Source organism: Lysobacter sp. ESA13C (genome assembly GCF_019970005.1).
In the GTDB taxonomy this organism is placed as follows: domain Bacteria; phylum Pseudomonadota; class Gammaproteobacteria; order Xanthomonadales; family Xanthomonadaceae; genus Lysobacter; species Lysobacter antibioticus_B.
Genome location: NZ_JAHXYK010000005.1, coordinates 400,427 through 511,623, shown reverse-complemented (window position 1 = coordinate 511,623; position 111,197 = coordinate 400,427). Strand labels below are relative to the sequence as shown.

Sequence of the window (111,197 nt, the reverse complement as noted above, 5' to 3'; positions counted from 1 at the left end):
TTGGCCCAGAGGAACAGCTGGCGCCAGAGTCTGTAGCGTCGATGCGCTTGTGCGGCATCGACGTTCTTGATCCAGATGTTCTCGAAGTCGAGCACGACCGGCCCGCGGTGCACCGCGGCGGCCCGTACCGCGGCCTGGAACTCGGCCTTAGGCGGCAGCTTGTCGTCGGCGGTACAGGCGATCCACTCCTGTCGCTGATACAGGATGTTCGCCTTGACCAGCCCGGCCTCGCCGACCAGATCGACATCCTGGTAGTGAGTATTGTCGTAGGCATGGAACGGTGCGGCCGCCGGCTGCTGCGCGTTCGCGGTGAGCTGCGGCGCTGCGAACATCGTCGTAGCGGCCAGGAACGCCAATGGGCTGGCCAGCGAGTGTCGCCGTATCTTCATTGCGGATCGTCCTTTGCGGGTTCCCGCGCAACCGTCGTTGCGATGCGCGCGAAAGCGATGGGGGATCCGAATTCTAATCACGCGCCAGAACGCAGGCCGCGTGCCGCTTCACAGTGCGCAACGAGCGTAGCCTGCCTCGCGGCCAAACAAGGAGCCCCGCGATCGCTCGCGGGGCCTTCGCCTTGCAGATTCGACTATCGCGATGGATCCGGCCGATCAGTTATCGGGATCGTTGGCAAGCTGACGGATCACCAAGCCTTGGTTGTACAGCGCCAGGAAATCGCCTTGATCGGTGATGTACCAGGCCATGCCCGGGTACGGTGCGCCGATGACGCCGCCGCGGCTGGTCCACAGCACCGCATCGTCGGAGATGCGCAGGACATTGAACACCGCGAAGGGCTCGAAGACGGTCTTGTAGCCGCCGCTGCCGTGGGTCTGGCTGTTCCACAGCGGGCGCGAGTCGGCGACGCGGTAGAACACCAGGTTGCCGTCGCCCTGCATGGTCAACCGGTACTGCAGGTTGTTGGAATAGATCGATTGCCCGGCCCACAGGGTCGTGCCCTCGGGGATCTGTTTCAGCGCCGATTGAGCCAGGGCCGATTGCGACACCGTCAACAGCAGGCACAAAGCCAACATATGCAGGAAACCTGCGGTCACCTTTTTCATCGATACGCTCCACTCCATGGGGAGGCTCGACTTCAGCGAACCACGCGCGCACGATCAAGCATTCGAGCCACGAATCGGCTGCATGCAGATGCCAATCGTGACCGATTCGGGATCGCGTCCGTGATCGTCACTCGCCACGAACGACGCGGGCAGATCCCCCATCGCGTGCATTTCCAGGCACGGCCTTCGACCAGGGGTTACGGCTCGCCCCGCAGGGCATGCACGCATACCAACGGGCCACTGTCGAACCTGTCGCGGACCGTTCGGATCTCGACGAAACCCTGCGCGGCCAGCCGCTCGGCGCATGCCGTAGCGATCGAATCGAGCTGCGATTCGTTCGGCGGCTGAAACACCAGGCACAGCGCGCCACCGGGCTTGAGCACGCGCGCCAACACCCGCAACTCGGCCGTCGGCCGCAGCCAGAAGACATTGACGTTGACGGCGAATGCCTTGTCGAAGCTGTGCGCCGACGATTCGAAGCAAGCCAGCTCGGTGGCGAGAAACACGGCCTTACCGGATGCGATATGAGCGGCGTTGCGCTTGGTCGCGGTCGCGATGGCCGTGGGCGAACGGTCGATCGCGGTGATCCGCCCGCGTTCGAGGCGTGGACAGACCAACGCCACGGCGGCGCCGTTGCCGCAACCGATTTCGAGCAATTCGTCGGCGCCGGCCGGATCGAGCCGCTCGACCGCCCAGCCGATTCGATCCGGGGTTCTGGCTGGCATCCGTGGCCTCCGTGCGTACCGAACAAGCTTGCAATCAGGAACTGCAATCAGCGTCGATGGAACGAACGGCAGCGATGGCCTGGCCTACGATCTCCAAGCCGGAACGGGTCGCCGCGTGCGATGCGCCAGCGAATCCGAACACCAGGCCGCCACGCTCGCTCGCACCGTACTTCGACAAGGGGTGAACCACCACGCCGGCGCGCGCGCATTCGGCGGCGACGGCGCGATCGTCGATCGCCAGACCCGGCTTGAACAAGGCGGCGACATGCATGCCGGCGGTGGCGGGGCCGAACTCCAGTGCCTCGGCCAACGCACGGGCCTGCTCGAGGAAATCCAAACGGCGCTCGTCGTAGATCGTGCGGGTCTTGCGCAGGTGGCGGGCCAGATGGCCTTCGTGAATGAAGGCCGCCAACACGCCCTGCATCAGCAAGGCGGTATGGCCATCGGCGACATGTTTGGCATCGACGAAGGCCGCGACCAAGGGCTCGGGCACGATGGCGTAGGCGATACGCAGCGCCGGAAACAGGATCTTGTTGAAACTGCCGACGTAGATGACGCGTCCGTCATCGTCCATGCCTTGCAGGGAGGCGATCGGCCGGCCTTCGTAGCGGTAGTCGCCGTCGTAATCGTCTTCGATGACATAGGCGTCGTGTTGCCGAGTCCAGTCGAGCAAGGCCTGGCGCCGCTCCATCGACATTTCGTAGCCCATCGGATACTGGTGCGCGGGCGTGACGTAGGCCAGGCGCGCATCCGGCGCCAACCTGCGGCCCGCGGCGACATCGAGCCCCTGTTCGTCGACCGGCACCGGCACGACTTGCAGGCCGGCCGCACGCAGGCAGTGCTGCACCGGCTGGTAGCCCGGCGTTTCCGCCCAGGCGAGGTCGCCGGTATCGGCCAATACTTTTCCGGCCAGTTCCACCGCCTGCTGCGTGCTGGTGACCACGATCACCTGCTCGGGCGAACAGCGCGTGGCGCGCATCGCCGAGGCGTGCGCGGCGATGGCCTCACGCAACGCGGGCAAGCCGTTGCTGGCACCGTAAGCCCAGTACGCGGTGCCGGCCCGGGTGGCCTCGCGCTGCAGCAGACGATTCCACACCGCGCGCGGAAACAGGTCGATCGGCGGCAGCGAAGGCGTGAACGGGACCGCCGACGCCGGCTGGTAATGGCCGGGATAACTCCGCAGCGCAATCGCTCGCCGCGACAATCGACGTTCGCCCTCGGCAGCCGCGGCCTGCGTGCTGCGCTTGGCTGCGAGTGGACGCGTATCGCGTTCGGGCAGACTTGCGGCGACGAAACTGCCGGCGCCGCGGCGGCGCACGATATAGCCGTCGGCGACCAACTGACCCAGTGCCCAATCGACGGTGTTGCGGGCGACGCCGAGGTCCTGGGCCAGGACCCGGCTCGACGGCAGGCGCGCATTCGGTGCCAGCGCGCCGCTGACGATGGCGCTGCGGATGCGCTCGCAAATACGTGCGTACGCAGGCTGGCCCTGTCCCGTCTCGAGACCGGTGACGTCGACGGAGAATACCGAACCGGCATGCTTGGCCATGCCGCGCATACTAGCCCTTGATGCGCGCGTGCTCCATCGTCCAGTGGGTTTCCCGATGACGGCCGCCGTCCTGCGAGAACGCCTGCTCCCGGTGCTCGGCGCGTCCAGCGGAAACCGACCGCGCGCTTGCCGTCCAACCCGATACCTCGACATCGGCACGGCACCGACGCGGTGGCATCGCCGCCGATGCCAGAATGGCCCTTGCTGCGCTGCAGGCGCCATCGCATGGTGCGGTCACCGCTCGCAGGTCGAGCCCGCCGACACCGAGCCCAACGATGATCGCCGCCCCTCTCCTTCGCATCGGCCTGTTGGCCGCCAGCCTCGCCGTCCTGCTCGCATTCGATGCCCAGGCCGCTCAAGCCGCGCCTACGCCCGCGAAGAACGCCGCCAGCGCCACAACGCCGGATGGACAGCACGACTTCGACTGGGAGATCGGCGCCTGGACAACCCGGGTATCGCGGCTGCAGAGCCCGCTCAGCGGCAGCCAGACCTGGGTCGAGCTGGAAGGCACCACCGTGGTGCGCAAGCTGTTCGACGGCCGCGCCAACCTCGCCGAGCTCGACATCGCAGGCCCCTCCGGTCGCATCCAAGGCATTTCGTTGCGCCTGTACGAACCGCAGACGCGGCAGTGGAACATCAACTACGCCAGCCTGCGCTCGGGCACGCTGACCGCGCCGATCGCCGGCGCCTTCAAGAACGGGCGCGGTGAATTCTTCGGACGCGATAGCTTGGATGGCCGGCCGATCCTGGTTCGCTTCGTCATCGAATGCGCGACGCGCGACGTCTGTCGTTTCGAGCAGGCTTTCTCCGCCGACGACGGCAAGAGCTGGGAACTGAACTGGATCGCGACCGATAGCCGCATCGCCGACTCTGCGCCCCATTGAAGAGCGAGGCCCCGCTGAAGAACAAGGCCCACCGAAGAGCCGTTGCCGGCGTTCGCTCCTTGCCGTAGCGTTGCCGCTCTGAAGCGGCGGACGATCCGCCGCCTTCGTTGCCCGACGGCACAAGGCGCATGGCCCGCAACCCGCATCGCCACATGCAATGGTTCCAGCAAGCGCCGTGCCCGGCGCTGCGGCCGTTCGTGCGGCGTTTCATGGTGGTGGAGTTCGCCGCCGACCACGCCGATACCCACCTGCCCGATACCGGCAGCGTGGCCGCGTTTACGTTTCGCGGCCGCTGTCGCATCGACGGCGGGCGCTGGGTGCCGCAAGCGGCGTTCACCGGTTTGCGCGACACCTTGCGCGCGCACGACCACCACGCCGGGCATTCGGTGCTGCTGGCCGCGTTCACCCCGGTCGGCGCGGCCGCGTTCCTGCGGCCCTCGCAGGAGGCGTTCAGGGGCGCCACGACCGACCTGAGCGAGTTGCTCGATCGCGCCGACGAGCTCGAACGCCTGCACGAACGACTCGCCAGCGCATCCGATCATCGCCAGCGCGTCGCGCAGTTGCAGCATTTCCTGTTGGCGCGCTTACGCGAAAGCGCACCCGACCCGCTGATGGCGGCGGCGGTGAGCTGGCTCGAACGCCGGCCCGCCGGCCATCGCATCGACGCGCTGACCCGTCACATCGGCCTGAGCCAAAGCGCGCTGGAACGGCGCTTCCGCCGCGTGGTCGGGGTGACCCCGAAGAAATTCGCCTCGATGCTGCGGCTGCAACACGCGGTGCGCCTGCAGGCGACAGGCCTGGATCTGACCGAGGTCGCACTGGCCGCCGGTTATTACGATCAAGCCCATTTCAACCACGACTTCCGCCGTGCGACCGGCAGCGCACCGGCCGCCTTCTTCGCTGCACGCGAACCGGCCTGAGCGCCGATTTTTTACAAGCCGGCGCACCGGCTTCGCGGCAGCATGCGCGCATGGTCGCCGTCCGCCCTTACCGCCTCGCCCGATTGCGCGCCGCGCTGCTTTCCGCCGCGCTATGGCCCGCGCTCGCGCTGTCCGCATCGGCGGCGACCGTCCCTCTACCTGCGAGTCCCTCCATGACTGCCATGAATACCTTCGTCGTCCTGTTCCGTCGCGATGGCGGCCCCTTGTCCGAAGCCGAACAACTCAGCCTGGGCCGCGACATCGGTGCCTGGGCGCGTCTGCACAACGAGGCCGGGCAAAAGCTTGCCCCGCGCATCCTCGCGCCCGAAAGCCGGCACATCGGCCCGCACCGCGACGCCGTCCAGGCCGAGCCCATGCCGATCACCGCCCTGCTGTTCCTGGAAGCGCGCGACCTCGACGAAGCCGCCCGCGTCGCCGAATCCCACCCCGGCATGCGCCACGGCTTCACCGTCGAGGTGCGTGCGTGGTCGGCGCCGAATCCCGCCGCGGCTGCGGCCAACGCGACGCCGTAAGCGCCGCAGCTCCCGGCCCGGAGGCGCGGATTGCCTTAGTGCCGACCGTCTTAATTCTGCAACACGACTGCCACACACTGCCGCAGGTCCGGATCCGCGAGCGCGGCACCGGGCATTGAAGCGACCGATCGACGGTCCGCAACGAGGCGAGACGAGAACGATGGCGAGACCCTTGATCCGCGGCCTGATGCTGGCCCTGCTGCTCGCCCCGTTCACGGTCCTCGCGCAGTCCGCCTACATCGATATCGAGCAACGCCTGAGCGCGGAACAACTCAGCGAAGTCGGCCTGTCGCCCGCGCAACTGCAGTTGCTCAACCGCATGTTGCGCGAAGCCAGCGATAAAGACCCCGCCCCGGCCGTCGCCGCGACGTCCGCGGCGCCCACCGCATCGGCAATGGCGGGAACCGGCCAGCGCAGCGCCGTGCAATACATCGGCCTCGACGACCAACCGATCAAGAGCCGCCTCAAGGGCGACGTGGCGGGCTGGGAGCCGGGCACCGTGTTCGAACTCGACAACGGCCAGCAATGGAAAGTGCTCAAGGGCAGCATGAAGCTGCGCAAGCCGCTGACCTCGCCCGAGATCATGGTCGTCCCCGGCGTCGCCGGCCGCTGGTTCCTGCAGGTCGACGAGGACATGCCGAAGGCGCGGGTGTATCGGATCGATTGATGAGGGCTGCGCGAGTTCGATCGTGCTACGCAGCCCCTGCAGGAGCGGCATGAGCCGCGACCGCGGGACATGCAGAGAGACAAGGCCGACGGCATTCATCGAAACGGGGCGCTTACGCCGGGTAGGAGCGATGCAAGTCGCGACCACGGGACGCGCAGAAACAGCTACGCCGATGTTGTTCATCGAAAGCGGCGTACCGTCGCCGGGACTGCGAAATACCCCACCGCGAGATTCTCCTGCCAATGGCCTAGTCGCCCGCAGGCTCACCCTCCCTCCGCCAACATATCGATCAATGCCCGCGACGCCGCCGACAAACGGCGATGCGGGGCGTAGATCACCGAGAACGGCCTCGAGCGGCCGCGCAACTGCGGCAGCAATTCGACCAGGCGGCCTCGCCGCAGCCGGTCTTCGACGATGAAGTCGTAGCTCTGGCAGATGCCGATGCCCTGCTCGGCCAGCGACACCACGCCCAGCACGTCGTCGGATACCAGCATCTGCGATGCCGGCATCCAGTCGATATCGCTGCGCTCGCTGCCGGCGCCCTGCCCGCTGCGGAACAGCCAGTTCGCGACACGGCCGGTGCTCGGCATCACGAAGGGAATGCAGACGTGCCGGCGCAGGTCTTCCAGGGCGCGCGGCAAACCTGCGCGTTCCAGGTAGGCCGGCGACGCGACCAGGCACAAGGCCGCGTCTTCGAGTTTGCGCGCGACCAGACCGCTGTCGGGCAGTTGGCCGAGACGTATCGCCAGATCGAAGCCCTCGGCGACCAGGTCGACGTTGCGGTTGGCGATGTTGAGTTCGATCTGCACCTGCGGGTACCGAACGGCGAAGCGCTGCAACAGCGCCGGCAACCGGTAATGACCGTAGGTGGTCGGCACGCTGAGGCGCACGCGCCCGCTCAGTTCGCCGTCCTGGCCCTGGATCGCGCGCTCGGCGTCGTCGATCAGGGCGAAGGCGGCGCGCGAATGCTCCAGGTACACACGACCGGCCTCGGTCAGGCCCTGGCGGCGGGTGGTCCGGCGCAGCAATTGGCTGCCCAGGCGGGTTTCGAGCCGGCCGATGGCGCGACTGATCACCGACGGCGTGGTCGACAGCGCTACCGCGGCCGCGGTCAGGGAACCGTGCTCGACCACGGCAACGAAGGCTTCCACATCCCCGAGGTGGTCGAATCGCCGGCTCATTCTTGCCTCTAAAGAACAAATCATTTCCCGGCTGAGGATTTTATCGCCGCCAGGAGACGCAATACAGTGCCCATCACCTACCTCCCCTCAGGAACACGCATGTCCCCGAACCCTGCCGCCGGCCTCAAGCCGGTCTTGTTCGTCCTCACCAGCCACGGCCGTAAAGGCGACAGCGGCCAGTCGACCGGCTACTACCTCGGCGAGGTCACTCATCCGTTGGCCGAACTCGAGGCCGCCGGCATCGCGGTCGAGTTCGCCTCGATCCAGGGCGGCGAACCGCCGGTGGACGGCGCCGACGTCGACGACGCCATCAATGCACGCTATTGGAACGACCCGCGCTTTCGCGAAGCCGTGCGCCAGACCTTGCCGCTGCACGACGCCGATGCGTCCCGCTATTCGGCGATCTTCTTCGCCGGCGGCCATGGCGCGATGTGGGACTTCCCGAACAGCCCGGCGGTGCAGCGGGTCACACGCGAGATTTACGAGGCAGGCGGCGTGGTCGGCGCGGTCTGTCATGGCCCGGCCGCGCTGGTCGAGGTGACCTTGAGCGACGGCGCCTATCTGGTCGCCGGCAAACGCGTAAGCGCGTTCACCGACGATGAGGAGCGCGCCGTGAAGCTGGAAGGCGTGGTGCCGTTCCTGCTCGCCAGCCGGCTGAGCGCACGCGGCGCGCAGCATCAGCCGGCGCCCGACTGGACCTCGCAGGTCGTCGTCGACGGCCGCCTCGTCACCGGCCAGAACCCGCAATCGGCCAGCGCCGTCGGTGCGGCGATGCGCGAGCTGCTGCTCGCCCCGGCCTCCGCCTGACTCTCCTCATACGGACTACTACGATGAAACCGATGCAAAAACTCGTGGCCGCGATCGCTCTCGCGCTCAGCTTCGGCAGCGCCCACGCCGGCAATGTCCTGGTGGTGCTGTCCGATGCCGATCGCCTCGACCTCAGGGACGGCAAGACCTTCGCCACCGGCTTCTATCTCAACGAACTGATGCAGCCGGTGAAGCTGTTGCTCGATGCCGGCCACCAGGTCACCTTCGCCACGCCGCAAGGCCGGGCGCCGACCGTGGACCGCTCGTCGATCGACCCGATGTACTTCGGCGGCGACACCGAGGCCTTGAAGACGCACCAAGCCCTGCTCGATCGCCTGGCGATCACCGCGAAAGATTCATCGCCGGTGCTCAGCCTCGCCCGCATCGAACAGATCGGCTACGGCCGATTCGACGCGGTCTACATCCCCGGCGGCCACGCGCCGATGCAGGATCTGTTGCACAGCCCGGCGCTCGGCCGTCTGCTCGGCGCTTTCCACCAGCGCGGCAAGACCACCGCCCTGGTCTGCCACGGTCCGATCGCCCTGCTCTCGACCCTGCCGCAGGCTCGACAGTTCACGGCGCAGTTGGCGGACTCCGGCAAGGCCGCCGCGCCGACGCAGTGGATCTATGCCGGCTACCAAGTCGCCGTGATCAGCAACCAGGAAGAAGAGCTGGCCAAGGCCGCGCTCGGCGGCGGGGCGATGAAGTTCTATCCGCAGACCGCGCTGCAACAGGCCGGCATGGTTTATCGCAGTAATACCGCACCGTGGAGCGCGAACGTCGTGGTCGATCGCGAGTTGATCACCGGGCAGAACCCGGCCTCGGCGGTCGGTGTGGCGAAGGAACTGCTGTCGCGCTTGAAGTAAGCCGCAGCGCAAGGCCGGCGTCGGGCCCGGCGCCGGCCCTGAGAATCACCCCTTGCAATCGCCGTGGCGACTGCACCCGCACTGCCGGCTATTTTTTCCCCCGACATGTCACGTTCCCGGTGGCTGGTTCGTCAGACCTATGACGATGCAACACACACCCAGCCACGAGGAACGACGACATGCATACGCAAGCACGAATGAACAACCCGGCCCTGATCCACGCGGACACGATGAAAGCGCTGTGGGCGCTGAAAGCCTCGACCGAGAACAAGGGCGTAACGGCTCGGACGCTGATCCTGATCGAGCTGCGCGCCAGCCAGATCAACGGCTGCAGCGTCTGCGTCGACATGCACGCGCGCGAGGGCAAGAAGGCCGGCGAGAGCGACGAGCGTTTGTTCGCGGTGTCGGCCTGGCGCGAGGCGCCCTATTTCAACGAGGCCGAGCGCGCCGCGCTGGCGCTGACCGAGGCGTTGACGCGGATCAGCGACCGTCCCGATGCGGTCTCCGACGAGATCTGGAACGAAGCCGCCAGGCACTACGACGAAGCTTCGCTGGCCGCGCTGGTCGTGTCGATCGCCAACATCAACGTGTGGAACCGGCTCAACGTCGCGGTGAAGCAGCCGGTCGGCGCCTGGAAGGCCTGATCGGACGCTTACCGCGGATAAACGAACGGCGGCCCGAGGCCGCCGTTCGCCGAAGCCGATGAGGATTGAAGCTCAGCCCATCACGGCACGGCGCGACTCGGTCTGCACCGGCGTTTCGGTCTGCGCGACCTGGGCCACGACCGGCTGTTCGGCCGGCTGCGACAGGGCGCGCGATTGATCGAGAAACACGCGACGGTTGCCCGGATCGTCGAGCCCGCCCTGGACGACGAAGAAGCCGGCGCCGTTGTTGCTCGCCACCACGTGATCGATCCGGTCCATGCCGTGTGCGCGCGCATCATGGGCGGCATGGGTCGCGGCGTTGCGATAGCCCTGCTCGCCCTGGAAATCCAGGGTGCGACTGTCGATGCCCTGCAGGCCGCGCAAGGCCTGGCCGTACAAGGCGTGGTTCGGGTGATCCGGATTCGCAGGCGACGTCGCAGGGTGCGCGTCGCGGCCGGAGTGCAGCGGCGTCACCGCGGCGGTGCCTTGCGGATACAAGGTCGGCGACGCCATCTCCTGCGCCTTGATCACCGCATCGATGTAATGCACGTCGATGCCGTGCTTGATGCCGTTGCCCGGAATCATCCGCCGCCAGAACGATTGCGGGTCGGGATCGGGCAGTTCGATCTTGTGGCCGACCGCGTCCGGCATCGCCCACTTCAGCGGAATGCTGTGCTCCTGCAGGTCGGTCAGGATTTCGTTCTTGACCGCATAGCGCCGGACCTGGCCGCTGTCGGTCACCTCTTCCTTGGCGCGGTCGGCATCGATGCCGATGCGTTCGAGGGTCTTGTCGTGCACGCCCGCCGAGTTGAAGGTCACCGCCGGAATGCCGCTGCTGATCGAAGCCGCGCCGGCCAGGCCGCCGCCGAGCGAGTGGCCGGTGATGACGACTTCGTTGCCGAAGGCGACGCGCGCTTCGCGGGCGAGCGCGATGGCCTGGTTGTACTGGGCGTCTTCCAGGCCCACGCCCTGGCGCAGATTGGTCAGCCAGTCCTTGCCTTCGTCGGTGCCGGAATAGGCGAGAACGTAATGGCCCTTGTCGTCGCCGTAGATGCGCGCCAGGAAACCGCTGTCTTCGTTCTTCAGCGTGGCCGGGTCGATGCCGGCGTCGCGCAGCTGCTCGGCATTCAATGGCTTGAAGCCATCGATGCCGGGACCTTCGTCGTACAGGTCGGCCATCAGCCGCGCCAAAGTCTTGTCGATCGGCTTGGCGTCCTGGCCTCGGACTTGCTCGGCAAACGACGGTTCACCGCCGCTGGCGGGACGCGCGGACTGCTCGCTCATGATTCGATCTCCCTGAAATCCCTGGAATCCTTGAAACCCCTAACTACCGAGTGCGGCGCGGCGGCGATCACTCCCCTGATCCGCGCGCCACGCGCTGCCAGTTGCGGCAGCGCTCAGCCGCCGCTTTCCACCGCGACGCCGTGCTCGCGCAACCAGGCCACCAGCGCCTCGCGATCCTGGCGGGTCTGCGCGTTCAACAGGCTCGGCGGGGTCATGAACAGATAGCGCTGGAAGGTGACGTTCTGGCGATTGCGCGCATCGGCCTCGGCGCCGGCCTTGAGCAAGTCCAGCGCGCGATTGGGTTGGTTGATCTTGCCGGCCACGTGCAGGGCGGTATTGCCCAGGCGGTCGACGTGATTCGGGTTGGCGCCGGCTTCGAGCAAGCGATGGAACTGCGCCGAGCGCTCGCCCATCAAGGCCGCGCTGAGCGGGGCCGAGCCGTTTTCGCCGTGCGGGGTGTCCGGCGCTGCGCCGTGCGCGAGCAGGACGTCGAGATAAGCCGGATCGTTGGCCATCGCCGCCATGTGCACCACCGTGCCGCCGTCGATGCCCGGTTCGGCCGGATCGGCCCCGGCTTCGAGCAAGGCCTTCAGGCCGTCGAGGCTTTGATTGAGCACCGCCCATTCGAGCAGGGTGACGTTCTTGTCGCCATGCGTACGCAGGTCCACGCCCGCGGCCAAACGCCGGATGTCCGCGCTGTCGCCGGCGGCGACCGCCTCGGCCAGTTCGGCCACGGCCGGATCGGCGAACACCTCATGAATATCGACTACTGCCATCTTGCACTCCTCCTGAGCACTGCCTACCCCATAGGCCCGCTGCATGGCGGGACGTCGAACGACGCGCGCGGAACGTATCCCCTACCGTAGCGTCTTGCGACATACGGTGTCGTACCGTGCCTGGGCCAGCCTAGCAAGAACCGTGAGAGCCCGCAGCCGAGGCGGACCGCGGTCACAAAATCAGGCCAGGTCGCTCGCGCACGACGATCCTGGCACTGCGGTATGCCGCCGGCATGACAAGGCCTTGCTGGCTATCGCGGCCGCTGCGGCCGAAGCGAACCGCGCCTCAGCGCGAATAGGCTTCGGCGCAGGCCTGCAGGCGCGCGACGCCGCCCCATTGTTCGAAGCGACGCTGCGCCGCCTCGTCGATGCGTTGCGGGGTCATGAAGGGGTTCGCGGTGTCGCGGGTGCCCGGAAAGATCAACACGATCGCCCGCGGCACGGTCCAGCCTCGGCCGCTGAACTCACCGCGGCCGCGTACCTCGCGATAGTTGGCCGGCAAGGCGCTGCGACCGAGCAGGCGTCCGTTGAGCGCGATCGAGGCCTCGCCGAGTTCGCGCGAAGGACCGCTGTCGCCGACCACCGCGAACACCGGCTGATCGCTGCCCGGCTTCATCGCCACCGCGAGGTCGCCGACCTTGGCCCGGCTGGAAAACGGCGACGGGCTCTTGGGAATCACCAGCGCCGGGGTCACCAGAGCATCGACATAGGTCTGGATGTCGCAGGCGTCGCCGCCGCCCGGCTTGCGCAACGAGGTCGCCGAGACCAGGAAGCCGTCCACCGCCGGACAGGGCTTACCGTCGCGGAACGGAATGATCGCCGCAGAGATCTTGGTGCGCCGCAACGCCTCCGCCGGCCAGCCGGCCGCGGCGGCCTGTTGCGTGGCGATACGGCGCGCTTTCAGTCCGGCGCTGGACAGACCGGCGCAGGCATCGCTCATCGCATTGCACAGATTGTTGAGCGCACGGGTCTCGCCCCAGAAATCCTCGACACTGTAGGAACGGCGGGTGCCGTCGGTGTTGACGTTGAGGCCTTCGACGAACAGCAGCGCCGAACCTTCGCGGTCCGACCAGACCGCGGTCTGGCCGCCGCGCGCATTGCCGTCGGGCTGCAGGAAGGAACGGCTCATCGCGCATTCGGCCGCTCGCGCCGGCCCGGCGACCAGCAACAGGCCGCAGGCCGCCGCGGTCGCGATCAGCAGTTTCTTGATGAACAGGTGCGAGTGCGTGGCCATGGCCGTCTCCTGTGCCGACCAATAGGAAAACGGCCCCCACGACGCGACGCGGCCAAAGGCGCCGCGTCTGCTGCAACCGTCGCGACAGCCCGCTCAGTCGGCGACCACGCTGCGATGATCGAGATGCAGAGCGAAGCCGCGCGCGCCCACCGATTCGAGCCCGGGCTTGAGCGTCATCGACGGCACCTCGTAGTCGCCCGCATTCTGTTTGCGGTACGGAATCGGCGCCTGCGTCCACAAACTGTCCATGCGCTGGCGCAGCTCGTCTTGCGCAACCGCGAAACGTTCGGCATTGAGGCCGTCGCTGCGATAGACCACGAACGGCGGCAGCACGTCGAAGCCCGGGTAATACAGCACGCCGTGGTTGATCGGAAACAGCAGGTCGTCGATGTTGCCGTTGATGCCGCGCGGGCCGTAGTGGTCGGCCCAGCCGCCGGCGGTGACCGACAACATCGCGCGCTTGCCGGCGAATTGGCCTTCGCCGTAACGGTCGCCCCAGCGCGTGTCGGAATGCTCGCCGACGCCGTAGGCGAAACCATAAGCGTAGACGCGATCGATCCAGCCCTTGAGGATCGCCGGCATGGTGAACCACCACAGCGGAAACTGCAGGACCAGCGCATCGGCCCAGCGCAGTTTCTCCTGTTCGCGCACGACGTCTTCGGTCAGCGCATTGGAGGCGTAGGCGCGCTTGGAACTGCTGACTACAGTGAGACGTTCGCGCGGATCGTGTTCGGGAAAGTCCCCGGCATCGACGGTGGCCTTCCAGCCTTGCGCATACAGGTCGGTCACCTGCACCTCGTGCCCGCTTGCGAGCAGATGCGCCTGCATCGTGTCCTTGAGCGAACCGCTCAACGACGCCGGCTCGGGGTGGGCGTAGACGATCAGCACCCGCTTGGGGCGCCGCGGATTTTCGGACTCGGGCTTCGATGCTGCGTTGATCGTGGTCGTGGACATGGGGGACGCCTCGGGAAGAGATGACCTACCTTATCCAATCCAAATATTCCGCAGTGACGCATTTTCATCGACTCTGCGCATCGTGCCAGGCACCAATCAAGATCGCGACACCGCTGCCGGCCGCGGCGCCGGCGCCACGAAAAAACCCCGCTTTCGCGGGGCTTTGTCGTTCATCGCGTCGGCGGGCGCCGGTCGATGGGCATTTACGCCCAGGGATCGCGCAGCACCATGGTGTGGGCGCGGTCCGGACCGGTCGAGACGATCGCCAACTGGCAGCCGGCCAGTTCTTCCAGCGCGCGCAGGTAGGCGCGGGCCGCGGCCGGCAGCTTGTCCCACTCGGTGATGCCGTGGGTGTTCTCTTCCCAACCCGGGAACTCCAGGTAAACCGGCGTGCACTCGTCCCAGCCGGCGGCGTCGAGCGGCGCGTACTCGGTGCGCTTGCCGCGGTATTCGTAGGCGATGCAGATCTTCAGCGTCTTCATGCCGTCGAGCACGTCGAGCTTGGTGATGCACAGGCCGGTGATGCCGTTGATCGCCACCGCACGCTTCAGCGCGACGATGTCGATCCAGCCGCAGCGGCGCGGACGGCCGGTGGTGGCGCCGTATTCCTGGCCGCGGTCGCGGATGCCCTGGCCGACTTCGTCGTCGAGTTCGGTCGGGAACGGGCCGCCGCCGACGCGGGTCGCGTAGGCCTTGGCGATGCCGAGCACGTAGTCGATCGAGTCCGCGCCGACGCCGGTGCCGGCGAGCGCGCCGCCGACGGTGGTGTTGGACGAGGTGACGTAGGGATAGGTGCCGTGGTCGATGTCGAGCAGCGAGCCCTGCGCGCCTTCGAACAGCACGCGCTTGCCCTGCTTGCGCAGGTCGTGAAGGATGCCGGCGACGTCGGACTTCATCGGCTCGACGTATTCGCCGAAGGCCAGCGCCTCGTCCAGGGTCTGCTGGTAGTCGACCGCGTCGACGCCCAGGTACTTGGTCAGGACGAAGTTGTGATAGTCGAGCGCGGTGCGCAGTTGCTCGGCGAGTTGGGTCGGGTAATGCAGGTCGGCGACGCGGATGCCGCGGCGCGCCACCTTGTCTTCGTACGCCGGGCCGATGCCGCGGCCGGTCGTGCCGATGGCCTTGCCGCCGGCGGCCTTCTCGCGGGCCTGATCCAGGGCGATGTGGTACGGCATGATCAGCGGCGTGGCCGGGCTGATCTTGAGGCGCGAACGCACTTCCACGCCGGTCTCCTCGAGCTCGCCGATTTCCTTGCGCAGCGCGGCCGGGCTCAACACGACGCCGTTGCCGATCAGGCACAACGCATCGTCGCGCAGGATGCCCGACGGAATCAGGTGGAGGACGGTCTTCTTGCCGCCGATGACGAGGGTGTGGCCGGCGTTGTGGCCGCCCTGAAACCGCACGACGGCGCCGATCTGCTCGGTCAGCAGGTCGACGATTTTGCCCTTGCCTTCATCGCCCCATTGGGCACCGAGAACGACGACTGACTGACCCATGACCTTGTAACTCCTGCGCTTGCTGTGAAAGCGGCATTGGCCGCGAGGCGACCGCCCCGACCCAGTCGCAGCCGATGCCGCGCCACAGGGCCATGAACGGAAAAAAGCCGGCGGGGATGTCCCCGGCCGGCTTTTGTGCATTATCCGGGTTTCGATAGGCCAAGGCCACCCCAAATCGGTCCGGATCGGGCGGTTGGGGGAAATTGGGGCGATTCGTTCATGGAAGGGGCCGGGAAATCCCTCGCCCGGCCCCGCCCCACGCCTCCCTCTGGCCTCCTCCTCTGGGCCTCTCCCCTGCAGGTCAAAACGCGGGCCCGGCCTTGCACCGGGCCCGCATGCCGCCGGGCGGTCCGACGCGCCCGGCGACTTCAACCGCTCAAGACTTCGCCTGCCCCGCGCGATCGGTAACCCAGCCTGGATTCGGCCCGCCCACGAAGGCCGCCTGCATCAACCGAAGCGGCGGGGCTGCAGCCTGGCTGCAACTGCCGGTTGGCGCATTGATTCGTCGCCCCGGTTGTAGACGCATATCCACCGCCGCGACAGGACGAAACCGGGTCGGAACCGGGACGGTGCGGGAAGGATTCGCAACGCGATGGGCGAACCGCGCTCAACGGTGATGCGGTTCTCTCGGCAGAGTTGATGCGCGTCGTGTAGGCGATAGATTGGGTGAGTCGCGAAGCGAAGCCTTGCCGACGCGTTGCAATGGCCGGTTCCGGAACGCAACTGCGTCCGCCGCAGGACGCAGAAATCGGACGCTCTCTTCGAGCTGCGTCGCCACTGTCCATTGCGGACCGAGCATTAATCCAAAAGAGTCCACCACGCGATTCACATCGTTTCATACCTCATGTCCATGGATGCCTGCTGGTCAGCGATGATGTGCATCGCCTTGTTGGCGGACATCGCCGTATATAAGCTCGTCGAATCGCGATGCCGGTCATCGGCAAACATCACCGCCCCATTCTCGAGAGCAACTTGATGACTCGCACCTGCCGCTTTGTCTTCGCTATCGCGCCCCTGGCCAGTGCGCTCCTCGCCGGCGCGATGCTATCCGGATGCTCGCAACCCCAGTCTGTCGCGACCGACACGCCGACGCCGACCACGCCCTCGGCACCGCAGCAAGCGAGCAACCCCGACGTGCTGCGCTTCCGCATCGGCACGCTCGAGGCGGCAGCATTGAAAGACGGCGACATCGAAGCCGCCAACGACGGCAAGACCTTCGCCATCGGCCAGCCCGCCGATCAGGTGAACGCGCTGCTTTCCGCCGCGGGTGCGCCGACCGACGTACTGCACCTCAGCATCCAGCCCTTGCTGGTCCGCAGTGGGGCGCGCACCCTGCTGTTCGACACCGGCGCGGCGGATGCTTCGTTCGCGCGCGCCGGGCGCTTGCCCGCTTCGCTGCGCGCGGCCGGCGTCGAGCCCTCGCAGGTCACCGACATCTTCATCACGCACCAGCACCAGGATCATGTGGGCGGCCTGCTGACGCGCGAAGGCTCGTTGGCCTTCCCCAACGCGGCCATCCACCTCTCGGCGCCCGAATGGGAATCCCTGAAAGGCGACCGCGACGCCGCCGCGCTGGTCGCCGCGATCACGCCGAAGGTCGCAACCTTCCAGCCCGGCGCGGCGATCGTTCCCGGCGTGGTCACCGCCGTGGCCGTCGACGGGCACACGCCCGGGCACAGCGCCTACGAGATCGCATCGGGCGACGAACGCCTGCTCTATATCGGCGACACCGCGCATCATTACGTGATCTCGGTGCAACGCCCCGAGTGGACCGTGCAGTACGACATGAACGCACCGCTGGCCCAGACCAGCCGGCGCGCGCTCCTGCAACGTGCCGCCGACGGAAAACTGCGCGTGTACTCGGTGCATTTCCCCTTCCCCGGGCTGGGGCACATCAAGGCCCAGGGCGACAGCTTCGTCTGGGAACCCGAGCAGGACGCTACTCGCTGATTCGCCAAGGACACAGCGCGCGCGTCGCGGTGATCCGCGCTGCGCGCATGGCACCCTCGAAATGGACAGAGCGCATGCCCAATGTCGTTTATTCGAACAGCTCGCAGTTCGATGGTCACAGATTGTGAAAGTAGCTAGCCATTACTTCGGCGGTGCGAAACGTTACAGCTCACGCTCATCGCGACGGCATGGGAAAGATCTTTCGATCGCATTTGCAATCTTGCTGGCCCTCACCGCTTGCGGCAAGCCATCATCCGATGAAGGAACTACCCAGCCGCCGCCGCCACCGCCGCCGGCCGATTTCTCATTTCTGTACGGGCCCAGCAAGCATTGTTCGGCTCGGCTTCGACCAGCTCAGAACGTTTCCCCCGCCGAGCGCTGCTGGATCGAGATTCTGTCCGCCCGGTGCAATGTCGGAGACGATTGTCTGGTGTCCTGCCTCGCCAGCGGCAAGGCTCAGAATGAAGGCGGGGGTTGCTGGCATATCTGTTGGCAGCCTCCATCGAAGCTCGACGACTGGCAAGAGCCATCCGGCGCAGACCGGTGCCGCGCATTGGGAAATGTAAGCGGCATCTGACAGGCCTCCCGAGCCACCTAAGCATCATTGCGACAACCTTTCGCCGACCGTTTCGATTAAGCGTTACCGACTACAGGAACTGGGCCATAGAAACGACGGATTTCATCATCAAATCGGCGTCGACCGACAAGGAGCTTCGGTTTTCCGGTGCGGATGATTATTCGTTCTCGGTGGAACTTCGCGGCACCTCGATCCATGCCGCCCAGGAAGTCCATTGCCTTGTCGGCGCATCCGGGTTGACCGAGTTCTTCTCGCACCTGGCCACCCATGAGCGCCCTTGGCCCGGGAGCGAGCGATATGTTTCATTGGAGGGGAACTTCTCGCTCGCCGCCGCCTGCTCGCCGTTGGGACGAGTAACGCTCACCATCGTCATCCACAGCCGGTTCGGAATACCCGAGGAATGGCAAGTACGAAGCGACCTCGTCGTGGAGCTGGGGCAGCTGCCCGGAATCGCGACGGCCGCGAATCGTTTCTTTCGAACCATGGCAGACACTTGAGGTGCGCCTGGGCCAGAAACTTTGCCTTAGACTCGGCAACAGCGTTTAGCCATCTCTGCTCGTCATGTCGCAAGACCTGGATTCCAAGGCTTCTAAAGGCCGCTACTTCGCCCTGTCCTTTCACGAGGTGGCATCCCGCGTCCGCGAGCTTGAGTTCGCCGTTCACGACCATCCTCGCCACCTGTCGGTGCGCCTGCAAAATTGCGAAGTCGAATGCGGACTGGGGCACCAGCTATGCACGTTCATGCGGATGTCGTACCTCGCCGTTTTCTCCTTGCCGGAGGATGAGGTGCACCCCGCTGTCGCCAAGGCAGCCCTGTCGTTTGCGATGTCGGAATACGCTGTATTGGACAAGGGGCCGCACCTCGCCGTACGGGACCAGCAGTTCGTGGTCTATCGCGCCTATCTCAGTGCGCTTGGCCGCGTGAGCATTACCCAACATGTGGTCTCCGCCGGCAGCCGCTCATACCTTCAGTTTCAGCGAGCCGCCATGCTATCGAAAGCGCAGCGGGCGCCGGCGCAACAGATCCTGCTGACTCAGCAGACCATCGTGTGAGACTTGAGCGGCAGGCAAACCAGAGATATACAAGCACTTGCTTGAGCTGGCGAAGCAGCACGACGTAAAAATCGAATCCGGCACCTAGCCATACAGGTCCGCTGCGTCGGCAGCGAACTCCCGGATCAAGTTACAGATGGAAACGCTAGGGGCATACCGGCCAAGACCGAAGTTCCCCATACTCACGCCTACGGCCTCGACCACGCCGCAGATTAGTCCAATGCCGCAACCATGACCGCCAGAAGCCAGCCAGCTATTTACCTGGAGGACGCCAGCCTCACCCAGGTCCTGCGCGATGCCGGTCTCGTCAGCATCGGCCTGGCAAATGCCGCTGTTTACCTTGAAGACTATATCGAGCTCTATGAGGCGGAACTGATCTTCTCGGACGCTGAGGTCGAAAACAATATTCGCGAACTACCCGCTGAGATATCCGAAGCATCGCTGCACACCGAAGGGATGACGTACTACGTATTCCTTCCCTTGCCCTTCGTGGTCGACGGCGCATGCCGTATGGATGCGCTGACCCGCAACGGCGGGCGAATCACGGTCCGCGGGAGTTCATGCCGAATCGAGCTCGGCCCAAGCACCCGGCAGGCCTATATTTGAGAACCTCAAGCAAGCTGCCGACGTCAGAGCAAGCAGAATAAAGCCAGTCCTTTCCGGCCCAACCGCCTACCCAGCAGACCTCAAACGACACCATGTCCAACCAAAGCATTCCCTCCTTATTCGAGTGGCTCGGCGGCATCGATGCGCTGAACCGGCTGACCGATCGTTTCTACGAGCACGTCAAGGCCGACGCGTTGTTGGGGCCTGTGTTCGAGCACATGGGCGCGGACCATCCGGGTCATGTCGCGAGCTTTCTTGCCGAGGTGCTCGGCGGGCCGGACGACTACAGCAAGCGGCACGGCGGGCATCCGCATATGGTCCAGCAGCATCTCAATCGCCACCTGAGCCAGCAGATGCGGCGCCGCTGGGTGAGCCTGCTGCTGGAAACCGCGGACGAGCTCGGCATGCCGGACGACCCGGAGTTCCGCTCGGCGCTGGTGGGCTATCTGGAGTGGGGTTCGCGCCTGGCGGTGATCAATTCGCAGCCGGGCGTCACGGTCGACCCGCAGGCACCGATGCCGCGCTGGGGCTGGGGCGAGGTCAAGGGGCCGTACACGGGCTGAAAACCATGTTCTTGCCGGTTGCAGCCGCCGCGCTACTCGGATGCAGCCAAGACGTCGCTTCGGATTCGCTCCCGATTGGGCGCCCGGTCATGTAAAGGCCGTGAGCAGAGTGCTTGCTGAATGCGCCCAGCCATTAGTGTATCGGTACATTTATCGAGCCCTATCGACACACCTCTGTGATGAACCAACAGAGAGCATTGTTAACTAAGTACCAAGCTATCTCACAGTTCGCCAAATTCAAATGTGCTTATTCACGATTGTTTCCACAGTATCGCCATTGCGATGACCTGATCCGCGGAACCAGTGATCTAATCACAGAGCAGGGGAATATATGCATAAGGAGAATTGCATGAACAGAACTCTGTTAACGACGATCATTGGTCTCTTCGCGATTTCATGTTTCAACGTACGAGCCGCCAACGATACGGTGGCTGCCGCGAAAGATACCGAAATCACACGGGCATTAACCACACTCGGAGAGGATGAACAAGCTCGTCGCGACATTGCGCTCCGGCTCGCGCCGATCAAGAGCTCACAAGCCCTCGCCACGTACATTCGATCCACGCCGACATCCCTATCGCCTCTGGCGATGCTGTCTGAAGGAGCCAGAGCGAGATTCATCCAGGGCTTGTCGTTCAACAAGAACGGTCTGACAAGCTACAACTACGCAGATCTGAAACAAGAGCTGACGGCCAGTCAGATTTATCGGATCCTGAGCCTATTCGGCGTTGAGCACACGACTTCCTTGATTCACGGAATTCGCCTGGAAAACGACACCGATGAGGCCATCATGCGTTTGGATGACAACGCCGGCATCGTTCGACCGATGAGTGATTACAACGACTATCGATGCGTGACCCCCGCCACCTGCGGACGTGCTACCGACTACATCTGCATCGGCGGCAATTGCGCAAAAGAGTAACGGCACCGGCCTCCATGGCGAAAACGACGAGCTATCGATGAAGAATTCTTTCATTCCACTCCTGGCAGTTTCGCTTCTCTGCTCTCTGTGCGCCGCGGCGTCGGCGGAGTCTGCGAAGCTGAGCGTCATCGAAGAGAAGTTCCAGAAGTTCGACAGCCTCGTTGTTTCCGTGCTGGACAAACCCGATGCGGAGAAAGCTTCCGCGATCGAACGCAGTTACCAGAAACTGTTCGGAAACGAGGCAGCGCGAACCGAGGCAAATCGATCCACCAAGGATCTGTCGTTGGGGTTTCGCGCTGCCTCACAAGCCGTGTTCTATACGCTCAATGAGCGCTATCTCGACGACATGTCGCATTACCTGAAATTGCTGGAGGCCAAGCGGCAAGCCACCTCAGCGCAGTATGCGGCGATGTATGGCGCGCTCGTCCAAACCCGACGCCTGGACGATGCCGTAGCGCTTTACGCACGTCGTGGTAATCCCGAGATGGAGCCGCTTCCGCCGCGAGAACAGGCGTCCGCGCCAAGCAACGGCGCACGGGAATGGAAAATCGGCGAACGGGGCGCTCTATCGCTGCAGCCTCGCCAGGTCAAGGCGGCGGAGATCATCGTGGTCGCTCACCCGTCCTGCGGTTTCACCCGCCGCGCGGTGCAGGACCTAAAAACGGCACCAGGAGGATCGTCCACCTTCTTCGGCGGTGCTCATTGGCTGACGCCGCAGGATCGCCAATTCCAGATCGAAACACTTCGCAGTTGGAACCAGCAGCACCCCGACGTCCCGATGTCGATTGTCTACAAGGAAAAAGAGTGGCGCGAGCTCGACACCTGGAACACGCCCACCTTTTACTTCATCAAAGACGGACGGGTGGTCCGCAAGATCGTCGGCTGGCCCGGCCCCGAGCGGGTCCGGGACGTCATCGATGCGGCACGCGAGATCGGCATTTCCGACGCACGGTAGTCGCCGCAGGCCGGTGAACGACCACGCCCTCACCCGCCCCGCAACACCCACAGCGAAACCACCCCGATCGCCACCACGACTCCGCCTACGATGCGCAGGTGGCGGTCGGGCAATGCCTGCAGTTGCTCGGCTGCGCGTTTCCAGCCGTGAGGGGCGACGAACAGGAACAGGCCTTCGAGCACTGCGACTAGGCACAGTGCCCGGATCAACTCACCGACCATGCGCGATCAGCGGTCGGACTTGAGGTATTGCAGGAACGGATCGTCGCGGTCGAGCACGATCACGCTCTGGCCGTCGGCGAAGGACTTGCGATAGCTCTCCAGGCTGCGCTGGAAGGTGAAGAACGCCGGGTCCTTGCTGGCGGCCTCGCCGTACAGGCGGGTGGCTTCGGCGTCGCCTTCGCCGCGCAGGCGCTGGGCGTCGCGTTCGGCTTCGGCCAGGATCACGGTCTTGTCGCGGTCGGCGGTGGCGCGGATCGCCTGCGACTGTTCGACGCCTTCGGCGCGCAGCTGGCTGGCGACCTGCAGGCGCTGCGAACGCATCTGGTTGTAGACCGAGGCCAGCACGTTGCTGTCCTGCGGCAGGTCGATGCGCTTGATGCGGATGTCCTTGATGCGGATACCCAGGGTCGCGGCGCCCTTGTTGATCGTTTCGAGCTGCTTGCCGATCACCGCTTCGCGATCGCCCTTGACCACGTCGAGCAGGTTCAGCGAGTTGATCTCGTTGCGCAGCGAATCGCGGATGATCGGCGCCAAGCGCTCGACCGCGACGGTTTCGTCGCCGCCGGTGGCCTGGAAGAAGCGGCGCATGTCGTCGATCTGGCCGAGAGCGAAGAAGTCGACGCTGACGTCGAGCTTGTCGGCGGTCAGGTAACGCTCCGGCGGCGATTCGAGGATCTGCAGGCGGCGGTCGAACACCCGCGCGGTCTCGATCAGCGGCCACTTGAAGCGCAGGCCGGGACCGATGTCCTCGCGCACCACGGTGCCGAGGCGGAACACGATCGCGCTGTGGCCTTCGCTGACCACGAACATCGAACCCAGCAACGCGAGTAGCAAGGCGATGCCCGCGGCAATCAGGGCGGGAACTCTCATCGGATCACCTCGTCGCGGGACTTCGGACGCGCGGGGCGGCCGACATAGGGCACGGTGGACTGCGATTCGGTCGCGGTGACCGGGCTCAGCATTTCCGGCTGGGTCACCAGCGGCACGCTGACCGGGCCCGGGGTGGTCGGCACGTTGCGATCCATCGGCACGTACAGCACCTGGCGCGAATCGCCGCCGACGATCTTGCGGTTCTGGCTCAACACGTCTTGCACGGTGTCGAGCCACAGGCGCTTACGGGTGACGTCGGGCGCGCTCTTGTACTGGTCGACCAGCAGCGAGAAGCGGGTCGCGTCGCCCTGGGCGCGGGCGACGGTCGAGGTCTTGTAACCCTCGGCCGTGGTGCGTACGCGCTGGGCCTCGCCTCGCGCTTCCGGAACGATCTGCTTGGCGTAGGCCTGGGCCTGGTTGATCGAGGTGGTCTTGTCGGCGTTGGCGCGCTGCGCTTCGTCGAACGCGTCCTTGACCTCGTCCGGCGGGCGGGCGTTGGGCAGGTTGAGCTCGGTCAGAATCAGTCCGGTCTCGTAGTCCTTCAGCGAGGCCTGCAGGCGCTGGCGCACCTGCGTGGTCAGCACGCTGCGCGCGCCGAGCACGGTATCGAGGTCGGAGCGGCCGATCTGCTCGCGCACGGCGCTTTGGGCGGCCTGCTTGAGCACGTCGTCGGGCTTGCGCGAGCCGAACAGGAACAGGCGCGGCGACTCGATCCGGTACTGGGCGTTGATCTCGACGTTGACCATGTTGCCGTCGCGGGTCAGCACCGGGATGGTCTCGGTGTAGGCCTGGCTCTGGGTCGCGTTGAGCTTGGTCACGCGCTCGATCGGCCACGGCGCCTTGAAGTGCGGACCGGGCTGCAGCACGCGCGAGAACACGCCGAAGCGCAGGACCACGCCGCGTTCCTGCTCGGTGACGAGCACGAAGCAGTTGAACACCAGCCACAGGCCGATCAGCAGCGCGACCCAGCGCAGGATCCCGCCGCCTCCGTTGCCGAACAAGCCGCGCAAGGGCTCGATCACAGCATCGAGACCGCGACCTTGCGGTTTGCGTTGTCGCGGCGGACGCGGGTTGTCGCCGGAATTGTCACTGCCAGGGGTGTTCCAGGCCATGCCTGCTCCTAAAGATGTGGGCGCCGGGCGGGACGTCCTGTGTCCAGCCCGCTGCACCGGCCTCGGCCTGCGCCGCGACCGGTCCACGGCGCCGGTTGCGCCGCGGGAGTCCGCACGCAGTCACCCGCGCACGAACCCGTCGATTCTAGGTGGGGGCCTGAACGGCCTCAAGCAAGGGGCGCAATGCTTCGCCGTTGGCCTGGGCGAACAGGCGCTGGGCGTCGGCCACGGCCAGGTCGACCTCGACCAGCCAGCCGTGCTCGTCGGCGTGTTCCGAACGCACCGCGCCGAGCTCGTGCAGCCGCGCGCGCAGGCGCGCGTCCTGCGGCGCGATCCGCACGCTGCCGGCGACGTGGCGCAGCTGCAGGGCCTCGCCCAGCGCGCTGCGCAGCAGGTCCAGGCCCTGGCCGTCGCGGGCCGACACCCAGACCCGGCTGCTGTCTTCGCCGGGCCGGTCGATGCGCGGCTCGACCCCGTCGAGGCGGTCGATCTTGTTGAACACCAGCACCTGCGGCAGATCGCCGGCGCCGATTTCGTTCAGGACCGCGTCGACCTGGGCGATGCGCTCGTCGCGCAGCGGGTCGGCGGCGTCGATCACGTGCAGCAGCAGGTCGGCCTCGCGCGCCTCCGACAGGGTCGAGCGGAACGCGGCGACCAGCTCATGCGGCAGGTCGCGGACGAAACCGACCGTGTCGGCCAGCACCGCGGCGCCGCCGGAGAGCTCGATCCGGCGTACGGTCGGGTCGAGGGTCGCGAACAACTGGTCGGCGGCGTAGGCCTCGGCACCGGTCATCGCATTGAACAGGGTGGATTTGCCGGCGTTGGTGTAGCCGACCAGGGCCACGCGCGGTAGTTCGCTGCGCAGGCGCGCGCGGCGCATCTGGGTGCGCTGCACTTCGACCTTGTCGAGGCGGCGCTGCAATTGCTCCAGGCGTTTCTGCAGCAGGCGGCGGTCGGTTTCGAGCTGGGTTTCGCCGGGGCCGCGCAGGCCGATGGAGCCGCCGCGCTGGCGTTCCAGGTGGGTCCAGCCGCGCACCAGGCGCGTCGCCATGTGCTTGAGCTGGGCCAGTTCGACCTGCAGCTTGCCTTCCGAGCTCTTCGCGCGCTGCGAGAAGATGTCGAGGATCAGGCCGGTGCGGTCGACCACGCGCCGTTCGAGGAAGCGCTCGAGATTGCGCTCCTGGCCCGGCGACAAGGGGTGATTGACCAGGATCAGGTCGGCGCCGCTGGCCTCGGCCGCGGCCTTGACCTCGTCGAGCTTGCCGCTGCCGATCAGGGTCGCCGCGTTCGGGCGGTCGATGCGCGCGGTCAGGACCGCGGCCACGCTCGCGCCCGCCGACCGGGCCAGGTCGGCGAACTCTTCCAGCAGGTCCTCATCCGGCGGGCCGCCGGCATGAGGCTGGATCAACAGGGCGTGCTCACCTTTGCGCGAACGTTCAAACACAGGTCCGCACCGTCGGCGCGAGCGCCGCCATCGTCATCGGATTACTCAGTTTCGTCGCCGCCGTCGCCATTGTCGCTGCCATCGGCGGACTGCACATAGCCGCCGCCCGGACCGACGCGGACATTGCGCGCGGGAACCACGGTGGAAATGGCGTGCTTGTAGACCATCTGACTCACGGTATTGCGCAACAGCACCACGAATTGGTCGAAGGATTCGATCGTGCCCTGCAGCTTGATGCCGTTGACCAGGTAGACCGAGACCGGTACGCGTTCGCGACGCAGCGCATTCAGGAAAGGATCCTGTAGGGATTGCCCCTTAGACATCTTCTAATTCCCCAGCATGTTCTAGTTATTAGGACGGCACGCCCGGCACCGATGGTGCGGAGCACGGCCGTATCGCCGGCTGTTGTCCCCACAGGGCGACCGGCCGATGTTAACGCAAGTGATAGCAAACATTGCGACCCGGTTCCGGGTTTACGCGCCTCATTCTAAGCGCCGAATGTGTCTATAGCGGGCCGGCGCCCATAAACAGGGCCAGGGCGCCCTCCAGTTCGGCCGCATCGCGCAAAGGATCGAACCAGCGGGCGTCAAGCTCGCCGCGCAGCCAGGTCAACTGGCGCTTGGCGAGCTGGCGGGTGGCGTAAACGCCGCGATCGCGGAATTCCCGGGCGTCGTAGTCGCCGTCGAGGTGCTCCCAGGCCTGGCGGTAGCCGACCGCGCGGATCGCCGGCAAGTCCTGCGGCCGCGGATGCGCCTGCAGCGCCGGCAACGCGCGCAGGCCGCGGACTTCATCGAGGAAACCCTGGGCGAGCATCTGCTCGAAGCGGCGCTCGATACGGGCATGCAGCACCGCGCGCTCGGCCGGCGCCAGCACCAGCTTGAGCACGCGGTACGGCAGGCGCGGCGCGGCGAGCGAGGCGCGGCGCCACTCGCTCATGCTGCGCCCGGACAGGCGGAACACTTCCAGCGCGCGCTGGATACGCTGGGCGTCGGTGGCGTGGATGCGCGCCGCGGCCTCGGGGTCGACCTGTGCCAGTTGCTCGTGCAGGGCCGCCCAGCCGAGCGTCTCGGCTTCGGCGACGAGCTGCGCGCGCGTGGCCGGATCGGCCTCGGGCATGGCCGACAGGCCGTGCAGCAAGGCGTGGAAGTACAGGCCGGTGCCGCCAGCGAGGATCGGCAGGCGCCCGCGGCCGGCGATGTCGTCGAGCGCGCGGCGGGCGTCGAGCGCGAACTCGGCGGCCGAATACGGCTGCCAGGGCTCGCGCACGTCGATCAAGTGATGGCGCACGCTGGCCAGCTCGACGGCGCTCGGCTTGGCCGCGCCGATGTCGAGGCCGCGATAGACCAGGGCCGAATCCACGCTCACGATCTCGCCGCCGAGGCGCTGCGCCCACTCCAGGGCGAGCGCGGTCTTGCCCGACGCGGTCGGGCCCATCAGGGCGATGGCGAGCGGGCGGGGATCGGCGGAAGCGTTCATGCGGGACGGCGGCACGGCGGTGGAGCGAGCCGGCAGCCTCGCACAGGCGCGAGCATCGAGGAAGCGGCGGTTCGGCCCAACCTGCCCCACTCGCGACCTGGTCGGCGCGGCAACGCGCGCTCCACAGACGTTGTGGAGAAGCACTGGGGCAAGCCTGTGGACAAACCCATCGCGCCCAGGCCTGGCAAGGGATCACGCTTGTTTGTCGTTTTTTTGACCAGGCCATGACGTTTGTCCACACAGCCTGTGGACAAGCCTGCGGACAGTCTGTCGCGGAGCAAGCGCAATCCGTTGCGGCGTAACGCTCGCGATAAGTTTGATCATTTATTGATCACTTATTTTTCTTGACTTGCATCTCATAGTCGGCATCCCCAACCGATCCGAATCGCCGCACGACCACGGCGCGCGCAAGCGACGCGAAGCGCTGTCCACAATCGCTGTGGACAAACCTGCGGACAGACACCGTGCAACCGTGTTTCACGCCTTATGTGACAAGGCTGCGACAAGTTTGATCAATTTTTCGCCACGCGTCCGCCGCGAGGAAATCCGCAGGAATTCGTCGTCGAAGGCTTGACATGGAAGGCGATGCGGCACTCGATGAACGCTCGTCGCCGCTACGGACACAAACGGCATGGTGTCGTATCGCCTTGCAACAAACAGGCGGCCGCATCGCCCGCGGCATGCGCGCAGCGATGTCCACAAAGCCTGTGGACAAACCTGCGGACAGCGGCGATGCAATCGGGTTTCACGCCTTATGCCGCAAGGCCGAAGCAACTATGGCGAAAATTTGACCACGCACGAAAAGGGCCGAAATCGCCTGGCCGCGCATCGGTCCCGCTTGGCGCGAACGAGGCTCGAACGCGCATGGCAGGCTCCGCTCCCGCCCGGGATCGCGCAAATCTTCCCGCCGATGCACGAGCGCAGGCCGCTCATTGCGCGAAACGGCTTGCGCAATGTCCACAATCGCTGTGGACAAAGCTGCGGACACACACGATGGAATCGGGTTTCACGCTTTGTGCGGCAAGGGCGCACGGATTATGGCGAAACTTTGACCACCGCTCCCGCACCGAAGAACAAGCCTTCCCCGCTTCGTCAAACGCTTGACTTCGCGAGCGCTCGCACAGGTCTGGATCGAAGGCATCGACACGCCTCGATGCTTGTGTGTCTGAAACTCAGGAGGGACGGCACCGCAGCTTCGAGCGCATCGAAGCGAGCGCATCGCGCTGCCCACGATGCCTGTGGACAAGCCTGCGGACAATCTTCATGCAAGGTGTTTCACGCCTTGCGCGGCAAGGCTTTCGCGATCATGGCGATTGTTGAGGACGAGATGGCGCTAAGCGGGCGACAGATCGCTCGCAACGATCTGCTGCTGAACGCACTGCGCCGCAGACCCTGCGCTGCGGCGACTGCGGTTTTCCGCGCTCAAGTCGCGGGCCGCCGCTTCCGTTCCGGTAATCAAGGCTACGCACCGGGCATCGCAACGACGAAGGGACTTACTCGTCGTCGGGCCACTTCAGGCCCGGCGCCGACGCGGCCGCGCGCCGCGGCATCGGCTGCGCCGCGACCGCTTCCCAGACCTTGATCGCATCGACGGTGGCGGCGACGTCGTGCACGCGTAACAGCTTCGCGCCGCGCTGGGCCGCGATCAGGTGCGCGGCGACCGAACCGTGGACGCGCTCGTGCGCGTCGTCGCGGCCGGTGAGCTCGCCGATGCTGCGCTTGCGCGACAGCCCCGCGAGCACCGGCACGCCGAGTTCGCCGAAACGCTGCAACTGCGCAAGCAGGGCCAGGTTGTGGGCGAGGGTCTTGCCGAAGCCGAAGCCGGGATCGACGACGATCCGTTTCTTGGCGATGCCGGCCATCTCGGCGGCGAACAAGCGCTCGACCAGGAAACGATGCACTTCGGCGACCACATCGTCGTAGACCGGGTCGGCCTGCATCGAACGCGGCTCGCCCTGCATGTGCATCAGCACCACCGGCACGCCGAGTTCGGCGGCGGCATCGAGCGCGCCCTCGCGGCGCAGCGCGTAGACATCGTTGATCAGGCCGGCGCCGGCCGCGACCGCGGCGCGCATGACCTCCGGCTTGGAGGTGTCGATGCTGATCGGCAGCCCGGTCTCGCGGGCTAGACGTTCGATCACCGGGATCGTGCGCCGCAGCTCTTCCTCCAGCGGCACCTCGGCGGCGCCGGGGCGGGTCGATTCGCCGCCGATGTCGAGCAAGTCGGCGCCCTCCCCGGCCAGCTTCAGGCCGTGCGCCACGGCAGCCTCGAGGCTGTTGTGAGCGCCGCCGTCGGAGAAGGAATCGGGCGTCACGTTGACGATGCCCATGATCCGCGGGCGGTCGAGGACGAGGCGGCGGCCGTTGCAGTCGAGGGTGGTGGCGAGTTCGAACATTGGATTGGGGACCGGAATCGGGAATCGGGAATCGGGAATCGGGAATCGGGAATCGGGAATCGGGAATCGGGAATCGGGAATCGGGAATCGGGAATCGGGAATCGGGAATCGGGAAGAGTTTTCGCGCTGCCTCTAACTTACGCAAGCGTCCTGGGGCTTTCATCTCCGGTCGGAAGCAAAGATATCCAGCTGACCTGGATGTCCTTCCAGGCTCTGGCCTTTGCCAATCCCTAATCCCGAATCCCAAATCCCGGCCCAAACAAAACGGCGCCCGATTTCTCGGGCGCCGTTCGCTTTTGCTTTACCGATGTCGAGTTCCGAAACCCGAATCCCGGCCTTCAGGTCTGCGCCGCAGGCCCGCCGATCTGGCTGCCGGGGCGACCCGGACCCGGGTCGTCCTTGGAGATGCGGCCCGACTTGGCCCAATCGGCCGGCGGACCCGGCTCGCGGCCGGCCATGATCTCGTCGATCTGCGCGGCGTCGATGGTTTCATACTGCAGCAGGGCCTCGGCCATCATGTGCAGCTTGTCGAGGTTGTCCTTGAGGATCTGCGAGGTACGGCCGTAGGCCTTGTCGAGGATGCCGCGCACGACTTCGTCGATCCTGCGCGCGGTCTCGTTGGACACGTTCTTGTGCTGGGTGACCGAACGGCCGAGGAAGACTTCGTCTTCTTCTTCGCCGTAGGCGATCGGGCCCATCTCGTCGCTGAGGCCCCACTTGGTGACCATGTTGCGGGCCATCTTGGTGGCGCGCTCGATGTCGTTGGACGCGCCGGTGGTGACCTTGTCGACGCCGAAGATCAGCTCCTCGGCGACACGGCCGCCGTACAGCGAGCACAGCATCGATTCGATGGCCACGCGGTTCATCGAGTACTTGTCGCCTTCCGGCAGGTACATGGTCACGCCGAGGGCGCGGCCGCGCGGAATGATGGTGACCTTGTAGACCGGATCGTGCTCGGGCACGACGCGGCCGACGATGGCGTGGCCGGCCTCGTGGTAGGCGGTCAGCTTCTTCTCGTCTTCGCTCATGGCCATCGAGCGGCGCTCGGCGCCCATCAGGATCTTGTCGCGGGCCTTGTCGAAGTGCTCCATGCGCACGTCCTTGCCGTTCTCGCGCGCGGCGAACAATGCCGCCTCGTTGCAGAGATTGGCCAGGTCGGCGCCGCTGAAGCCCGGGGTGCCGCGGGCGATGGTCATCGGCTCGACGTCGTCGTGCAGCGGCAGCTTGCGCATGTGCACGCGCAGGATCTGCTCGCGGCCCTTCACGTCCGGCAGACCGACCACGACCTGGCGGTCGAAACGGCCCGGACGCAGCAGCGCCGGATCGAGCACGTCGGGGCGGTTGGTCGCGGCGATCACGATCACGCCTTCGCCGCCTTCGAAACCGTCCATCTCGACCAGCAACTGGTTGAGGGTCTGCTCGCGCTCGTCATGACCGCCGCCGAGACCGGCGCCGCGATGACGGCCGACCGCATCGATTTCGTCGATGAAGATGATGCAGGGGGCGTGCTTCTTGGCCTGCTCGAACATGTCGCGCACGCGGCTGGCGCCGACGCCGACGAACATCTCGACGAAGTCGGAACCGGAAATGCTGAAGAACGGCACCTTGGCTTCGCCGGCGATGGCGCGCGCGAGCAGGGTCTTGCCGGTACCCGGCGGGCCGACCATCAGCACGCCTCGCGGGATCTTGCCGCCGAGCTTCTGGAACTTGGAGGGATCGCGCAGGAACTCGACCAGCTCGCCGACTTCTTCCTTGGCCTCGTCGCAACCGGCGACGTCGGCCAGGGTCACCTTGACCTGGTCCTCGCCCTGCAGCTTGGCGCGCGAACGGCCGAAGCTCATCGCACCCTTGCTGCCGCCCTGCTGCATCTGGCGCATGAAATAGACCCAGATGCCGATGAACAGCAACCAGGGCAGGACGTTGATCAGGATCACCACCAGCGACGGGCTGCTCGACTGCGGCGTCTGCACGGTCTCGACCTTGTGATTGAGCAGGTCGTTGATCAGGTAAGGGTCTTGCGCGGCATAGGTGGTGAACTTGGTGTCGTCCTTGCGCGTGCCGGTGATCGTGGTGCGATCGTCGGAGAATTTGATCTCCTTGACCCGGTCGCTCTGGACCTGGGCGATGAACTGATCGTAGGAGATCGCATCGGTGCCCGCCGCACGCGGGCCGAACGCCTGGAACACCACCATCAGTACGACGGCGACGATTACCCAAAGCAGCAGATTCTTGGCCAAATCGTTCATGTATTTCCTAGCCTGCGGCCCTGTGGGGCCTCGTGTCCTCCGACGCCTCTTGCGCCGGCGGTACCGCTCAGATTGTCACACCACCCGCCACCGGACACCTGCCAAAAGCAGCTGGGTCGGCCGGCCGCCGGCCCGACGCCTTGGCGTTCAGGTCGGCGTGGCCCGCTTGCCCTGCGCCAGCGCGTACACCTCCGGGGATCGCTTGCGCGAGGCCGCCGGCTTGCGGATCGAGACCTTGGCGTAGCGACGGCGCAGTTCCCGCACGTAATCATCGAAGCCCACCCCCTGGAACAGCTTGATCAGGAAGGTGCCGTCGACCCTTAGGTGCCGGTCGGCGAAATCCATCGCCAGCTCGGAAAGGTGCATCGCCCGCGGCAGGTCCACCGCGTCCACACCGCTCATATTGGGGGCCATGTCCGACAGCACAAGGTCCACGGTCTGCCCGGCCAGGGCCTGCTCGAGCTGGGTTAAGACCTGGTCCTCGCGGAAATCGCCGAGGATGAACTCGACCCCGGCCAGGCCGGGCATCTCCAGGATGTCCAGGGCGATGATCCGGCCCGGCTTGGCCGCGTTGAGGCGGTCCAGCTCCTGGCGGACCCATTGCGACCACCCGCCCGGGGCGGCGCCGAGGTCCACCACGACCATGCCCGGCTTGAGCAGCCGGTCGCGCTCGACCAGCTCTTCGAGTTTGTAGGCGGCGCGCGAACGCAAGCCTTCGGCCTTGGCCTTCTTTACGAAGGGGTCCGAGAAGTGTTCCTTGAGCCAGCGTTGGCTGCTTTTGCTGCGGGTCGCCATATGCGGGCGGCCGTCCCGGTGGGGGTTGGGGACGCCATGATACCCTGAGCGCCCCTCCCGCTCCGTTCGTGTGACCCAATGCCCACCCTGTTGACCTCCGCCCAGACCCGTTTCCTGCGCGGACAGGCCCACGACCTCAAGGCCATGCTCCAGGTCGGCGGCAAGGGCATCACCGATGCGCTGGTCGCCGAGGTCGATAACGCCCTCGAGCACCACGAACTGATCAAGATCAAGGTCGGCGCCGAAGACCGCGACACTCGCGACGCAGCGATCGCTGAGATTGCCGAGCGTACCGACGCCGCCCTGGTCCAGCGCATCGGCCATACCGCCGTGCTGTACCGCCCGAGCAAGGAAAAGCGCCAGATCGTCCTGCCGCGGACTTGATAAAGCCGGGAATGGGGAATCGGGCATAGGGAATCGGAAAGCCCCCCGCCCCAGCTCCACTCTGGCTTCAAGCCATTCCCGACTCCCGATTCCCGATCGCCCATGCAACTGACCCTGGAACGTCCCGATCACGAGTTCTTCCTGCGCGGCGCCGACGGCCAGGTCGCCCTGGTCAACGATCGCCGCCTGGAACGCAGCTTCATCCTCGCGCCGAACCGGCTGATCGAGGATTGGCCGGTACTGGACGTGAAGACCCTGACCATCGAAGACCTGGCGCCGGTGTTCGCCCTGGAGCCGGAATTGATCGTGCTCGGTTGCGGCGCGACCCAGGCGTTTCCGCCGCCCGCGACCCTGGCCGCCTGCCTCGGCCGCGGCGTCGGCCTGGAAACCATGACCAACCCCGCCGCCGCGCGCACCTTCAACGTGCTGGCCGGCGAAGGCCGGCGCATCGTCATGGGGTTCGTGCTCGGCGCATGAGCTCGGCCGGGCCGCGCTTGCGCTGGCCTGCGCTTGGCCTCGTCCTGATGCCGGCAATCCTGCTCGCCGCCTGCACCCTGCCCACGCCGGCGCAGCGCTACCAGCGCTGGCTCGGCGACGGCCACCGCGCCGCGGTCGAGGAATACCGCCGTTATCTGCTCGCTCACGGCGCTGGCGAGTCCGTACCGATGATGCAGTTGCTGCGCAGCGGCCGCCGCTGGCGCCTCTGCGGTGCGCCCGAGTTCGCGTTGCCGCCGAAACCGGCCTGGCCCGACACGGTGCGCAGCCTGCGCCTGATCGCCGAGCTGCGCCGCGCCGGGCTGCTCGACGGCGCCGAGATCACGTCCGGATACCGCGACAAAGCCCTCAATCGCTGCGAAGGCGGCAGCTCGCGCAGCCGGCACATGAGCGGCGGCGCCTACGATTTCGATCTCGCCACCGACGCCCCGACACGCGAGCTGTGCGCGTTCTGGCGCCGGCTCGGACCGGCGAGCGGCTTCGGCCTCGGGTTTTACGACGCTCGCCATCTGCACATCGACACCACCGGGTTCCGCACCTGGGGGCACGACTACACCTACCGGACATCGCAGTGCGTGCCCGGCACTCGCCTGAAACATCACGCAAACTGACCCGCAGCGCCATAAAGAGCGACGTCGCTCCGCACGCCGCCTTCGCGGCTGTCGAACCACCGCGTCGAAATCGGCATCGATCCGGCCACCGACTCCGATATCGATGCTGTCCCGTCGTCGCGGCCGAGCTTCGCCGCCCCTCGGCTTGTCATCACTCGATCGAGCGCCGCCGATCGCGGTCAATCCGGTTCCAGGCGCAACGAGTAGCTGTACGAGTCGGTCTGCAGATGCAGAAGGGTCTTGCTCGCCGGGACGTAGACGATGCGCACCGCATCTTCCGGCAGCAGCGCATGGAACAAGCGGCTTTCCACCAGGAACACGATCGTCCGCGGCGGCGGCTCGTCGACCGTCACCGTGATGAAGCAATAAGGGCTGCCGCCGCCTTCGGAACTCTCGGTACGCATGTGGCTGATGCGGCCGCAGACGCTGACCTTGACCCCCATGTCCAGGTCGGACTGCAACTTGTCGTCTTCGTTCGTCACGACGAAAGCCACCACGGCCGCCGCCAGGAGAACCGCAACCACCATGGCCGCGGTCGCTCCTGCGCCGATGCCGTTCAAGCTGGCCAAAATGCATACCACCGCTAAAACCAGGCCCAGGATGCAGAGGAACGCGACGATTCCGCAACCGCTCACTCGCCTCGCAGCCAATCTGTCCCGGTCGTGTCCGTTGAGGGGCCCGGTTACGCGCGGCTTCGCCGCTTGCGGCGCGTCATCGCTGCTCGCCGTCGCTTCCGGGCGAAGCTGACCAAGATCGTCCTGACGGTCGAGATCCGCTCGCGTGGACGGCGCGGTCCGTCGCAGTTTTCGCGCGGCGTCGCGCTGAGCCCTGCGCAGTTGCAGACGCGCGTCGGCCGAATCGTCGTGCTCCGGTGCGGCCTGCGAAGCCGTACTCTGCGCACCCAGCTCGTACTCGCATCCCAGCGCGACGACGCTGATGACGGTCTTGCTGACCGGCGCATAGGCGATGCGGACTTGCTCGCCGTATTCGACCTCGAAGAACACGCGGTCCGGCGGGGTAAATTCGAGCGTGCACGGCGGGGTTTCCTCGGTCCGCAGTTGGATGCGGCAGCGAGATTGCTCATCATCATGAGTAACTTTCACCACCGTCGCCACGGCGAGCCGCTTGATACCGCCGTCCATGTCGGCCTGAAGATTCGCGTTGGCGCCGGAACGGCCCAGCACCGTCATCGCCGCCATTGCGAGGCCGACGAGCAATTCCACCGCGGTCCAGAAAGCGCCGTAACGTTCCCACGTCATCAACACCACCACGAGCGTCACCACGACGATCAATATCGCAGCCGGCACGCCGTCGGACTTGAGCGCATCCAGGCGAGCGATCTCGTCCAGGCTCAGCGGCCGGGTGTTGTCTTCGTCGGGCGGTGTCGACATGCTGATCCTTCAGACTGTTTTTCGCGGCTTATTCTGCATCGATCCGGCCCACGCTCGCGCGCGGGTGCTTCTGCGGTCGAATCCCGGGGCACGGCGCATCGGCAAACGGCAGGCGCGGTGGCGATGCGTGGCCGCGCCTAAGGCGGCGCCAGGCCCAACTGCGACAGTTTCCGCGCCATGCCTTCGGGCGTATTGAGCGTGTGCAGGCAGCTCCCGTCGGCCCGTCGATAGGAAATCAGGCCGCCATCGATCAGCCGCGCGACCAGAATCGCGTCGCGCGCCCGGATGCTGCGGTGTTCGGACACGGGAATATCGGAACCGAGCAGGTCCGCGGGCATCAGCGCGGGATCGGCATCCTTGAGCACGAACCGGCCCGGACAGTCGACGATGCCGATCCATGGCCAGGCCGCTTTCAAGGTCGCGAAATCCATGGGCTGACTCGGCGCCCCGCCGCGACGGCGGGTGCGCGGCCGATTACTTCGCAGGCAGATACAACAACGGATCGACCGGCTTGGCGTTGTAGCGCACCTCGAAGTGCAGCATGTCGCGCGCGGCGCCGCTGCGCCCCATCTCGGCGATCTGTTCGCCGGACTTGACCACCTGGCCCTCGTTGACCAGGCGCTTGCGGTTGTGGCCGTAGGCCGACAGCCACTGTTCGTTGTGCTTGACGATGATCAGCTCGCCGTAGCCGACCAGGCCGGTGCCCGAATAGACCACCACGCCGTCGGCAGCCGCGCGGACCGCGGCGCCGCTGGAGCCGGCGATGTCGACGCCCTGCTTGGTCGGCTCGTTGGCGACGTAGCGGCTCAGCAAGGGGCCGTCGGCCGGCCAACGCCAGCGGATACCGCTGTTGATCGGTGCGGCGACCGGCGCCGCCGGCACGGGGCGCGGCGCGCTGGTGCCCGCGCTCGACGGTGCCCCTGGCGATGGGCGAGTCCCGCCGCCGCTGGACGGGTACAGGCGCAGACGCTGGCCCGGGTAAAGGGTGTAAGGCGGCGAGAGGCCGTTCCAGGCGGCGAGGTCGGCGACCTGGATGCCGTTGTTGGTGGCGATGCGGTACAAGCCTTCGCCGCGCTGCACGACGATGGTCGCGCCGGGCTTCGGCCTGGATGGACGCGGCGGCGCCGGACGCGAGGAGGGGCGCGAGGTGCCGCGGCTGGAATGACCGCGCGAGGGTTCGCGGACCACCGTGCTCGAACAGCCGATCAGGGCAAGCGCGGCCAGAACGCAGGCGGCCATCGCCAGGGTCGGGGTCCGGGTCGTCTTGATCATGCGCATCCTCTTGCAGCGTCCATGTACCGGTGTTTCGTCATTGCGGGGTCCGCAGCGGCCTCAGCCCTGCTGCGAGCGCCATATCAGCCAGACTACGGCGACCGCGATGATGGCCGTGGCAATCCAGCCGATCGGCTCGATGTAGCGTCGCAGCGTCGCCTCGGCGCGTTCGCCGCCGATGCGGATCGCCAGCGCCAGCAGGAACACGCGCTTGCCGCGGCCGATCAACATGCTCAGCACGTATTGCAGCATAGGCACGCCGACGATACCCGACGCCCAGGTGAACACCTTCATCGGGATCGGCATGAAACCGCCGAGGACCAGGAAGGTGAACACCGCCCACGGCGATTCGGCCATCTTGGCCTGGACCGTGGCGATGCCGGACTCGATGCCGGCGAGCATGCCCATCGCCGCGAACACCGGCTTGAGCGCCTCGAAGGCGTAATGGCCCAAGGCATAGCCGACCAGGGCGCCGGCCATCGAGCCGATCAGGCTCAGGGTGGCGAACCAGAACGCGCGCCGCGGCGCGCCGACGCACATCGGCGCCAGCATCACCTCGGGCATGATCGGGAAAATGATGGCTTCCACGAAGCTCAAGCCGGTGAGATAGGCCGGCGCGTGGCGATGCCGGGCCCAGGTCAACGCGCGCTCGTAGAGCGGTCCGAAGATCTTCAAAAGCGAACCCCTGTCGGGTGAGGTGTCAGTCGATCATGCCCGACAGCAATGGCACGAAGACCACCGGCGCGAGCGTGTGTTGGCTGATGTTGCCGTCGGCGTCCTTGCGCAGCTTCAACAGCGACTGCGACGAGGACGCGCCGACCGGCGCGATCAGGGTGCCGCCGACGGCGAGCTGGTCGGTCAAGGCATCGACCAGCGCGGGCGCGGCCGCGGTGACGATGATCGCGTCGAAGGGACCGTTTTCGGGCCAACCGATGCGGCCGTCGTCGTGCTTGCTGCGCACGTTGAGACCGAGTTGGCGGAATCGCTTGCGCGCGGTGCGCAGCAACTCGCCGATGCGTTCGACGGTATGCACTTCCAGGCCGAGCGCGGCGAGGATCGCGGCCTGGTAGCCCGAGCCGGTGCCGATCTCCAGCACTTTGCCGGGTATGCCGTCTTCGAGCAGGGCCTCGGTCATCTTGGCCACCACCCAGGGTTGGGAAATGGTCTGGCCGTGGCCGATCGGCAAGGCGGTGTCTTCGTAGGCGCGCATCGCCAACGCTTCGTCGACGAACAGGTGGCGCGGCACGGTGCGGATCGCGTTGAGCACGCGCTCGTCGCGGATGCCGGCCTCGCGCAGGCGCTCGACCAGGCGGTCGCGCACGCGCTGCGAGGTCAGGCCGCTGCCGATCGCTTCGGGCTGCAGGCGCATGCGCTGGATCATGCGGTCGACTCCGGCGCCCGTGGTTCCGGCTGCGCCAGCGCATCGGCCAGGCCGCCGACCCAGCTCGCGACCTGTTCGAGCGCCTGATAGCGGGTCAGGTCGACGTGAATCGGGGTGATCGAGATGTTGCCGGTGCGCACGGCCTGGAAGTCGGTGCCGGGGCCTGCGTCTTGCTCGGCGCCGGCCGCGCCGATCCACCACCACTGGCGGCCGCGTGGGTCTTGTTGCGGGGTGCAGGCTTCGGCGCGGTGGCGGTTGCCCAGGCGGGTGACTTCGAAACCGGCGATCTCGCCCCAGGGCAGATCGGGCACGTTGACGTTGAGGATGGTGTCGGCCGGCAGCGGATCGGTGCGCAGGCGGGCGATGATCTCCACCGCCGCGCGCGCCGCGGTTTCGTAGTGATGGCCGACGTGGTCGGCGGTCGCCAGCGACATGGCCACGGCCGGCAGGCCGAGGAAACGGCCTTCCATCGCCGCGGCGACGGTGCCCGAATAGATCACGTCGTCACCGAGGTTGGCGGTGTTGTTGATGCCGGACACGACGATGTCGGGCTCGGCTTCGAGCATGCCGGTGATCGCCACGTGCACGCAGTCGGTCGGGGTGCCGGACACGCGCCAGGTCGACTCGTCGAGCTTGTGCACGCGGATCGGCATATCCAGCGTCAGCGAATTGCTGGCGCCGGAGCGGTCGCGATCGGGAGCAACCACCAGCACCTCGTGACCGGCCTCGCGCAGCCCCTGAGCGAGAATGCAAATGCCGGGTGCGTCGACGCCGTCGTCGTTGCTGACCAATACGCGCATGAGGATTCCGCAATCAAAGGCAGGATGATACCCGATCTGGCCGGGGGGTTCGGACAGGCGCCTGGCGTTAAGATGGGCTCCGTACCGACTGAATGCAGGTAAGGCATGCAGTATTGGGAGCATATCGATCGCGTGTTTCGGGCCCAGTCGCTCGACGAAGTGAAGTCGGCCACGTCCGCCTATACCAGGGCGCTCGGGTTTCAGCATCATGGCTATGCGATGAAACTGCAGGAGCCGGCGCTGCAGCCCGGCCACGGCGGCGGGCCGTCCAAGGATTTCTTCTACTTCGAGGATTTCGCCAGCGACTGGTCCAAGACCTATCCCGGCCTCGCCTCGGCCCAGGCCGAACGCTCCGACCCGCGCATCATCCAGGCCCGCGAGGGCCTGCCGGCGGCGTCATGGAACTGTCGCGGCCAGACCAGCTACGAGCTCGGCCAACGCGTCTACCTGATGCAGCGCACGCGACGCACGCTCGAGATCGCCGGCGAACACGGCCTGCGCGGCGGCATCACCGTGCCGAGCTGGTCGCAGGGCATGCGCTGGTCGTTCATGACCTTCACCCACACCGCGATCGTCGACCCGCGCGAGATGGTCCCGACGGTCGCCTCGGCGGTGTATTTCGTCAATTGCATGCAGGCCACCCTCGACCGCCTGATGCGCCAGCGCCAACCGCTGCCGACGCTCAGCGAACGCGAGCGCGAAGTGCTGCGCTGGTCGGCGGTCGGCAAGACCTCGTGGGAGATCTCGGTGATCCTGCGGATCAGCGAGCGCACGGTGAACTTCCACCTGCAGCAGGTCTCGCGCAAGCTCGGCGTCAAGGGCCGGCGCGCCGCCTGCGCGCGTGCGGTGGCGCTGGGGCTGATCTTCCTATAACCGCAGTCTGTCCCGCTGCCTGTCATCGCTGCGGCCGCCTGCGAGCCCGCGGCGATTCGGCCCCGGCACTCGCCCGGGCCGCATCTGCCCTGCCCGGCCCTCACCTGTCTGTTCTTACAGGCCGGCCCACGCATCGCCCGCCGTCCATGCTGAACTGAATGCTCGCGGTGTTCGCCGACGCATGCGCGCCGAACGGCGCGAGGGGACTTCTTGGCGCGCACCGCTCTTTCGTTTTTCCCCGGTGCCGGCCCGATACCGACGGGTCGCAGGTCCCAAGGATGGGCCGGGGCTTTTATGCTGTGGCCATGACGCCCCCACCCGACCGTCCCGACGACGACAGCGACGACGCGGCCCTGTTCCGTGCCGCGATCGGCGAGGTCCGCCGCCTGCCCGACGCGCCGCTGCCGCCGACCTCGCCGAAGCCGCGCCCGCGCGCACGCATGGCCGAACGCGACGAGGCCGAGGCCCGCGACGAGTTCCGCCATGCCCTGGAAGAAAACCTGCTCGAAGCCGGCGATGCGCTGAGCTATCGCCGCGACGAATTGCCGCCGCGGGTGTTCGCGCGCCTGAAACGCGGCGAGATCTCGGCGCAGGAAGAACTGGACCTGCACGGCAGCCCTGTGCGCGAGGCCGAGGCGCTGCTGCGCGCCTTCCTCAACGATGCCCGCGAACACGGCGTGGGCTGCGTGCGGGTGATCCACGGCAAAGGCCGCGGCGGCGGCAACGACTTCGTCGACAGCCGCGGCCTGCCGGTGCTCAAGAATCTGGTCGACCGGATGCTGCGCCAACGCGCCGACACCCTGGCCTTCCACTCCGCACCGCCCGCGCAGGGCGGCACCGGAGCGGTGCTGGTACTGCTGGCGCCGCGCAAACGGCGCTGAGCCCCGGGGCCGAGTTCGAACCCGACCTTCGGGACGGACCCGCCGGCGGCGTCACTCTTCCTGATGCCCGCCCATCGTGCGGCGGTCCGGCGGATTGACCCAGACCACTTCGATGCCGCGGCGCTGGGCGAGACGCTCGACCGCGCTGACGTAATGATCGTCGCGCGACATGCCGGCGACGGCATGTTTGGAAACCGACGGCTCGGCATAGCTGCTCTTGGTCTGGGTGCCGGCGCACGCCGCCAGGCCCAGCACCGACAACGACAGGACGGCAATACGCAACGTAGCGTTCATGACCCGACTCCCTGACGCGGTGGAGTCCGGCGGCGGCTTGGCGCGACCGAACGGCAACCGGCACCTGCCGGCTGTCACCTTCGGCTTATACGCCGGCCGGAATCGTGAACCAGTGCCACCACGTCGCACCCGACGAACGGTCGTTTACGAAGGCCGAAAGCGGCGAGAACGCGGGCGAATCCGTTGGTTTGAGGCAAGCGCCGCCTGGGTTGGCGAGAATCGCGCGAACGCGGATTCGACCTCAGCCCGGGCCGGAACGGATCTCGCCGAGCTCGGCCAGAACCACGGTCGCGTAGGCGCCGGCCGGCAAGGCGAACGACACTTCCAGGGCACCGTCGTCGAGCCAGCGCCAGGCCAGGCCATCCGGGCGCAGACGCAGCGCACGGCGCTCCTGATCGAGTCCGGCCGCTTCCAGGCCCGCGCGCAGGGCCAGCGCCTGCTCGCCTTCGAGCGCGGCCAGCTCCAACGCCCGCACCGCCTCGGTGCTGCGCAGTTCGCCGCGCCCCCACAAGGGACCGCTGGGATGGATGTCGAAAGCGGCCAGGCGTTGCGCGAGCGTTTCGCTCCAGACTTCGGGACCGAATACGCTGCGGCTGCCGGCCAGGGCCCAGACCTCGCCGGCGAGCGACGCGCCGTCGCGCAAACCGTCCCAGCTGCCGTCGGCCACGCGCACCGCGAGGGCGCGGTTGAACAGTTCCGAGCGCGCCGCCGACAGCAACAGGCTGCGTTGCTCGCGGCGCACCCGGCGCCCGCCGAACATCGCCAGGGCGTTGGCGACGTTGTCGCCGTCGCGGCCGAAGCGTTGTTCGCCGAAATAGTTCGGCACGCCGCGTGCGGCGATGTGGGCCAGGCGCGCATCGATCGCCTCGCGCTCGCCTTCGATCTCGCGCAGGGTCAGCACGAAGCGGTTGCCGGCCAAGGCGCCGCGCGGCAGTTTCTTCGCATGCCATTGGCTGTCGAGCACGCGCAGTTCGTCGTCCTGCAGGCCGGCCAGGTCCGGCGCGATGCGCTTGGGCAGGTGCACGCTGAAGCGCTGCACGGTGACCGCATGCCGGTCCTTGAGCCCGGCGTAGCCGATTCCGACCTCGCCGATGCCGGCCCAGGCGGCGATGCGCTTGGCCGCGAAGGCGGTGTTCATGCCGCGCTTTTCCACGGTCAGCAGCAAATGCTCGCCGCTGCCGCTGGCGGCGAAACCGGGCAGTTCCTCGACCCGGAAATCCTCCGATGAAGTGCGGATGCGCGCGCTGAGCACGGCCGCACCGTGGGCGCGGGCGAGCGCGGCGTCCTGCGCGGCGCCGACCGGCACCATGCCGTCCTGCGAATCCTCGCTCATGCCGACACCAGCAGGCATACCGCCATCGCCGCGATGCCTTCGCGGCGGCCGGTGAAACCGAGTTGTTCGCTGGTGGTTGCCTTGATGCTGATCGCATCGAGCTCGACGCCGAGATCGGCGGCCAACGCCTCGCGCATCGCCTGCGCGTGCGGGCCGACCTTGGGCCGTTCGCAGACCACGGTGACGTCGGCATTGCCGAGTTTGTAGCCGCGCTCGGCGATCAGCACCTGGCAATGACGCAGGAATTGGCGGCTGTCGGCATCGCGCCAACGCTCGTCGCTGGGCGGGAAATGCTGGCCGATGTCGCCGAGCGCGAGCGCGCCGAGCAGCGCGTCGCACAGCGCGTGGATGACCACGTCGCCGTCGGAATGCGCGACCACGCCGCGGTCGTGCGGCACGCGCACCCCGCCGAGCATGATGTGGTCGCCGTCGCCGAATGCGTGGACGTCGTAGCCTTGGCCGATTCGAATATTCATGAGTGGACCTGCGGTAAAGGAATGAGCGAAGAGGAGTGAGGAGTGAGCCGAAGCAAGAGCCGGAGCGTTGGACGCCAGCATGCCGCGCCGTCGCTCACTCCTCACAGAAGGAGTGAGCGAAGAGGACTCAGGAGTGAGCGGAAGCAGGAGCCGAGCGTTGCGCCGGCATGCGGCGCTTTCGCTCGCTCCTCACTCCTCACTTTTCGCTCCTCACTTCGATCTCCTCAGATTTTGTCTAGCAGGTATTCCGCCAACGCCAGGTCCGCCGGCGTGGTCACCTTGAGGTTGTCCTCGCGGCCTTCGACCAGGTGCGGTTTCGCGCCCATGCGCTCCATCGCCGAGGCCTCGTCGGTGACGATCACGCCGGCCTGCGCCGCCGCATCCAGTGCCGCGGTCAAGGCGCCGCGACGGAAGGCCTGCGGCGTGAATGCGCGCCACAGGCCGTCGCGCGGTTCGGTGGCGACGATGCGGCCGACGGCGGCGCGCTTCAGGGTGTCGCGCAAGGGCGCACCGAGAATCGCGCCGTCGGCGCCGGTTTCGGCCGCCGCGATCAGCAGATCGATATCGCCGCGACGCAGGTTCGGCCGGGCCGCATCGTGCACGAGCACCAAGGACTCGTCCCCGACCTCCTCGGGCAGCGCGCGCAAGGCCGCCAGCACCGAATCGGCGCGCTCGCCGCCGCCGATACAACGCAACACCGGTTTGCCGTGCAGCTCGGTCCAGCCCGGCCAAAGCTTGTCGCCGGGCGACAGCGCGACCATCGCCCCGGCCACGCGCGGGTGCGCAAGCAAGGCGTTCAGAGCGTGCTCGATCAGCGGCTTGCCGGCCGCATGCAGATACTGTTTCGGCGTCGGCCCGCCGAAGCGCTGGCCGCGGCCGGCAGCGGGAATCACGGCCCAGATCATGTCTCGTATCCCTTGCGGTAACAGATGCCCGACGCTGTCTCCGCGCTCACGGCTTCAATGCGCCGGCGGCCCGGACGGCACAGGCTCCGGCGCCGGCGGCGGCAGTTCGCTGGGCGGTTCGTCGACCTGTTCTTCCAGGCTCGATTCTTCCGGCGCGGCCTGCTCGCCCGGCACCGCGCCGTTCTGCACCGCGCTGACCGCCGCGGCCGCATTCGCACCCGGCGCCTGCGGCTTGGCTTCGACCACGCGATAGAACGTCTCGCCGGGCTTGATCATGCCCAGCTCGCTGCGCGCGCGCTCCTCGACCGCTGCCTCGCCCGACTTGAGGTCCTCGACCTCGGCGGCGAGCGCGTCGTTGCGTTGCTGCAGCCCCTGGTTCTCGCGGGTCTGGCCGTCGACCTGGGCCTGCAGCGCGGCGACGCTGCCGCCGCTGCCGCCGCCGGCCCACCACAACCGATACTGCAGAAAAGCGAGCAGCGCCAGCAACGCCAGTACCAGCACGCTCAGCCAGCGCTTGCCCGTCTTCTCGACCATCGCGACTCAGCCGCGCTCAGCGACGCAGCGACACGAACGCATCGCGTCCGGCGTACTTCGCCGCGGCACCGAGCTGCTCTTCGATGCGCAGCAGCTGGTTGTACTTGGCCACGCGGTCGCTGCGGCACAGCGAGCCGGTCTTGATCTGGGTCGCGGTGGTCGCCACCGAGATGTCGGCGATGGTGGTGTCCTCGGTTTCGCCCGAACGGTGCGAGACCACGGCCGCGTACTTGGCCGCGTCGGCCATCGCGATCGCTTCCAGGGTCTCGGTCAGGGTGCCGATCTGGTTGACCTTGATCAGGATCGAGTTGGCCACGCCCTTGTCGATGCCTTCCTTGAAGACCTTCGGGTTGGTCACGAACAGATCGTCGCCGACCAACTGCACCTTGTTGCCGATCTTGTCGGTCAGCAGCTTCCAGCCGGCCCAATCGTCCTCGGCCATGCCGTCTTCGATGGTCACGATCGGGTACTGCGCGGCCCAGCCGGCGAGGAAATCGACGAACTGCTCGCTGGTCAGGCGCTTGCCTTCGCCGACGAGGTGGTACTTGCCGTTGTCGAAGAACTCGGTGGAGGCGACGTCCAGGCCCAACAGGATGTCTTCGCCGGCCTTGTAGCCGGCCTTGCCGATCGCTTCGAGGATGGTTTCCAGCGCTTCCTCGTTGCTGCGCAGGTCAGGGGCGAAACCGCCCTCGTCGCCGACCGCGGTGCTGAGGCCACGGCCCTTGAGCACCGACTTCAGCGCATGGAACACCTCGGCGCCGGCGCGCAGCGCCTCGGCGAAGGTCGGCACGCCCACCGGCAGGATCATGAATTCCTGCAGGTCGACGTTGTTGTCGGCATGGGCGCCGCCGTTGATGATGTTCATCATCGGCACCGGCAGCACTGCGGCGCGGTCGCCGGCCAGATGCTTCCACAGCGGCAGCTTGCGCGAGGCGGCGACCGCATGCGCATTGGCCAGGGAAACGCCGAGCAGCGCGTTCGCGCCCAGGCGGCCTTTGTTCTCGGTGCCGTCCAGATCGATCATGCGGCGGTCGAGGCCGGCCTGGTCGGTCGCGTCCAGGCCCTTGAGCGCCTGGGCGATGGTGGTGTTGACGTTCTCGACGGCTTTGCGCACGCCCTTGCCGAGGTAACGGGTCTTGTCGCCGTCGCGCAGTTCGACCGCTTCCTTGCTGCCGGTCGAAGCGCCGGAGGGGACCAGGGCGCGGCCGAAGCTGCCGTCGGCCAGGGTGACCTCGGCTTCCAGGGTCGGGTTGCCTCGGCTGTCGAGGATTTCGCGGGCGTGGATCTGGGTGATCGTGCTCATGTCGGAAGAGTCGGGGTTCAGTGGGAAAGGGGTCGGGACGAACGATAGCCGAGATCGCGGCCGGCCCGGGTGGGCGCCGTCGAAATTGGCGACATTCGGTGGCGGATCGAATCGATCCGGAGGGGCCGCACGGACACGCTGCAGGCGGCGCGGCAGAACCGCTCCGGCCAGCCCGATATGTGCTTGCCGCAATGCGGGCGGGACGACGCGCGCCCCGGCCCAGCGACGGCCGCGCTGCGGCCGGGTTCGAACCGCAACGCGGGCGACATCAGAAATCTTGTTCCAGGAAGCCGTTCTTCTTGGTGATGCGGTCCAGTTCGACCATGGTCTCGAGCAGCGCGCGCATCTTCGGCAGCGGCACCGCGTTGGGGCCGTCGGACAGGGCTTCCTCGGGGCGCGGATGAGTTTCCATGAACACACCCGAGACGCCGACCGCGATCGCCGCACGCGCCAGCACCGGCACGAACTCGCGCTGGCCGCCGGACTTGCCGTCCATGCCGCCGGGCAACTGCACCGAGTGGGTCGCGTCGAACACCACCGGACAACCGGTGTCGCGCATCACCGACAGCGAGCGCATGTCGCTGACCAGGTTGTTGTAGCCGAAGCTCGCGCCGCGCTCGCAGGCCATGATCTGCTGGTTGCCGGTGGCCTGGGCCTTGGCGGTGACGTGCTTCATCTCCCAGGGCGAGAGGAACTGGCCCTTCTTGATGTTGACCGGCTTGCCGGCGCGCGCAACCTTCTGGATGAAATCGGTCTGGCGGCACAGGAAGGCCGGGGTCTGCAGCACGTCGACGACCGAGGCGACCTCGTCCATCGGCGTGTACTCGTGCACGTCGGTCAGCACCGGCACGCCGATCTGGCGCTTGACCTCGGCCAGGACCTTGAGCCCCTCCTCCATGCCCGGGCCGCGGAAACTCGTCGCCGAGGTGCGGTTGGCCTTGTCGAAGCTCGACTTGAAGATGAAGGGAATGCCGAGCGAGGAAGTGATTTCCTTGAGCTGGCCGGCGACGTCGAGCTGCAATTGCATCGACTCGATCACGCAGGGGCCGGCGATCAGAAAGAAAGGCTGGTCGAGGCCGACGTCAAAGCCGCAGAGTTTCATCGCTTGCTTCCTGAATTCATGAGTACGAAGGAATCTTCATCAGTGGATGCCGCGCCCGCCGCAGACAAGCCCGGCGATCGCGGCCCGGCGATCATGCCCCGGGCCCGCTTAAGCGTTTCGAACGCGCCGAACGCACCACACCGACCAGCCACAGTACGCCCCCGATCAAGCCCAAAGGTCCGGCGATGGCCAGGGTGATGGTGAATACGGTCGCGCCCAGCAGGCCGAGACCGTCGGCGGCCTCGCCGAGGATCGCCCGATACGTGAGGTATCCGGCGACCAGCACAGCCGCGGCCAGCCACATCAGCCAACGGCCGGTACCGCGAAAATCGTTACGTGCAGGCCGGCCGACGCTCGCCCGCGCTTGCGCGCCCGGGTCCGGATCGGCCGGAGCCGGATTCAACCGGTGACCTCACGCAGCAGCTTGCCGCCGGCCTTGGCCTCGCGCGCGGCGCGCACGAAACCGATGAACAGCGGGTGGCCGTCGCGCGGCGTCGACAGAAATTCCGGGTGCGCCTGGCAAGCCAGGTACCAGGGGTGCTCGCTGCGCGGCAGTTCGACCATCTCGACCAGCAGGTCGTCCATGGACTTGGCCGAGATCACCAGGCCGGCGTCCTCGAGCTGGCTGCGATAGCGGTTGTTGAACTCGTAGCGGTGGCGGTGACGCTCGCCGACCACGTCCTTGCCGTACAACTCGCGCGCCAGGGTGCCGGGCTTGATGCGCTGGTCCTGCAGGCCCAGGCGCATGGTGCCGCCGAGGTCGCTGGTTTCGCTGCGGCGCTCGACTTCGCCGGTGGCGGTGCGCCACTCGGTGATCAGGCCGATGACCGGGTGCGGGCTGTTCTTGTCGTTCTCGGTGCTGTTGGCGTTGTCCAGGCCGGCGACGTGGCGCGCGTAATCGACCACCGCCGCCTGCATGCCGTAGCAGATGCCGAAGTACGGAATCTTCTGCTCGCGCGCGTAGTTCGCGGTGGCGACCTTGCCCTCGAAGCCGCGGTCGCCGAAGCCGCCCGGCACCAGGATACCGTCGACGCCCTTCAGCGATTCCACGCCGTCGCGCTCGATCTCGCTGGATTCCAGCCACTTCAGCTTGACCTTGGTGCGCTGGCGCAAACCGCCGTGCTTGAGCGCTTCCGACAGCGACTTGTAGGCATCCTGGTGGTCGATGTACTTGCCGACCACGGCGATGGTGACCTCGTCGACCGGATGCTCGGTGGCATCGACCACTTCGTTCCATTCGCGCAGTTCGGCCGGGCCGGCCTGGATGCGCAGGCGGTCGAGGACGATCGCGTCCAGGCCCTGCTCATGGAACCACTGCGGCAGCTTGTAGATGTTGTCGAGGTCGACCGCCGAGATGACGGCCTTTTCCGGCACGTTGGTGAACAAGGCGATCTTGCGGCGGTCGCTGTCGGGCAGCGGCTGCTCGCTGCGGCACAGCAGCACGTCGGGCTGGATACCGATCGAACGCAGTTCCTTGACCGAGTGCTGGGTCGGCTTGGTCTTCAGTTCGCCGGCGGCGGCGATGAACGGCACCAAGGTCAGGTGCATGAACAGCGCGTGCTCGGGGCCGCGCTCGGTGCGCAACTGGCGGATCGCTTCCAGGAACGGCAACGACTCGATGTCGCCGACCGTGCCGCCGACCTCGACCAGGGCGACGTCGAAGCCTTCGGTGGCCTCGACGATGCAGCGCTTGATCTCGTCGGTGATGTGCGGGATGACCTGGACGGTGCCGCCGAGGTAATCGCCGCGGCGTTCCTTACGGATCACGTTCTCGTAGATCCGGCCGGTCGTGATCGAATTCTTGCGGCTCAGGCGCGTGCGCAGGTAGCGCTCGTAGTGGCCGAGGTCGAGGTCGGTCTCGGCACCGTCGTCGGTGACGTAGACCTCGCCGTGCTGAAACGGGCTCATCGTGCCCGGATCGACGTTGATATAGGGGTCGAGCTTCATCATCGTCACGCGCAGCCCGCGCGCTTCGAGGATGGCCGCCAACGAGGCTGCCGCGATGCCCTTACCCAAGGAGGACACCACGCCGCCGGTGACGAAAATCAGGGGAGTCATGGATTTTGCTGCCGCTGGAAAGCCGTAGTTTACCGACTGACGGCTTGGCCCGCGACTGCTTGACAGCGCCGGCGATCGCCCGGACGCCCCGCAAAGCCAGCTGCGGCAAGGCCTGCGGCGGAATCGGCGTTATCGGGCCGGAACGTTCCGGCCGGGGAGGTTGCGGCCCAAGCTCTGCCGCAAGTGCGCTCTCCGAGCGCGGGCCCCCGCCTTGGGTAGGGGCGGCGCAAGCCGCGACCTGCGCCGGCGGTCGAAGCCGCGCGGTCGCGGCTTGCGCCGCTCCTACCCTGGGAGGCCAAGCAGCTCAGGCCAGCTCGGCGCCCTTCTCGGCCAACAGCTCGCGCAGGACCGAACGATGGCAATGCGCCTCGTCCTCGCAATAGCAGCCGACCGAGAAATCGCTGTGCCGGGACAGGGTCGCGAGCAGTTGCAGGGTGTGGCCGGCGTCCGGGGTGGCCATCTCGGCGCGGTACTTGCGCACGAAGGCCTGCCATTGCGCCGGAGTCTGCGCCTGTTGGCCGAGCTTGATCGTGTCCGCGCTCGGCGCCAGGTTCGGAAACCACACGTCGTACCAGTCCTGGGTCGCGAACTCGCTCTTCGGCACCCCGCGCGGCGGACGCCGTACGGTGCCGATGCGGGTGCCCTCGCCCTCGGCGCGCGGGCTTCCAAGCCTGACGATGCGGACGCTCATCGAAACCTCCCCGGACGGCGGGTTTGTCGGACTTAACGCTACCCCGGAACGGCAGGGAAAACGAGCCGGCGATCGACGATGCCCCACCTGGGTCTAGGGTGCAGCCCCGCTCGGCGGCGATTCGGGCTTGAGCAGCCGCGCCAAGTCCATGCTGGGCCGCATCTTCCGCGCAAAGGTGATCTTGCCGTCGCGGGAGGCGAGGTAGCGATCGACAAGGTTGGGAATCGCCCCGCCGCCGGGTTCCTGCGCACTCCTGGCGGGCGCTTGTGCGGCCTGCACGTAGTGGTAAATCAGCGCGGCGCCGGAACGGTCGAGGAAGACCCCGCCCTCAAGCGGAGGCCTGCGTTCGACGTGGTTCTTCTCGAAGGCGTTGTCATAGGTCAGGACCATTTCGACCGCATGCGTCGGGCCACGGTAATAGACGCCCTGCTTGCTCGAGAACTCCGGCCGATAGACGCCGGGCGTCAACACGAACTGGCGCAGTACCCGATAGCTCGTGTACTCGTAAGTGAAAGACCGATCCAATCTCAGCTCGCCGGCCTGGGTCGCAGGCACCAGCTTGTCCGGATCCACGTCCTTGGAACGTGCCACCCCGCAGCTGATCGATACGCCGATGAACAAGGCGCACAGTTGAAGTTTCATCGCTCCCCCGAACGAAAGTCGCTGCCAGCCGATGCATGGGACCGCATCGGCGATTACGCCTAGATTAACTCGGTCGGGCACGAGCGCAGCGTCGTTGAAGAGACGCGTCGCTCAGGCGAGCCGCCATTCGAGGCACGCAGCCGGCAGCCCGCGGCACGAGGCTCGCAAAGAAAACGCCCCGGCAAGGCCGGGGCGCTGGGTTTTCGCAACGGAACCGGAGATCGGCGAAGACTTACTTGTCGCCCTCTTCCTCCGGCTCGACGCCGCGGTCGCCGGACTGCTTCTTGTCGGCCTTGGCCTTCTTCTGCGCCTCGGCCTTCTTCGCATCCTCGGCTTTCTTGGCCTCTTCGGCCTTCTTGGCGTCGGCCTGCGGGTCCTGCTGCGCGAAGGCGGCAGGCGCGGCCAGCATGGCCAGGGCAGCGGCGATGGCGGCGGGGAGCACGAGCTTGCGGATGTTCATGGTGTGGCCTCCTGACGGAATGGGGACCGGCGCGTCGGGCTGCGCCGTGTGTCGTGGGCGATGAGCCGTTCGGCGCACCGCTTCCCAGAGCGACGCGGCGGACCCTAACCCCTACCCCCATGCTGGTGGCTGAATCGACCGATATCAACCCGCCCCGCCTCGCCGCCGCGGCGTCCGCTCGAGCAGGCCGGGCCGCCGTCTCAGCCGGTCTCGCCGGGCGAGACGCACGTGGGCCAAGCTTCTTGACCACTCTTCACGTCGTGCGGCTTGACCACCTAGCCCGCCGTCGCCATTCTCGCCGCTCCGAACACCACGGCCACGCCCTTCAGTTAATGAGCAGTCGCTATAACGCCGCCGACATCGAAGTCCTCTCCGGGCTGGACCCCGTCAAACGACGCCCGGGCATGTACACCGACACCACCCGCCCGAACCATCTGGCGCAGGAGGTCATCGACAACGCGGTCGACGAGGCGCTGGCCGGCCACGCCCGCAGCATCGAGGTCACCCTGCACGCCGACGGCAGTTGCGAGGTCTCCGACGACGGCCGCGGCATGCCGGTCGACATCCACCCCGAGGAAGGCATCCCCGGCGTCGAGCTGATCCTTACGCGCCTGCACGCGGGCGGCAAGTTCAGCAACAAGAACTACACCTTCTCCGGCGGCCTGCACGGCGTCGGCGTGAGCGTGGTCAATGCGCTGTCCAAGCTGGTCGAAGTGCACATCAAGCGCGACGGCAACGAATACCGCATGACCTTCCAGAACGGCGACCGCGCCACCCCGCTGGAAGTGGTCAACTCGGTCGGCAAGAAGAACACCGGCACCCGCGTGCGCTTCTGGCCCGACGCGAAGTATTTCGACACGCCCAAGTTCAACCTGCGCTCGATCAAGCACGTGCTGCGCGCCAAGGCGGTGCTGTGCCCGGGCCTCAACGTCAAGCTGTTCGACGAGGCCAGCGGCGAGCGCATCGAGTGGTACTACGAAGACGGCCTGCGGGACTACCTGTCGGGCGAGCTGCGCGAGGGCCAGCCGCAGCGCGAGCTGCTGCCGCCGGACCTGTTCGTCGGCCAGCTCAAGAAAGACACCGAAGTGGTCGACTGGGCGGTGGCCTGGGTGCCCGACGGCGAGCTGGTCCAGGAAAGCTACGTCAACCTGATCCCGACCGCCCAGCACGGCACCCACGTCAACGGCCTGCGCACCGGCTTCACCGACGCGCTGCGCGAGTTCTGCGACTTCCGCAACCTGCTGCCGCGCGGCGTCAAGCTGGCCCCGGAAGACGTCTGGGACCGGGTCGCCTTCGTGCTCAGCATCAAGATGACCGACCCGCAGTTCAGCGGCCAGACCAAGGAACGCCTGTCCTCGCGCCAGGCCGCCGGCTTCGTCGAGGGCGCCGCCCACGACGCGTTCTCGCTGTGGCTGAACCAACACACGGAATTGGGCGAGCGCATCGCCCAACTCGCCATCGAGCGCGCCGCCGCGCGCCTGAAGACCGAAAAGCAGATCACCCGCAAGAAGATCACCCAGGGCCCGGCCCTGCCCGGCAAGCTCGCCGACTGCAGCTCGCAGGACCTCTCGCGCACCGAGCTGTTCCTGGTGGAAGGCGATTCGGCCGGCGGCAGCGCGCGCCAGGCCCGCGACAAGGACTTCCAGGCGATCCTGCCGCTGCGCGGCAAGATCCTCAACACTTGGGAAGTCGCCTCCGGCAGCGTGCTGGGTTCGCAGGAAGTGCACGACCTGGCGGTCGCGATCGGTTGCGACCCCGGCAAGGAAGACATCAGCGGCCTGCGCTACGGCAAGGTCGTGATCCTCGCCGACGCCGACTCCGACGGCCTGCACATCGCCACCCTGCTCAGCGCCCTGTTCCTGCGCCACTTCCCGGCGTTGGTCGCCAGCGGCCACATCTTCGTGGCGATGCCGCCGCTGTTCCGCGTCGACGTGGGCAAGACCGTGTTCTACGCCCTCGACGAGGAGGAAAAACGCATCCTCCTGGAAAAGATCGAGCGCGAAAAAGGCGACCGCAAGAAGGGCCTCAGCGGCGCGGTCAACGTCACCCGCTTCAAGGGCCTGGGCGAGATGAACGCCTCGCAGTTGCGCGAGTCGACCATCCACCCCGACACCCGCCGCCTGGTCCAGCTGACCATCGACGACAACGCTCAGACCCATTCGCTGATGGACATGCTGCTGGCCAAGAAGCGCGCCAGCGACCGCAAGTCCTGGCTGGAAACCAAGGGCGACCTGGCGACGCTGGAAGTCTGAGCCTCGCCCTCCGCCACGGGTCAGAAACGAAACGCCGCCTTGTGCGGCGTTTCTTTTTGAGGACTGGCCGCCGCCTTGTGCGGCGTTTCTCTTGAGGACTGGCCGCCGCCTTGTGCGGCGTTTCTCTTGAGGACTGGCTGCCGCCTTGTGCGGCGTTCTTTTTAAGGACTGGCTGCCACCTAGTGCGGCGTGTCTCCTGCGGATTGGCTGCCGTCTTGTGCGGCGTTTCTAAAGAATCCCCGCCGCCTCGTGCGGCTTTTTTCGGGCGCCGCCAGCTTGCCGCGGCGTCGGTCTTGGACGGTCTTCGCCCGAGACTGCGTTCGTCTTAGGGAGTTCCACCCCGCCCGCGGCGCGTTTCTTTGTGGCCCGTTTCTTTTTCGCAACAAGCGCCTTGCGGCGTTCTCTCCGGCATCACGCGGCCATGCCGCGGCTTGCGGCAACTTGAGCGCATCGATGGGCAAGGAGTTCGAAATGGAAGGACGCCCCGATCATCGCTACCGGCCCGCCCTTGGCAGGCGCCTTGCGGAGGGACCGCGCCATGGCCGTTGAACGCGCCGAAAGCGCCTTGAGCGAGCGCGATGCCGATGCCTACGCCGAAACGCTGGCCGAAGCCTTTCCCGACGCCGGCGTCGAGTACGCGCGGCCGCGTTTGTTCGGCGTGCTGGCCTGGTTCGCCCTGTTGCTCGGCCCGGTCCTGGCCTGGCTGTTCGTGTTCGGCCTGACCCCGGACGACAAGTGCGGCACCTGGAGCCTGCACTGCACCGGCCGCGCGATCCTGTTCACCGCAGCGAGCTGGCTGTTCGGCAGCCTGCTCGCGATCGTCGCCCTGTTCCGCCGCGAACGCCACAGCATCGCGGTGCCGGCGCTGGTGTTGAACCTGATCCCCCTGCTCGGCCTGGTCGCGGCCTGCGTGGTGATCGTGCAGCGCTCAGGTTAAGCCGTCGCGGTCTCTGCCTGGCACCGACGCCTGCGGCTCAGGCCAAGGCCGCCAACGCCGCCTTGAGCGGTTTGGCGAACGCCGCCGGCCGGCACCGCGTCAATCGCACCGCCGGCGTCTCGTGCCAGCGCGCACAGTCGTCGATCGCGCGGGCGATGTCCGCGGCAAGCACTTCGTCGGCGACGACGTCCTCTTCGAGATACAAGGCCTTGACCTCGAACTCGCCGTGCGCGCGATGCGCTTTCGCGTCGAGCCGCCCGACCAGGCGCCCGCGCACCAGGATCGGCAAGACGAAATAGCCGTAGCGCCGCTTCGGCTCCGGCGTGTAGCACTCCAGGGTGTAATCGAAGCCGAACAATTCGCTGGCGCGTTCGCGATCCCAGACCACCGGATCGAACGGCGACAGCAAGGTCGAGTGGGTCGCGCGCAGCCGCCCGCCTGCGGCCAGCGCGAGCGAGTCGGCGTGATCGCGATGGACATAGCCCGGCGACTGCCAACCCTTGACCTCGACCCGCAACAAGTCGCCGGCCTCGACCAGTTCGGCCAGGTCGGCATCGCGCAGGCGCGGACGCAAGCGGTAGTAATCGGCGATCCAGCGCGCCTGGGCGATGCCGAGCGCGCGCACCGACTTCAGGATGGTGTCGCGCCGCACCGTCGCGGCCTCGATCGGCGTGCTGTCCCAACCCGGCACGGCTACGCCGGCGACGCGTTCGGCCAGGTCGTAAACGCGATGGAAATTGTCGCGCCGCGCGACCATCAGCTCGCCGAGGGCGAAGCCGGCTTCGAGCCAGCGCTTCTCTTCTTTCCAGCCCCACCAACCGCCGCCGGCGGAGCCCGCCTCGCGTTCGAAGTCCGAAGACTTGACCGCGCCGAGCTCGCGGATGTGTCCGAGCAGGCGGTCGATCTTGGCGCCGCTGCTCTGGCGATGACGCTGGGCGCTGCGGATCGCCCAGTGATGCGCGCGTTGCGGCAAACCATTGCGATGCAACAAGTAGTCGCTCATCGGCGCGAAGCAGGCTTCGTGGGCCCAGACTTCGAAGATCTCGCGCTCGGCCAACAACTCTTCCAGCCAGCGCGCGCGATAACCGCCCACCCGCGAAAACAACACCAGGTAGGGGCTGCGCGCGACCACGTGGATGGTGTCGATCTGCAGCAACTGCATGCGCTCGATCGCGGCGAGCAGATCGGGCCGGCGCGCGCGCCGGCGCGGCCGGGCCAGCAGGCCTTGTGCGGCCAGATGCAAGGCGCGCGCCTGACCCACGGTCAGCCGCGGCGCCGCAGGCGCCTGGGTCATGCGTCGTCCGCGTCCAGGGTCGCGCGCAGCAAGGCCTCGATCACGACCTGCAGGCGCACCGCCTTGCTTTCGTCGTAGGCGAACGAGGCCTCGTCCATGTAGTTGCGCTGGCTGATTTCCAACTGCACCGCCTGCACGCCGATCTCGGGGTCGCCGTAGTGGCGGGTGATGTAGCCGCCCTTGAAGCGGCCGTTGGCGACCCACTCGTAGTCTCTCTGCGCGCCCAGGATGCGTTCGAGCCGCGCCTGCAGTTCGGGCAGGCAGCTCTTGCCGGCGGCGGTGCCGAGGTTGAGGTCCGGCAGGCGGCCCTCGAACAGGAACGGCACTTCGCCGCGGATCGAATGGCCTTCCCACAGCACCGCACGGCCGTGCTCGCCGCGGATGCGGTCGAGCTCGCCGACCAGGGTGTCGTGATACGGGCGCCAGTACAATTCGACGCGCTCGGCGACTTCCTCCGGGGTCGGTGCCTGGCCCTCGAGATACACCGCTTCGCCGCTGAACTGCACCGCCGGACACAGGCCGGTGGTGTTCTGCCCGGGATACAGCGAGGTGTCGTCGGGCGGACGGTTCAGATCGACCACATAGCGCGAATAACTCGGCACGATGATCGAGGCGCCGAACGCGCGGGCGAGCGCGTACAGGCGCGACACGTGCCAGTCGGTGTCCGGCGCGCGCCGCGCCGATTCGACCATGCGCGCGGCCAGCGCGTCGGGGATCAGCGCGCCGTCGTGCGGCAGGCTGATCAGCAAGGGCGCGGTGCCGCGGTGCAGTCGGTAGACGGGTTCGGTCGGGTGCGGCGTCATGCGTTCGGACTCAATCGGCGCCGGGCTTCAGCTGCCGGCGGAAGAAGTCCATGGTACTGCGATGGACCTGAAGCCAGGTCGCGTGGCGCAGGAAGAAATGATCCTCGTCGGGCAGGACCAGGGTCTCGACCGGCACGCCGCGCGCGCGCAGGCGCTCGACCAGGTCGACGCTCTGGGCGAACTTCACCGCGCGGTCGTCGTCGCCGTGCACGAACAGCACCGGCGAACGCCAACTGTCGACGTGCGCCATCGGCGAGGATTGCCAGGCCAGCTCCAGCTCGTCCGGCCCCAGCCCCCACAGGCCGCTGTTGTCGCCGCCCTTGGCGCTCTCGCGCCAATCGTGGACGCCGTGGCGATCGAGCCCGGCCGCGAACAGGTCCGAATTGCGCGCCAGGGCCGAGGCGGTCAGGAAGCCGCCGTAGGAGCCGCCGTAGATGCCGATCCTGCGCGCATCGACGTCGTCGCGCTTGGCCAGATAGGCGTGCGCGGCCAGCACGTCCTGATACTCGCTGAAGCCGCGCGGCCCTTGTTTCTCGGCGCGGCGAAAGGCCTGGCCGTAATTGGTGCCGGCGCGGAAATTCAAGGCCAGCACCACGAAGCCTTGGCTCGCCAGCCACTGATTGCTGGCGTAGTCGGCGTAGTAATAGCTGCCGTAATGCCAGCCCGGCAGCATCTGCCGGACCGGGCCGCCGTGCACGTAGACCAGCGCCGGGCGCTTGCCCTTGAACGAGGCCGGCGGCTCGAACACGGTGGCATGCGAAACCACGCCGTCGCTGGCGCGCAGGCTCAGCGTCTTGGGCTCGACCAGGCGATCGATCGGAAAACGCGCCGGCAACTGCGCCGGGAAGATCCGCCGCACTTCGCCGCCGCTGCGCGGCATCACCGCGATCGCGCTGGGCCGGCGCGCATCGGCATGACGGAAGGCCAACCAGTGCCCGCCGGCGACCGCGACCGGCTCGGTCGCGATCTCGTGCTTGCCGGTCAACAGTTTCTGCGCGGCGCCCTTGGCGTCGACCGCGAACATCTGCCGGTAATCGAGTTCGGCGCAGTTGCCGCTGAAGAAGAAGCCGCCGTCCTCGGCCAGCACGCTGGTTTCGGCCTCGCATTCGCCGCGGCTCAGAGCGACCGGCTCGCCGCCCTCGGGCGACAGTGCATACCAATGCAGCCAACCGCTCTGTTCGGAGCTGAACACCAGGCGGTTGTCGCGGCTCCACTGCAGCGGGTCGGTCTCGGCGAACTGGGCATAACCGCCGGCGTGATCGTTGGAACGGAACACGCGCTTGGCCTGGCCCGTGGCGGCATCGGCGACCCAGATCTCGAACACGTTGGCGCGGGTCAGGTCGAACTGCTCGCCGTTGCGCGCGGCGGCCATGCGCAGGAAGGCGATGCGGCGGCCGTCCGGCGACCAGGCCGGATTGCTGTCGCGATTGAAGTCCGCGCCCATCCAGCGCACCGTGCGCGCGGCCAGGTCGAGCACGCCGATGAAGCTGTGGTCACCGCGGTCGCTGGTGAAACTCAGGAACTTGCCGTCCGGCGAGAACGCCGCCGCACTGTTGCTGCCGCGGGTCTTGATCAGGGCTTCCTTGCACCACTGCGGCGCTTTGCCCCCGGGCACCGCGTAGCAACCGAGCATGCGCCCCTGCACCAACAGCGCGTCGCCCTGCGGCGCGAATTGCATGCCGCGGCCGGCGCCGATGCGTTGCGGCTTGCCGGAACCGTCGCTGGCGACGACCCACACCGCCTGCTCCTGGCCATCGGGATCGCTGGTCGGATTGCTGTTGTTGCCGGCCGCGTCCGGCCCGCTGCCGCGCACGTAGGCCAGCCAGCGGCCGTCGTGGCTGAGCTGCAGGGGACCGATGGCTTGGCCGTCGTCCTCGTCGTAGGCGGTGAGCTTGTGGGGCGCGAAGCCGGGCGCGCGCGCCACCCAGACATTGCGCACGCCTTGATCGTTCGACACCCAGGCCAGCACCGGCGCATCGCTCGCGCCGATCATCTGGTCGGGCCGCGGCACGCTGAGCAGGTCGGCGATGTCCATCGCCGGCTCTGCGGGCGCGGCGACCGCCGCGGCGATCGTGCCCCACGAGAGCGCAACGCCGATCGCGCCGGCCTTGATCCAATGACGTCCCTTGCCCTGATTCATCGCTGCCCCTGCTCGGATCGCCTGCCTGGCGCGCGCTACGCGGCGACGGTCGCCGGGACGTTAGCGCATCAGCACCACTTCCTCGGCGCTGGTCGGATGGATGGCGACCGTGTCGCGCAGGTCGTCGAGAGTGATGCCGCGCTTGAGCGCGACCGCGAAGCCTTGCAGCATCTCGTCGGCGGCCTCGCCGAGCAGATGGATGCCGACCACGCGGCGCTCCTGGCCGACGCAGATCAGCTTGAACAGGCTGCGCTGCGGCGACTCGGCCAGGGCGTACAGCATCGGCCGAAACCCGGCGCGATAGATGTGCAGGTTGTCACCATGTCGTGCCCGCGCCTCGTCCTCCGTCAGGCCGACCCGGCCGATCGGCGGGTGCGCGAACACCACGGTCGGGATGTCGTTCTGGTCGAGCCGGCCCTCGCGGCCGCCATAGACGCGGTCCATGAGCCGGCGCGCGGCGGCGATCGCGACCGGGGTCAGTTGGGTGTCGGTGGTGACGTCGCCGACCGCGTACAGATTCGCGACATTGGTCGCATGCAGGTCGTCGACGACGACGTGGCCGCGCGCATCCAGCGCCACGCCGACCCGGTCGAGCCCGATGCGCTCGCTGTTGGGCCGGCGTCCGGTCGCGAACAACACCTGGTCGAAGGCCTCGCTGAGCGCACCGTCGGCGCCGCGCAGGCGCACGCGCGCACCGTCGGCTTCGAGCGCCGCGACCGCGTGGCCGAAATGCAGGCGCACGCCGTTCTGGCGGTAGTCCTCGGCCAGCTGGGTGGTCAGTTCGGCGTCGAAAGCTTCGAGCAGGCGCGTGCCGCGCACGAACAATTCGACCTGGCTGCCGAGCGCCTGCAGCACACCGGCGAGCTCGACCGCGATATAACCCGCGCCGACGATGGCGACGCGCTCGGGCGCGGCGCACCACTGGAAGAAATCGTCCGAGGTCGTGCCCAGTTCGGCGCCCGGGATCTGCGGCTTGACCGCGTGGCCGCCGGTGGCGATCAGGATGCGCGGCGCGCTCAGGCGCGCGCCGTTCTCGCACTCCACCGTATTGGCGTCGAGCAACTGCGCGCGCATCGGCAACACCACGATGCCGGAGGCATCGAGGCGGCGCCGATAACTTTCGTGGATGTTGGCGATATAGCGCTGGCGGTGGACGATGAAGGTCGGCCAGTCGAGCGCGCAGGGCCGTTTCGGATCGGCGTCGATCGAGAACCCCAGCGACTGCGCCATGCGCAGCTTGCCGGCGATGTCGGCGGCCAGCCACATGGCTTTCTTCGGCACGCAGCCGACGTTGACGCAGGTGCCGCCGAGCAGCGAAGGCTCGAGCAAGGCCACGCGTGCGCCGTGCTCGGCGGCGCGGAAGGCGCCGGCGAGGCCGCCGGAACCGCCGCCGATCACGATCAGGTCGAAGTGGGTGCGGCTGTCGTCGGCTTCGAGGGGCATGCTTTCGGGGGGCGCGCTTTCATGGGGCCTGCTCATGCGAAGCGCTCCGGTCGATAGGGATGCGGATCGATCGCGGTCTCGCGCCCGGCGATCAGGTCGGCGACGAGTTGGCCGGTGCCGGCGCTCATGCTCACCCCCATCATGCCGTGGCCGGTCGCCAGCCACAGCCCTTCGCAAGCGGGCACGCGGCCGATCAGCGGCACGTCGTCGACGCTCATCGGCCGCCAGCCGTACCAGCGCTCGCGTTCGACCGGGCCGACCGGATGGTGCAGGTACTCGGCGGCGCCGCGTTCCAGGGCCGCGAGCCGGCGCGGGTTGAGGCTCTCGTCGTAGCCGGAGAATTCCATGGTGCTGCCAAGGCGGAACCCGCTGTCCCACATGGTCACGCAGACCTTGCGCTCGCGCAGCACCACCGGCCGGCGCGGCATCAACGGCGGGCGGTCGTAAGTGATCGAATAGCCCTTGCCCGGCTGCATCGCGCGCTGCAGCGACGGCAGGCCGATGGCGTCGGACAGCTTCGGCGTCCAGGCGCCGACCGCGACGATCACGTCGCGCGCGCGCAGCAGGCCCAGGCTGGTGTCGAGTTCGATGCCCGCCCCCTCGCGACGCAAGTCGCGCAGCGCGCATTGCTCGGTGAAACGGCCGCCGCGCTCGCGCACGGTGCGCGCGAGCTCGGCGACATAACGGTCGGGCCGCAGCACGGCGTCGTGGTCGAAACGGATCGCGCCGGCGACCCCGGGCTTGAAGGCCGGGTCCTGCGCCTCGTAGGCGGCGCCGTCCAGCAGGCTTACGCCGATGCCGAACTCGCGCAGCAGATCGAGTTCGAGCTGGCCGCTGGCGAAGGCCTTGGCGTCGCGGAACACGTAGTCGACGCCGGCGGTGTCGAATTCGCACACCAGGCCGTAGCGCCCGACCCAGCTTTCCAGGCGCTCGCGCGAATCGTTGAGTAAGGCCGACTTGGCCTGTGCGCTGGCCCGCCAATCGCGGTCGTTGCAGCGCGCGGCGAAGCGCAACAGCCAGCCCCACAACTGCGGATCGAGCTTGGGATGCACGTACAGCGGCGCATCCGGGGTCAGCATCCAGCGCAGGGCCTGGGCGATCACGCCCGGCGCGGCCAGCGGCGTCGCATGGCTCGGGGTGATGGTGCCGCAATTGCCGTGCGAGCTGCCGCCGCCGATGCGTCCGGCGTCGATGACCCGCACCGAGCGTCCGCTTTCCAGCAGGGCCAGGGCGCAGGTCAGGCCGATCACGCCCGCGCCGATCACGATCACGTCTTCGCCGCCCGTGGCGGCCGTCCGCTGTTCCACCCCACCCACCTGTGCTTCGCGCATTTGCCCTGTCAGCCAGTCCGGTTCGTTGTCGCGTGGCCGGGCCGCAGCGCTGCCGCCGCGGCCCCGGGTGCCGCCGGGAACCGCTCGGCACGTTCCGCATAGTACTAAGACTGGGCCGCGACGAGCGCCGCCGGTTTTGCGGCTTGGGGCGGGCGGCGCCTCGTTGCGCCTCGGTTGAGGCAGCTGCACAGCGAACGGAACGCTGCGATCCATCGATGCCGACCGCATTGCCGGGCCGATCCCCTACAGCAGCGCATGCTCGGCCGCAGCGCAGCGAGGCGCCGACACCGCCGCCGCTGCGCATCGAGCCGGAAATCCGCCACCGCTCCGGTTGCGTTTTGGCCCATCGCGCCGGTTCTGTGACCAAGCGCGAAATGCGCCTCGCCGTTACGTGACCGCTCGCACCGATTTTTCATTCAAGCACAGCGGGCCGGCAGCCTAACGTCACTCCAGGCCCACCGTCCGACTCATGCAGACGCCACCGCCGCACATCGGGCAGGCCGATCCCTCCAAGCCGAACGTCCCTCGTCTCAGCTGACGAAGGGCGCCGCCGGAGGCTGCGGAAAAGCAATGACAGCACCTCACAAAACACGACCGTTACCTTCATTAGGGGATTCACCCATGCAACTGAAGACCGCCGTATTGAGCACCGCCATCGTCGGCGCCATCGCCGTCCTGGCGACTGTGTCCCTGTCGAGCTCGGGTTCGACCACGCTTGCCGCCGCGCCCGCCACCGCGCCTGCGGCCGTCGCCACGACCGCCCACGCCGCTGCCGTCGCCGCCACCCGCGTCGCCACGCCGCATGTGGCGCAGGCACCGAGCCAGCTCGCCGTCGGCGCGCGCCCGGGCAGCGACCTCCTCGCCGCTTCGACCTCGCCCGAACAGGCCGCCGCTTCGCCGGCTGCGCAACGCGCGCGCGGCCTGCTGGAGACCGTCGCCGCCGATGAAGTGCATCGCGCCAAGGCCGATGGTTTCGTCGCCCGCGACGTCATGATCGACCGCGACGGCACCGAGCACGTGCGCATGGAACGCACCTATCGCGGCCTGCCCGTGGTCGGCGGCGACCTGGTCGTGCATTCGCGCAACGGCGAGCTGAAGTCGATCAGCCAGGGCGACAACATGCGCAGCTTCGGGCGCCCCGCGATCGAGCCGAAGATCAGCGCCGAACAGGCCAAGGTCGAAGCCGGCGCCGCATTCGACGGCACGGTCACGGCGATGACGCCGGCCGCCCTGGTGATCTTCGCCCGCGGCACCGAGCCGACCCTGGCCTACCAAGTCGACGTCACCGGCGACCGCCGCAACGACCCGGCGCCAGGCCTGATCAGCTACTACCTCGACGCCGCCACCGGCAAGCTGCTGCAGGAAGACGACCGCGTCCATTCCGCCGCCGCCAACGGCACCGGCAAGACCCTGACCCTGGGCAACGTCGGCCTGGTCAGCAATTCGATCAGCGGCGGCTACACCCTGACCGACCCGACCCGCGGCAACGGCCAGACCCTGGATGCGCGCAACCAGTCCGGCACCTCGGGCGCGGTCGCCTTCAACGACAGCGACAACGTCTGGGGCAACAACACCACCTCCGACCGCGCCTCGGCCGCGGCCGACGCCCATTACGGCGTCGCCGCCACCTTCGACTACTTCAAGAACGTGCACGGCCGCAGCGGCATCTTCAACAACGGCCAGGGCGTGAAGAGCTATGTGCATTACGGCCCGACCAACCTGGTCAACGCCTACTGGACCGGCAGCGCGATGGTCTACGGCGACGGCGACGGCGTGACCTATCGCCCGCTGGTGGCGCTCGACGTCGCCGGCCACGAAATGGCCCACGGCGTGACCGGCGCCACCGCGCGCCTGGGCTACTACAACATCAAGGACAGCGGCGGCCTCAACGAAGCCACCTCCGACATCTTCGGCACCCTGGTCGAATTCAGCGTCGGCAACGCCAACGACCCGGGCGATTATTTGTTGGGCGAAGAGGTCTACATCAACAACCCTGGCGACACCAAGGCGCTGCGCCTGATGTTCAAGCAAGACGCCGACGGCCGCTCGTTCTCGTGCTATCCCGTCGGCGGCTTCACCGCCTCGCAGACCGGCCAGAACGGCAAGTACGACCCGCACCTGAGCTCGGGCGTGGGCAACCGCTTCTTCTATCTGCTCGCCGAAGGCGCGGTGAGGCCGGCCGGCTTCAACTACACCCCCTCGCAACTGGTCTGCAACGGCGACACCGCCATCGCCGGCATCGGCCGCGCCAAGGCCGGCGCGATCTGGTACCGCGCGCTGACCCGTTACTTCGTTTCCAGCACCACCTACCCGCAGGCCCGCACCGCCACCCTGCAGGCCGCGACCGATCTCTACGGCAGCACCTCGAACGAGTACAAGGCCGTCGCCCGCGCCTGGAGCGCGGTCTCGGTGAATTGAACCTGCGGTCTGGATGAATCGAGCGTATCGACAGGCCGCCTTCGGGCGGCCTGTCTTCGTTGCGGGGTGGCGAATCCCTATTCGGACGGCGACACCTTCCCCTTTGGACTGCCACCTTCCCTGTAGGAGCGGCGTGAGCCGCGACCGCGGGATGCGCAGCGATGGCATCGCCGTCGTCATCGATCGAAGCGGCGTGCTTTCGCCGGGGTAGGAGCGGCGTCCTACTGGATTTCCTTCGGTCACAAGCCGCGACCGCGGGATGCGCAGGAATGGCATCGCCGTTGTCATCGATCGAAGCGGCGTACTTTCGCCGGGGTAGGAGCGGCGTCCTACTGGATTCCCTTCGGTCACAAGCCGCGACCGCGGGATGCGCAGGAATGGCATCGCCGTTGTCATCGATCGAGGCGGCGTACTTTCGCCGGGGTAGGAGCGGCGCGAGCCGCGACCGCGTTGCGGCGGTATTACGGCGCCTGGCTCAAGCAAGCTCCAGATCTAGATCTAGATCTAGATCAAACGCTAAAAGCTTCCGCCACTAAAGCGGCGGGTTACTTTCTTTTGTCATAAGCAACAAAAGAAAGGTAACCAAAGAAAAATGCTTTACTTTGAATCACAGGCCCGCACGATCGATGCTGACGCAGGTATTTTTCATACGGGACATCCTTGTCCCGATGAAAAACGGCCCGCATCCATGCGGGCCGCCCTCCGGGTCTTCGATTGCCTTCGCGAGTTTGAGATGGCGCACGGCAACAGCAACAGCTACCTTGCAGCCATGACGGCTCAAAGGGTAGGAGCGGCGCGAGCCGCGACCACGCCGCCACGATCGCCCGCGCCGGCAGCCGTAAGTTCGCGATCGCGGCTCGCGCCGCTCTTACCCCTAAAAGCCGAGCCGTTGCAGTTGCAGTTGCAGTTGCAGTGAAGAGCTTGGCGTAGTGCCGAATTCGCGAGAGCCCCCGGAGACCCGGAGGGCGGCGCACAGGACGTGCGCCGTTTTCCGATAAGACAGGGACGTCTTATCGGAAAATCCCGGCGACAGCACCGCACTCGTGGCCTGTGCCCTTGCAAGGAGAGCCCTTTTCTTTGGTTAGCTTTCTTTTGGGCTTAGCAAAAGAAAGTAACCCGGCCGCGTTAGCGGACGGAAGCTCTAGATGTTGACGTTGCTTCATCGCTCTGCGGCAAGGTACGCAACAACTGCGAGCTGCGCGGTCGCGACTTGCGTCGCTCCTACTCTTGAGGCAGCGACCACTACGCCTCAACCTCGCGCCGCTTCCGGCTGGAGTCCAGGATAGGAGCAACGCAAGCGGCAACCGCAGCACTTCAATCTTGTGACGCACCGATCCCGCAAGATCAAACTCAAACGCGCGTTACGACGCCCGAATCCGCATCGGCGGCCAACGCCAATACGTGAAAGCGCGCCACAGCCATTCGACCGGGCCGAAACGGTAATGCCGCAGCCACGCCGCACTGAGCATCATCTGCAATGCGAACACGACGAAGGCCGCGGCGATCAGCGCCGCCAGCGGTACCTGCCCCCACAACCCAAAGCCATAGCCGTAGAACGCCAAGGTGCCGATCAGCGATTGGGCGAGGTAGTTGCTCAAGGCCATGCGCCCGGCCGGCGCGAAGCGCAGCGGCCAGCGCGCGCCGCCGTGCACCACCAACACGACCCAGGCGATCAGGGCCAAGGCCAGCGGCAAGGCGCCGAGCATGTGCAAGGTGCTCGCCGCGACCGCGGCGGCGCTGACCGGGGTGAACGTGGGCGAGCTGTCGATGAGCAGGCTCAAACCGGTGATGGCCACGCCGGCCGGCAAGCCGTAAGCCATCATCGACTTCAGACGGTGACGATGCGCGCCCGGATCGGCGAGCGCTCCGCTGCGCACGAACCAGGCGCCGATCAGGAACAGGCCCAGCACCATCGGCACCATGCTGAACCAGCCCGACATGGCTCCGTCGACGAAGAAGGCCAGGCGCTGCGCCGTCGCTTGCGCGTAATCGCCGTGCGCATAGGCAGCGATTTCGGCGGCGCGCGCGGCACGGTCGGCGGCCGCATCGGCGGGCGTCGACTGCGCCACACCGGGGATCGCCAGCAGCGCGGCGATCATCAGGAAGAAACCGAGCACGCTCAGGTACAGGCTCAGACCGATCCGCCACAAGGCGCCCGGCGACAGCGAACGCATCGCGAACAGCGCGAATGCCGCCAGCGCGTAGGTGACCAGGATGTCGCCGGCCCAGATCAGCCAGGCATGGATCAGGCCGACGATCAACAGACCGACGCTGCGGCGCAGGTACAGCGGGCGGAAATCGCGCCCGGCCTGGCGCGAGCGTTCGGACATGACCGCAAAGCTCATGCCGAACAGCAGCGAGAACAAGGTCCAGAACTTGCTGCGTATCAGCACGTAGACGAAGGCCGAAGCGGCGTGATCGAGGCCCCGCAGGTGCGTATCGATGCCGTCGGAAATATCCGCCAGCGGCCGGGTGAACATCTCGGCGTTGCTGAGGAAGATCCCGAGCAGGGCCAGACCGCGCAGCGCGTCGAGTGCGGGCAGGCGTTCGTGGACGGGAATGGGGGCCAAGCCGGAGGCCGCGGCGCTTGCGCTCATGCTCTCGCTGTCGTCGATAGGGGCCGTGGCGCTACGGCGCTTGCGGCGGAGTGGCCTGCAACCGGACCCGCCACTGCCGCGATTCTACGGCCGCCTGCCGGATCGCGACCGCATCCTGCGGCGGCCCAAAAAGAAACGGCCCGCGCAGGCGGGCCGTCGCTCATCGAAGGGGCGCCGCGCTCAGTGCGCGTGGCCGCCGTCGCCGTGCACATGGCCGTGCTCGATCTCTTCCTTGCTGGCTTCGCGCACTTCGACGATCTCGATGGCGAAGTGCAGGTCCTTGCCGGCCATCGGGTGGTTCAGGTCGACATCGACCACGCTCATGCCGACCTTGAGGATCGTCACCGCGCGCGGGCCGAAGCTGGTCGGCAGCACGGCCTGCATGCCCGGGAACAGCTTGGCGTCCTTGAAGTACTTCTTCGGCACGCGCTGGGTCAGGCCTTCCTGATGCGCGCCGTAGGCTTCGGCGGCGACCACGTCGACTTCGAACTTTTCGCCGGCTTCGCGGCCGTCCATCGCCTTTTCCAGGCCCGGGATGATGTTGTTGTGGCCGATCAGGATCGCCAGCGCGTCGCGGCCTTCCGAGGTCTCGAGCGGCTCGCTGCCCTGCTCGGAGACGGTGTAGTGGAAACGGACGACGCGATCTTTCTCGATTTTCATTGCAGGACCCGACTGGAGACCGCCATCGGGCGATCAGGAAAGGAAACGACGGCTCGTCTTTGAGCGGGCCGCCACAAAACGACAGGTGGACTGTCTTGTCGTCTCGGCGCTTAGCCGCCAAGCTATCGGCCGTGACGAAGGCCGCGCATTATCCCGGCAACACCGCTCCCGCGCCAGCGCGGGTGCGCAAGCCGTGGCCGGCGCTCGCCGTGGCAGTGGTCCTGTGCGCCCTGCTCAGCGCCTGCGGCGGCGGTCGCGAGGTCGTCCGCCGCCCGCCCCCGCCCAAGCCCGTCCGCGAATGGCCCCGGACCGAGCCGGAGAACCCCGGCGCCGCCAATGCCGTCCTGATGCGGGCGATCAGCCTGGTCGGCACGCCTTACCGCTATGGCGGCAACACCCCCGACAGCGGCTTCGACTGCAGCGGCCTGGTCAACTACGTCTATCGGGACATGCTGGCCTTGAGCCTGCCTCGGACCTCGCGCGACCTGGCGTCCTACCAGGGGCCCAGGATCGAGCCGATGCGCCTGGCGGCCGGCGACCTGGTCTTCTTCGGCAGCAAGGGCAACGTCTCCCACGTCGGCATCTACGTCGGCGAGGGCCGCTTCGTGCACGCCCCGAGCACCGGCGGCACGGTCCGCCTGGATCACCTCGACGGCCCTTACTGGGTCAGCCATTACAGCGGCGCGAAGCGGGTTCTCAGGAAGTAACAAGACTTTCATGAATGCGCGATTGGGCATTGCGCTGATGAAAATTGTGAATCAAATCACAGCCTTGTTAACGACCTGCTAACGAAATTTGAACCTATGTCTCCCACATGACGGGCATCATCCCCCATCGGTGACGACTTCGTGATTAATACGTGACGACCCAATTGACTCGCCACGGCCGCCTGGCTGCCACCCCCCAAGCACCTTGCGCCACCGCTCGCACGACTACCGTCGTCCGGGCCAGCCAACGAATCCTGCTGACCGCCGCACTCGCGGTCTGCGCCCTGCCCGCCTTCGCCCAGCAGTCCTCTGCGCTGGGTTCCAGCCTCGGCAGTTCCCTCCCGGGCGGCACCTCGCTGCGCAACGACTCGGCCGACGCGCCGGAGCCGACCGCCAGCAACATGCTGCCGGAGGCCATGACCCTGTCCGATCGCGCCCTGCTCCTGGCGACCGACCTGAACCGCCTGCTGGGCCCGAACGTGAATCTCGGCAAGGCCGACATCCCGGTCGCCGAGCAGAGCCGCATCAAGAGCATGCTGCAGCGCGCCCTGGGCCTGCTGGGCACCCCCTACCGTTGGGGCGGCAGCTCCCCGGATCAGGGCTTCGACTGCAGCGGCCTGGTCGGCTACGTGTTCCGCAACGCCCTGGGCATCGAACTGCCGCGCGTCTCGCGCGAGATGGCCAAGACCGGCGCGGTGATCGACCGCGATGCGATGACCGAAGGCGACCTGGTCTTCTTCGGCCGCCGCGGCCGCGTCGACCACGTCGGCATCTATCTCGGCGAGGGCCGCTTCGTGCACGCCCCGCGCACCGGCAAGGACGTGACCGTCTCCAGCCTGGACACCGGTTACTGGAGCGGCAAGTTCATGGAAGCCCGTCGCGTCGACGGCATCTGAGCGCCCGCTTCCCGATCGAGATTCGCAGGCCGCCTTCGGGCGGCCTGTTTCGTTGTGGAGTGGCGAATCCCTTTTGGGCTGCAACACCGTCCCTGTAGGAGCGGCGTGAGCCGCGACCGCGGGACGCGCAGAGTCCGCAACGCCTCCGTCATTGATCGGAGGCGTGAGCTGTCGCGAGGGTAGGAGCGGCGCGAGCCGCGACCACGCTGTTTCGGTCTCGCGGCGTATCGCTCAAGCAAGATCAGGATCAGGATCAGGATCAGGATCAAACGCTAAGAGCTTCCGCCACTAAAGCGGCGGGTTACTTTCTTTTGTCATAAGCAACAAAAGAAAGGTAACCAAAGAAAAATGCTTCTCTTTGGGTCAAGGGCCCGCGCGAGCGATGCCGACGCGGGAATTTTTCATACGGGACATCCCTGTCCCGATGAAAAACGGCGCGCATCCCTGCGCGCCGCCCTTCGGGTCTGCTATGGCCTTCGCCAGTGCGAAGCTGCGCACAGCAACAGCAACAGCAATCCTGCAGCTACGACGGCTCAAAGGGTAGGAGCGGCGCGAGCCGCGACCACGCAGCAACGATCGCCCGCGCCGGCAGCCGTAAGGTCGCGGTCGCGGCTCGCGCCGCTCCTACCCTTAGAAGCCGAGCCGAGCCGTTGCCGTTGCCGTTGCTGTAAAGAGCCTGGCGCAGTGTCGAACTTGCGATGCAACCGTAGACCCGGAGGGCGGCGCACAGGACGTGCGCCGTTTTCCGATAAGACAGGGACGTCTTATCGGAAAATCCCGGCGCGCGCATCGCACTCGCAGGGGAGCTTCGTCAAGGAAGGCCTTTTCTTTGGTTAGCTTTGACCGAAGGGAATCCAGACGGACTTTTGGGCCAGCAAAAGAAAGTAACCCGGCCGCGTCAGCGGACGGAAGCTTTAGATGTTGACGTTGCTTCATCGCTCTGCGGCAAGGTACGCAACAACTGCGAGCTGCGCGGTCGCGACTTGCGTCGCTCCTACCCGGCGACAGTTCGTGGCTTCGATCGGCAACGACGGCAGTGGAGATTCTGCGCGTCCCTTGGTCGCGACTCACGTCGCTCCTACACAAGCCCAGAGCTCCTACACAAGCCCGGGCCCGAGCGCAGCGGGCGAACCTCACCCCTCGTGCACGTACCGTTCCACCGTCGCCTCGATCCCCTTGCTCAACTCCATCACCTTGAGCGCGTACTCGGCCAGACGCTTGTCGTCCTCGGTCACCGGGGTCCACGACGGCACCGGGGTCGGTTTGCCTTCGACCTGGTCCATGGCGACGAACACGATCACGCAGTGGGTGCACAGGCGCTCTTCGGGCTCGCCGTCGTCCAGGCCCGGGTCGCGGGCCTTCACGTCGACCGCGAAGTGCATGCTGCTGGTGCCGGTGTGGATCAACTTGGTGTGCACGGTGACCAGATCGCTGATCCGGATCGGGGCGACGAAGCGGATGCCGCCGACCGCGACGGTCACGCTGTACTTGCCGCTCCAGCCGACCGCGGCAGCGTAACCGGCCTGGTCGATCCATTTCATGACCATGCCGCCGTGGACCTTGCCGCCATAGTTGACGTCGGTCGGTTGCGCCAGGAAGCGCAGGTTCAATTCGCGTTGCTGACCTTTCATGCCGGAGCTCCCTGGTAGACCTTGAGGTGGCGCACCACGGCGGCGCCGACGCGATGCACGGCGTCGCGCTGGCGCTCGTCGTTCAACTGGCCGAAATCGGTGAGCTTGTCGGCGGCCTGGCCGACCGCAACCTGCTGCGGCACCACGATCAGGCCGAGTTTGGCCAAGGCGTCGCGCAACACCAGCAGCGAACGCAGTCCGCCGAGGGGACCGGGCGACGCCGAAACGATGCCGGCGACCTTGTCGGCGAACAGGGCGGTGCCGGAACGGCCGTCGGCGAGCGGACGCGAGATCCAGTCGAGGGTGTTCTTGACCAGGGCCGGCATCGAGCCGTTGTACTCGGGCGTGCTGATCAGCAGGCCGTCGTGTTCGGCCAGCAAGGCCTGCAGGCGGCGCGCGTGCTCGGGCATGGCCTCGGCTTCGATGTCGCCGTCGTAGATCGGCAAGGGGTAGTCGCGCAGTTCGATCAGGGTGACTTCGGCGCCGGCGGTGCGCGCGCCTTCGGCCAACACCGGGATCAGGCGGCGGTTGTAGGAGCCCGCGCGCAGGCTGCCGGCGAAGGCGAGCAGACGCACCGGCGAGACGGCGGGATTGGCTGGGGGCATGGAGGGGCTCCGTGGCGAGGCGCCGATTATGCGCGACGCGCCGCAGCGGCGGGAGCTTGAAACCCGGCGTCCGTGGGGCGATGCTCCGCGCATCCGATCCGGGGAGGGACGGAACCATGATTCGCACGATTTTGGCGGTGATCGTCGGCCTGCTGGCGGCGATGGCGACCATGCACTTGTTCGAGTTCGGCTCGGCCCGCCTGCATCCGTTCGCGCCCGGCACCGATCCGCGCGATCCGGTCGCGCTGGCCGCGCACGTGGCGGCCGCGCCGTTCTCGGCCATGGCCCTGGTTGTGGCCGGCTGGGTCGTGGGCGCTTTCGATGGCGGCCTGGTCGCGGCGCTGATCGCGCGCCGCCACCGCCGCGGCGCCGCGCTTACGGTCGGCGCCCTGATCGTCGCCAGCGTGATCGCGGTGTCGATGATGTTCGCGCATCCGCTGTGGATGACCGTCGCCGGACTGCTGTTGCCTTTGCCGGCCAGCTGGCTCGGCGCCTTTTTGATCGCAAGACCTGAACGGGCGACCGCATGAAACAAGTGTTCTACGGCTTCGGCGTCTTCGTCGTCGCCTTCCTGATCGGCGCCGGCCTCGCCCGCTTCGGCGCGCCCGGCGACGACACCGCCATGCTGATCGGCGGCGGCATGCTCGCGGTCGGCCTGGTGCTCGGCTACAAGGCGCTGGAAGCGGTTGCGCTGCTGTTCGCGCCGGTCGTACTCGCGCGCATGGCGGTGCGCTGGGCCGCCACCGGCAGCCCCGTCCCTCGCGACCAGCGCGGCGAGCGCGGGGTGTGGCTGGCGCGGCTGATCTTCATCCCCTTGTACGGGGCGTATTCGCTGGTCACCGGCGCCATCGTCGGCGCGTTCCCGGGCGGCTACGGCGTGTTCCTCAGCGGGCTGCTGTACGGCGTGGTCGGGCTGGTCTTCGCCGGCCTCGCCATCGGCGTGGTGCTGAAATGGTTCGGCGAGAACTGAGCGCCGTCGGCTCGACATCCGGACCACAAGCTTCCAAAACGACGAAGCCCCGGCCGCGAACGGCCGGGGCTAGTTGTTGGCGACGATGGGCCGGGCTTACTTCTCCAGCTTGAACTCGCCGTATTCCTTGAGCTGGCCCTCGACCGCCTTGTAATCGCCGACCACGACGATCGACTGGTCCTTGGAGGCGTAGTACTTCTTCGCCATCGCCTGGACCTGCTCGGCGCTGATCGCGCGGATCTTCGGCACGTACTCGCCGAGGAATTCCGGCGGCAGACCGTACAGCCAATTACTCGCCAACGAGGCCGCGACCGAGCTCTGCAGCTGGTTGCCGATCAGATAACCGCCGGCGACGTAGCGCTTGGTGTCTTCGAGCTCCTGCGCCGGCACCGGGTAGTCGTTGATGCGGCCGAATTCGTAGATGAATTCGCCGATCGCCTTGCCGGTGACTTCGTTGCGGACGTCGGCCGAGGCCTGGATGCTGCCGCCGTCGCGCAAGGCGTTGAGGCCGCCGCGCGCGCCGTAGGTATAGCCCTTGTCTTCGCGCAGGTTCTGCATCAGGCGGCTGCTGAAACCGCCGCCGAGCACGATGCCGGCCAACTGCGCCGGCAGGTAGTCGGCATCGGTCGCGGCGATCGCCGGACGCCCCAGGCGCACCGCCGACTGCACGCTGCCGTCGCGCTGCACGAAGATGCGCTGCGGGTCGGCGCTGGCGCGCGCCGGTGCGGTGTCGGCGATGGCTTCGCCGCTGGCCTTCCACTGGCCGAAGGCGGCTTCGGCGAGCTTGAAGCCCTCCTCCGCGCCGATCCGGCCGGTGACGATCAACAAGGCGCGGTCCGGGCGGAAACGGCGCACGTGTTCGGCGCGCACTTTCTCGGCGGTGACCGCGCCGATCGCCGCTTCGGTGGGCTGGCTGCGTGCGTAAGGGTGATCGCCGTAGGTCGCCTTCAGCAAGGCACGCGTGGCCTTAAAGCTCGGCTGCGCCTGCGACACCTTCAAGCCTTGCAGGGCGTTGGCCTGGGCGAGCTTGACCTCGGCATCGGGGAAGTTCGCCTGCTGCGCCACTTCCGACAGCAGCCGGATCATCGGCTCGGCTTGCGAGGGCAAGGCGTTGGCGCTGAGCAGCACACCGTCGTTGAGGGCGTTGGCGCCGATCGCGCCGCCGTAGCCCTGCGCGGCCTCGGCGATCGCCTTGGCGTTGCGCTTGGCCGTGCCCTGGGTCAGCAGGCCGGCATACAACGAAGCGAAGCCCGAGGCGTCGGGGCCGTCGCTGGCATAGCCGGCGCTGCGCACGGCGAGGGCGTAATCGACGCGCGGCAGGCCCTTGCGCGGCACCACCCAGACTTGCAGGCCGTTGGCGAGGGTCTTCTGGGCGATCTGCGGCACCGGCAGGGCCTTGTCGGCGGCCAGCGGCGGCAGTTGCTGGGGCAGCTTGGCGGCGGGGCCGGCGACAGCGGTGCCGACCGCGCAGACCAGGGCCAACGAGGTCGACAGGGCGAGCAGATTGTTATGGATTCTCATGTCGTCTCCTCCTCAGTTCGTCGCCGACGGCGCGGCCGCGCCGGGCTTCGCGGCCGGCGCCGCCATCGCGACCGGCTTGCGGTCGATTACGGTGCGGTTGGCGCGGGTCAGATAGGTCTTGGCGACGCGCTGCAGATCGGCCGAGGTCACGCCTTCGATCCAGCCGGGGATCTTGTTGACCACGTTGGCGTCGCCCCACAGGGTCTGCATGCGCGCGACGGTGTCGGCGCGTTCGATGTAGCTTTCCAGGCCGTTGTACCAATCGGCGAGCATGTGGGTCTTGACCCGCTTCAGAGTGACCGCATCGACGCCGTCGCGGGCGACCTTCGCCACTTCCTCGTCGATCGCGGCGAGCACCGCATCGGCGTTGGTGTCGGGCTTGTACAACGCAAACAGGGTGAACAAGGTCGGGCCGTTATAGGTCCAGGGGTCGGTCAGGCCGTACAGCGCGTCGATGTTGAGCGCGATCTGGCGCTGCTTGACCAGGCCCTGGTACAGGCGCGAGGCCTCGTCGCCGGCGAGCAGGCTGCCGAGCACCGCCATCGGCGCGTGGTCGCGGCTGCCGCGGGTCGGCATCTTCCAGGCCGCGGCGATCGCCGGCACCTGCGCCAGCGCATCGGTCTGCTCGATGCGCTTCTCCTTGGTGTTGAGGCCCTCGGCGAAATCCGGCGGCGGCGGGGTCGGACGCCCCGGGATCGCGCCGAAATACTTGTCGGCGAGCTTGAAGGCGTCTTCCGGGGTGATGTCGCCGGCGATGCCGAGCACGGCGTTGTTGGGGCCGTAGTAGTCGCGGTGGAAGGAGCGCACGTCCTCGAGGCTGGCGTTCTCCAGATCCTGGAAGCTGCCGTAGCCGTCGTGGTTGTTCTCCCACTTCTGGAATGCGTGCTGGCCGATGTCGATCCACATGAAGCCGCCGTAGGGCTGGTTCTTCACGTTGACCCGGATCTCTTCCTTGACCACGTCTTGCTGGTTCTTCAGCGTGGTCGGGTTGAAGTCCAGGGTCTTCATGCGGTCGGCTTCGAGCCACAGGATGCGGTCGAGTGCCGAGACCGGCGCGACTTCGATGTAATTGGTGAAATCGGCGCGGGTAGACCCGTTGTTGCGTCCGCCGCCGCCGCTGATGACCTGGTCGAACACGCCCTTCGGCGCGACCGGCGTGCCCTGGAACATCAAGTGCTCGAACAGGTGGGCGAAGCCGGTGCGGTTCTTCGGCTCCAGCCGCATGCCGACGTGATAGACCACGCTGACGCCGACGGTCGGCGAGCTGTGGTCTTGCGAGACGACCACGGTCAATCCGTTGTCGAGTTTCTTGACTGCGACCGGCAACTGCCAGCGATCGCTCTCGGCCGCGTGCGCAGTGGCGAACGCGGCGGTCGTGATCGTGGTCAGACCGGCCAGCAGCACGCAGAGGTGAGGCTTGCGCATGGGAATCTCCCTGTCCTGTCGAATGAGTCCGTCGGCCGTCGCGGGACCGCTGCTGCGACGCGCCAAAGGCTCCGGCACCCTAACCCGGGAAGGGCCCGCCGATACGGGTCGAAAGTCACGTAGGGGGATCGACGGCGCTGGTCGTTGCGGGGCGAATCGCCGACACTGTGCGGCCCGCGCCCCTGCTCCGCCGAACCCCCGCCGATGCCGTATACGCCTATCGTGGCCACCCTGGGCTACGTGATTTCGCCCGATGGCCGCCAAGTCCTGATGGTCCACCGCAACGCGCGCCCCGACGACCATCAGCTGGGCAAGTACAACGGCCTGGGCGGCAAGCTCGAAGCCGACGAGGACGTGGTCGCCGGCATGCGCCGCGAGATCTTCGAGGAAGCCGGGATCGACTGCACCGCGATGAACCTGCGCGGCACCATCAGCTGGCCCGGCTTCGGCAAGCACGGCGAGGACTGGCTGGGCTTCGTCTTCACCATCACCGCCTTCGAGGGCACGCCGTTCGCGAGCAATGCCGAAGGCGCGCTGGACTGGGTGCCGATCGAGCGCCTGCACGAACTGCCGATGTGGGAAGGCGACCGCGAGTTCCTGCCGCTGGTGTTCGACGCCGACCCGCGCCCCTTCCACGGCGTGATGCCTTATCGCGACGGGCGCATGCAGTCATGGAAGTTCTCGCGGATTTGAGGGCGGCCGGTCCCCCTCAAGCGCCGTCGAGCCGCCGCTCGATCTCGTGCCACGGCACTTCCCAGACCTTGCCGTGCTCCGGCCAGCACTCCACCTGCGCGGGCAGCTCGCCCTGTGGGCTCTTATCGAAGGGCTCGCCATCGAACTCGAACGAAAACACGTGCGCCGAAACCGGCGCGCGGCGCAGCGTCGCGCGGCGGCTGGGGGTCATCGGGCTGCTCAAGGGATCGCCATCGTCCATGGCGATGCGCAGACTGTCGTAGTCGTAGACTGCCAGGCAACGACCGGCATCGATCTTGAGCAGGTAGACCAGGCCGCCGCCGTGCTCGGGCTCGGCCAGCGACTTGCATTCGCTGAACTCGTAGTGCTCCTCGTTCACCGTCCCCGCCCGCATATCGGCCCGATAACGCTCGCGGGACACGCCACGCGTGCGGCTCAGCCTGCGGCCGTGGCGCCAGGCGTACACCGCGCAGCCCAGCGCGATCGCGACTGCACAAACCAGAATCGCGAAGGAAGCGTAGTCGTCGACCCAGGCCCCGGCGCCGAACAACCTCCGCGCCACCCAGCCCGCGCCCATGATGAGCAAGGCCATCGCCAAGCTCAGCGACGCCGTCGCGACCACCCAGCTCTCGAACGCGGTCTTGACCGGTGTGGGCCCAGCCCGGCTCAGCGACGCCAGCTCGCTCAGTTCCGCGTCCGTCATCGGCCGCGATACGATTTCCACCGACATCCGCTCCTCCTGAGACGCCTTGTCCGGCGCTGGTCCTCGAACGCTTGCCGTCGACGCTCAGCCTGCGCTGCGTGCGCCGACCACATATTCCATGTTCACCGCATGCGGTGCGCTCTCGGCGAAACCGTACTTGGCGTAGAGATGCCGGGCGTCGCCGTCGGCGACCAGGGTCGCGAACGCGGAAGGCTCGGCGTTGGCGCGCAACCAGGCGTCGAGCGCGTCGAGGATGCGCCGGCCCAATCCGCGCCCTTGCAGGTCCGGCGTCACCGCGATGTCGACCACGCTGTAGAAACAACCGCCGTCGCCGATGATGCGGCCCATGCCGACCACCTGCCCTTCGCGCAATAGACTCACGCCGTACAAGGTGTTCGGCAGGCCGCGCGCCGCTGCTTGCGGCGTGCGCGGCGACATGCCGGCGAGGATGCGCAAGCCGCAGTAGTCCTCGACCTGCGGGAAGATTTCGACCAGTTCGATCGCGGGTAATTCGAAGGTCATGCCGACCTCCTTCGCTGTGCAGGCCGCCAGTATCTTCGATCCGGCCGACGAACGCGCCGGCTTATCCGCCGACCCGCACCGAGCCTTTGCCGTCTTCCTGCTCGAACACGAAGCTGAAGGCCAGGCTCACCGCGACCGCTTCTTCGCGGCCGCTGACGCAGCCCTGCTCGTCGATCGGCCGTGCACCGGGATAGACGCAGCGGAACGCCGGGTCGAAGCGCCACTGCGCCACCGCATTGCGCGCGGCTTCGACGAACCGCGGGTCGGTCTGGGCCGGGCGCGGGCAACCGCTGGCGGCATCGTCGATCGGCTGGCTGTCCATGACCTTGCCGTCCTCGCCGATGGCCACGCGCAGGCAGATGGTTTGCGGCGGCAAGCGCTGGGCCAGCAACACCGGCGGATACAGCGGATTGGGATTGCCGTATTCGGCCAGGGGCATCTGGAAGGTTTCGTTGTCGGCCAGTTGCATGCGCTCGCTGGCCGGCATCAGCTTGTCGATCGAGCGCACGCCGACCTGGCCGCTGCGGCCGGTCTGTTCGGCCTCGGGCGGGTTCGGGTGCGTCGCGCACGCCGCCAGCAGGCTCGAAGCCAACAGCAGCGACGGCCACCGGAACGCGCTCGCGAACCCCAGGGCCGCTACCGCTCCGCCTACACGCTTGTTTCGACGCCTCGCACCCTGCATGGCCTTCGTCCTCGCTCAGGCTTTGCTTTCTTCCTCGATCCCGACATTGGTCGGTGCCGCGTCGTAGACCGCCTTGTCGAGCAGGCCGGTCTCCTTGGCCACCAGCACCGGCACCAGCATCTGCCCGGTCACGTTGGTCATGGTCCGCATCATGTCGAGCACACGGTCGATCGCATACAGATAGCCGATGGTCTCCAGCGGCAGGCCGGCGGCGCTGAGCACCACGGTGGCCATGATCACCGCCGTGCCGGGCACGCCGGCGGTGCCGAAGCTGCCGAGCACCGAGGCGATCATGACGATGAAGTACTGGTCGGCGGTCAGCGGCGTGCCGGTGTACTGGGCGATGAACACCGCGCACAGCGCTGGATAGATCGCGCCGCAGCCGTCCATCTTGATGCTGGCGCCCAGCGGCGAGGCGAACGCCGCATAGTCTTTATTGACGCCGAGGTTGTGGGTGATCGAACGCATCGCCACCGGCATCGCGGCGAAGCTCGACGAACTCACGAACGCCACTTGCATGCCGGGCGCGGCGCCGCGGAAGAACTTCAAGGGGTTCAGCCCGTGCGCGAGCAGCAGGCCGCTGTAGACCACGACGATGTGCAGGGCGCAGGCCAGGTACAGGGCGAACACGAAATTGCCCAGCGGCAGCAGCTTCTCGAAACCGTAGGCGCCGACCAGCGCGGCGATCAGGCCGAAGGTGCCGATCGGGGTGACTTCGAGCACGAAGCGGGTGACCTGGATCATCAGGTCGCTGGTCTCGCCGACCAGCTTGCGCACCCCGGCGACCTTCTCGCCTAGCTTGACCATCGCGAAGCCGAGCAGGCCGGCGAAGAAGATCACCGGCAGGATCGAACCCTTGCCGGCCGCGAGCACGGTCTCGCCGGCGGCGTTCTTGGTCGCGCCGATGCCGGTCAGGGCGTAGAACGGGTTGCTCGGCACCACGTCGAGCAGCACCTTGGTCACGCTGGGCACGTCGCGCGGCTTGTAGCCGCTGTCGATCGCCAGCCCCATCACGCCGCTGCCGGGCTGCAGCACGGTGCCGACCGCCAGGCCGATGCCGACGGCGAGGACCGCGGTGACCGCGAACCACAGGAAGGTGCGTCCGCCGAGCGCGGCGATCGACTTCTGCCCGTGCAGCGAGGCGACCGCGTTGATCACCGCGAAGAACACCAGCGGCACCGCGATCATCTTGATCAGGGTGACGTAAAGATCGCCGAGCGGGCCGAACCAGGTTTCGGCCGCGGGCCCGAAGGCCCAGCCGGCGAGCGCACCGAGCACGAAGCCGCCGACCACGCGCTGCCAGAACGGAATGCGGAACCACGCGGAGAGCAAGGCGGTCATGACGGACTATCCAGAAGATTCGTCGGAAGACTCCGGCCGGACCAGCCCGGCGCGGAGCGAGCGGCACACCATAAACAGGTTCGATACGCCGCCGGCAAACCCTAGCGCATAAGCCGGCAACGAAATTTCATGAAGAGCGACCGCTTCGGCAAAACAGCGCGACGCAGTCCGCGCTTTCATGCTCGGGCCTTCGCCGGCGGCGTGCGCGAAGCCTCGGCGCGGCGTCCGCGCGCAGGCGCCTTGGCCACCGGCTTCGGCGCAGGTTTGGCCGACGGCTTCCTGGCCGGCTGCGAGCCGCCGGCACCGGCCAGGATCGCCCGCAGCAGGCCGGGGAAACGCCGTTCGAGATCGTCGCAGCGCAGGGTGTTGAGATACTGCGTTCCGGATTTGACCGTGTTGACCAGGCCGGCCGAACGCAGCACGTCGAAGTGCCGCGACAAGGTCGCGCGCGGCAGGTCTTCGCCGATGCAGGCGCCGACGCAGGACACCGGATGGTCGCGGCTCAACGAACGGACGATGCCCAGGCGCACCGGATCGGCCAGCGCGTACAGCACGGCGGTCATCTCGATGTCGTCGATGGCGGGGTGATGCAGGGGTCTCATGGCGACAGCTTGCAACAAGCCGAGGCCTGCTGCTATGGTTTCCATAGTTCCGAATATCGGAACAACAGAATAACACATCGTCCTCCCCCACTCGGACATCCATCGTGAGCACGCTTTCCAGCAACCCCCTGCACGGCAAGACCGCGTTCGTGACCGGCGCCAGCCGCGGCATCGGCCGCGCCATCGCCCTGCGCCTGGCCCGCGACGGCGCCCATGTCGCGATCAACTACGGCGCCTCGCGCGACGAAGCCGAGGCGGTGGCCGCCGAGATCCGCGCCCTCGGCGTGCAGTCGGTCGCCATCGGCGCCGACCTGGGCTCGGTCGCCTCGATCGTCCAGGCCTATGTCGAACTCGATCGTTTCCTGCTCGACGCCAACGGCCGGCCCGGCTTCGACATCCTGGTCAACAACGCCGGCGTCGCCGTGGCCGCCACACCGGCCGACACCACCGAGGCGCAGTTCGACCACCTGTTCGACGTCAACGTCAAAGGCGTGTTCTTCGCCATCCAGCAGGCCGCGCCGCGCCTCAACGAAGGCGGCCGCATCGTCAACATCTCCTCGCTGTCGACCCGCGTCGCCACCCCGGGCCTGGCCGCCTACGCCGCCAGCAAGGGCGCGCTGGAAACCCTGACCCTGCAGCTCGCGCCCGAGTTCGCCGCGCGCGGCATTACCGTCAACAACGTCTCGCCCGGCGCCATCGAAACGGTCATGAACACTTTCCTGCAGGACGAGGCCGGCCGCGCGGCGATTTTGCAGAGCCAGGCGATCGGGCGAGTGGGCCAACCGGAAGACATCGCCGATGCGGTAGCCTTCGTCGCCTCGCACGACGGCCGATGGCTCACCGGCACCACGCTCGATGCCAGCGGCGGCAGTCATTTGTAAGCCGAGATTCGAGATTCGGGATTGGGGATTCGTCGAGCACCGGTGCTCGCAGTGCGTCCCTGATCCCACGCTCTTGCCTCTCCCAATCCCGAATCCCCACTCCCTAATCACGGCACCATGAACAAACCCCTGTTCTCTCTCCTGCTCGGCGCCTTCGCGCTCGGCTCGGCCGAATTCGGCACGGTCGGGCTGATTCCGTCGCTGAGCCATCAACTGCACCGCAGCAGCGACGAGCTCGGGTGGCTGGTGGCGATCTACGCCATCGGCGTGACCATCGGCGCGCCGCTGCTGACCCGCTTGCTGCAACGCTACGACGCCCGCCTGACCCTGGCGGTGTCGATGGCCCTGGCCGGCGTGTTGACCGTGCTCGCTTCGGCCAGCGAGCACTTCGGCCTGCTGCTGGTCGCGCGGCTGTTGCTCGGCGCCAACCACGGCCTGTTCTTCTCGCTGGCGATGCCGCTGGCCGGCAAGCTCAGCCCACGCTCGACCATCGAGGGCATGTCCCAGGTGGTGTCCGGCCTGACCATCGCCATCGTGTTGAGCATTCCGATCATGGGATTCGTCAGCGATCACTACCACTGGCAAGCGACGTTCTGGCTGCTCGGCGCGAGCTATTTCATCGCCGCGGCGGCGATGTGGCGCTGGATTCCGGCGCGCGCCGGCGCCCGCGAGGCCGCTGCGCAGCAGGTCGGTTTCGTCGAAGTGATCTCCAACCCGCGCGTGCTGTCGGCGCTGATGAAGATCGTGCTGCTGTTCGGCGGTTACTTCATCGCCTACACCTATCTGCCCAAGCTCATCATCGATTCGCTCGGCTACAGCCAGGACACCGCCAACCTGCTGCTGTTGCTGTTCGGCATCGGCGTGGTGCTGGGCAACCACGTCGGCGGTATCGCCGCCGCGCGTTTTGGCGTATCGCGCACGATCGGCTTCAACTACGCCTTGATCGCGGCGCTGTTCCTCGCGATCTATTTCCTGATCGGCCTGCCCTCGGTGGCCTACGCCGGCATCCTGGTGCTTGGTTTGTTCGCGATGAGCGCGACGCCGTCGCTCGGCCACTACGGCATCGAAGTGTCGCGCCGGCTGATCCCGGGTTCGGCCGAGATCGCCTCCAGCCTGACCGTGTCCGGCTACAACATCGGCATCGCCCTGGGTTCGCTGATCGGCGGCATGGTGCTGCGCCAGGTCGGCCTCAACCAGATCCTGGTGGTCGCCGCGTTCGTGATCGGGCTCGGGTTGGTGGTGAATTTCCTCGAGCACCGCTCGGACCTGCGGCTGGGACAGGCTATTTGAAGCTAGAAGTGAGTGGGTAGGAGTGAGGAGTGAGCGAAGGCAACGGCGTTGCTCCGGCCCTTACTCACTCCTCACTCCTCACTCCTCACTCCTCACTCCTCGCTCCTGCTTACCCGCCTCCCCGCTCCCGCCTGTTCCCGCAAAGCGACGCCCGGGTGCCAGCGCCGCGCCTTCACAGACCCGGGGCATAATCGCCGGCTAGTCATCCCAAGCCGGCCGTCCATGTCCAAGCTGCGTTCCGCTTCCGTCCTTCTCGTTCCCGCGCTGCTCAGCGCCTGCGCCGCATCGGCGCCCACGCGCGCCGATGCGCCCGCGGCACACGGCGTCGCCATCGACGTCCCCGCGATCCAGCATCCGCAGGGCGAGACGCCGGCCTGGTGGTATCGCGACGGCGCCGCCCAGGCCGCGCAACGCGGCGCCAGCGGCGGCAAGGCCAAGAACGTCATCCTGTTCGTCGGCGACGGCATGAGCCTGACCACGGTCGCCGCCGCGCGCATCCTCGCCGGCCAGCTCAAGGGCGCGCCGGGCGAAGAGAACCGCTTGAGTTGGGAACGCTTCCCCGCGACCGCGCTCAGCAAAACCTACAACACCGATTCGCAGACGCCGGACTCGGCCGGCACCATGAGCGCGATGGCGACCGGGGTGAAGACCCGCGCCGGCGTGCTGAGCATCGGCCAACAGGCCGCGCGTGGCGATTGCGCCGGCGCGCTGGCGGCGCCGATGCTGACCCTGTGGGAGCTCGCCGCGAGCAGCGGCCTGGCGACCGGCGTGGTCACCACCACCCGCGTTACCCATGCCACGCCCGGCGCGACCTTCAGCCATTCGGCCGATCGCAACTGGGAAAACGACATGGACCTGCCGGAGAAGGCCAAGGCCGAAGGCTGCGCCGACATCGCCCGGCAGATGATCGAATCGCCCTACGGCACCGGCCCGGACGTGTTGCTCGGCGGCGGCCGCGGCAATTTCATGACCGTCGAACAGCGCGACCCCGAGTACGACGACAAGGTCGGCCAGCGCCTCGACGGCCGCGACCTGATCGCGACCTGGAAGCAGCGCCACCCCGGCGGCAGCTATGTCTGGAACGCCAAGCAATTCGCCGCGGCGCCGAAGGACCAGCCGCTGTTCGGCCTGTTCGAGCCCGACCACATGCAGTTCTCGCACGACCGCCCGCAGGACGGCGCCGGCGAACCCTCGCTGGCGGAGATGACCACCGCGGCGATCGAACGCCTCAAGCGCATCAAGGGCGACAAGGGCTTCGTGCTGTTGGTCGAAGGCGGACGCATCGACCACGCCCATCACCTCGGCAACGCCTACCGCGCCCTCACCGACACCATCGCCCTGAGCGAAGCGGTGGAGGCTGCCAACCAGGCGACTTCGGCCGACGACACCTTGATCCTGGTCACCGCCGACCACTCGCATACCTTGAGCTTCGTCGGCTACCCGGTGCGCGGCAACCCGATGCTCGGCAAGGTGCGCGGCAGCAGCGGCGAAGAAGGCGACCCGGGCGACTACGCCCGCGACGCGCTCGGCATGCCCTACACCACCCTCAGCTACAGCAACGGCCCCGGCTACGTCGGCGCCAGCGCGCAGCAACCAGAAGGTCCGCACCGTTATCCCCACACCGTCAGCGGCACGCAGATGGCCGAGAAGGGCCGCCCGGACCTGAGCAAGGTCGACACCGCGCATCCGGACTACATGCAGGAAGCGCTGGTGCCGACCAACGCCGAGACCCATGGCGGCGACGACGTCGGCATCTGGGCGCGCGGCCCCGGCAGCGACGCCGTGCGCGGCAGCGTCGAGCAGAACACGATCTACCACTTCATGCTGCAGAGCATGCCGAAGCTGCGCGCGGCGTTGTGCGCGAAGGGCGATTGCGACGCGAACGCGATTCCGCTGGCGCTGCCGAAAGCGGACGATTTCAAGAGCCGCTGAAGCATTCGCGTTAGAGCAAATCCCCCCTGCCCCCCTTTTCCAAAGGGGGGGAACAGCAAAAGCAAGGGCTGAACGTAGGCCCGAACACTCTCTGCCATCGCAGACTCCCATCGCCCCCTTTGAAGAAGGGAGCGAGCGCCCGACCTGAGCACGAAGCCCGATGCAAGTTTCGGCGCGGGGGATTTGCCCTTCGGCGCACTGGCGAACAACAAAACGGCGACCTGCCAGCAGGTCGCCGTTTTCGTTACCAGGTCGCCAGCGTCGGCCCGACCACGATTCCCGCTTTTACGAATCCCGCTTTTACGAATCCCGATTCCCGAATCCCCATTCCCGGCTCAAAACGGCTTAGCCAACACCAGCCAGACGATCGCGATCAGGGCGAACACCGGGATCTCGTTGAAGATGCGCAAGTTGCGCGAGGACGGCAGCGCGCGCCCCTGATCGACACCCTTGAGCCAGCGGCCGGTGACGATGTAATAAGCCAGCATCACAGCGACCACGGTCAGCTTGGCGTGCAGCCAGCCGCCGCTCATGTGGAACACGAACCACAGCACGCCGCCCAGGATCGCGGCGACGCCGAACATGATGTGGCCGAAGCGGTACAGGCGCCGCCCCATCAGCACCAATCGGGCGCTCACCGCCGGCTCGTCGCCTGCTTCGGCCAGGTTGACCAGGATCCGCGGCAGGTAGAACACCGAGCCCATCCAGGCCATGACGAACACGAGATGGAAGGTTTTGGTCCACAGATAGGCATTCATGCGCGGGCGTCCTGAAGTCGGCTGGCGGTGTCGGCGGGCGGAACCGATGAAACCATCATCGAATACAACGCAGGCGCGCGCCGCGCCCTGTCCGCCGGCCGGGCGCGATAGGATGCCACGCTCCGCGCAACGCCGATGATCCCATGAGCAAACAGTACGACCGCGACTACTTCCAGCGCTGGTACCGCGACCCGGCCCTCAAGGACCAGGCCATCGGCGGCAGCGCCCGCCTGGCGCGCAAGGTCACGCTGGCCGTGGCCACCGCCGAGTACCACCTGGAGCGCCCGCTGCGCAGCGTGCTCGACATCGGCTGCGGCGAAGGGCCGTGGCGGGCGCCGCTGTTGAAGCTGCGGCCGCGCGCGAGCTATCTGGGTTTCGACAGCAGCGAGTACGCGATCGGCCGCTACGGCCGCAGTCGCAACCTGCATCTGGCGCGCTTCGGCGACTTCGAGTTCCTGCGCCCCTGCGCCCCGGTCGACCTGCTGATCTGCAGCGACGTGTTGCACTACCTGGACACCCGCGAACTCGACCGCGGCCTGTCCGGTCTGGCCGAACTCTGCGGCGGCGTCGCCTTCCTGGAGACCTTCAGCCGCGAGGACGGCATCGAAGGCGACACGGTCGGCTTCAAGCGCCGCCCGGCCAGGTTCTATCGCGAACGCTTCGCCGCCCAGGGCTTCGCCAGCCTGGGCTCGCACCTGTGGCTGGCGCCGGAGTTGCGCGGCGGCACCGCGGCATTGGAAACCGCCGAGTAAGCCCACAAACCGCGACGCCGCGGCGTCTCAGCGCATCCTGGAACGCGGGTCGCACTCGCTAAGGCCATTCACGCGACCGCCGTCCCAATCCGCTATGCTGCGGCGCAGCAAACCACCCGGGCCGGAGCCCTCGACGCTCCGGCCTCAGGCCGTACCGCCACCGTCGTAACGTCACAGAGAGTCCCATCCGATGCTGCTTTATCAGATGCATGAACTCGGCCGTGCCTGGATGGCGCCGATGACCTACTGGGCCGAAGCCGGCGCGAAGATGTTCGCCGCGCCCGGCAGTTGGCTTTCGGCCGTGCCCGGCGCCTCGCGCCTGGCCGCCGGTTACGAACTGCTGTACCGGGTCGGCAAGGACTACGAGAAGCCCGAGTTCGGCATCCACTCCATCCAGATCGACGGCAACGCCTATCCGGTGATCGAGCGCGAGATGCAGCGCAAGCCGTTCTGCCGGCTGCTGCGCTTCAAGCGCTATGCCGACGACGCCGACAACATCGCCGAGCTCAAGGACGATCCGCCGGTGCTGGTGGTCGCGCCCTTGTCGGGCCATCACAGCACCCTGCTGCGCGACACGGTCAAGACCCTGCTGCGCGATCACAAGGTCTATATCACCGACTGGGTCGACGCGCGCATGGTGCCGGCCGAGGACGGCGCCTTCACCCTCGACGACTACGTCGCCTACATCCAGGATTTCATCCGCCTGATCGGCGCCGACACCCTGCACGTGATCAGCGTGTGCCAGCCGACCGTGCCGGTGCTCGCCGCGGTCTCGCTGATGGCCGCGCGCGGCGAAGCCACGCCGCGTTCGCTGGTGATGATGGGCGGCCCGATCGACACCCGCGAAAGCCCGACCCAGGTCAACGACCTCGCCGTGCACAAGCCGCTGTGGTGGTTCGAAGGCAATTTGATCCATCACGTGCCGGCCAATTTCCCCGGCCGCGGCCGCCGCGTTTATCCGGGCTTCCTGCAGCACGGCGGTTTCGTCGCGATGAATCCCGAGCGGCATTTCCAGTCGCACTGGGATTTCTACCAGGACCTGGTCAAGGGCGACCTCGAAGACGCCGACTCGCACCGCCGTTTCTACGACGAATACAACGCCGTGCTCGACATGCCGGCCGAGTACTACCTCGACACCATCCGCGTGGTGTTCCAGGAGCACCTGTTACCGCGCGGGCTGTGGGACGTCGCCGGCGAACGGGTGAATCCGGGCGCGATCAAGAACACCGCCCTGCTGACCATCGAAGGCGAACTCGACGATATTTCCGGCCAGGGCCAGACCCGCGCGGCGCACACGCTGTGCACCGGCGTGGCCGAAGCCGACCGCGAGCACCTGACCATCCTCGGCGCCGGCCATTACGGCATCTTCAGCGGCCGCCGCTGGCGCGAGCAGGTCTATCCGCAGGTGCGCAAGTTCATCGCCAAGTACGCGGCGTGAGCTTTCCCGCGCCATAGCGCGCACAGCCGCCGCAACCCGAGCACGATGCCATGCATCGGGCTTTTTTTATCCGTGAACCCGGCCGATCCGCACGGAAAAACTGTCGACTGGGTAGCAAACGCAGCCGTCCCCGCGAGGACCCGGCGAATTTTGCGGATACATTCGGCGCTGAAGCCCGCCGAAGGATCGCCGCGCCCGCCGCCGAATGCCGCTTGAACGTCGCCGCCGCATCGAGTCGGCTCGAACGCATCCGCTCGGACGAATCGGTTCGAACTGATCAGGACCACGCGAACCGGCCACGCCGTTCGCGACACGCCAGGAAGGCCCATGCCGCATCGCATCGTTATCTCGTCATCGCCCGCCGCAGCGCCGAGGCCCGCGCGTCGCGTTGCGTTGCCTCATCCATCGACCTCATCGCAAGCGCGATCGCCGACTGCGATCGCAGGCCCCTACGTCCCGTCGCAAGCATCGGCGCTCTGCCGCGCTCTTGCCCCGGATCGTGCTTCACCCCTCGACTCGTTCCATTGCCCCGGCTCAAGGAGAACCGCATGAAACTCGCCACCGTTTCCGCCGTCCTGTCCGCCCTGATGCTGTGCTCGGGTGCGGCTTCCGCCGCCACCGCGGCCTGCCAGTCTTCGCGTATCCAAGTCGAAATCAGCCACATCCAGCGCGTACAGGCCTGCACCACGCAAGGCCCGAACAGCCCGATCTGCCAGCAGCGCCAGCAGGTCGAGAACGTCTATTGGCAGGTGATGGATGCGCAATGCCCGGCACCGACGCCGCAGTGCTCGGTCAACCGGCAGATCTACAACGTCGTTTCGCAGCAACGCGCGATGAAGTGCCAGCAGGCCGGCTCGTCGACCGACCCGGTCTGCCAGGCCGCGATGCAGCAGGAACAGGCCAGCTTCCTGCAGGTCAAGGTGAACTGCTTCATGCAGTGATACGCAGCCTGGCCCCGTCTCACATCGCCCCCGTTGGATAGGGGGCAAGCGCCCGACACGGCACGAAGCCCGATGCAGTTTCGGCGCGGGGGATTTGCCGTTCAGCGCGATGCGCGCAGCCAATCAAAAGCAAATCCCCCCTTCCCCCCTTTTCCAAAGGGGGGAACAGCGACAGCAGCGACGAAGGCCAGCAGCTCAGCGCGTTCGGCGGTAGGTACACACCACAACGACGAAGCCGGCCCTCGGGCCGGCTTCGTCTGGTTCGACTCTCGCAGCGATCGAAGATCGCCGATCGCGGCGGCGACTGCCGTTTCCCCTGCTCTCAGCCCAAGCGCACCAGCAGGTGCTTGGCGATCTGGCCGTGGAACTTGCCGACGAAGCGTGCGACGTGCAGGGTCGCGAACAGCAATGCCACGCCGATCAACATCGCCACCGGCCACGACCACGGTTCCCAGGCCATGAACACGTCGTAGCCATCGAACTGCACCGTGCCGATGCCCAACAGCCGCAGCAGCGGGAAGAAGATCAGCGACAGCGAGACGCTCAGGCCGGTCACCGCGACGGTGAAGTAAGCGATGCCCAGCGGCAGCATCAGCAGCATGTAGATCAGCGTGGTCCAGGTGCGCGGATCGGCGAACATGTCCTTGATGCGTTCCAGGAGCGGCCGTTCGCGGTTGTGGTACAGCGGCCGGCGCGGCATGCGTTCGCCGAGCATGACCTCGACCAGGCGGCCTTCGACCAGCGACAGGATCCGCACCGAGCCCAGGAACAGAATCAGCAGCGGCACGCCGATGATCAGGACCAGCAGGCCCAGCGACAGCGACACGCCGACATTGACCCAGGTGAAGTAGAAGATGCCGGTCGCCAGCGAGAACAGCATGTAGAACAGCGCGGCGTAGGTGCGCGGTTCGGCGGCGACGCCGAAGAACCGCCCGAGCGGCGACTGGCGCGGCTTCGGTGCCGGCGGACGCAACGCGGTCTGCACCTTGACCTCGGTGTCGCGATAGATATCGGCGACTTCGTCGGGCGCGCCGTAGCTGCCGGCGACCGCGGCGATCACTTCGGCCTCGCTCTGGCCCGGGTTCTCGGCCATCTCCGAGCGCAAGTATTCCTCGGCGTCGTACAGCGCGTCCTGGATCAGCGCCTTGTCGGCGCCGGCCAGAGCCGCGCGCAGGCGATCGAGGTAGTCCGGTATCGACTGCGGCAGTGCGCTGTCGGGGCGGGCGAAGGAACCGGTGGCGGTGGTGTTCATAGTGCTAGCCCCTGAAGGACGGAATCGACGGAATCGCGGGTGGCGCGCCAGGCCATGACCCATTCGCGCAGCACGGACAGTCCGGTTTCGGTGATGCGGTAGTAGCGGCGCGGCGGACCGGTCACCGAGGGCTCGACGTGGCTGTCGAGCAGGCCGCCGGCGCCGAGGTTGCGCAACACCGGGTACAGCGCGCTCTGTTTGCCGCTGAGCACGCCCTCGCCTTCGCGCTCCAGGCGCTTGGCGATCTGGTAGCCGTACATCGGCTCGGCGGCCGAGGCCAATACCGCCAACAGGGCCAGCGAGACGGTGCCGGCACTGAGCTCTTTCTGGAACTTCCGCAGTTGGTTATCGAAGTCGGTCATGTCGCTCTCCGCTATCGTTGAGATCAGACTAGTACGAAGTTCGGTATAGCGAATGTGCCGATAGTCACCAGGACGAGGCGCAGGGCCGCTTTCGCCTCGTGGAGCTGGGGTACGCTGCGGCGACCCGGCCGCACCGCCCGGCCCGACGACATCCTCGAAGAGGTCATGCAGACGCCATGGAATCGCCCCGCCCCGACCCCACCCAGCTCGCCCTGCTGCACCGCCTCGCCGGCGCCTGGTCCGGGCCCGAACGCAACGCCGACCCCACCGGCGCGGCGGCCGCCTCGGTCGGCCATGGCGATTACCGGGTCGCCCTCGACGGCGGCGCGCTGATCCAGGACTACCGCCAGGAACGCAACGGCACGACCGTGTTCCGCGGCCACGGCGTGTTCCTGGTCGAGCCCGGCAGCGACCAGGTGCTGTGGTGGTGGTTCGACTCGCTCGGGTATCCGGCCGCGCCGGCACGCGGGCGCTGGCACGGTGACAGCCTGTGCTTCGACCAGGTCACCCCGCGCGGCGAATCGCGCTATCGCTACGAACTCGACGGCGAGCGCCACCGCTTCGTCATCGAGAACCGCTTCCCGGGCGAAACCGACTTCGCCGAATTCATGCGCGGCGACTACACTCGCCAGCCCTGACAGGAGATCGCCCGATGCGTTCGATGCCGCAAACCGCCCTGCTGAGCCTGTTGACCGTCGCCGTGCTGCAGACTGCAGCAGCGCAGACGCCGGCGCGCCCGATGCAGGAGATCCTCGACGCCAGCCAGCCCGCCGACTGGCGCGCGCTGGACCCGAAGAACACCTTGTACGTCGAACTGCCGCGCGGCCGCGTGGTGATCGAGCTGGCGCCGCAGTTCGCGCCGGCGCACGTCGCCAACATCCGCGCCCTGGCCACCAATCAGTACTGGAACGGCCTCAGCATCAACCGCTCGCAGGACAACTACGTCGTGCAATGGGGCGATGCGAACGCCGAGGACGCGGCCCAGCGCAAGCCTTACGGCCGCGGGGTCAAGGCGAAGCTGCCGGCCGAATTCGCCCGCAAGAGCCAGGGTCTGGCGATGACCGTGCTGCCCGACGCCGACGGCTGGGCGGCCGAGGCCGGCTTCGTCGCCGGCTTCCCGGCCGCACGCGATTCGGCCACCGGTTCGAGCTGGCTCGCCCATTGCTACGGCACCGTCGGCGCCGGCCGCGACATGGCCGCCGATTCCAGCAACGGCACCGAGCTGTACGTGGTGACCGGGCAATCGCCGCGCCACCTCGACCGCAACATCACCACGGTCGGGCGCGTGGTCAAGGGCATCGAGCTGCTGTCGTCGCTGCCGCGCGGTACCGGCAACCTCGGCTTCTACGAGACCCCGGTCGAGCGCACGCCGATCCGCGCGATCCGCCTGGCCGCCGACGTGCCGAAGGCCGAACGCGCCAACCTGGAAGTGCTGCGCACCGACACACCGCTGTTCGCCGAACTGGTCGAATCGCGCCGCAATCGCCGCGACGAGTGGTACAAGCAGCCGGCCGGCCACGTCAACATCTGCAACGTGCCGCTGCCGGTGCGCGAGCAGACCGCGCAGTCCGCGGCGCAGCCGTCCAAGGCGAAGGGCAAGGGCAAGAAGCGCTGAGCCCAGCGCCGCGCGCACGGCGTCGGCTTCCGCAAGATCCGGCGCCGTTCGGCGCCGGACTCAATCCCGTTCCGGCCCGCGCGACAGCGGCTTGGCGCTGGCGCCGCGCTCCAGCGCCTGCGGCTGGAACAGGCACATCCGCACCACGTCGTGGTAGCGGCCGTCGCTGAAGAACTCGTCGATCAACACGCCTTCGCGCTGGAACCCGGCCTGCTCGTAGATCGAGATGGCGCGCGAATTGTCGACGTCGACCAGCAGATAGAGCTTGTATAGATTGAGTACGCGGAAAGCGTAGTTGATCGCCATGTCGGTGGCCGCGCGAGCGTAACCGCGGCGCTGCTGTTCCGGCGAGATCATGATCAGGAACTCGGCGCGCCGGTGCAGGTGGTCGATCTCGACCAGTTCGACCAACCCGACCCGCTCTTGCGAACTGTCCTGGACGATGAAGCGGCGCTCGGACTGGTCGTGGATATGCTTGCGGTACAGCTCTTCGAGTTCGACGAAGGACTCGTAGGGCTCCTCGAACCAATAACCCATCACGCTGCGGTTGTTGTTGAGCACGTGGACGAAATGCAGGTCGCCGCGCTCCAGCGGACGCAGGGTGACGCTCGGCGCGGGGTGCTCGTCGGCGGAGGTCGTATTCATGGCCGTTACCCTACTCCACCGGCATGCAGCCGGTGTGACGTTTTACCCACGTTGCGCATCGCAATGGGCGAGCCGGCGGCATCGCTTCACATCGCCTTAGCCGTCGGCTGCCTAGCCTGCGGACTCCCCACTGCGCGAAGGTTCCGCCATGCCCCTGCTCAGACTGCGCATCACCGGCAACGAGAACGACGCGCGCGCCATCGGCAACCTGCTGTCGAGCCTGGAAGGCATCGAACACGTCGAGGAAGTCGCCGACCTGATGCCGCACATGGACGACTCCGATTCCAGTTCCGCCGGCCTGCCCGACGATGCCGGCCCCGGCGTGCACGAACTTGAAGTCGACGCGCCCAACGCCTCCACCGCGAACAAGGTCCGCGAAGCGGTGGAAGCGCTGGCCTTCGACCTGGACGTGCTGGTCGAGTTCGAAACCGACGAAGAACGCTGAGCCGGCGCCTGCGCCCGTAACGGGCGCAGCGCCGGTCCGCAGGCCGGCGGCGCGCGCCGCTATCAGCCGCCTCGGGCCTTGCGGCGATTGCGCAGCGTGCGGCGGATCAGCCACACCAGCGGCAGCAACACCGCCAGCAGCGGCAACAACACCGCGAAGGCGCGGATCAGGAACGCGATCACCGCCGCCACGATGCCGCCGAAATCGCGGAAGGCTTCGCCGATCTCGCTGCGGCTGGCTTGGCTGCGGGTGGTTTCGAAATCGAAGGTAACCAGTTGGGTCGAGATCCGCCGCTGCTGCTGCGCCGCTTCCTGCTGCGCGCCCTGCAGCTGCGCTTCGAGCTCGGCGATGCGGTTCGACAGGGTCAGCACGTCGGCGATCTTGAGGTCCTGGCGCTGCTGGAATTCCAACAGGCGCGCATGTTCCCTCTGCAGCCGGTCGCGCAGCATGGCGTTGTCGCGCACCGCCGTGGCCAGGTCGTCGGCCTGGATGCTGCGGTCGGAGATTTCCTCGCCCTTGCCGGCCAGCGCCACCAGCGGCTCGACCCCCGCCGGCACGACCCGCAGCTGCAGCATCGCGCTGGGGAAATCGCCGCCGCTCTGGCTCATGTCCAATACCGCGCAGGCGCCGAACTTGCCCAAATCGCAAGCGGCCCGCACCGCCTGCATCTGGGTCGCGATGCGCTCGCCGGGCAGGCGCACCTGCACCCGATGTTCGTAAGCCAGCAGCACGCCGAGGTCGGCCTTGCCCGGCGACGGCGCCGAACCGCCGGCATCGGGCTTGCTGAGGTCGGCCATCGGCACCGCGGCCGACTCCTCCATCGTCGCGGCGTTGTGCTTGCTGCACGCGCCGAGCAGCCCCACCGCCAACGTCGCGGCCAGCAGCCGCTTCGCCAATCCATACGCCATGATCCGTTCTCCCTGTTGTCCGTGATCCGTTCGGCCCGCGCACTATGCCATCGCGGCCGGGCGCGCAGCGGGTTTCCGCTGGGCGCCGTGGTCGTAATGGCTAACGTCGCACTGCCCTGATCGGGGTTGAGCAAATCGGAGATACGGCCGAGACCTCAGGTAGATTTCGCGACGTCTCCCCCTGACCGTCACCCCCGCGCAGGCGGGGATCCAGAGACTTCAGAGCGATGCCTCGGTAAAGCCCTGGGTGTTCGGCTCCGCCGAAGTAAAGCGGAGCCCGCCTACGCGGGAACGACGGTAGGTAGGCTGCGCCGCCCTCGTATGAGCCGTCATCCCCGCGAAAGCGGGGATCCAGAGACTTCAGAGTCGTGCATGGGATCGCGCAATCAGAACTTGTGCTTGAACCCCACCGTGACGAACCGGCCCAAGGCGTCGTACTGGCTGATGTCGTAGGGCAGCGCGCCGCCGGCCGGATCGAACGGCGGGTCCTTGTCGGCGAGGTTCTGCACCGACAAATACAGCGTGGTGTCGCGCAGGCCTTCGTAGCCCAGGTAGAGATCGAACTGGTGATGGTCGTCGACCTTGGCGTCCAGGCCCGGGTTGCTGCGCGCATCGACGACCTGCTGCCGGTAACCACCGATATAGCGCCACGACAGCTGCGCGTTCCAGTCGCCGCGGCCGTACGCCAGCGAAGTGATGCCGCGCCACTTCGGCAGCGCGCCGAAGCGGTTGCCGCCTGCGCCTTCCAGTGCGCTCTGACCGGCGACTTGCGGCTGCTCGTAGCTCAGCAGGCGGGTCCAGGTGCCGTCGAGGGTCCAGTCGGCCTCGCCGGCATGCCAGACCTTGCGGCCTTCGATGTCGAAGCCGGTCGTGGTCAGCGTGCCCTGGTTGGCGTAGCGGTTTTCGACCAGTTGCAGACGACCCTGCGCATCGCGGGTAACCCGACCGGGATTGGTCTGCGGGTTGGAGACCACGAACTGGACGTTGTCCGGCGCGATCAGGTCGTCCTGGCGGATCCGGTACAGATCCACGCCGAGGCTGGTGTCGGCGTCCGGCGCCCACAACACGCCGAGGTTGATGTTGCTGGAACGCTCGGCCTTGAGCTCGGGGTTGCCGGCGCGAAGAATCGTCACGCCGCGCGAGGAGCCCGGCTGCACCGGGTCGTAAGGGTCGATCACGCTGCCATAGCTGATCGTGGTGCTCTGCGCGATCTCCGGCAACGACGGCGCGCGGAAACCGCGCGACGCGTTCAAGCGCAACAGCCAATCGTCGCTGGCCTGCCAGCGGATGCCGAGCTTGGGCGAAAACGCGCTGCCGAAGTCGTCGTAGTGGTCGCCGCGGCCGGCCAACTGCACTTCGACCTGCTGCCAGGGCTTGAGGCTGAGTTCGAAGAACGCCGCCGACACGCGGCGGCTGCCGTCGATCAGATTGATCGCCGGACGCAGCTCGGTGCCCGACAGCACCTGTGGGCTGGTGCGTGCATCCTGGGCCTCGTCGCGGAACTCCACGCCCGCGGCGACGCCGACGTCGCCCGCGCGCCACTGCCAGGGGAAGCCGGAGATCTTGCCGCTGACCGTGCTCAGGCGATAGGTGCCCGGGCGCCGCGTCGACAGGCGCAGCGCATCGAGCGCGCCCGGCGTGCGCGAGGGGTTGAGGAAGTCGTAACTGCCGCTGGCCAGGGTCTGTTCGAACGCGTAGCGATTGAGGAAGTTGCGCACGTACTCGCGCTGGCGGCTTTCCGAATGGCTGGCAGCGACTTCCCAGTCCCAGGTCTCGCCGTGGCCGCGCAAACCGACCAGGGAACGCTGGAACTGCGACTTGTTGATCTTGTAGCGCGCGCCGAGGTCGAGGAAGGAATACTCGAACGGGGTCGGCACCGCATTGGGATTGTTCGGATGCCCGACCGGCAACACCGCCGGGATGTCGACCAGGCGGCCGGTGCCGCGGTCGTACGCGCGCAGGCCGGCGCCGACCGACATCGGCGCGCTGAAATAGGTGCCGTTGTGGCTGGTGCTGTAGAGGATCTCGGCGAAGCCCTGCAGCGAATCGTTGAACCACACGTCGCCGGCGACCAGCGCCTGGTAACGCTCGACGTCCGGTACCAGGGTGCGGAACGGCTGGGTGTTGAATGCGCAGGCGTTGCCCGGCAGCGGGCTGCCGAAGTCGGCGTAGGGCCGCGACTGGGTGCCCGGCTGGCACGCGAATGCCACCGGCGCGCGCGGGTTGGACAAGTAGGCGCCGCCCTGGGTCGACCAACCGGCGAGGCGTCCGCCGGGCTGGTCGCGATAATCGCCGTCGCGGGTCAGGTCGCGCTCGTCGGCGTCGAGACGGCCGCGCTTGAACACGTCCAGGCTGAAACGCAGACTGTAGCCGTCCTTGGCCGAATCGCCGTGGCCGGCGCGCAGGCCGAGGCTGCTCTGATCGATGCCGCCCTCGGTCGCCGCGCCATAGGCCGCATCGACTTCCAGGCCTTCGATCTTGCGGCGCAGGATCAGGTTGACCACGCCGGCGATCGCATCGGAACCGTACAGCGCCGACGCGCCGTCCTTGAGGATTTCCACGCGCTCGATCGCGCCCAACGGCAAGGCGTTGAGGTCGACGAAATTGTCCTGGGTGTTCTGGGCGAAACCATACGAGGCCACGCGATAACCGTTGACCAGCACCAGGGTGTTCTTCTGGCTGAGGCCGCGCAGCGACACGCCGGCCGAGCCGTTGGCGAAGCTGCCGGTGTACTGCTCGTTGAAGCTGTTGCCGCTGTTGACGGTCAGGCTGCGCAGCAAGTCGGACACGGTGACCTTGCCGCTCTTCTCGATCTGCGCGCGATCGATCACCAGCACCGGGTTGACCCCGGCCTCGTCGCTGCGCTTGAGGTTCGTGCCGGTCACCTGGACCGCGTCGAGGGTGACGCCGGCCGCGGCATCGGCTGCGGCGGTGGCGTCGTCGGCCTGCGCCAGCGGCGCGGCCAGGGCGATGGACAGAGCGAGCGTGAGGCGTCGGTAGCGCACGCCGGAGCGGGATGAAACCTGAGCGAAAGACATGGGGAGTTCCTGGGTACGAGTCGAAGGGGAAAACGAAGAGACGAAAGAACGCCCGCCCGGAACGGCACGCAGCCGCCGGCGCTGCGCAAGCGCAGTGCGGTCACGAGGGAGAGGGAATCGCGGGACGGCGTTACCGTGCAGCCGCGTACCGATCCGGGACGGGCGAAAAACCTTGCTGGCAGGATCAACCCGTCGCGGGCATCACCTGCCGGCTACAGCGACAGCGCATCGGCATTCGCGCGATGGCCCGGAGCTGCAGCGAAGCGAACATGGTCGCGAGCGGAGATTTCAGGGTCGAAGCGGACATGGCGGCAAAGACGAACGTGAAGAGCGAGCGGACGGACGGAGACGAAGCGATGCGCGATTCAGCGGCAACACTCGCGACAGCGGCAGGCGCGCATGGAACGGCGCGATGCGGCATGGGGTTTCGTCGGTCCTGCAGGATTCACGGTGAGGTCTTCGGCAGCGGAGAAAGGGCCGCCGAGGCCGGCGACGAGAGATATGTTGCATCGCGATAAAGCGACGTCAATCGACGCGGACGGCCGACTCGCCGGCTTCGCCGCCATGGGCCGCCGCGATCCTGAACCGGGCAATGCGCCGGCGAATCGGGCGAATCGCACGCAAGCCCCGCAGGCCAAGGCTTGCACGCGATCGCGCCAGTGCGGCCCGGTGTTCATTATTCAGGTCGCCTCATGCCGCGGGGCGCATGAGCGCATTGCCGATGGTTATGTCGCAAGCGCCCGCGGAAACCGCGAAATCCGACGCCGGACACGGCCGTTGCGCAGAGGACAGGATCGGAAAAGTCGCATTCGGTTGTGGCACGCGGCCGGCGGCTGGCCGCGGCACCTTCCCGCATATCGGCCGGCGAGTCCGTTCCCCGCCCGGACCTATGACCCATGCGCACCCCATCGCCTTCGCATATCCTCCGCGCATTGCGGCCCGGCCGCCCCCCTCGACCGAGATCGGATATGCGCCTGTTGCGTCCCTCGCAGCTCTCTTTCGTCCTCACTCCGGCCCTGTTGGCCCTCGCCTTGTCGGCCTGCGGGCCGCACGAAACCGCCGCGCCCACCGCAGTGGCCAAGACCGCCGCCGCGCCCGCAGCGAGCTCCGACCCGGCCGTCGACGCCGCCTTCGCCGCCTTGTCCAAGCGCTGGCTCGACGGCGTCATGCAGATCAACCCGGTCAGCGCCACCCAGATCGGCGACCACCGTTTCGATGGCGCGATCGACGACCTCAGCACCGCCGGCCGCCAGCGCCAGCTCGACTTCAACCGCAAGCTGCTGGCCGAACTCGACGCCGTCGACGCCACCCGCTTGTCGCGCGAGAACCAGGTCGATGCGGCGATCCTGCGCAACCGCCTGCGTTCGGAAGTGTGGTCGATCGAAACCCTGCAGAACTGGGCCTGGGACCCGATGGTCTACAGCGGCCTGGCCGGCGACGCGATCTACAACCTGATGGCGCGCGAATTCGCGCCGATGCCGCAGCGCCTGAAGTCGGCGACCGCGCGCATGGAGAAGATCCCCTCGATCTTCGCCCAGGCCCGCGCCAACCTCGACCCGGCGCGAGTGCCGAAGATCCACGCCGAGACCGTCGCCAAGCAGAACGCCGGCGTGCTCAGCCTGATCGACACCTTCATCGTGCCCAACGCCGGCCAGGTCAAGGGCGCCGAGCGCAAGCGCCTGGACGCCGCCGTCGCCGGCTTGCGCAAGGCCGTCGCCGAGCAACAGGAATGGCTCGACAAGACCCTGGTGCCGAACGCCAAGGGCAATTTCCGCATCGGCCAGACCCTGTACGACGAAAAGCTGAAGTTCTCGCTCAACTCCTCTTTGTCGCGCGCCGAGATCATGCAGCGCGCGCAATCCGAACTGGCCCGCGTGCGCGCAGAGATGTACGCGATCGCGCAGAAGGAACTCAAGGGTAAGCCCGGCGCACCGGAACTGCCGGACAAGCCGAAGCCGGAACAGCAGCAGAAGGCGATCGAGGCCGCGCTCGAGTTGGCCTATGCCGACAAGCCGGCGCGCGACAAGGTCGTCGACTTCGCCAAGCAGACGCTCGAAGAAGCGACGACCTTCACCCGCGCCAAGAACCTGGTGACCGTGCCCGACGCGCCGGTCAAGATCATCCTGATGCCGGAGTTCCAGCGCGGCGTGGCGCTGGCCTACTGCGACTCGCCGGGCCCGCTCGACAAGGGCCTGGACACCTACTACGCGATCTCGCCGATTCCGGACGAGTGGAGCGATGCCCAGGTCGACTCCTTCCTGCGCGAATACAACACGCGCATGGTGCATCTGCTGTCGATCCACGAAGCGATGCCGGGCCACTACCTGGAAGGCGCGCATTCGGCCAAGGCGCCGTCGACCCTGCGCGCGGTGCTGCGTTCGGGCGTGTTCGCCGAAGGCTGGGCGGTCTATACCGAGGACGTCATGGCCGACGCCGGCTATCTCGACAACGACCCGCTGTTCCGCCTGGTCCAGCTCAAGTTCTACCTGCGCAGCATCGGCAACGCGATCCTCGACCAGGGCGTGCAGGTCGAAGACTGGAGCCGCGAGCAGGCGATGCAGTTCATGACCCAGCAGACCTTCCAGCAGGAACGCGAAGCCGCCGGCAAATGGGTCCGCGCCCAGCTGACCTCGGCGCAGCTGCCGACCTATTTCGTCGGCGCGCAGGAACACTTCGACATGCGTAAGGCCGTGGAAGCCAAGCTCGGACCGAAGTTCGACGCCAAGACCTACCACGACCAGGTGCTGTCCTACGGCGCACCGCCGGTGCGGTTCGTGCGCGAGCTGATGCTGGACGAACCGATTCTCTGAACCCCGGTTCGCAGGAACGACGAAAAGCCCGCCGCATGGCGGTTTTTTTGTTGGAGTGCGTTCTTCCGCCTGGCCTATCGCGCACGCGGCCAACCGGAGTAACGCCGCCGCTGATCGCCCGCGGTCGCGGCTTGCGCCGCTCCTACTCCTGCTGCGCGGCTCTTGGGTAGGAGCGGCGCGAGCCGCGACCACGCCGCCTCGGCAGCGACTAAACCACGGCCGGCCGCGTCGCCCCGGCCTCGTCCCCGTCCCCATTCCCGTTCCCGGATCGCGGCAGGCAAAGGCGAGAACCGGTCGACCGGTGATATACCTCGCCACCGGCCTGGGATAGCCTCGCTCACGCTTCCGGATTGACCCTTGCTTTATGTCCCGGAGCGCATAGTGGTGCAAAGCGCATAGTGGCGCAGAGCCCAGGCAACAACCTTCGTAATCGGAGAGGTCTCATGTCCAGTGACAGCGCCGTGGCGTCGGCAAGCCCGCCATCGGCGACGCCCGACCCGGCACGCGCCGGCGCAGTGTCGCGCCCGGTGCGCCGCCGCCGTGGCGCGCGCGTCGACGACACCGTGGATGCGATCGCCGCCGAAGTGCCGGTCGCACTGGTCTACAACGGCACGCCGTTCGCGGTGATGATGGCCACGCCCGAGGACCTCGCCGATTTCGCCCTGGGCTTCTCGCTCAGCGAAGGCATCGTCGCCGGCGCCGACGAACTGCGAGTCGGGGAGATCGCGACCTCGCTCGAAGGCATCACCCTGCAGCTGTCCATTCCCGAGGCCCGCGTCGCCGCGCTCGAACAACGCCGGCGCAACCTGCAGGGCCGCAGCGGCTGCGGCGTGTGCGGCACCGAGAGCATCGAAGCGGTGCTACGGCCGCCGCCGCGTCTGCGCGACAGCAAGCCGATCCGCGTCGGGGCCTTGCACCGCGCCTTGCGCGAACTGCGCGAACGCCAGCCCTTGAACGCTTTGACCGGCGCCACCCATGCCGCAGGCTGGGCCGATCGCGACGGGCGCGTTCTGTTCGTGCGCGAAGACGTCGGCCGCCACAACGCCCTCGACAAATTGATCGGCGCCTTGGTCGCCGCCGGCCTCGACCCCTTGCAGGGTTTCGCCGTCGTCACCAGCCGCGCCAGTTTCGAGATGGCGATGAAGGCCGCGCAAGCCGGTATCCCGCTGTTGGCCGCGATCTCGGCGCCGACCGCGCTGGCGATCGCGCTGGCCGACTCGGCCCACCTCACCCTGATCGGCTTCGCCCGCGACGACGGGCACGCGGTCTACACCCACCCGCAGCGCCTGCTCGACGACGGCCCGCACGCCGGCGAAGACGGCGACGACGACGCAATGGAAGCGAACTCATGAGCAAGAAAACCATCCGCCCCTACGACGGCCCCGCCGGCGGCTGGGGCGCCTTGCGCAGCGTCGCCCGGCACCTGCTCGAACAGGACGTACCGGTGCACGGCGCGCGCACCCTGCTCTCGGCCAACCAGCCCGACGGCTTCGACTGCCCCGGCTGCGCCTGGCCCGACCGCGACCACACCTCGACCTTCGAGTTCTGCGAGAACGGCGCCAAGGCGGTGGCCGCCGAAGCGACCAGGCATCGCGCGACACCGGAGCTTTTCGCCCAATACACAGTCGCCGAGCTCGCACGCTACAGCGACCATTGGCTCGAAAACCAGGGCCGCCTGACCCATCCGATGCGCTGGGACGCGGCCAGCGACCGCTATCTGCCGATCGGCTGGGACGAAGCCTTCGCCCGCATCGGCGCGCATCTAAACGCCCTGGATTCGCCGAACCAGGCCTTGTTCTACACCTCCGGGCGTTGCAGCAACGAAGCCGCCTTCCTGTATCAGTTGTTCGTGCGCGAGTTCGGCACCAACAACTTCCCCGACTGCTCCAACATGTGCCACGAACCCTCGGGCACGGCGATGAAGGCCCAGCTCGGCGTCGGCAAAGGCACCGTGCTGCTCGACGATTTCGAGATCGCCGATGCGATCTTCATCTTCGGCCAGAACCCGGGCACCAACCATCCGCGCATGCTCGGCGAGCTGCGCAAGGCGGCCAAGCGCGGCGCCGCGATCGTCTCGTTCAATCCCCTGCGCGAACGCGGCCTGGAGAAGTTCGCCGACCCGCAGGACAAGCTGGAGATGCTGCACAACGGTTCGACCCGGATCTCCTCGGATTATTTCCAGTTGCGCATCGGCGGCGACCTGGCCGCGGTCAAGGGCATCATCAAGCGCACCCTCGAAGCCGATGCCCAGGCGCAGCGCGAAGGCCGCGAAAGAGCCGTCGACATCGCTTTCATCGCCGAGCACACCCGCGGCTTCGAGCGTTTCGCCGCCGACGTCGCCGCCGAATCCTGGGACACCATCGAGGCCGAGTCCGGCCTCAGCCGCGCCGAACTCGAACGCGCCGGCGATATCTATATCCGCGCAGGCAGCGTGATCTGCTGCTGGGGCATGGGCATCACCCAACACAAGCATTCGGTCGCGACCATCCACATGCTGGGCAATCTGCTGCTGTTGCGCGGCAACATCGGCCGCCCCGGCGCCGGGCCCTGCCCGGTGCGCGGCCACAGCAACGTGCAGGGCGACCGCACCATGGGCATCTACGAAAAGCCGTCGCCGGCCTTTCTCGACCGCCTGCACGAAGTGTTCGGTTTCGAGCCGCCGCGCGAACACGGCCACGACACGGTCGGCGCGATCGAGGCCATGCTCGACGGCCGCTGCAAGACCTTCTTCGGCCTGGGCGGCAACTTCGCCACCGCCACGCCCGACACCGAGGCCACGCATCGCGCCCTGCGCCGTTGCGACCTCACCGTGCACGTCACCACCAAGCTCAATCGCAGCCACCTCGTGCACGGCCGCGACGCCTACATTCTGCCCTGCCTCGGCCGCACCGAGATCGACATCCAGGACAGCGGCGCGCAAGGCGTCACCGTCGAGGATTCGATGAGCATGGTCCACCTGTCGGCCGGCATCAACGCGCCGGCCGCACCGACCCTGTTGTCGGAACCGGCGATCGTCGCGCGTCTCGCCGCGGCCACCCTCGGCGCCCGCAGCAAAGTACCGTGGCTGTGGCTGGTCGGCGACTACGACCGCATCCGCGACAAGATCGCCGAGGTGTTCGAAGACTTCCACGATTTCAACCGGCGCGTGCGCGTACCCGGCGGTTTCCACCTGCCCAATGCCGCGGCCGAACGGCGCTGGCTCAATGCCGAGGGCAAGGCGCTGTTCAAGACCCATGCGGTGCCGACCGACCTGCCGGTGCACCGCGCACGCGCCAGCCAACAGCAACCAGTGTTCACCCTGGCGACGACCCGCTCGCACGACCAGTACAACACCACCATCTACGGCATGAACGACCGCTACCGCGGCGTGTTCGGCGAACGCCGGGTGTTGTTCATCCATCGCGACGACATCGCCGCCCTGGGCATGAACGCCGGCGACTGGGTCGACCTGGAAAGCCTGTGCGAGGACGGCGTCGAACGCATCGCCCGGCGCTTCCTGTTGGTCGAATACAACATCCCGCGCGGCTGCCTGGCCGCCTACTACCCCGAGACCAATGCGCTGGTGCCGCTGTCGAGCTTCGCCGACGAGGCGCGCACCCCGACCTCGAAATCGATCCCGGTGCTCGTGCATCCGCACCTGGCGCAAGCGGCGCAAGGCCTGCAAGCGTCCAAGGACATCGGCCTTGTCCGAGTCGACTGAGGCCCTGCTGGGGATGCTGGCCGGCGAAGCCGACGGCGTGTCTCTGCCGCGCCTGTGCAAGCGCCTGGGCCTGCGCATGAGCGTGTTGCTGCGCGAGTTGGCGTGGATCGGCGAAGACGCCATCGGCGGCCACACCGGCCCGGGTTGGGTGCGGGTAGAGACGCGCGGCGAAACCCAAGTCGCGGTGTTGACCGAGCGCGGGCGCGAACGGCTGCGGATGGGCGACAGCGAGAAGCGCGATTAGAGCGCATGGGTGTTTCGAGATAGCCCTGGCAATGCGGGCTACGTCGTTGGTGCCTTGACGCGGTCGCGGCTTGCGCCGCTCCTACCCTAAAGCGACTGGGCTAGGAGCGGCGCAAGCCGCGACCACGAACCATCCGCTACGGCGTCGCTCACGCAACGCCGGCCTCGACTCAAAAACTGCGCCCGTCCACCGGCACGACTTTGACCGAGGCCAGATCGACCCCTTCCAGGCAACGCACGTTGATCGCCGTCATCAGCGTACCGTCGGGCATGCTGCCCTGGCTGAAGGAGGAAATGCCGCAGTGCTTGCAGAAATGATGATCGATGCTGTTCTTGTTGAAGTGATACAGGCCCAGATCGGCCGGATCGGTCTTCAACACGAACGAGGTCCGCGGCACGAACCACAACAGCCCGCCGCGCCGCTGGCACATCGAACAATTGCAATCGATGGCCTGGTCGATCTCGCCTTCCACTTCGTAAGCGACCTTGCCGCAGTGGCAGCCGCCGGAATACTTGGTCATCGCATGCTCCCGCCGCGGTGCGGCGTCCGTGAAGACACGAGGATAACGCCGCCGCGCTATGCTCGTCGCCCTAAATCCGACACCCCGCGCCGCCAACACGCCAACGGAGCGCCTCATGGACTCGATCGTCGGCAGCACCATCATCCCGTCCCTGCGTTACCGCAACGCGCCCGCCGCGATCGAATGGCTGTGCCGCGCGTTCGGTTTCGAGAAACACGCCGTCTACGCCGACGGCGATACCGTGCACCATGCCCAGCTGACCTACGGGCCGGGCATGATCATGCTCGGCTCGGTCGACGACAGCAGCGAATGGGGCCGGCGCATCGTCCAACCCGATGAGATCGGCGGGCGCGAGACTCAGGCCTGCTCGGTGGTCGTCAGCGACGCCGACGAGCACTATGCGCAGGCGCGCGCGGCCGGCGCCGAGATCGTGGTCGAGATCGCCGACCAGGACTACGGTGGACGCGCCTACACCTGCCGCGACCTCGAAGGCCGACTGTGGTGGTTCGGCACCTACAACCCGTGGAACCTATGAATCGCAAACGCAGCAGCGACTCCGCACCCGGCGATCTGTTCGCCGCTCCCGCCGCCCCGGCTTCGACCGCGGCCGGCGATTTCGGCGCCGGCCCCGGCCCGGTCGAGGGTATCCGCGCCGGCATCGGCGGCTGGACCTTCGTGCCCTGGCGCAACAACTTCTATCCGGACAAGCTGGTGCAGCGGCGCGAGCTCGAGTTCGCCAGCCGCCAGCTCAGCAGCATCGAGATCAACGGCACCTACTACAGCGCGCAGAAGCCGGCGACCTATGCCAAGTGGGCGGCGGAGACGCCGGAGCATTTCGTGTTCTCGCTGAAGGCGCCGGGCCGCATCACCCAGGGCGGCGCGCTGGCCAAGGCCGTCAACGGCGCCAAGGCCTTCATCGACGGCGGCTTGAGCGAGTTCGGCCAGCGACTCGGGCCGATCCTGTGGCAGCTTACGCCGAACCGCGTGTTCGACCGCGACGACATCGCGGCGTTTCTGGACAACCTGCCGCGCACGCTCAACGGCCGCGCGCTCAAGCACGTACTGGAAGTCCGCCATCCGAGCTTCCTCGACGAGGCCTATGTGCGGCTGGCGCGCGAGCACCGCATCGCCACGGTATTCACCGACTCAGACGAATACCCCTCCTTGGCCGACGTGACCGGCGATTTCGTCTACGCCCGGCTGATGCGTTCGCGCAGCGACGTGGCGACAGGCTATCCCGAGGCCGAGCTGGATGACTGGAAGCAACGCGCGCAGGCCTGGGCGCAAGGTCGAGATCGCCCCGAGCTGCCGCATGTCGCCGCGCCCATCGAGGGCGGCAAGCCGCGCCAAGTCTTCGTCTATTTCATCAGCGCCGCGAAGGAACGCAACCCGGCCGCGGCGATGCGTTTGCTGGAGAAGCTCGGGGCACGTTGAGGCCAGTCGTTGCGTCGCGTCGCGGCGACGCCGGCTTACGGGGCGTAGCGCCGGCTTTCGAAACATCGCGGTCGCGGCTTGTGACCGAAGGAAATCCAGTCGGACGCCGCTCCTACCCTGGAACGCGGCTTTAAGGGTAGGAGCGACGCAAGCCGCGACCGCATTCGTTCCGATCGCGCCGATACCCACCCCGCTGACTCCCTGCCCGTCACGCAACGCCTCGCCGGCGAGGATTCAGTGCCACAATCGCCGCAGGGTCGCCCGCCACGCAGGCGACCACCGCACCGATCCCACAGCGAGCCTCCGCCATGGCCAGTCGTCGCGATTTCCTCGGCACCGTCTCCCTCGCCGCCACCGGCCTCGCACTCGCGCCGCTGGCCGCATGCAGCGACGAATCGCCGCCCGCCGCGGCGGCAACAGCACCGGCCGAAACGCCGTTCTCCGGGACCCTGCTCAAGCGCACGATTCCCGCGACCGGCGAATCCATCCCGGTGATCGGCATGGGCACCTCGGGCAGCTTCGAGGTCGGCACGGACGCGGCATCGCGTGCGCCCCTGCGCGAAGTGCTGAAACGTTTCGTCGATGCCGGCGCCCGCGTCATCGACACCGCGCCGACCTATTCCAGCGCCGAGGACGTGCTCGGCGATCTCGTGGCCGAAGCCAAGCTGCGCGAGCGCCTGTTCCTCGCCACCAAGCTGTCCGGCGTCAGCGGCCGCGACGAAGGCCTGGCGCAGTTCGAAGCCTCGCTGCGGCGCCTGCGCACCGATCGCATCGACCTGCTGCAGGTGCACAACCTGGGCGACACCCGCACCCGGCTCGCGCTTGCGCGCGAACTGAAGCAGCAAGGCAAGGTGCGCCTGGTCGGCCTGACCCATTACCGCGAACAAGCGCAGGCGCAACTCGCGCAAGACATGCGCGCGTTCAAGCCCGACTTCGTCCAGATCAATTATTCGCCGGTCTCGCGCGCTGCCGAACGCACGGTGTTTCCGCTCGCGCGCGAGTTGGGTATCGCGGTGATGATCAACCGCGCCTTCGAGGACGGCCGTTTGTTTTCGCAGGTCAAGGGCAAACCGCTGCCGCCCTGGGCGTCCGAGGTCGGCGCCGATTCCTGGGCGCAGTTGTTCCTCAAGTTCGCCCTCAGCGAAGCGGCGGTGACGGTGGTGATTCCGGCGACGTCCAAGCCCAAGAACCAGACCGACAACCTCAAGGCCGGCGTCGGCCCTGTGCTCGATGCGAAACAGCGCGAGGCCCTGGTCGCGGCGATCGGCTGACAGCTTGTCGCCATCTTGCCCCTGTAGGAGCGGCGTAAGCCGCGACCGCAGGGTTGGGCACTCGCGCCGTAGCGATCAGTTGAAATGACCGTGCACGACGAAGAGCGCGACAGCCCCGCTATCGCGCCCTTCGTTCCCATCGCACGCAACGATCAGTAAGCGACGGTGAAGCGCTTGCGCGAATGCGCCGGCTGCTCCAGTTCGTCGATCAGCGCGACAGCATAGTCCTGCACCGAGATGTTGCTCTCCCCCTTCTCGTCGACCAGCAACTGATCGCCGCCGACGCGGTAACGGCCGCTGCGCTCGCCCGGCACCAGGTGCGCGGCCGGCGACAGAAAGCTCCAGTCCAGGCTCTTCTCCTCGCGCAGCGTGTTGAGCACCGTGCGCATGGCTTCGGCGCCGTCGCGGTACTCGGCCGGGAAGCCGGGCTGGTCGAGCACTTGCTGGCCCGGCGCGATCTCCAGGCTGCCGGCGCCGCCGACCACGAGCAGACGCGGCACACCGGCTTGCTTCAGGCCTTCGACGATCCGGGTATAGCCGGCGACGGTGTCGCGGCCGACGTTCGGGTTCTTCCAGCCGCCGGCGTTGTACGAGGAGATCACCGCGTCGTGGCCGCGGCTGAGTTCGGCCACGGTCGCGGACGCCGTCGCCTCGCCGTCGATGCTGGCCGGCTTGGCGGTCAGGCCATCGTGCGCCTGCAGCGACGAGGTGTCGCGGGCGACCGCGGTGACGCGGTGGCCGCGCTGCAGGGCTTCTTGGAGCAGGGCGCGGCCGACGTAACCGGTGGCGCCGATCAGGACGATGTTCATGGGGGACTCCCGTAGTGGATTGGACGGGATATAGTTTTCTGACTTACAGACTCCGCGATAATCCGGCCCAGGACGCTATCACTATGAAGCTGGACTTCACGATAGATCGGCTCAAACGTATGGCCTTGTTCGCCCGGGTGGTCGAACTGGGCTCGATGAGCGCGGCCGCCCGCGAACTCGATATGACCCCCTCGGCGGTCAGCCAGCAGCTGCGCCAGCTCGAAGCCGAGACCGGCGTGGTCCTGCTGCATCGCTCCACCCGCAAGCTGACCACGACCGAGATTGGCCAGGCTTATTACGAAGACTGCGCAGCGATGCTGCACGCCGCGCGCAGCGCCGACGGCCGCCTCGGCGACCTGCGCGACGAACCGCGCGGCGAGTTGCGCATCGCCGCGCCGATCGGCTTCGCCGCGCATCTGGCGCCCGCACTCGCACCGTTGATGCGCGCCTATCCCGAACTGTCGCTGCGGATCTTCGCCGACGACCGCCAGATCGACCTGATCGCCGAGCGCATCGACCTGGCGATCCGGGTCGGCCGGCTCGCCGACTCCAACCTGATCGCGCGGCGCATGGCCGAATGGCGGCATCTGCTGCTGGCCTCGCCGGCGTATGCGCAGACCCACGGCCTGCCGCGCACGCCGGAGGAACTCGCCGGCCACTCGATGCTGATCCTCAGCGTGATGAGCCAACCCGAGTACGTCGAGATGCATCGCGACGGCGAACCCTCGCGGCGGGTGCGGATCGGCGGGCGCATCGTCGGCAACAACGCCGAGACCCTCAAGCAGATGATGCTGCAGGGGCTCGGCATCGTCCGCCTGCCCGAGCCGGATGCGACGCCGGTGTTGGCCGATGGCCGCGCCGTGCATGTATTGCCGGAATGGACGATGGCGCCGCTCGGCGTCTACGCGGTGACCGCGCAGCGCGATTCGCAGCCGGCCAAGGTGCGCATGGCGATCGCGGCCTTGCAGGACTATCTGGGATCGCAGCGGTAGCGAGCGCGTGCCCGTATCCGCGCTGCAGGCACCTTGTCCCGCATGCGGGAGAAGGAGAGCGAAGCCCGGGCCCCTTAGCCGACGATCTTCGCCAAGGCCCGCACCGGGAACGTGCCCATGCCCTTCACCTTCGGCGGCACCGCGCTGAAGCTGAAGCCTTCGTCGGGCAGCGCGGCGAGGTTGCGCAGGTGCTCGACGATCAGGATGCCGGCGCCGAGCAGGGTCGAATGCACCGGGCGCGTCTTGCCGCGGGTGTCGTCGATGTTCATCGAGTCGATGCCGACCAGCTTCACCCCGCAATCGCGCAGCCACACCGCCGCGTCTTCGGTCAGGAAAGGATGGCCGTCGGCATAGGCCGGCGTGGCGAAGTGCCGGTCCCAACCGGTGTGCACCAATACCGCGCGGCCGCGCAGTTCCAGGTCGCGGAAATAGGCGACGTCGATCGCCTTTACCGACGGGTCGATACGCACCACGATCGCGTCGAGGTCGGCGCAGTCTTCCACGCGGATCTGCGACAGGTCGGCGCCGTGCTCGTAACGATGCGAGGGGCAGTCGATGTAGGTGCCGGTGTTGGCGACCATGTCGATGCGGCCGATATGGAATTGCGTGCCCTCGGCGTAGATCTCGCGCGAGGACTCGCGGCTGAGGTAATCGCAGATGTACGCGGCCGGCATGCCCGGATAGGTGACCAGGCCGTCCTCGATGGTGTGGCTGAGGTCGACATAACGCGTCGCGCCGTGCTCCAGGCCGCCGGCCTTGCGCTTGTGCGCTTCGATCAGGATTTGCTTGTTGAGGATGCGCGCCGGCCCGACCATCAGCAGGCGCAGGTCGCGCACGATGTAGTCGACCAGTTCGGCATCGCTGATGTCGTCGCCCTCGATGTCGAGGCGAAACCCCTGGCCCTGCAGGCCGCCGCCGTTGCTGAACTCGATTTCGAAATCGAACTGGACGCGATGCTGGATGGAATTCAAGCGAATCTCCGAGAGGCGGGTGTGATGGAAGACTGCGATGGGGGAAGCGACGAGGATTTGCTGCAATGGATGGGTGATGCGAACGGATGATGCGATGGCGGCTTATGCGACCGATTCATCCATGGCAGCGCCCTGCGACGCTCTTGCTCGTCATCCCCGCGAAGGCGGGGATCCAGGGCTTTATCGCGACGGAACGCTGAAGTTTCTCGACCCCTGCCTTCGCGGGGATGACGGCTTGGAGTCTAGCGACTGACGAAAGGCCCGTAGCGACCGATCGCCGTGTTCTACGACAGGCGCATGAAGTCTCGCGAAAACGAGGCTCCGAGGCAGCCCCCATCCGCCGGCCGTTCTGCATCGCGCGATGCTTACTTCGCCGCCCTTTGGCTCAGCGCGACGCTGCCGAGGATCAACAGCGCGGCGATCAGCATGGTGCCGGTCAGCGGCTCGCCGAGCAGCATCCAGCCCCAGGCCACGCCGAACAGCGGCACCAGGTAGGTCACCGCAACCGCGCGGCCGGCGCCGATGCGCTGGATCAGGCGGTAGTACATGACGAAGGCGATGCCGGTGCAAAGCACGCCGAGCAAGGCCGCCGACAGCCAGGACTTGGCCGGGATCGCGTGGGTCGGCCACTGCGCGATCGCGAACGGCAGGGTCAACAGCGCCGAAGTGCCCAGGGTCGCCGCAGCGACCGCCGCGGCCGGCAAGCCGGTAAGTTGGCGGCGCACCAAGTTGGCGCCGATGCCGTACAGGAAGGCGGCGGTACAACCGGCCGCGACCGCCCAGCCGATGCTCGCGCCGGCGGTCTTGCCGCTGGCCAGCACCACCACGCCGGCGAAACCGGCGAACAAGGCGACCGCGCGTTGCATGCCGATCTTCTCGCCGAAGAACAGGAATCCGACCAGCGCGGTGAACAGCACCGCCATCGAATTGGTGATCGCGCCGATGCCGGCCGGCGCGCGTTGCGCGGCCCAGGCGAACAGCACGAACGGCACCGCCGAATTGATCACGCCGATCAAGGCGAGCTTGGCCCAGATCGCGCCCTTGAACGATTCGCGCGCCTTCCACAGGAACGGCAACAGGATCAGCGCGCCGAGGCCCAGCCGCATTTCCACCAGCGGCAGCGCGCCGAAGTCCTTCGCCGCCACGCGCATGAACAGGAACGACGAACCCCAGATCGCACCGAGCACGGTCAGCTCCAGCGGCGTGCGCCAGGCGGCGCGCTCGGAGTCCGAATGGGTGGCCACGGCAGCCGGGGCTGCGGGGCAGTTGCAAGCTACGTTGGCGGCGAGTTCGGGGGAACGCATGCGCTAAGTCCTCGAAAACGGCGGCCGCGCGATGCGGGCGCCTGCGGGGGAACACGGCCGCACCCGGCCTCGCGGCGGCGCGGTGGGCGCAGCGGCGACGGACGCCGTTGCGCGATACGGACAACCGAGGCCGGCCATGGCCAAGCGCCATCGAGCGCAGGGCCCGATCGCAGTATCGGTACGTGGCCCAGATGCGGATATCCGAATTCGATCAGCCGGATCTAATCAAGAACCGATCCGATCAATAACGAATCGAGTGCCGCGCCGGCTCCGCCGGCAGCTCGCTCAGACGTCCAGAATCGCCAGCGTGCCGCGGCTGCCCGGCGCGACCCCGTGGGCCACACCCGCGGGCACCACATAGAGCTGCCCGGCCCCGACTTCGACGATCGCACCGCCGATGCTCAGACGCATCTCGCCGTCGAGCACCAGCAGGCCCTCGGCGAAATCGTGCGTCTCTTCCTCGTAAGCGCCGGCGTCCATCCGCACCAGCTTGAAGTTGGCGCCGCCGAAACGTCCGACCACGGTCGAGCGCCAGGCGTCGGGCAGTTCGGCGGAGGTCGCAAGCAGGTCGATAAGGCTCATACGCAGGCACTGGCGGGTGGGTCGCGGCGGGTCGTGACAACAATCTGGCTCTTCCCTGGCGCTTATTTTGACTGGCCCGCTAGCCAAGACAAGCGCATACTTTGGCGCTCAGGCACAAATATTATTTGAGGCTGATCATGGCATTGCGGGCAGACTGGTTACCGGCCCTGGCGGCCTTCGAAGCGGCCGCGCGGCATCAGAATTTCGCCCACGCCGCCGAAGAGCTGCATTTGACCGCCAGCGCGGTCAGTCATCACGTGCGCAAGCTCGAAAGCCGGCTCGGCGTGAGCCTGTTCCAGCGCCATGCGCGCGGCGTCGCCCTGACCCCGCAAGGGCGCCAGCTCGCCGACTCGGCCGGCACCGCCCTGGCCGACATGGACGGCGTGCTGCGCAGCCTGCGGGTCAGCCGCGAGGAGACCGACCGGGTGCGCGTCACCACCCTGCATTCGCTGGCCTACACCTGGCTGCTGCCGCGGCTGAGCGAGTTCACCAGCGCGAACCCGAAGATATTGCTCAGCCTCGACACCGAGATCGCGTTGGCGCGATTCGACGAAGGCGGCCCCGACCTCGGCATCCGCCACGGCGCCGGCCATTGGCCCGGGCTGACCGCGCATCATCTGATGGACGACGCCTTGTTCCCGGTCGCTTCGCCGAACATGCCCGGCATCGAGCGGATCACCGAACCGGCGCAGATCGCCGACCTGCCGCTGATCGCCGACCACGCCCGCCAGGGCTGGCACGACTGGTTCCGCGCCGCGGACGTGCACGGCCGCAAGCTCGAAGAGCGCTACACCTTCAGCGACACCACCGACGCCATGATGGCCGCCGCCCACGGCATCGGCGTGGCCCTGGCGCGCGAACAGATCGCCGTGCCCTATCTGCGTTCCGGCCAGCTGGTGCGCCTGCCCGGCCCGTCGATGCCGGCGCGCTGGGGCTATTACGCGATCTACCCCGCCCACCGCCGCCTGCGCCCCGCGGCGCAAAGCTTTCTCGATTGGTTGTTGGCGGTGAAGAAGGATTGAGGCGCGCAGGCATCGCCTGCATCGTTGCTGCCACCCCTTTTGGGTAGGAGCGGCGCGAGCCGCGACCGCGAAAACGCTGCGCTGCGAAAGCACGAAGCACCTGCGTGTTTGCCGCTTCGAGTAGTCGCACCGGGCTCGATGTTCGACCCGTCCCCTGTCGCGACTCGCGTCGCTCCTACTCCTTGCTGCGCGTCTCCTGGGTAGGAGCGGCGCGAGCCGCGACCACGAAAACGCTGCGCTGCGAAAGCACAAAGCACCTGCGTGTTTGCCGCTTCGAGTAGTCGCACCGGGCTCGATCTTCGACCCGTCCCCTGTCGCGACTCGCGTCGCTCCTACCCCTTGCTGCGCGTCTCCTGGGTAGGAGCGGCGCGAGCCGCGACCGCGAAAACGCTGCGCAGCGAAAGTACGAAGCACCGGCGTGTTTGCCGCTTCGAGTAGTCGCACCGGGCGCGAGGTTCGAC

Annotated in this window: 109 protein-coding genes and 1 pseudogene (1 of these 110 cut by a window edge); 46 read left to right on the top strand and 64 right to left on the bottom strand. The window is 67.3% G+C overall.

What is annotated here, in order from left to right:
* The 4 genes from LC490_RS13585 to LC490_RS13570 all read right to left on the bottom strand — a co-directional run.
* On the bottom strand, positions 1-389 hold the 5' end (the start) of the coding sequence (locus tag LC490_RS13585; RefSeq protein ID WP_223620470.1) for a hypothetical protein. The gene continues 604 nt to the left of window position 1, outside the view; only the first 389 of its 993 coding nucleotides appear in the window; its start codon is at positions 387-389; the stop codon falls past the left edge of the window.
* 216 nt (positions 390-605) lie between these two features.
* Positions 606-1,055 (bottom strand): hypothetical protein, encoded by a 450-nt coding sequence (locus LC490_RS13580; protein ID WP_031374315.1) that lies wholly within the window; start codon positions 1,053-1,055, stop codon positions 606-608.
* A gap of 197 nt (positions 1,056-1,252) precedes the next feature.
* Positions 1,253-1,780: a class I SAM-dependent methyltransferase gene (locus LC490_RS13575; RefSeq protein WP_223620469.1), complete on the bottom strand. Its 528-nt coding sequence runs from the start codon at positions 1,778-1,780 to the stop codon at positions 1,253-1,255.
* A 34-nt stretch (positions 1,781-1,814) separates the two neighbouring features.
* Entirely contained in the window at positions 1,815-3,329 is a 1,515-nt protein-coding gene (locus LC490_RS13570) for a PLP-dependent aminotransferase family protein (protein ID WP_223620468.1), read from the bottom strand.
* A gap of 275 nt (positions 3,330-3,604) precedes the next feature.
* Between LC490_RS13570 and LC490_RS13565 the strand changes: the two genes are divergently transcribed.
* From LC490_RS13565 to LC490_RS13550, 4 genes are all read left to right on the top strand, one after another.
* Positions 3,605-4,213 (top strand): hypothetical protein, encoded by a 609-nt coding sequence (locus LC490_RS13565; protein ID WP_223620467.1) that lies wholly within the window; start codon positions 3,605-3,607, stop codon positions 4,211-4,213.
* Positions 4,214-4,341: 128 nt separating this feature from the next.
* Positions 4,342-5,133, top strand: coding sequence for an AraC family transcriptional regulator (locus LC490_RS13560; RefSeq protein WP_223620466.1), 792 nt, complete (start codon positions 4,342-4,344; stop codon positions 5,131-5,133).
* A 173-nt stretch (positions 5,134-5,306) separates the two neighbouring features.
* Positions 5,307-5,666, top strand: coding sequence for a hypothetical protein (locus LC490_RS13555; RefSeq protein ID WP_223620465.1), 360 nt, complete (start codon positions 5,307-5,309; stop codon positions 5,664-5,666).
* A 160-nt stretch (positions 5,667-5,826) separates the two neighbouring features.
* On the top strand, positions 5,827-6,333 hold the full coding sequence (locus tag LC490_RS13550; protein ID WP_223620464.1) for a hypothetical protein: 507 nt from the start codon (positions 5,827-5,829) through the stop codon (positions 6,331-6,333).
* Positions 6,334-6,596: 263 nt separating this feature from the next.
* On the opposite strand, the gene LC490_RS13545 is transcribed toward LC490_RS13550, so the two are convergent.
* Positions 6,597-7,514, bottom strand: a complete 918-nt coding sequence (locus LC490_RS13545; protein ID WP_223620463.1) for a LysR family transcriptional regulator — start codon at positions 7,512-7,514, stop codon at positions 6,597-6,599.
* Between the two features lie 99 nt (positions 7,515-7,613).
* Here LC490_RS13545 and LC490_RS13540 point away from each other — a divergent pair, with 99 nt between their 5' ends.
* The 3 genes from LC490_RS13540 (at position 7,614) to LC490_RS13530 (ending at position 9,831) form a co-directional block, all read left to right on the top strand.
* Positions 7,614-8,321 carry a type 1 glutamine amidotransferase domain-containing protein gene (locus LC490_RS13540; RefSeq protein ID WP_223620462.1) on the top strand — a complete coding sequence of 236 codons (708 nt, stop codon included), beginning with the start codon at positions 7,614-7,616 and terminating at the stop codon, positions 8,319-8,321.
* Positions 8,322-8,344: 23 nt separating this feature from the next.
* Positions 8,345-9,187 carry a type 1 glutamine amidotransferase domain-containing protein gene (locus LC490_RS13535; protein ID WP_223620461.1) on the top strand — a complete coding sequence of 281 codons (843 nt, stop codon included), beginning with the start codon at positions 8,345-8,347 and terminating at the stop codon, positions 9,185-9,187.
* Between the two features lie 179 nt (positions 9,188-9,366).
* Positions 9,367-9,831, top strand: a complete 465-nt coding sequence (locus LC490_RS13530) for a carboxymuconolactone decarboxylase family protein (protein WP_031374325.1) — start codon at positions 9,367-9,369, stop codon at positions 9,829-9,831.
* 72 nt (positions 9,832-9,903) lie between these two features.
* Here the strand turns inward: LC490_RS13530 and LC490_RS13525 are convergent, their stop codons facing one another.
* The 5 genes from LC490_RS13525 to LC490_RS13505 all read right to left on the bottom strand — a co-directional run bounded on the left by LC490_RS13525 (position 9,904) and on the right by LC490_RS13505 (position 15,575).
* Entirely contained in the window at positions 9,904-11,115 is a 1,212-nt protein-coding gene (locus tag LC490_RS13525) for an XVIPCD domain-containing protein (protein WP_031374326.1), read from the bottom strand.
* A 113-nt stretch (positions 11,116-11,228) separates the two neighbouring features.
* A complete protein-coding gene (locus LC490_RS13520) occupies positions 11,229-11,891 on the bottom strand; it encodes an ankyrin repeat domain-containing protein (protein WP_031374327.1) in 663 nt (220 codons plus the stop codon).
* Between the two features lie 286 nt (positions 11,892-12,177).
* The gene (locus LC490_RS13515; protein ID WP_223620460.1) at positions 12,178-13,125 is read right to left on the bottom strand and encodes a glycoside hydrolase family 75 protein; all 948 of its coding nucleotides are present in this window, start codon (positions 13,123-13,125) and stop codon (positions 12,178-12,180) included.
* 93 nt (positions 13,126-13,218) lie between these two features.
* Positions 13,219-14,079, bottom strand: a complete 861-nt coding sequence (locus LC490_RS13510) for an NAD(P)H-dependent oxidoreductase (RefSeq protein ID WP_223620459.1) — start codon at positions 14,077-14,079, stop codon at positions 13,219-13,221.
* Between the two features lie 203 nt (positions 14,080-14,282).
* The gene (locus LC490_RS13505; protein WP_031374330.1) at positions 14,283-15,575 is read right to left on the bottom strand and encodes an adenylosuccinate synthase; all 1,293 of its coding nucleotides are present in this window, start codon (positions 15,573-15,575) and stop codon (positions 14,283-14,285) included.
* A gap of 975 nt (positions 15,576-16,550) precedes the next feature.
* On the opposite strand from LC490_RS13505, the gene LC490_RS13500 reads away from it, so the two are divergent.
* The 7 genes from LC490_RS13500 to LC490_RS13470 all read left to right on the top strand — a co-directional run bounded on the left by LC490_RS13500 (position 16,551) and on the right by LC490_RS13470 (position 22,201).
* Positions 16,551-17,525: an MBL fold metallo-hydrolase gene (locus tag LC490_RS13500; RefSeq protein ID WP_223620458.1), complete on the top strand. Its 975-nt coding sequence runs from the start codon at positions 16,551-16,553 to the stop codon at positions 17,523-17,525.
* A gap of 474 nt (positions 17,526-17,999) precedes the next feature.
* Positions 18,000-18,599: a DUF6228 family protein gene (locus LC490_RS13495; protein ID WP_223620457.1), complete on the top strand. Its 600-nt coding sequence runs from the start codon at positions 18,000-18,002 to the stop codon at positions 18,597-18,599.
* A gap of 64 nt (positions 18,600-18,663) precedes the next feature.
* Positions 18,664-19,155 carry a hypothetical protein gene (locus LC490_RS13490; protein ID WP_031374333.1) on the top strand — a complete coding sequence of 164 codons (492 nt, stop codon included), beginning with the start codon at positions 18,664-18,666 and terminating at the stop codon, positions 19,153-19,155.
* A gap of 231 nt (positions 19,156-19,386) precedes the next feature.
* Complete coding sequence (locus LC490_RS13485) at positions 19,387-19,761, top strand: hypothetical protein (protein WP_031374334.1); 375 nt, start codon at positions 19,387-19,389, stop codon at positions 19,759-19,761.
* Positions 19,762-19,853: 92 nt separating this feature from the next.
* On the top strand, positions 19,854-20,324 hold the full coding sequence (locus LC490_RS13480) for a group II truncated hemoglobin (protein WP_223620456.1): 471 nt from the start codon (positions 19,854-19,856) through the stop codon (positions 20,322-20,324).
* 349 nt (positions 20,325-20,673) lie between these two features.
* Positions 20,674-21,246 carry a hypothetical protein gene (locus LC490_RS13475; protein ID WP_223620455.1) on the top strand — a complete coding sequence of 191 codons (573 nt, stop codon included), beginning with the start codon at positions 20,674-20,676 and terminating at the stop codon, positions 21,244-21,246.
* A 37-nt stretch (positions 21,247-21,283) separates the two neighbouring features.
* On the top strand, positions 21,284-22,201 hold the full coding sequence (locus LC490_RS13470; protein ID WP_031374337.1) for a hypothetical protein: 918 nt from the start codon (positions 21,284-21,286) through the stop codon (positions 22,199-22,201).
* A gap of 29 nt (positions 22,202-22,230) precedes the next feature.
* On the opposite strand, the gene LC490_RS13465 is transcribed toward LC490_RS13470, so the two are convergent.
* From LC490_RS13465 to miaA, 6 genes are all read right to left on the bottom strand, one after another.
* Positions 22,231-22,422, bottom strand: coding sequence for a DUF2065 family protein (locus LC490_RS13465; RefSeq protein WP_031374338.1), 192 nt, complete (start codon positions 22,420-22,422; stop codon positions 22,231-22,233).
* A gap of 6 nt (positions 22,423-22,428) precedes the next feature.
* Entirely contained in the window at positions 22,429-23,292 is an 864-nt protein-coding gene (locus tag LC490_RS13460) for a protease modulator HflC (RefSeq protein WP_031374339.1), read from the bottom strand.
* Positions 23,289-24,404 carry an FtsH protease activity modulator HflK gene (hflK, locus tag LC490_RS13455; RefSeq protein ID WP_031374340.1) on the bottom strand — a complete coding sequence of 372 codons (1,116 nt, stop codon included), beginning with the start codon at positions 24,402-24,404 and terminating at the stop codon, positions 23,289-23,291. The genes LC490_RS13460 and hflK overlap by 4 nt, the downstream gene beginning before the upstream one ends.
* Before the next feature lie 145 nt (positions 24,405-24,549).
* Positions 24,550-25,848: a ribosome rescue GTPase HflX gene (gene hflX, locus LC490_RS13450; protein WP_223620454.1), complete on the bottom strand. Its 1,299-nt coding sequence runs from the start codon at positions 25,846-25,848 to the stop codon at positions 24,550-24,552.
* Between the two features lie 41 nt (positions 25,849-25,889).
* Positions 25,890-26,171, bottom strand: coding sequence for an RNA chaperone Hfq (gene hfq, locus LC490_RS13445; protein ID WP_031374342.1), 282 nt, complete (start codon positions 26,169-26,171; stop codon positions 25,890-25,892).
* A gap of 181 nt (positions 26,172-26,352) precedes the next feature.
* The gene (miaA, locus tag LC490_RS13440) at positions 26,353-27,324 is read right to left on the bottom strand and encodes a tRNA (adenosine(37)-N6)-dimethylallyltransferase MiaA (protein ID WP_223620453.1); all 972 of its coding nucleotides are present in this window, start codon (positions 27,322-27,324) and stop codon (positions 26,353-26,355) included.
* Between the two features lie 575 nt (positions 27,325-27,899).
* Here miaA and LC490_RS13435 point away from each other — a divergent pair.
* Positions 27,900-28,115, top strand: a complete 216-nt coding sequence (locus LC490_RS13435) for a hypothetical protein (protein ID WP_223620452.1) — start codon at positions 27,900-27,902, stop codon at positions 28,113-28,115.
* 702 nt (positions 28,116-28,817) lie between these two features.
* Here the strand turns inward: LC490_RS13435 and folP are convergent.
* The 3 genes from folP to rlmE form a co-directional block, all read right to left on the bottom strand.
* A complete protein-coding gene (gene folP / locus LC490_RS13430) occupies positions 28,818-29,720 on the bottom strand; it encodes a dihydropteroate synthase (RefSeq protein WP_223620451.1) in 903 nt (300 codons plus the stop codon).
* A gap of 338 nt (positions 29,721-30,058) precedes the next feature.
* Positions 30,059-31,966 (bottom strand): ATP-dependent zinc metalloprotease FtsH, encoded by a 1,908-nt coding sequence (gene ftsH / locus LC490_RS13425; protein ID WP_031374345.1) that lies wholly within the window; start codon positions 31,964-31,966, stop codon positions 30,059-30,061.
* A 147-nt stretch (positions 31,967-32,113) separates the two neighbouring features.
* Positions 32,114-32,761, bottom strand: coding sequence for a 23S rRNA (uridine(2552)-2'-O)-methyltransferase RlmE (gene rlmE, locus LC490_RS13420; RefSeq protein WP_031374346.1), 648 nt, complete (start codon positions 32,759-32,761; stop codon positions 32,114-32,116).
* A 78-nt stretch (positions 32,762-32,839) separates the two neighbouring features.
* On the opposite strand from rlmE, the gene yhbY reads away from it, so the two are divergent.
* From yhbY to LC490_RS13405, 3 genes are all read left to right on the top strand, one after another.
* Positions 32,840-33,145, top strand: a complete 306-nt coding sequence (gene yhbY, locus LC490_RS13415) for a ribosome assembly RNA-binding protein YhbY (protein WP_031374347.1) — start codon at positions 32,840-32,842, stop codon at positions 33,143-33,145.
* A 102-nt stretch (positions 33,146-33,247) separates the two neighbouring features.
* Positions 33,248-33,622, top strand: a complete 375-nt coding sequence (locus LC490_RS13410; protein ID WP_031374348.1) for an Mth938-like domain-containing protein — start codon at positions 33,248-33,250, stop codon at positions 33,620-33,622.
* A gap of 47 nt (positions 33,623-33,669) precedes the next feature.
* Positions 33,670-34,251, top strand: a complete 582-nt coding sequence (locus tag LC490_RS13405; RefSeq protein ID WP_161786178.1) for a D-Ala-D-Ala carboxypeptidase family metallohydrolase — start codon at positions 33,670-33,672, stop codon at positions 34,249-34,251.
* 179 nt (positions 34,252-34,430) lie between these two features.
* Here the strand turns inward: LC490_RS13405 and LC490_RS13400 are convergent, their stop codons facing one another.
* The 6 genes from LC490_RS13400 to surE form a co-directional block, all read right to left on the bottom strand.
* Positions 34,431-35,642 (bottom strand): hypothetical protein, encoded by a 1,212-nt coding sequence (locus LC490_RS13400; protein WP_223620450.1) that lies wholly within the window; start codon positions 35,640-35,642, stop codon positions 34,431-34,433.
* Between the two features lie 137 nt (positions 35,643-35,779).
* Positions 35,780-36,073 (bottom strand): hypothetical protein, encoded by a 294-nt coding sequence (locus tag LC490_RS13395; RefSeq protein ID WP_223620449.1) that lies wholly within the window; start codon positions 36,071-36,073, stop codon positions 35,780-35,782.
* A gap of 43 nt (positions 36,074-36,116) precedes the next feature.
* Positions 36,117-36,914 (bottom strand): peptidoglycan DD-metalloendopeptidase family protein, encoded by a 798-nt coding sequence (locus LC490_RS13390; protein WP_223620448.1) that lies wholly within the window; start codon positions 36,912-36,914, stop codon positions 36,117-36,119.
* A gap of 60 nt (positions 36,915-36,974) precedes the next feature.
* Positions 36,975-37,589: a YqaA family protein gene (locus tag LC490_RS13385; RefSeq protein WP_031374353.1), complete on the bottom strand. Its 615-nt coding sequence runs from the start codon at positions 37,587-37,589 to the stop codon at positions 36,975-36,977.
* Positions 37,590-37,614: 25 nt separating this feature from the next.
* Positions 37,615-38,295 carry a protein-L-isoaspartate(D-aspartate) O-methyltransferase gene (locus LC490_RS13380; protein ID WP_031374354.1) on the bottom strand — a complete coding sequence of 227 codons (681 nt, stop codon included), beginning with the start codon at positions 38,293-38,295 and terminating at the stop codon, positions 37,615-37,617.
* Positions 38,292-39,095, bottom strand: a complete 804-nt coding sequence (surE, locus tag LC490_RS13375) for a 5'/3'-nucleotidase SurE (RefSeq protein WP_223620447.1) — start codon at positions 39,093-39,095, stop codon at positions 38,292-38,294. The genes LC490_RS13380 and surE overlap by 4 nt, the downstream gene beginning before the upstream one ends.
* Positions 39,096-39,200: 105 nt before the next feature.
* On the opposite strand from surE, the gene LC490_RS24515 reads away from it, so the two are divergent.
* The gene (locus LC490_RS24515; protein WP_305067581.1) at positions 39,201-39,968 is read left to right on the top strand and encodes a LuxR family transcriptional regulator; all 768 of its coding nucleotides are present in this window, start codon (positions 39,201-39,203) and stop codon (positions 39,966-39,968) included.
* Between the two features lie 305 nt (positions 39,969-40,273).
* Positions 40,274-40,849, top strand: a complete 576-nt coding sequence (locus LC490_RS13360; RefSeq protein WP_031374357.1) for a Smr/MutS family protein — start codon at positions 40,274-40,276, stop codon at positions 40,847-40,849.
* Positions 40,850-40,900: 51 nt separating this feature from the next.
* On the opposite strand, the gene LC490_RS13355 is transcribed toward LC490_RS13360, so the two are convergent.
* The 12 genes and pseudogenes from LC490_RS13355 to LC490_RS13300 all read right to left on the bottom strand — a co-directional run bounded on the left by LC490_RS13355 (position 40,901) and on the right by LC490_RS13300 (position 50,647).
* The gene (locus LC490_RS13355; protein WP_223620446.1) at positions 40,901-41,143 is read right to left on the bottom strand and encodes a hypothetical protein; all 243 of its coding nucleotides are present in this window, start codon (positions 41,141-41,143) and stop codon (positions 40,901-40,903) included.
* A 241-nt stretch (positions 41,144-41,384) separates the two neighbouring features.
* Positions 41,385-42,476, bottom strand: coding sequence for a tRNA pseudouridine(13) synthase TruD (gene truD, locus LC490_RS13350; RefSeq protein ID WP_223620445.1), 1,092 nt, complete (start codon positions 42,474-42,476; stop codon positions 41,385-41,387).
* The gene (gene ispF / locus LC490_RS13345; RefSeq protein ID WP_031374360.1) at positions 42,473-42,952 is read right to left on the bottom strand and encodes a 2-C-methyl-D-erythritol 2,4-cyclodiphosphate synthase; all 480 of its coding nucleotides are present in this window, start codon (positions 42,950-42,952) and stop codon (positions 42,473-42,475) included. The genes truD and ispF overlap by 4 nt, the downstream gene beginning before the upstream one ends.
* A gap of 224 nt (positions 42,953-43,176) precedes the next feature.
* Positions 43,177-43,866, bottom strand: coding sequence for a 2-C-methyl-D-erythritol 4-phosphate cytidylyltransferase (ispD, locus tag LC490_RS13340; RefSeq protein ID WP_223620503.1), 690 nt, complete (start codon positions 43,864-43,866; stop codon positions 43,177-43,179).
* 150 nt (positions 43,867-44,016) lie between these two features.
* Positions 44,017-44,391 (bottom strand): annotated as a pseudogene (gene ftsB / locus LC490_RS13335) (cell division protein FtsB); the annotation flags it as partial.
* A 16-nt stretch (positions 44,392-44,407) separates the two neighbouring features.
* Positions 44,408-45,694, bottom strand: a complete 1,287-nt coding sequence (gene eno, locus LC490_RS13330; protein ID WP_223620444.1) for a phosphopyruvate hydratase — start codon at positions 45,692-45,694, stop codon at positions 44,408-44,410.
* A gap of 268 nt (positions 45,695-45,962) precedes the next feature.
* Positions 45,963-46,796: a 3-deoxy-8-phosphooctulonate synthase gene (gene kdsA / locus LC490_RS13325; RefSeq protein WP_031374364.1), complete on the bottom strand. Its 834-nt coding sequence runs from the start codon at positions 46,794-46,796 to the stop codon at positions 45,963-45,965.
* Positions 46,797-46,887: 91 nt separating this feature from the next.
* The gene (locus LC490_RS13320; RefSeq protein WP_152566446.1) at positions 46,888-47,199 is read right to left on the bottom strand and encodes a hypothetical protein; all 312 of its coding nucleotides are present in this window, start codon (positions 47,197-47,199) and stop codon (positions 46,888-46,890) included.
* Positions 47,196-48,854: a CTP synthase gene (locus LC490_RS13315; RefSeq protein WP_223620443.1), complete on the bottom strand. Its 1,659-nt coding sequence runs from the start codon at positions 48,852-48,854 to the stop codon at positions 47,196-47,198. Before LC490_RS13315 ends, LC490_RS13320 begins: the two co-directional genes overlap by 4 nt.
* A 304-nt stretch (positions 48,855-49,158) precedes the next feature.
* Positions 49,159-49,545, bottom strand: coding sequence for a DUF488 family protein (locus tag LC490_RS13310; RefSeq protein ID WP_031374367.1), 387 nt, complete (start codon positions 49,543-49,545; stop codon positions 49,159-49,161).
* Positions 49,546-49,638: 93 nt separating this feature from the next.
* The gene (locus tag LC490_RS13305; protein WP_031374368.1) at positions 49,639-50,187 is read right to left on the bottom strand and encodes a hypothetical protein; all 549 of its coding nucleotides are present in this window, start codon (positions 50,185-50,187) and stop codon (positions 49,639-49,641) included.
* Between the two features lie 232 nt (positions 50,188-50,419).
* Positions 50,420-50,647 carry a hypothetical protein gene (locus LC490_RS13300; RefSeq protein WP_031374369.1) on the bottom strand — a complete coding sequence of 76 codons (228 nt, stop codon included), beginning with the start codon at positions 50,645-50,647 and terminating at the stop codon, positions 50,420-50,422.
* A 332-nt stretch (positions 50,648-50,979) separates the two neighbouring features.
* On the opposite strand from LC490_RS13300, the gene parE reads away from it, so the two are divergent.
* Together parE and LC490_RS13290 are read left to right on the top strand one after the other, a co-directional pair.
* Complete coding sequence (gene parE, locus LC490_RS13295; RefSeq protein WP_031374370.1) at positions 50,980-52,899, top strand: DNA topoisomerase IV subunit B; 1,920 nt, start codon at positions 50,980-50,982, stop codon at positions 52,897-52,899.
* 538 nt (positions 52,900-53,437) lie between these two features.
* Positions 53,438-53,836 (top strand): hypothetical protein, encoded by a 399-nt coding sequence (locus LC490_RS13290; RefSeq protein WP_031374371.1) that lies wholly within the window; start codon positions 53,438-53,440, stop codon positions 53,834-53,836.
* A 37-nt stretch (positions 53,837-53,873) separates the two neighbouring features.
* Here the strand turns inward: LC490_RS13290 and LC490_RS13285 are convergent, their stop codons facing one another.
* From LC490_RS13285 to LC490_RS13265, 5 genes are read right to left on the bottom strand one after another with little or no spacing between them, the layout of a single operon-like run.
* Positions 53,874-55,130 carry a crosslink repair DNA glycosylase YcaQ family protein gene (locus tag LC490_RS13285; RefSeq protein WP_223620442.1) on the bottom strand — a complete coding sequence of 419 codons (1,257 nt, stop codon included), beginning with the start codon at positions 55,128-55,130 and terminating at the stop codon, positions 53,874-53,876.
* A complete protein-coding gene (gene hutG, locus LC490_RS13280; RefSeq protein ID WP_223620441.1) occupies positions 55,127-55,933 on the bottom strand; it encodes an N-formylglutamate deformylase in 807 nt (268 codons plus the stop codon). The genes LC490_RS13285 and hutG overlap by 4 nt, the downstream gene beginning before the upstream one ends.
* Positions 55,934-55,943: 10 nt before the next feature.
* On the bottom strand, positions 55,944-58,073 hold the full coding sequence (locus tag LC490_RS13275) for a prolyl oligopeptidase family serine peptidase (protein ID WP_223620440.1): 2,130 nt from the start codon (positions 58,071-58,073) through the stop codon (positions 55,944-55,946).
* 60 nt (positions 58,074-58,133) lie between these two features.
* A complete protein-coding gene (gene gorA / locus LC490_RS13270; RefSeq protein WP_223620502.1) occupies positions 58,134-59,516 on the bottom strand; it encodes a glutathione-disulfide reductase in 1,383 nt (460 codons plus the stop codon).
* A 32-nt stretch (positions 59,517-59,548) separates the two neighbouring features.
* A complete protein-coding gene (locus tag LC490_RS13265; protein ID WP_223620439.1) occupies positions 59,549-60,823 on the bottom strand; it encodes an FAD-dependent oxidoreductase in 1,275 nt (424 codons plus the stop codon).
* Positions 60,824-61,468: 645 nt separating this feature from the next.
* On the opposite strand from LC490_RS13265, the gene LC490_RS13260 reads away from it, so the two are divergent.
* Positions 61,469-63,265, top strand: a complete 1,797-nt coding sequence (locus LC490_RS13260) for a M4 family metallopeptidase (RefSeq protein WP_223620438.1) — start codon at positions 61,469-61,471, stop codon at positions 63,263-63,265.
* A gap of 1,361 nt (positions 63,266-64,626) precedes the next feature.
* Here LC490_RS13260 and LC490_RS13255 read toward each other — a convergent pair.
* Both LC490_RS13255 and LC490_RS13250 read right to left on the bottom strand, forming a co-directional pair.
* Positions 64,627-65,862 (bottom strand): DUF418 domain-containing protein, encoded by a 1,236-nt coding sequence (locus LC490_RS13255; protein WP_223620437.1) that lies wholly within the window; start codon positions 65,860-65,862, stop codon positions 64,627-64,629.
* Between the two features lie 180 nt (positions 65,863-66,042).
* Positions 66,043-66,522, bottom strand: a complete 480-nt coding sequence (locus LC490_RS13250; RefSeq protein ID WP_223620436.1) for a peptidylprolyl isomerase — start codon at positions 66,520-66,522, stop codon at positions 66,043-66,045.
* A gap of 182 nt (positions 66,523-66,704) precedes the next feature.
* Between LC490_RS13250 and LC490_RS13245 the strand changes: the two genes are divergently transcribed.
* Entirely contained in the window at positions 66,705-67,229 is a 525-nt protein-coding gene (locus tag LC490_RS13245) for a C40 family peptidase (protein ID WP_223620501.1), read from the top strand.
* A gap of 251 nt (positions 67,230-67,480) precedes the next feature.
* The gene (locus LC490_RS13240; protein ID WP_223620500.1) at positions 67,481-68,125 is read left to right on the top strand and encodes a C40 family peptidase; all 645 of its coding nucleotides are present in this window, start codon (positions 67,481-67,483) and stop codon (positions 68,123-68,125) included.
* A gap of 1,133 nt (positions 68,126-69,258) precedes the next feature.
* Here LC490_RS13240 and LC490_RS13235 read toward each other — a convergent pair.
* Positions 69,259-69,756: an acyl-CoA thioesterase gene (locus tag LC490_RS13235; RefSeq protein WP_031372917.1), complete on the bottom strand. Its 498-nt coding sequence runs from the start codon at positions 69,754-69,756 to the stop codon at positions 69,259-69,261.
* Positions 69,753-70,361 (bottom strand): NAD(P)H-dependent oxidoreductase, encoded by a 609-nt coding sequence (locus LC490_RS13230; protein ID WP_031372916.1) that lies wholly within the window; start codon positions 70,359-70,361, stop codon positions 69,753-69,755. The genes LC490_RS13235 and LC490_RS13230 overlap by 4 nt, the downstream gene beginning before the upstream one ends.
* 116 nt (positions 70,362-70,477) lie before the next feature.
* Between LC490_RS13230 and LC490_RS13225 the strand changes: the two genes are divergently transcribed.
* Positions 70,478-70,891: a hypothetical protein gene (locus LC490_RS13225; RefSeq protein ID WP_223620435.1), complete on the top strand. Its 414-nt coding sequence runs from the start codon at positions 70,478-70,480 to the stop codon at positions 70,889-70,891.
* A complete protein-coding gene (locus tag LC490_RS13220; protein ID WP_223620434.1) occupies positions 70,888-71,331 on the top strand; it encodes a hypothetical protein in 444 nt (147 codons plus the stop codon). The genes LC490_RS13225 and LC490_RS13220 overlap by 4 nt, the downstream gene beginning before the upstream one ends.
* 96 nt (positions 71,332-71,427) lie before the next feature.
* Here LC490_RS13220 and LC490_RS13215 read toward each other — a convergent pair whose 3' ends face one another.
* Together LC490_RS13215 and LC490_RS13210 are read right to left on the bottom strand one after the other, a co-directional pair.
* A complete protein-coding gene (locus tag LC490_RS13215; protein ID WP_152566300.1) occupies positions 71,428-72,852 on the bottom strand; it encodes a pitrilysin family protein in 1,425 nt (474 codons plus the stop codon).
* A gap of 12 nt (positions 72,853-72,864) precedes the next feature.
* On the bottom strand, positions 72,865-74,277 hold the full coding sequence (locus LC490_RS13210; RefSeq protein WP_223620433.1) for a pitrilysin family protein: 1,413 nt from the start codon (positions 74,275-74,277) through the stop codon (positions 72,865-72,867).
* 204 nt (positions 74,278-74,481) lie between these two features.
* Here LC490_RS13210 and LC490_RS13205 point away from each other — a divergent pair, with 204 nt between their 5' ends.
* On the top strand, positions 74,482-74,970 hold the full coding sequence (locus tag LC490_RS13205; RefSeq protein ID WP_223620432.1) for an 8-oxo-dGTP diphosphatase: 489 nt from the start codon (positions 74,482-74,484) through the stop codon (positions 74,968-74,970).
* A gap of 16 nt (positions 74,971-74,986) precedes the next feature.
* Here the strand turns inward: LC490_RS13205 and LC490_RS13200 are convergent, their stop codons facing one another.
* From LC490_RS13200 to LC490_RS13180, 5 genes are all read right to left on the bottom strand, one after another.
* Positions 74,987-75,700 carry a hypothetical protein gene (locus LC490_RS13200; protein ID WP_223620431.1) on the bottom strand — a complete coding sequence of 238 codons (714 nt, stop codon included), beginning with the start codon at positions 75,698-75,700 and terminating at the stop codon, positions 74,987-74,989.
* 57 nt (positions 75,701-75,757) lie between these two features.
* Entirely contained in the window at positions 75,758-76,195 is a 438-nt protein-coding gene (locus LC490_RS13195) for a GNAT family N-acetyltransferase (protein WP_223620430.1), read from the bottom strand.
* Positions 76,196-76,256: 61 nt separating this feature from the next.
* On the bottom strand, positions 76,257-76,787 hold the full coding sequence (locus LC490_RS13190) for an energy transducer TonB (RefSeq protein ID WP_223620429.1): 531 nt from the start codon (positions 76,785-76,787) through the stop codon (positions 76,257-76,259).
* A 105-nt stretch (positions 76,788-76,892) separates the two neighbouring features.
* Positions 76,893-78,218 (bottom strand): dicarboxylate/amino acid:cation symporter, encoded by a 1,326-nt coding sequence (locus tag LC490_RS13185; protein WP_031372907.1) that lies wholly within the window; start codon positions 78,216-78,218, stop codon positions 76,893-76,895.
* 176 nt (positions 78,219-78,394) lie between these two features.
* On the bottom strand, positions 78,395-78,820 hold the full coding sequence (locus LC490_RS13180) for a helix-turn-helix domain-containing protein (RefSeq protein WP_223620428.1): 426 nt from the start codon (positions 78,818-78,820) through the stop codon (positions 78,395-78,397).
* Between the two features lie 104 nt (positions 78,821-78,924).
* Between LC490_RS13180 and LC490_RS13175 the strand changes: the two genes are divergently transcribed.
* The 3 genes from LC490_RS13175 to LC490_RS13165 all read left to right on the top strand — a co-directional run bounded on the left by LC490_RS13175 (position 78,925) and on the right by LC490_RS13165 (position 82,923).
* Positions 78,925-79,701: an SDR family oxidoreductase gene (locus LC490_RS13175; RefSeq protein ID WP_223620427.1), complete on the top strand. Its 777-nt coding sequence runs from the start codon at positions 78,925-78,927 to the stop codon at positions 79,699-79,701.
* A gap of 117 nt (positions 79,702-79,818) precedes the next feature.
* Positions 79,819-80,991 (top strand): MFS transporter, encoded by a 1,173-nt coding sequence (locus LC490_RS13170; protein ID WP_223620426.1) that lies wholly within the window; start codon positions 79,819-79,821, stop codon positions 80,989-80,991.
* Positions 80,992-81,213: 222 nt separating this feature from the next.
* Complete coding sequence (locus LC490_RS13165; protein ID WP_223620425.1) at positions 81,214-82,923, top strand: alkaline phosphatase; 1,710 nt, start codon at positions 81,214-81,216, stop codon at positions 82,921-82,923.
* A 335-nt stretch (positions 82,924-83,258) separates the two neighbouring features.
* Here LC490_RS13165 and LC490_RS13160 read toward each other — a convergent pair whose 3' ends face one another.
* Positions 83,259-83,681 (bottom strand): CopD family protein, encoded by a 423-nt coding sequence (locus LC490_RS13160; RefSeq protein WP_223620424.1) that lies wholly within the window; start codon positions 83,679-83,681, stop codon positions 83,259-83,261.
* Between the two features lie 143 nt (positions 83,682-83,824).
* On the opposite strand from LC490_RS13160, the gene LC490_RS13155 reads away from it, so the two are divergent.
* The 3 genes from LC490_RS13155 (at position 83,825) to LC490_RS13145 (ending at position 86,812) form a co-directional block, all read left to right on the top strand.
* Positions 83,825-84,433, top strand: coding sequence for a class I SAM-dependent methyltransferase (locus tag LC490_RS13155; protein WP_223620423.1), 609 nt, complete (start codon positions 83,825-83,827; stop codon positions 84,431-84,433).
* Positions 84,434-84,626: 193 nt separating this feature from the next.
* Positions 84,627-85,871 carry a polyhydroxyalkanoate depolymerase gene (gene phaZ / locus LC490_RS13150; RefSeq protein ID WP_031372900.1) on the top strand — a complete coding sequence of 415 codons (1,245 nt, stop codon included), beginning with the start codon at positions 84,627-84,629 and terminating at the stop codon, positions 85,869-85,871.
* Between the two features lie 548 nt (positions 85,872-86,419).
* The gene (locus LC490_RS13145; protein ID WP_031372899.1) at positions 86,420-86,812 is read left to right on the top strand and encodes a hypothetical protein; all 393 of its coding nucleotides are present in this window, start codon (positions 86,420-86,422) and stop codon (positions 86,810-86,812) included.
* 322 nt (positions 86,813-87,134) lie between these two features.
* Here the strand turns inward: LC490_RS13145 and LC490_RS13140 are convergent, their stop codons facing one another.
* Complete coding sequence (locus LC490_RS13140; protein WP_031372898.1) at positions 87,135-88,064, bottom strand: sensor domain-containing protein; 930 nt, start codon at positions 88,062-88,064, stop codon at positions 87,135-87,137.
* Positions 88,061-88,426, bottom strand: a complete 366-nt coding sequence (locus LC490_RS13135) for a PadR family transcriptional regulator (RefSeq protein WP_031372897.1) — start codon at positions 88,424-88,426, stop codon at positions 88,061-88,063. Before LC490_RS13135 ends, LC490_RS13140 begins: the two co-directional genes overlap by 4 nt.
* Positions 88,427-88,602: 176 nt before the next feature.
* Here LC490_RS13135 and LC490_RS13130 point away from each other — a divergent pair, with 176 nt between their 5' ends.
* Entirely contained in the window at positions 88,603-89,064 is a 462-nt protein-coding gene (locus LC490_RS13130; protein WP_223620422.1) for a DUF1579 domain-containing protein, read from the top strand.
* Between the two features lie 23 nt (positions 89,065-89,087).
* Positions 89,088-90,041, top strand: coding sequence for a peptidylprolyl isomerase (locus LC490_RS13125; RefSeq protein WP_223620499.1), 954 nt, complete (start codon positions 89,088-89,090; stop codon positions 90,039-90,041).
* Between the two features lie 60 nt (positions 90,042-90,101).
* Here LC490_RS13125 and speG read toward each other — a convergent pair whose 3' ends face one another.
* Positions 90,102-90,686, bottom strand: coding sequence for a spermidine N1-acetyltransferase (gene speG / locus LC490_RS13120; RefSeq protein ID WP_031372894.1), 585 nt, complete (start codon positions 90,684-90,686; stop codon positions 90,102-90,104).
* A gap of 148 nt (positions 90,687-90,834) precedes the next feature.
* Here speG and LC490_RS13115 point away from each other — a divergent pair, with 148 nt between their 5' ends.
* Positions 90,835-91,131, top strand: a complete 297-nt coding sequence (locus LC490_RS13115) for a hypothetical protein (protein ID WP_031372893.1) — start codon at positions 90,835-90,837, stop codon at positions 91,129-91,131.
* 62 nt (positions 91,132-91,193) lie between these two features.
* On the opposite strand, the gene LC490_RS13110 is transcribed toward LC490_RS13115, so the two are convergent.
* The gene (locus LC490_RS13110) at positions 91,194-92,039 is read right to left on the bottom strand and encodes a DUF4349 domain-containing protein (protein ID WP_223620421.1); all 846 of its coding nucleotides are present in this window, start codon (positions 92,037-92,039) and stop codon (positions 91,194-91,196) included.
* Positions 92,040-92,425: 386 nt separating this feature from the next.
* Positions 92,426-95,077, bottom strand: coding sequence for a TonB-dependent receptor (locus LC490_RS13105; RefSeq protein ID WP_223620420.1), 2,652 nt, complete (start codon positions 95,075-95,077; stop codon positions 92,426-92,428).
* A gap of 968 nt (positions 95,078-96,045) precedes the next feature.
* On the opposite strand from LC490_RS13105, the gene LC490_RS13100 reads away from it, so the two are divergent.
* The 4 genes from LC490_RS13100 (at position 96,046) to LC490_RS13085 (ending at position 101,831) form a co-directional block, all read left to right on the top strand.
* Positions 96,046-97,887: a DUF885 domain-containing protein gene (locus tag LC490_RS13100; protein ID WP_223620419.1), complete on the top strand. Its 1,842-nt coding sequence runs from the start codon at positions 96,046-96,048 to the stop codon at positions 97,885-97,887.
* 443 nt (positions 97,888-98,330) lie between these two features.
* Complete coding sequence (fdhD, locus tag LC490_RS13095) at positions 98,331-99,239, top strand: formate dehydrogenase accessory sulfurtransferase FdhD (protein ID WP_223620418.1); 909 nt, start codon at positions 98,331-98,333, stop codon at positions 99,237-99,239.
* Positions 99,236-101,587 carry an FdhF/YdeP family oxidoreductase gene (locus tag LC490_RS13090; RefSeq protein ID WP_223620417.1) on the top strand — a complete coding sequence of 784 codons (2,352 nt, stop codon included), beginning with the start codon at positions 99,236-99,238 and terminating at the stop codon, positions 101,585-101,587. Before fdhD ends, LC490_RS13090 begins: the two co-directional genes overlap by 4 nt.
* Before the next feature lie 13 nt (positions 101,588-101,600).
* Positions 101,601-101,831, top strand: coding sequence for a hypothetical protein (locus tag LC490_RS13085; RefSeq protein WP_152566301.1), 231 nt, complete (start codon positions 101,601-101,603; stop codon positions 101,829-101,831).
* Positions 101,832-102,000: 169 nt separating this feature from the next.
* Here the strand turns inward: LC490_RS13085 and LC490_RS13080 are convergent, their stop codons facing one another.
* On the bottom strand, positions 102,001-102,351 hold the full coding sequence (locus tag LC490_RS13080) for a GFA family protein (protein WP_223620416.1): 351 nt from the start codon (positions 102,349-102,351) through the stop codon (positions 102,001-102,003).
* A gap of 115 nt (positions 102,352-102,466) precedes the next feature.
* Between LC490_RS13080 and LC490_RS13075 the strand changes: the two genes are divergently transcribed.
* The 3 genes from LC490_RS13075 (at position 102,467) to LC490_RS13065 (ending at position 105,056) form a co-directional block, all read left to right on the top strand.
* Positions 102,467-102,886: a VOC family protein gene (locus LC490_RS13075; RefSeq protein WP_031372885.1), complete on the top strand. Its 420-nt coding sequence runs from the start codon at positions 102,467-102,469 to the stop codon at positions 102,884-102,886.
* A complete protein-coding gene (locus tag LC490_RS13070; protein ID WP_223620415.1) occupies positions 102,883-103,785 on the top strand; it encodes a DUF72 domain-containing protein in 903 nt (300 codons plus the stop codon). Before LC490_RS13075 ends, LC490_RS13070 begins: the two co-directional genes overlap by 4 nt.
* A 308-nt stretch (positions 103,786-104,093) precedes the next feature.
* Entirely contained in the window at positions 104,094-105,056 is a 963-nt protein-coding gene (locus tag LC490_RS13065; RefSeq protein WP_223620414.1) for an aldo/keto reductase, read from the top strand.
* Between the two features lie 152 nt (positions 105,057-105,208).
* Here the strand turns inward: LC490_RS13065 and LC490_RS13060 are convergent, their stop codons facing one another.
* Positions 105,209-105,865, bottom strand: a complete 657-nt coding sequence (locus tag LC490_RS13060; protein WP_223620413.1) for an NAD(P)-dependent oxidoreductase — start codon at positions 105,863-105,865, stop codon at positions 105,209-105,211.
* 83 nt (positions 105,866-105,948) lie between these two features.
* Between LC490_RS13060 and LC490_RS13055 the strand changes: the two genes are divergently transcribed.
* On the top strand, positions 105,949-106,857 hold the full coding sequence (locus LC490_RS13055; protein ID WP_051885168.1) for a LysR family transcriptional regulator: 909 nt from the start codon (positions 105,949-105,951) through the stop codon (positions 106,855-106,857).
* Between the two features lie 74 nt (positions 106,858-106,931).
* Here the strand turns inward: LC490_RS13055 and LC490_RS13050 are convergent, their stop codons facing one another.
* The 3 genes from LC490_RS13050 to LC490_RS13040 form a co-directional block, all read right to left on the bottom strand.
* Positions 106,932-107,828 carry a cyclase family protein gene (locus LC490_RS13050; protein ID WP_223620412.1) on the bottom strand — a complete coding sequence of 299 codons (897 nt, stop codon included), beginning with the start codon at positions 107,826-107,828 and terminating at the stop codon, positions 106,932-106,934.
* 365 nt (positions 107,829-108,193) lie between these two features.
* The gene (locus tag LC490_RS13045) at positions 108,194-109,132 is read right to left on the bottom strand and encodes a DMT family transporter (protein WP_081931052.1); all 939 of its coding nucleotides are present in this window, start codon (positions 109,130-109,132) and stop codon (positions 108,194-108,196) included.
* Positions 109,133-109,417: 285 nt separating this feature from the next.
* The gene (locus LC490_RS13040; RefSeq protein WP_223620411.1) at positions 109,418-109,714 is read right to left on the bottom strand and encodes a cupin domain-containing protein; all 297 of its coding nucleotides are present in this window, start codon (positions 109,712-109,714) and stop codon (positions 109,418-109,420) included.
* 137 nt (positions 109,715-109,851) lie between these two features.
* Between LC490_RS13040 and LC490_RS13035 the strand changes: the two genes are divergently transcribed.
* Positions 109,852-110,736, top strand: a complete 885-nt coding sequence (locus LC490_RS13035; RefSeq protein WP_036149103.1) for a LysR substrate-binding domain-containing protein — start codon at positions 109,852-109,854, stop codon at positions 110,734-110,736.
* Positions 110,737-111,197: the final 461 nt, after the last annotated feature.

What these genes read in the sequence shown, in the direction of transcription:
- LC490_RS13580 (WP_031374315.1), bottom strand. Translation starts at nt 1,055, where the DNA reads ATGAAAAAGGTGACCGCAGGTTTCCTGCATATGTTGGCTTTGTGCCTG.
- LC490_RS13575 (WP_223620469.1), bottom strand. Translation starts at nt 1,780, where the DNA reads ATGCCAGCCAGAACCCCGGATCGAATCGGCTGGGCGGTCGAGCGGCTC.
- LC490_RS13570 (WP_223620468.1), bottom strand. Translation starts at nt 3,329, where the DNA reads ATGGCCAAGCATGCCGGTTCGGTATTCTCCGTCGACGTCACCGGTCTC.
- LC490_RS13565 (WP_223620467.1), top strand. Translation starts at nt 3,605, where the DNA reads ATGATCGCCGCCCCTCTCCTTCGCATCGGCCTGTTGGCCGCCAGCCTC.
- LC490_RS13560 (WP_223620466.1), top strand. Translation starts at nt 4,342, where the DNA reads ATGGCCCGCAACCCGCATCGCCACATGCAATGGTTCCAGCAAGCGCCG.
- LC490_RS13555 (WP_223620465.1), top strand. Translation starts at nt 5,307, where the DNA reads ATGACTGCCATGAATACCTTCGTCGTCCTGTTCCGTCGCGATGGCGGC.
- LC490_RS13550 (WP_223620464.1), top strand. Translation starts at nt 5,827, where the DNA reads ATGGCGAGACCCTTGATCCGCGGCCTGATGCTGGCCCTGCTGCTCGCC.
- LC490_RS13545 (WP_223620463.1), bottom strand. Translation starts at nt 7,514, where the DNA reads ATGAGCCGGCGATTCGACCACCTCGGGGATGTGGAAGCCTTCGTTGCC.
- LC490_RS13540 (WP_223620462.1), top strand. Translation starts at nt 7,614, where the DNA reads ATGTCCCCGAACCCTGCCGCCGGCCTCAAGCCGGTCTTGTTCGTCCTC.
- LC490_RS13535 (WP_223620461.1), top strand. Translation starts at nt 8,345, where the DNA reads ATGAAACCGATGCAAAAACTCGTGGCCGCGATCGCTCTCGCGCTCAGC.
- LC490_RS13530 (WP_031374325.1), top strand. Translation starts at nt 9,367, where the DNA reads ATGCATACGCAAGCACGAATGAACAACCCGGCCCTGATCCACGCGGAC.
- LC490_RS13525 (WP_031374326.1), bottom strand. Translation starts at nt 11,115, where the DNA reads ATGAGCGAGCAGTCCGCGCGTCCCGCCAGCGGCGGTGAACCGTCGTTT.
- LC490_RS13520 (WP_031374327.1), bottom strand. Translation starts at nt 11,891, where the DNA reads ATGGCAGTAGTCGATATTCATGAGGTGTTCGCCGATCCGGCCGTGGCC.
- LC490_RS13515 (WP_223620460.1), bottom strand. Translation starts at nt 13,125, where the DNA reads ATGGCCACGCACTCGCACCTGTTCATCAAGAAACTGCTGATCGCGACC.
- LC490_RS13510 (WP_223620459.1), bottom strand. Translation starts at nt 14,079, where the DNA reads ATGTCCACGACCACGATCAACGCAGCATCGAAGCCCGAGTCCGAAAAT.
- LC490_RS13505 (WP_031374330.1), bottom strand. Translation starts at nt 15,575, where the DNA reads ATGGGTCAGTCAGTCGTCGTTCTCGGTGCCCAATGGGGCGATGAAGGC.
- LC490_RS13500 (WP_223620458.1), top strand. Translation starts at nt 16,551, where the DNA reads ATGACTCGCACCTGCCGCTTTGTCTTCGCTATCGCGCCCCTGGCCAGT.
- LC490_RS13490 (WP_031374333.1), top strand. Translation starts at nt 18,664, where the DNA reads ATGTCGCAAGACCTGGATTCCAAGGCTTCTAAAGGCCGCTACTTCGCC.
- LC490_RS13485 (WP_031374334.1), top strand. Translation starts at nt 19,387, where the DNA reads ATGACCGCCAGAAGCCAGCCAGCTATTTACCTGGAGGACGCCAGCCTC.
- LC490_RS13480 (WP_223620456.1), top strand. Translation starts at nt 19,854, where the DNA reads ATGTCCAACCAAAGCATTCCCTCCTTATTCGAGTGGCTCGGCGGCATC.
- LC490_RS13475 (WP_223620455.1), top strand. Translation starts at nt 20,674, where the DNA reads ATGAACAGAACTCTGTTAACGACGATCATTGGTCTCTTCGCGATTTCA.
- LC490_RS13470 (WP_031374337.1), top strand. Translation starts at nt 21,284, where the DNA reads ATGAAGAATTCTTTCATTCCACTCCTGGCAGTTTCGCTTCTCTGCTCT.
- LC490_RS13465 (WP_031374338.1), bottom strand. Translation starts at nt 22,422, where the DNA reads ATGGTCGGTGAGTTGATCCGGGCACTGTGCCTAGTCGCAGTGCTCGAA.
- LC490_RS13460 (WP_031374339.1), bottom strand. Translation starts at nt 23,292, where the DNA reads ATGAGAGTTCCCGCCCTGATTGCCGCGGGCATCGCCTTGCTACTCGCG.
- hflK (WP_031374340.1), bottom strand. Translation starts at nt 24,404, where the DNA reads ATGGCCTGGAACACCCCTGGCAGTGACAATTCCGGCGACAACCCGCGT.
- hfq (WP_031374342.1), bottom strand. Translation starts at nt 26,171, where the DNA reads ATGTCTAAGGGGCAATCCCTACAGGATCCTTTCCTGAATGCGCTGCGT.
- miaA (WP_223620453.1), bottom strand. Translation starts at nt 27,324, where the DNA reads ATGAACGCTTCCGCCGATCCCCGCCCGCTCGCCATCGCCCTGATGGGC.
- LC490_RS13435 (WP_223620452.1), top strand. Translation starts at nt 27,900, where the DNA reads ATGGAAGGCGATGCGGCACTCGATGAACGCTCGTCGCCGCTACGGACA.
- folP (WP_223620451.1), bottom strand. Translation starts at nt 29,720, where the DNA reads ATGTTCGAACTCGCCACCACCCTCGACTGCAACGGCCGCCGCCTCGTC.
- ftsH (WP_031374345.1), bottom strand. Translation starts at nt 31,966, where the DNA reads ATGAACGATTTGGCCAAGAATCTGCTGCTTTGGGTAATCGTCGCCGTC.
- rlmE (WP_031374346.1), bottom strand. Translation starts at nt 32,761, where the DNA reads ATGGCGACCCGCAGCAAAAGCAGCCAACGCTGGCTCAAGGAACACTTC.
- yhbY (WP_031374347.1), top strand. Translation starts at nt 32,840, where the DNA reads ATGCCCACCCTGTTGACCTCCGCCCAGACCCGTTTCCTGCGCGGACAG.
- LC490_RS13410 (WP_031374348.1), top strand. Translation starts at nt 33,248, where the DNA reads ATGCAACTGACCCTGGAACGTCCCGATCACGAGTTCTTCCTGCGCGGC.
- LC490_RS13405 (WP_161786178.1), top strand. Translation starts at nt 33,670, where the DNA reads ATGCCGGCAATCCTGCTCGCCGCCTGCACCCTGCCCACGCCGGCGCAG.
- LC490_RS13400 (WP_223620450.1), bottom strand. Translation starts at nt 35,642, where the DNA reads ATGTCGACACCGCCCGACGAAGACAACACCCGGCCGCTGAGCCTGGAC.
- LC490_RS13395 (WP_223620449.1), bottom strand. Translation starts at nt 36,073, where the DNA reads ATGGATTTCGCGACCTTGAAAGCGGCCTGGCCATGGATCGGCATCGTC.
- LC490_RS13390 (WP_223620448.1), bottom strand. Translation starts at nt 36,914, where the DNA reads ATGATCAAGACGACCCGGACCCCGACCCTGGCGATGGCCGCCTGCGTT.
- LC490_RS13380 (WP_031374354.1), bottom strand. Translation starts at nt 38,295, where the DNA reads ATGATCCAGCGCATGCGCCTGCAGCCCGAAGCGATCGGCAGCGGCCTG.
- surE (WP_223620447.1), bottom strand. Translation starts at nt 39,095, where the DNA reads ATGCGCGTATTGGTCAGCAACGACGACGGCGTCGACGCACCCGGCATT.
- LC490_RS24515 (WP_305067581.1), top strand. Translation starts at nt 39,201, where the DNA reads ATGCAGTATTGGGAGCATATCGATCGCGTGTTTCGGGCCCAGTCGCTC.
- LC490_RS13360 (WP_031374357.1), top strand. Translation starts at nt 40,274, where the DNA reads ATGACGCCCCCACCCGACCGTCCCGACGACGACAGCGACGACGCGGCC.
- LC490_RS13355 (WP_223620446.1), bottom strand. Translation starts at nt 41,143, where the DNA reads ATGAACGCTACGTTGCGTATTGCCGTCCTGTCGTTGTCGGTGCTGGGC.
- truD (WP_223620445.1), bottom strand. Translation starts at nt 42,476, where the DNA reads ATGAGCGAGGATTCGCAGGACGGCATGGTGCCGGTCGGCGCCGCGCAG.
- ispF (WP_031374360.1), bottom strand. Translation starts at nt 42,952, where the DNA reads ATGAATATTCGAATCGGCCAAGGCTACGACGTCCACGCATTCGGCGAC.
- eno (WP_223620444.1), bottom strand. Translation starts at nt 45,694, where the DNA reads ATGAGCACGATCACCCAGATCCACGCCCGCGAAATCCTCGACAGCCGA.
- kdsA (WP_031374364.1), bottom strand. Translation starts at nt 46,796, where the DNA reads ATGAAACTCTGCGGCTTTGACGTCGGCCTCGACCAGCCTTTCTTTCTG.
- LC490_RS13315 (WP_223620443.1), bottom strand. Translation starts at nt 48,854, where the DNA reads ATGACTCCCCTGATTTTCGTCACCGGCGGCGTGGTGTCCTCCTTGGGT.
- LC490_RS13310 (WP_031374367.1), bottom strand. Translation starts at nt 49,545, where the DNA reads ATGAGCGTCCGCATCGTCAGGCTTGGAAGCCCGCGCGCCGAGGGCGAG.
- LC490_RS13305 (WP_031374368.1), bottom strand. Translation starts at nt 50,187, where the DNA reads ATGAAACTTCAACTGTGCGCCTTGTTCATCGGCGTATCGATCAGCTGC.
- LC490_RS13300 (WP_031374369.1), bottom strand. Translation starts at nt 50,647, where the DNA reads ATGAACATCCGCAAGCTCGTGCTCCCCGCCGCCATCGCCGCTGCCCTG.
- parE (WP_031374370.1), top strand. Translation starts at nt 50,980, where the DNA reads ATGAGCAGTCGCTATAACGCCGCCGACATCGAAGTCCTCTCCGGGCTG.
- LC490_RS13290 (WP_031374371.1), top strand. Translation starts at nt 53,438, where the DNA reads ATGGCCGTTGAACGCGCCGAAAGCGCCTTGAGCGAGCGCGATGCCGAT.
- LC490_RS13285 (WP_223620442.1), bottom strand. Translation starts at nt 55,130, where the DNA reads ATGACCCAGGCGCCTGCGGCGCCGCGGCTGACCGTGGGTCAGGCGCGC.
- hutG (WP_223620441.1), bottom strand. Translation starts at nt 55,933, where the DNA reads ATGACGCCGCACCCGACCGAACCCGTCTACCGACTGCACCGCGGCACC.
- LC490_RS13275 (WP_223620440.1), bottom strand. Translation starts at nt 58,073, where the DNA reads ATGAATCAGGGCAAGGGACGTCATTGGATCAAGGCCGGCGCGATCGGC.
- gorA (WP_223620502.1), bottom strand. Translation starts at nt 59,516, where the DNA reads ATGCCCCTCGAAGCCGACGACAGCCGCACCCACTTCGACCTGATCGTG.
- LC490_RS13260 (WP_223620438.1), top strand. Translation starts at nt 61,469, where the DNA reads ATGCAACTGAAGACCGCCGTATTGAGCACCGCCATCGTCGGCGCCATC.
- LC490_RS13255 (WP_223620437.1), bottom strand. Translation starts at nt 65,862, where the DNA reads ATGAGCGCAAGCGCCGCGGCCTCCGGCTTGGCCCCCATTCCCGTCCAC.
- LC490_RS13250 (WP_223620436.1), bottom strand. Translation starts at nt 66,522, where the DNA reads ATGAAAATCGAGAAAGATCGCGTCGTCCGTTTCCACTACACCGTCTCC.
- LC490_RS13235 (WP_031372917.1), bottom strand. Translation starts at nt 69,756, where the DNA reads ATGAAAGGTCAGCAACGCGAATTGAACCTGCGCTTCCTGGCGCAACCG.
- LC490_RS13230 (WP_031372916.1), bottom strand. Translation starts at nt 70,361, where the DNA reads ATGCCCCCAGCCAATCCCGCCGTCTCGCCGGTGCGTCTGCTCGCCTTC.
- LC490_RS13225 (WP_223620435.1), top strand. Translation starts at nt 70,478, where the DNA reads ATGATTCGCACGATTTTGGCGGTGATCGTCGGCCTGCTGGCGGCGATG.
- LC490_RS13220 (WP_223620434.1), top strand. Translation starts at nt 70,888, where the DNA reads ATGAAACAAGTGTTCTACGGCTTCGGCGTCTTCGTCGTCGCCTTCCTG.
- LC490_RS13215 (WP_152566300.1), bottom strand. Translation starts at nt 72,852, where the DNA reads ATGAGAATCCATAACAATCTGCTCGCCCTGTCGACCTCGTTGGCCCTG.
- LC490_RS13210 (WP_223620433.1), bottom strand. Translation starts at nt 74,277, where the DNA reads ATGCGCAAGCCTCACCTCTGCGTGCTGCTGGCCGGTCTGACCACGATC.
- LC490_RS13205 (WP_223620432.1), top strand. Translation starts at nt 74,482, where the DNA reads ATGCCGTATACGCCTATCGTGGCCACCCTGGGCTACGTGATTTCGCCC.
- LC490_RS13200 (WP_223620431.1), bottom strand. Translation starts at nt 75,700, where the DNA reads ATGTCGGTGGAAATCGTATCGCGGCCGATGACGGACGCGGAACTGAGC.
- LC490_RS13195 (WP_223620430.1), bottom strand. Translation starts at nt 76,195, where the DNA reads ATGACCTTCGAATTACCCGCGATCGAACTGGTCGAAATCTTCCCGCAG.
- LC490_RS13185 (WP_031372907.1), bottom strand. Translation starts at nt 78,218, where the DNA reads ATGACCGCCTTGCTCTCCGCGTGGTTCCGCATTCCGTTCTGGCAGCGC.
- LC490_RS13180 (WP_223620428.1), bottom strand. Translation starts at nt 78,820, where the DNA reads ATGAGACCCCTGCATCACCCCGCCATCGACGACATCGAGATGACCGCC.
- LC490_RS13170 (WP_223620426.1), top strand. Translation starts at nt 79,819, where the DNA reads ATGAACAAACCCCTGTTCTCTCTCCTGCTCGGCGCCTTCGCGCTCGGC.
- LC490_RS13165 (WP_223620425.1), top strand. Translation starts at nt 81,214, where the DNA reads ATGTCCAAGCTGCGTTCCGCTTCCGTCCTTCTCGTTCCCGCGCTGCTC.
- LC490_RS13160 (WP_223620424.1), bottom strand. Translation starts at nt 83,681, where the DNA reads ATGAATGCCTATCTGTGGACCAAAACCTTCCATCTCGTGTTCGTCATG.
- LC490_RS13155 (WP_223620423.1), top strand. Translation starts at nt 83,825, where the DNA reads ATGAGCAAACAGTACGACCGCGACTACTTCCAGCGCTGGTACCGCGAC.
- LC490_RS13145 (WP_031372899.1), top strand. Translation starts at nt 86,420, where the DNA reads ATGAAACTCGCCACCGTTTCCGCCGTCCTGTCCGCCCTGATGCTGTGC.
- LC490_RS13140 (WP_031372898.1), bottom strand. Translation starts at nt 88,064, where the DNA reads ATGAACACCACCGCCACCGGTTCCTTCGCCCGCCCCGACAGCGCACTG.
- LC490_RS13135 (WP_031372897.1), bottom strand. Translation starts at nt 88,426, where the DNA reads ATGACCGACTTCGATAACCAACTGCGGAAGTTCCAGAAAGAGCTCAGT.
- LC490_RS13130 (WP_223620422.1), top strand. Translation starts at nt 88,603, where the DNA reads ATGGAATCGCCCCGCCCCGACCCCACCCAGCTCGCCCTGCTGCACCGC.
- LC490_RS13125 (WP_223620499.1), top strand. Translation starts at nt 89,088, where the DNA reads ATGCCGCAAACCGCCCTGCTGAGCCTGTTGACCGTCGCCGTGCTGCAG.
- speG (WP_031372894.1), bottom strand. Translation starts at nt 90,686, where the DNA reads ATGAATACGACCTCCGCCGACGAGCACCCCGCGCCGAGCGTCACCCTG.
- LC490_RS13115 (WP_031372893.1), top strand. Translation starts at nt 90,835, where the DNA reads ATGCCCCTGCTCAGACTGCGCATCACCGGCAACGAGAACGACGCGCGC.
- LC490_RS13110 (WP_223620421.1), bottom strand. Translation starts at nt 92,039, where the DNA reads ATGGCGTATGGATTGGCGAAGCGGCTGCTGGCCGCGACGTTGGCGGTG.
- LC490_RS13105 (WP_223620420.1), bottom strand. Translation starts at nt 95,077, where the DNA reads ATGTCTTTCGCTCAGGTTTCATCCCGCTCCGGCGTGCGCTACCGACGC.
- LC490_RS13100 (WP_223620419.1), top strand. Translation starts at nt 96,046, where the DNA reads ATGCGCCTGTTGCGTCCCTCGCAGCTCTCTTTCGTCCTCACTCCGGCC.
- fdhD (WP_223620418.1), top strand. Translation starts at nt 98,331, where the DNA reads ATGTCCAGTGACAGCGCCGTGGCGTCGGCAAGCCCGCCATCGGCGACG.
- LC490_RS13090 (WP_223620417.1), top strand. Translation starts at nt 99,236, where the DNA reads ATGAGCAAGAAAACCATCCGCCCCTACGACGGCCCCGCCGGCGGCTGG.
- LC490_RS13085 (WP_152566301.1), top strand. Translation starts at nt 101,601, where the DNA reads ATGCTGGCCGGCGAAGCCGACGGCGTGTCTCTGCCGCGCCTGTGCAAG.
- LC490_RS13080 (WP_223620416.1), bottom strand. Translation starts at nt 102,351, where the DNA reads ATGACCAAGTATTCCGGCGGCTGCCACTGCGGCAAGGTCGCTTACGAA.
- LC490_RS13075 (WP_031372885.1), top strand. Translation starts at nt 102,467, where the DNA reads ATGGACTCGATCGTCGGCAGCACCATCATCCCGTCCCTGCGTTACCGC.
- LC490_RS13070 (WP_223620415.1), top strand. Translation starts at nt 102,883, where the DNA reads ATGAATCGCAAACGCAGCAGCGACTCCGCACCCGGCGATCTGTTCGCC.
- LC490_RS13065 (WP_223620414.1), top strand. Translation starts at nt 104,094, where the DNA reads ATGGCCAGTCGTCGCGATTTCCTCGGCACCGTCTCCCTCGCCGCCACC.
- LC490_RS13060 (WP_223620413.1), bottom strand. Translation starts at nt 105,865, where the DNA reads ATGAACATCGTCCTGATCGGCGCCACCGGTTACGTCGGCCGCGCCCTG.
- LC490_RS13055 (WP_051885168.1), top strand. Translation starts at nt 105,949, where the DNA reads ATGAAGCTGGACTTCACGATAGATCGGCTCAAACGTATGGCCTTGTTC.
- LC490_RS13045 (WP_081931052.1), bottom strand. Translation starts at nt 109,132, where the DNA reads ATGCGTTCCCCCGAACTCGCCGCCAACGTAGCTTGCAACTGCCCCGCA.
- LC490_RS13040 (WP_223620411.1), bottom strand. Translation starts at nt 109,714, where the DNA reads ATGAGCCTTATCGACCTGCTTGCGACCTCCGCCGAACTGCCCGACGCC.
- LC490_RS13035 (WP_036149103.1), top strand. Translation starts at nt 109,852, where the DNA reads ATGGCATTGCGGGCAGACTGGTTACCGGCCCTGGCGGCCTTCGAAGCG.